At 61.1% G+C, this 111577-nt stretch carries 108 protein-coding genes and 2 tRNA genes (1 of these 110 cut by a window edge); 61 read left to right on the forward strand and 49 right to left on the reverse strand.

The features are described from left to right. Positions 1-163 precede the first annotated feature (163 nt). The 4 genes from HGP12_RS21130 to thrC are packed head-to-tail and all read right to left on the reverse strand — an operon-like array spanning position 164 to position 6454. A complete protein-coding gene (locus HGP12_RS21130; RefSeq protein ID WP_168842527.1) occupies positions 164-3076 on the reverse strand; it encodes an EAL domain-containing protein in 2913 nt (970 codons plus the stop codon). Further along, positions 3073-3687, reverse strand: a complete 615-nt coding sequence (locus HGP12_RS21135; protein WP_168842528.1) for a GNAT family N-acetyltransferase — start codon at positions 3685-3687, stop codon at positions 3073-3075. Before HGP12_RS21135 ends, HGP12_RS21130 begins: the two co-directional genes overlap by 4 nt. Before the next feature lie 50 nt (positions 3688-3737). After that, a complete protein-coding gene (locus tag HGP12_RS21140) occupies positions 3738-5036 on the reverse strand; it encodes a pitrilysin family protein (RefSeq protein ID WP_168842529.1) in 1299 nt (432 codons plus the stop codon). A gap of 20 nt (positions 5037-5056) precedes the next feature. Continuing rightward, positions 5057-6454 (reverse strand): threonine synthase, encoded by a 1398-nt coding sequence (thrC, locus tag HGP12_RS21145; RefSeq protein WP_168842530.1) that lies wholly within the window; start codon positions 6452-6454, stop codon positions 5057-5059. A gap of 314 nt (positions 6455-6768) precedes the next feature. Here thrC and HGP12_RS21150 point away from each other — a divergent pair, with 314 nt between their 5' ends. Beyond that, a complete protein-coding gene (locus HGP12_RS21150) occupies positions 6769-7389 on the forward strand; it encodes a hypothetical protein (RefSeq protein WP_168842531.1) in 621 nt (206 codons plus the stop codon). 139 nt (positions 7390-7528) lie between these two features. Here HGP12_RS21150 and HGP12_RS21155 read toward each other — a convergent pair whose 3' ends face one another. Continuing rightward, a complete protein-coding gene (locus tag HGP12_RS21155; protein WP_168842532.1) occupies positions 7529-8221 on the reverse strand; it encodes an HAD family hydrolase in 693 nt (230 codons plus the stop codon). Between the two features lie 234 nt (positions 8222-8455). Between HGP12_RS21155 and HGP12_RS21160 the strand changes: the two genes are divergently transcribed. Then, positions 8456-9124 (forward strand): GntR family transcriptional regulator, encoded by a 669-nt coding sequence (locus HGP12_RS21160; protein WP_168842533.1) that lies wholly within the window; start codon positions 8456-8458, stop codon positions 9122-9124. A 117-nt stretch (positions 9125-9241) separates the two neighbouring features. Here the strand turns inward: HGP12_RS21160 and HGP12_RS21165 are convergent, their stop codons facing one another. After that, positions 9242-9967, reverse strand: a complete 726-nt coding sequence (locus tag HGP12_RS21165; protein WP_168842534.1) for a helix-turn-helix transcriptional regulator — start codon at positions 9965-9967, stop codon at positions 9242-9244. A gap of 72 nt (positions 9968-10039) precedes the next feature. Between HGP12_RS21165 and HGP12_RS21170 the strand changes: the two genes are divergently transcribed. The 3 genes from HGP12_RS21170 (at position 10040) to HGP12_RS21180 (ending at position 12004) form a co-directional block, all read left to right on the forward strand. Next, positions 10040-10369 carry an NIPSNAP family protein gene (locus HGP12_RS21170; RefSeq protein ID WP_168842535.1) on the forward strand — a complete coding sequence of 110 codons (330 nt, stop codon included), beginning with the start codon at positions 10040-10042 and terminating at the stop codon, positions 10367-10369. Continuing rightward, positions 10366-10713: an antibiotic biosynthesis monooxygenase gene (locus tag HGP12_RS21175; protein WP_168842536.1), complete on the forward strand. Its 348-nt coding sequence runs from the start codon at positions 10366-10368 to the stop codon at positions 10711-10713. Before HGP12_RS21170 ends, HGP12_RS21175 begins: the two co-directional genes overlap by 4 nt. Before the next feature lie 160 nt (positions 10714-10873). After that, complete coding sequence (locus HGP12_RS21180) at positions 10874-12004, forward strand: site-specific DNA-methyltransferase (RefSeq protein WP_168842537.1); 1131 nt, start codon at positions 10874-10876, stop codon at positions 12002-12004. A gap of 167 nt (positions 12005-12171) precedes the next feature. Here the strand turns inward: HGP12_RS21180 and HGP12_RS21185 are convergent, their stop codons facing one another. From HGP12_RS21185 to mutY, 3 genes are read right to left on the reverse strand one after another with little or no spacing between them, the layout of a single operon-like run. Next, positions 12172-12537: a nuclear transport factor 2 family protein gene (locus HGP12_RS21185; protein WP_168842538.1), complete on the reverse strand. Its 366-nt coding sequence runs from the start codon at positions 12535-12537 to the stop codon at positions 12172-12174. Between the two features lie 4 nt (positions 12538-12541). Further along, entirely contained in the window at positions 12542-13156 is a 615-nt protein-coding gene (locus HGP12_RS21190; protein WP_168842539.1) for an HAD family hydrolase, read from the reverse strand. Continuing rightward, positions 13153-14265, reverse strand: a complete 1113-nt coding sequence (gene mutY, locus HGP12_RS21195; protein WP_205926577.1) for an A/G-specific adenine glycosylase — start codon at positions 14263-14265, stop codon at positions 13153-13155. The genes HGP12_RS21190 and mutY overlap by 4 nt, the downstream gene beginning before the upstream one ends. 98 nt (positions 14266-14363) lie before the next feature. Between mutY and HGP12_RS21200 the strand changes: the two genes are divergently transcribed. The 7 genes from HGP12_RS21200 to ppdK all read left to right on the forward strand — a co-directional run bounded on the left by HGP12_RS21200 (position 14364) and on the right by ppdK (position 24248). Further along, complete coding sequence (locus tag HGP12_RS21200; RefSeq protein ID WP_168842540.1) at positions 14364-14864, forward strand: DUF721 domain-containing protein; 501 nt, start codon at positions 14364-14366, stop codon at positions 14862-14864. A gap of 63 nt (positions 14865-14927) precedes the next feature. Beyond that, the gene (locus HGP12_RS21205) at positions 14928-15203 is read left to right on the forward strand and encodes a type II toxin-antitoxin system ParD family antitoxin (RefSeq protein ID WP_168842541.1); all 276 of its coding nucleotides are present in this window, start codon (positions 14928-14930) and stop codon (positions 15201-15203) included. Continuing rightward, positions 15193-15498: a type II toxin-antitoxin system RelE/ParE family toxin gene (locus HGP12_RS21210; RefSeq protein WP_168842542.1), complete on the forward strand. Its 306-nt coding sequence runs from the start codon at positions 15193-15195 to the stop codon at positions 15496-15498. The genes HGP12_RS21205 and HGP12_RS21210 overlap by 11 nt, the downstream gene beginning before the upstream one ends. 156 nt (positions 15499-15654) lie before the next feature. Next, entirely contained in the window at positions 15655-16344 is a 690-nt protein-coding gene (locus tag HGP12_RS21215; protein ID WP_168842543.1) for a DsbA family protein, read from the forward strand. Positions 16345-16488: 144 nt separating this feature from the next. Then, positions 16489-19950 carry a chromosome segregation SMC family protein gene (locus tag HGP12_RS21220; protein ID WP_168842544.1) on the forward strand — a complete coding sequence of 1154 codons (3462 nt, stop codon included), beginning with the start codon at positions 16489-16491 and terminating at the stop codon, positions 19948-19950. A gap of 136 nt (positions 19951-20086) precedes the next feature. Beyond that, positions 20087-21412, forward strand: a complete 1326-nt coding sequence (locus HGP12_RS21225) for a hemolysin family protein (protein ID WP_168842545.1) — start codon at positions 20087-20089, stop codon at positions 21410-21412. A 169-nt stretch (positions 21413-21581) separates the two neighbouring features. Then, the gene (gene ppdK, locus HGP12_RS21230; protein ID WP_168842546.1) at positions 21582-24248 is read left to right on the forward strand and encodes a pyruvate, phosphate dikinase; all 2667 of its coding nucleotides are present in this window, start codon (positions 21582-21584) and stop codon (positions 24246-24248) included. Between the two features lie 11 nt (positions 24249-24259). On the opposite strand, the gene HGP12_RS21235 is transcribed toward ppdK, so the two are convergent. After that, positions 24260-24535, reverse strand: coding sequence for a hypothetical protein (locus HGP12_RS21235; protein WP_168842547.1), 276 nt, complete (start codon positions 24533-24535; stop codon positions 24260-24262). A gap of 90 nt (positions 24536-24625) precedes the next feature. Then, on the reverse strand, positions 24626-25042 hold the full coding sequence (locus tag HGP12_RS21240) for a hypothetical protein (RefSeq protein WP_168842681.1): 417 nt from the start codon (positions 25040-25042) through the stop codon (positions 24626-24628). Between the two features lie 241 nt (positions 25043-25283). Here HGP12_RS21240 and HGP12_RS21245 point away from each other — a divergent pair, with 241 nt between their 5' ends. Continuing rightward, positions 25284-26216, forward strand: a complete 933-nt coding sequence (locus HGP12_RS21245) for a DUF1499 domain-containing protein (protein WP_168842548.1) — start codon at positions 25284-25286, stop codon at positions 26214-26216. 95 nt (positions 26217-26311) lie between these two features. Here the strand turns inward: HGP12_RS21245 and HGP12_RS21250 are convergent, their stop codons facing one another. Both HGP12_RS21250 and HGP12_RS21255 read right to left on the reverse strand, forming a co-directional pair. Beyond that, positions 26312-27220, reverse strand: coding sequence for an MBL fold metallo-hydrolase (locus tag HGP12_RS21250; protein WP_168842549.1), 909 nt, complete (start codon positions 27218-27220; stop codon positions 26312-26314). Further along, positions 27217-27519, reverse strand: a complete 303-nt coding sequence (locus HGP12_RS21255) for a cupin domain-containing protein (protein WP_168842550.1) — start codon at positions 27517-27519, stop codon at positions 27217-27219. Before HGP12_RS21255 ends, HGP12_RS21250 begins: the two co-directional genes overlap by 4 nt. 158 nt (positions 27520-27677) lie before the next feature. On the opposite strand from HGP12_RS21255, the gene HGP12_RS21260 reads away from it, so the two are divergent. The 3 genes from HGP12_RS21260 (at position 27678) to HGP12_RS21270 (ending at position 30726) form a co-directional block, all read left to right on the forward strand. Further along, positions 27678-27752 (forward strand) — tRNA-Gln (locus tag HGP12_RS21260). Between the two features lie 182 nt (positions 27753-27934). Beyond that, a complete protein-coding gene (locus HGP12_RS21265) occupies positions 27935-29008 on the forward strand; it encodes a glycosyltransferase (protein WP_168842551.1) in 1074 nt (357 codons plus the stop codon). After that, positions 29008-30726, forward strand: coding sequence for a hypothetical protein (locus HGP12_RS21270; protein ID WP_168842552.1), 1719 nt, complete (start codon positions 29008-29010; stop codon positions 30724-30726). The genes HGP12_RS21265 and HGP12_RS21270 overlap by 1 nt, the downstream gene beginning before the upstream one ends. 73 nt (positions 30727-30799) lie before the next feature. Here HGP12_RS21270 and HGP12_RS21275 read toward each other — a convergent pair whose 3' ends face one another. Further along, a complete protein-coding gene (locus HGP12_RS21275) occupies positions 30800-31207 on the reverse strand; it encodes a hypothetical protein (RefSeq protein WP_168842553.1) in 408 nt (135 codons plus the stop codon). Positions 31208-31510: 303 nt separating this feature from the next. On the opposite strand from HGP12_RS21275, the gene HGP12_RS21280 reads away from it, so the two are divergent. Beyond that, positions 31511-31587, forward strand: a tRNA-Pro gene (locus HGP12_RS21280). 141 nt (positions 31588-31728) lie between these two features. On the opposite strand, the gene HGP12_RS21285 is transcribed toward HGP12_RS21280, so the two are convergent. Next, entirely contained in the window at positions 31729-32736 is a 1008-nt protein-coding gene (locus tag HGP12_RS21285) for a DUF4062 domain-containing protein (protein WP_168842554.1), read from the reverse strand. Positions 32737-33293: 557 nt separating this feature from the next. On the opposite strand from HGP12_RS21285, the gene HGP12_RS21290 reads away from it, so the two are divergent. The 7 genes from HGP12_RS21290 (at position 33294) to HGP12_RS21320 (ending at position 37417) form a co-directional block, all read left to right on the forward strand. Beyond that, positions 33294-33497, forward strand: coding sequence for a KTSC domain-containing protein (locus HGP12_RS21290; RefSeq protein ID WP_168842555.1), 204 nt, complete (start codon positions 33294-33296; stop codon positions 33495-33497). A gap of 17 nt (positions 33498-33514) precedes the next feature. Further along, complete coding sequence (locus HGP12_RS21295) at positions 33515-34327, forward strand: hypothetical protein (protein WP_168842556.1); 813 nt, start codon at positions 33515-33517, stop codon at positions 34325-34327. A gap of 281 nt (positions 34328-34608) precedes the next feature. Next, positions 34609-35319, forward strand: a complete 711-nt coding sequence (locus tag HGP12_RS21300) for a pentapeptide repeat-containing protein (protein WP_168842557.1) — start codon at positions 34609-34611, stop codon at positions 35317-35319. Positions 35320-35355: 36 nt separating this feature from the next. After that, a complete protein-coding gene (locus HGP12_RS21305) occupies positions 35356-35853 on the forward strand; it encodes a GAF domain-containing protein (RefSeq protein ID WP_168842558.1) in 498 nt (165 codons plus the stop codon). A gap of 177 nt (positions 35854-36030) precedes the next feature. Then, on the forward strand, positions 36031-36480 hold the full coding sequence (gene msrB, locus HGP12_RS21310; protein ID WP_168842559.1) for a peptide-methionine (R)-S-oxide reductase MsrB: 450 nt from the start codon (positions 36031-36033) through the stop codon (positions 36478-36480). Beyond that, positions 36477-37004, forward strand: a complete 528-nt coding sequence (gene msrA, locus HGP12_RS21315; RefSeq protein WP_168842560.1) for a peptide-methionine (S)-S-oxide reductase MsrA — start codon at positions 36477-36479, stop codon at positions 37002-37004. Before msrB ends, msrA begins: the two co-directional genes overlap by 4 nt. After that, positions 37004-37417: a DUF6314 family protein gene (locus HGP12_RS21320; RefSeq protein ID WP_168842561.1), complete on the forward strand. Its 414-nt coding sequence runs from the start codon at positions 37004-37006 to the stop codon at positions 37415-37417. Before msrA ends, HGP12_RS21320 begins: the two co-directional genes overlap by 1 nt. A 31-nt stretch (positions 37418-37448) precedes the next feature. Here HGP12_RS21320 and HGP12_RS21325 read toward each other — a convergent pair whose 3' ends face one another. The 4 genes from HGP12_RS21325 to HGP12_RS21340 all read right to left on the reverse strand — a co-directional run bounded on the left by HGP12_RS21325 (position 37449) and on the right by HGP12_RS21340 (position 42597). Beyond that, positions 37449-38531 (reverse strand): 3-deoxy-7-phosphoheptulonate synthase, encoded by a 1083-nt coding sequence (locus HGP12_RS21325; RefSeq protein ID WP_168842562.1) that lies wholly within the window; start codon positions 38529-38531, stop codon positions 37449-37451. Positions 38532-38958: 427 nt separating this feature from the next. After that, the gene (locus tag HGP12_RS21330) at positions 38959-40020 is read right to left on the reverse strand and encodes a porin (protein ID WP_168842563.1); all 1062 of its coding nucleotides are present in this window, start codon (positions 40018-40020) and stop codon (positions 38959-38961) included. A gap of 426 nt (positions 40021-40446) precedes the next feature. After that, positions 40447-40812: a hypothetical protein gene (locus HGP12_RS21335; protein WP_246703502.1), complete on the reverse strand. Its 366-nt coding sequence runs from the start codon at positions 40810-40812 to the stop codon at positions 40447-40449. 222 nt (positions 40813-41034) lie between these two features. After that, positions 41035-42597 carry an MFS transporter gene (locus HGP12_RS21340; RefSeq protein WP_168842564.1) on the reverse strand — a complete coding sequence of 521 codons (1563 nt, stop codon included), beginning with the start codon at positions 42595-42597 and terminating at the stop codon, positions 41035-41037. A gap of 178 nt (positions 42598-42775) precedes the next feature. Between HGP12_RS21340 and HGP12_RS21345 the strand changes: the two genes are divergently transcribed. Then, positions 42776-43699 carry a LysR family transcriptional regulator gene (locus HGP12_RS21345; RefSeq protein ID WP_168842565.1) on the forward strand — a complete coding sequence of 308 codons (924 nt, stop codon included), beginning with the start codon at positions 42776-42778 and terminating at the stop codon, positions 43697-43699. A gap of 172 nt (positions 43700-43871) precedes the next feature. Then, positions 43872-44930 carry a histidinol-phosphate transaminase gene (gene hisC, locus HGP12_RS21350; RefSeq protein WP_168842566.1) on the forward strand — a complete coding sequence of 353 codons (1059 nt, stop codon included), beginning with the start codon at positions 43872-43874 and terminating at the stop codon, positions 44928-44930. Between the two features lie 54 nt (positions 44931-44984). Here the strand turns inward: hisC and HGP12_RS21355 are convergent, their stop codons facing one another. Next, complete coding sequence (locus HGP12_RS21355; RefSeq protein WP_168842567.1) at positions 44985-45926, reverse strand: threonine/serine dehydratase; 942 nt, start codon at positions 45924-45926, stop codon at positions 44985-44987. Between the two features lie 55 nt (positions 45927-45981). Here HGP12_RS21355 and HGP12_RS21360 point away from each other — a divergent pair, with 55 nt between their 5' ends. Then, positions 45982-46281, forward strand: coding sequence for an ArsR/SmtB family transcription factor (locus tag HGP12_RS21360; RefSeq protein WP_168842568.1), 300 nt, complete (start codon positions 45982-45984; stop codon positions 46279-46281). A 177-nt stretch (positions 46282-46458) separates the two neighbouring features. Here HGP12_RS21360 and cysN read toward each other — a convergent pair whose 3' ends face one another. The 3 genes from cysN to HGP12_RS21375 form a co-directional block, all read right to left on the reverse strand. Then, positions 46459-47949: a sulfate adenylyltransferase subunit CysN gene (gene cysN, locus HGP12_RS21365; RefSeq protein ID WP_168842569.1), complete on the reverse strand. Its 1491-nt coding sequence runs from the start codon at positions 47947-47949 to the stop codon at positions 46459-46461. Position 47950: 1 nt separating this feature from the next. After that, positions 47951-48904 (reverse strand): sulfate adenylyltransferase subunit CysD, encoded by a 954-nt coding sequence (gene cysD, locus HGP12_RS21370; RefSeq protein WP_168842570.1) that lies wholly within the window; start codon positions 48902-48904, stop codon positions 47951-47953. Between the two features lie 128 nt (positions 48905-49032). After that, entirely contained in the window at positions 49033-49770 is a 738-nt protein-coding gene (locus tag HGP12_RS21375) for a phosphoadenylyl-sulfate reductase (protein ID WP_168842571.1), read from the reverse strand. Between the two features lie 492 nt (positions 49771-50262). Here HGP12_RS21375 and HGP12_RS21380 point away from each other — a divergent pair, with 492 nt between their 5' ends. Further along, a complete protein-coding gene (locus HGP12_RS21380; protein ID WP_168842572.1) occupies positions 50263-50709 on the forward strand; it encodes an RrF2 family transcriptional regulator in 447 nt (148 codons plus the stop codon). A gap of 33 nt (positions 50710-50742) precedes the next feature. Here the strand turns inward: HGP12_RS21380 and HGP12_RS21385 are convergent, their stop codons facing one another. From HGP12_RS21385 to betI, 7 genes are all read right to left on the reverse strand, one after another. After that, the gene (locus tag HGP12_RS21385; RefSeq protein WP_168842573.1) at positions 50743-52104 is read right to left on the reverse strand and encodes a chloride channel protein; all 1362 of its coding nucleotides are present in this window, start codon (positions 52102-52104) and stop codon (positions 50743-50745) included. A gap of 35 nt (positions 52105-52139) precedes the next feature. Continuing rightward, complete coding sequence (locus HGP12_RS21390; RefSeq protein WP_168842574.1) at positions 52140-52571, reverse strand: plasmid maintenance toxin (PemK-like); 432 nt, start codon at positions 52569-52571, stop codon at positions 52140-52142. Continuing rightward, on the reverse strand, positions 52558-52827 hold the full coding sequence (locus HGP12_RS21395) for a type II toxin-antitoxin system Phd/YefM family antitoxin (protein WP_168842575.1): 270 nt from the start codon (positions 52825-52827) through the stop codon (positions 52558-52560). Before HGP12_RS21395 ends, HGP12_RS21390 begins: the two co-directional genes overlap by 14 nt. A gap of 81 nt (positions 52828-52908) precedes the next feature. Continuing rightward, the gene (betA, locus tag HGP12_RS21400) at positions 52909-54561 is read right to left on the reverse strand and encodes a choline dehydrogenase (RefSeq protein WP_168842576.1); all 1653 of its coding nucleotides are present in this window, start codon (positions 54559-54561) and stop codon (positions 52909-52911) included. Positions 54562-54721: 160 nt separating this feature from the next. Further along, complete coding sequence (betB, locus tag HGP12_RS21405; RefSeq protein WP_168842577.1) at positions 54722-56185, reverse strand: betaine-aldehyde dehydrogenase; 1464 nt, start codon at positions 56183-56185, stop codon at positions 54722-54724. Continuing rightward, positions 56185-56826, reverse strand: a complete 642-nt coding sequence (locus HGP12_RS21410; protein ID WP_168842578.1) for a glutathione S-transferase family protein — start codon at positions 56824-56826, stop codon at positions 56185-56187. The genes betB and HGP12_RS21410 overlap by 1 nt, the downstream gene beginning before the upstream one ends. Positions 56827-56831: 5 nt before the next feature. After that, complete coding sequence (gene betI / locus HGP12_RS21415) at positions 56832-57419, reverse strand: transcriptional regulator BetI (protein WP_168842579.1); 588 nt, start codon at positions 57417-57419, stop codon at positions 56832-56834. Between the two features lie 152 nt (positions 57420-57571). On the opposite strand from betI, the gene HGP12_RS21420 reads away from it, so the two are divergent. From HGP12_RS21420 to HGP12_RS21435, 4 genes are all read left to right on the forward strand, one after another. Continuing rightward, positions 57572-58120 (forward strand): HdeD family acid-resistance protein, encoded by a 549-nt coding sequence (locus HGP12_RS21420; RefSeq protein ID WP_168842580.1) that lies wholly within the window; start codon positions 57572-57574, stop codon positions 58118-58120. A 227-nt stretch (positions 58121-58347) separates the two neighbouring features. Beyond that, positions 58348-58599, forward strand: a complete 252-nt coding sequence (locus HGP12_RS21425; RefSeq protein ID WP_168842581.1) for a type II toxin-antitoxin system ParD family antitoxin — start codon at positions 58348-58350, stop codon at positions 58597-58599. 208 nt (positions 58600-58807) lie between these two features. Further along, positions 58808-60613, forward strand: a complete 1806-nt coding sequence (locus tag HGP12_RS21430) for a GGDEF domain-containing protein (RefSeq protein ID WP_168842582.1) — start codon at positions 58808-58810, stop codon at positions 60611-60613. Positions 60614-60692: 79 nt separating this feature from the next. Then, positions 60693-61691, forward strand: a complete 999-nt coding sequence (locus HGP12_RS21435; protein WP_168842583.1) for an NAD(P)H-quinone oxidoreductase — start codon at positions 60693-60695, stop codon at positions 61689-61691. Here the strand turns inward: HGP12_RS21435 and HGP12_RS21440 are convergent. Then, entirely contained in the window at positions 61672-63096 is a 1425-nt protein-coding gene (locus HGP12_RS21440; protein ID WP_168842584.1) for an MFS transporter, read from the reverse strand. The genes HGP12_RS21435 and HGP12_RS21440 overlap by 20 nt on opposite strands. 101 nt (positions 63097-63197) lie before the next feature. Here HGP12_RS21440 and HGP12_RS21445 point away from each other — a divergent pair, with 101 nt between their 5' ends. Together HGP12_RS21445 and HGP12_RS21450 are read left to right on the forward strand one after the other, a co-directional pair. Continuing rightward, entirely contained in the window at positions 63198-63824 is a 627-nt protein-coding gene (locus tag HGP12_RS21445) for a metalloregulator ArsR/SmtB family transcription factor (protein WP_168842585.1), read from the forward strand. 100 nt (positions 63825-63924) lie between these two features. Then, positions 63925-64932 (forward strand): asparaginase, encoded by a 1008-nt coding sequence (locus HGP12_RS21450; protein WP_168842586.1) that lies wholly within the window; start codon positions 63925-63927, stop codon positions 64930-64932. Positions 64933-64947: 15 nt separating this feature from the next. On the opposite strand, the gene HGP12_RS21455 is transcribed toward HGP12_RS21450, so the two are convergent. Together HGP12_RS21455 and HGP12_RS21460 are read right to left on the reverse strand one after the other, a co-directional pair. Continuing rightward, entirely contained in the window at positions 64948-65436 is a 489-nt protein-coding gene (locus HGP12_RS21455; protein WP_168842587.1) for a DUF2127 domain-containing protein, read from the reverse strand. A gap of 161 nt (positions 65437-65597) precedes the next feature. Next, positions 65598-66353: a DeoR/GlpR family DNA-binding transcription regulator gene (locus HGP12_RS21460; RefSeq protein ID WP_168842588.1), complete on the reverse strand. Its 756-nt coding sequence runs from the start codon at positions 66351-66353 to the stop codon at positions 65598-65600. 126 nt (positions 66354-66479) lie between these two features. On the opposite strand from HGP12_RS21460, the gene HGP12_RS21465 reads away from it, so the two are divergent. Together HGP12_RS21465 and HGP12_RS21470 are read left to right on the forward strand one after the other, a co-directional pair. Then, the gene (locus HGP12_RS21465) at positions 66480-66836 is read left to right on the forward strand and encodes a DUF4406 domain-containing protein (RefSeq protein ID WP_168842589.1); all 357 of its coding nucleotides are present in this window, start codon (positions 66480-66482) and stop codon (positions 66834-66836) included. 150 nt (positions 66837-66986) lie between these two features. Then, on the forward strand, positions 66987-67607 hold the full coding sequence (locus HGP12_RS21470; RefSeq protein WP_168842590.1) for a glutathione S-transferase family protein: 621 nt from the start codon (positions 66987-66989) through the stop codon (positions 67605-67607). Here the strand turns inward: HGP12_RS21470 and HGP12_RS21475 are convergent, their stop codons facing one another. Together HGP12_RS21475 and HGP12_RS21480 are read right to left on the reverse strand one after the other, a co-directional pair. Beyond that, positions 67608-67970 (reverse strand): MmcQ/YjbR family DNA-binding protein, encoded by a 363-nt coding sequence (locus HGP12_RS21475; RefSeq protein WP_168842591.1) that lies wholly within the window; start codon positions 67968-67970, stop codon positions 67608-67610. A gap of 25 nt (positions 67971-67995) precedes the next feature. Beyond that, a complete protein-coding gene (locus tag HGP12_RS21480; RefSeq protein ID WP_168842592.1) occupies positions 67996-68181 on the reverse strand; it encodes a hypothetical protein in 186 nt (61 codons plus the stop codon). Positions 68182-68331: 150 nt separating this feature from the next. Here HGP12_RS21480 and HGP12_RS21485 point away from each other — a divergent pair, with 150 nt between their 5' ends. Further along, a complete protein-coding gene (locus HGP12_RS21485) occupies positions 68332-69228 on the forward strand; it encodes a LysR substrate-binding domain-containing protein (RefSeq protein WP_168842593.1) in 897 nt (298 codons plus the stop codon). Positions 69229-69234: 6 nt separating this feature from the next. Here HGP12_RS21485 and HGP12_RS21490 read toward each other — a convergent pair whose 3' ends face one another. After that, entirely contained in the window at positions 69235-69894 is a 660-nt protein-coding gene (locus tag HGP12_RS21490) for a glutathione S-transferase family protein (protein WP_168842594.1), read from the reverse strand. A 366-nt stretch (positions 69895-70260) separates the two neighbouring features. Between HGP12_RS21490 and HGP12_RS21495 the strand changes: the two genes are divergently transcribed. From HGP12_RS21495 to HGP12_RS21525, 7 genes are all read left to right on the forward strand, one after another. Beyond that, positions 70261-73743, forward strand: coding sequence for an indolepyruvate ferredoxin oxidoreductase family protein (locus tag HGP12_RS21495; protein WP_168842595.1), 3483 nt, complete (start codon positions 70261-70263; stop codon positions 73741-73743). Positions 73744-73829: 86 nt separating this feature from the next. Then, on the forward strand, positions 73830-74993 hold the full coding sequence (locus tag HGP12_RS21500) for an isovaleryl-CoA dehydrogenase (protein WP_168842596.1): 1164 nt from the start codon (positions 73830-73832) through the stop codon (positions 74991-74993). 35 nt (positions 74994-75028) lie between these two features. Next, positions 75029-76636: a carboxyl transferase domain-containing protein gene (locus HGP12_RS21505; RefSeq protein ID WP_168842597.1), complete on the forward strand. Its 1608-nt coding sequence runs from the start codon at positions 75029-75031 to the stop codon at positions 76634-76636. 10 nt (positions 76637-76646) lie between these two features. Then, on the forward strand, positions 76647-77030 hold the full coding sequence (locus HGP12_RS21510) for a RidA family protein (protein ID WP_168842598.1): 384 nt from the start codon (positions 76647-76649) through the stop codon (positions 77028-77030). Positions 77031-77039: 9 nt separating this feature from the next. After that, positions 77040-79028 (forward strand): acetyl/propionyl/methylcrotonyl-CoA carboxylase subunit alpha, encoded by a 1989-nt coding sequence (locus HGP12_RS21515; protein WP_168842599.1) that lies wholly within the window; start codon positions 77040-77042, stop codon positions 79026-79028. Then, the gene (locus HGP12_RS21520) at positions 79025-79894 is read left to right on the forward strand and encodes a hydroxymethylglutaryl-CoA lyase (protein ID WP_168842600.1); all 870 of its coding nucleotides are present in this window, start codon (positions 79025-79027) and stop codon (positions 79892-79894) included. Before HGP12_RS21515 ends, HGP12_RS21520 begins: the two co-directional genes overlap by 4 nt. Further along, positions 79891-80679 (forward strand): crotonase/enoyl-CoA hydratase family protein, encoded by a 789-nt coding sequence (locus HGP12_RS21525; protein WP_168842601.1) that lies wholly within the window; start codon positions 79891-79893, stop codon positions 80677-80679. The genes HGP12_RS21520 and HGP12_RS21525 overlap by 4 nt, the downstream gene beginning before the upstream one ends. On the opposite strand, the gene HGP12_RS21530 is transcribed toward HGP12_RS21525, so the two are convergent. Beyond that, the gene (locus HGP12_RS21530; RefSeq protein WP_168842602.1) at positions 80676-82046 is read right to left on the reverse strand and encodes a TIGR03808 family TAT-translocated repetitive protein; all 1371 of its coding nucleotides are present in this window, start codon (positions 82044-82046) and stop codon (positions 80676-80678) included. The two genes, HGP12_RS21525 and HGP12_RS21530, sit on opposite strands and share 4 nt — an antisense overlap. 207 nt (positions 82047-82253) lie before the next feature. Between HGP12_RS21530 and HGP12_RS21535 the strand changes: the two genes are divergently transcribed. The 4 genes from HGP12_RS21535 to HGP12_RS21550 all read left to right on the forward strand — a co-directional run bounded on the left by HGP12_RS21535 (position 82254) and on the right by HGP12_RS21550 (position 86962). Then, positions 82254-83024 (forward strand): carbon-nitrogen hydrolase family protein, encoded by a 771-nt coding sequence (locus tag HGP12_RS21535; protein ID WP_168842603.1) that lies wholly within the window; start codon positions 82254-82256, stop codon positions 83022-83024. Between the two features lie 29 nt (positions 83025-83053). Continuing rightward, complete coding sequence (locus HGP12_RS21540) at positions 83054-84064, forward strand: ligase-associated DNA damage response exonuclease (protein ID WP_168842604.1); 1011 nt, start codon at positions 83054-83056, stop codon at positions 84062-84064. A 185-nt stretch (positions 84065-84249) separates the two neighbouring features. Further along, on the forward strand, positions 84250-85887 hold the full coding sequence (locus HGP12_RS21545; RefSeq protein WP_168842605.1) for a cisplatin damage response ATP-dependent DNA ligase: 1638 nt from the start codon (positions 84250-84252) through the stop codon (positions 85885-85887). A gap of 88 nt (positions 85888-85975) precedes the next feature. Further along, a complete protein-coding gene (locus tag HGP12_RS21550; RefSeq protein WP_168842606.1) occupies positions 85976-86962 on the forward strand; it encodes an alpha/beta hydrolase family protein in 987 nt (328 codons plus the stop codon). 11 nt (positions 86963-86973) lie between these two features. Here the strand turns inward: HGP12_RS21550 and scpA are convergent, their stop codons facing one another. Then, positions 86974-89106, reverse strand: a complete 2133-nt coding sequence (gene scpA, locus HGP12_RS21555; RefSeq protein ID WP_168842607.1) for a methylmalonyl-CoA mutase — start codon at positions 89104-89106, stop codon at positions 86974-86976. 253 nt (positions 89107-89359) lie between these two features. Continuing rightward, on the reverse strand, positions 89360-90712 hold the full coding sequence (locus HGP12_RS21560; protein ID WP_168842608.1) for a methylmalonyl-CoA mutase family protein: 1353 nt from the start codon (positions 90710-90712) through the stop codon (positions 89360-89362). Between the two features lie 156 nt (positions 90713-90868). Between HGP12_RS21560 and HGP12_RS21565 the strand changes: the two genes are divergently transcribed. Both HGP12_RS21565 and HGP12_RS21570 read left to right on the forward strand, forming a co-directional pair. Then, the gene (locus tag HGP12_RS21565) at positions 90869-91672 is read left to right on the forward strand and encodes a L,D-transpeptidase (protein ID WP_409526861.1); all 804 of its coding nucleotides are present in this window, start codon (positions 90869-90871) and stop codon (positions 91670-91672) included. Positions 91673-91834: 162 nt separating this feature from the next. Next, positions 91835-92566 carry a L,D-transpeptidase gene (locus tag HGP12_RS21570; RefSeq protein WP_168842610.1) on the forward strand — a complete coding sequence of 244 codons (732 nt, stop codon included), beginning with the start codon at positions 91835-91837 and terminating at the stop codon, positions 92564-92566. Positions 92567-92668: 102 nt separating this feature from the next. Here the strand turns inward: HGP12_RS21570 and HGP12_RS21575 are convergent, their stop codons facing one another. Beyond that, entirely contained in the window at positions 92669-93133 is a 465-nt protein-coding gene (locus HGP12_RS21575; protein ID WP_168842611.1) for a MarR family winged helix-turn-helix transcriptional regulator, read from the reverse strand. A gap of 137 nt (positions 93134-93270) precedes the next feature. Between HGP12_RS21575 and HGP12_RS21580 the strand changes: the two genes are divergently transcribed. The 3 genes from HGP12_RS21580 (at position 93271) to HGP12_RS21590 (ending at position 94916) form a co-directional block, all read left to right on the forward strand. Continuing rightward, on the forward strand, positions 93271-93693 hold the full coding sequence (locus HGP12_RS21580; protein ID WP_168842612.1) for an organic hydroperoxide resistance protein: 423 nt from the start codon (positions 93271-93273) through the stop codon (positions 93691-93693). Positions 93694-93802: 109 nt separating this feature from the next. Beyond that, positions 93803-94186, forward strand: coding sequence for an MbcA/ParS/Xre antitoxin family protein (locus HGP12_RS21585; RefSeq protein WP_168842613.1), 384 nt, complete (start codon positions 93803-93805; stop codon positions 94184-94186). After that, positions 94146-94916 (forward strand): RES family NAD+ phosphorylase, encoded by a 771-nt coding sequence (locus HGP12_RS21590; protein WP_168842614.1) that lies wholly within the window; start codon positions 94146-94148, stop codon positions 94914-94916. Before HGP12_RS21585 ends, HGP12_RS21590 begins: the two co-directional genes overlap by 41 nt. Here the strand turns inward: HGP12_RS21590 and HGP12_RS21595 are convergent. After that, positions 94903-95349 carry a MarR family winged helix-turn-helix transcriptional regulator gene (locus HGP12_RS21595; RefSeq protein WP_168842615.1) on the reverse strand — a complete coding sequence of 149 codons (447 nt, stop codon included), beginning with the start codon at positions 95347-95349 and terminating at the stop codon, positions 94903-94905. The two genes, HGP12_RS21590 and HGP12_RS21595, sit on opposite strands and share 14 nt — an antisense overlap. A 71-nt stretch (positions 95350-95420) precedes the next feature. Here HGP12_RS21595 and HGP12_RS21600 point away from each other — a divergent pair, with 71 nt between their 5' ends. Beyond that, the gene (locus HGP12_RS21600; protein ID WP_168842616.1) at positions 95421-96146 is read left to right on the forward strand and encodes a thioredoxin family protein; all 726 of its coding nucleotides are present in this window, start codon (positions 95421-95423) and stop codon (positions 96144-96146) included. Positions 96147-96365: 219 nt separating this feature from the next. Next, complete coding sequence (locus HGP12_RS21605) at positions 96366-97142, forward strand: VOC family protein (protein ID WP_168842617.1); 777 nt, start codon at positions 96366-96368, stop codon at positions 97140-97142. 33 nt (positions 97143-97175) lie between these two features. Here the strand turns inward: HGP12_RS21605 and HGP12_RS21610 are convergent, their stop codons facing one another. Continuing rightward, positions 97176-98690 carry a helicase HerA-like C-terminal domain-containing protein gene (locus HGP12_RS21610; RefSeq protein WP_168842618.1) on the reverse strand — a complete coding sequence of 505 codons (1515 nt, stop codon included), beginning with the start codon at positions 98688-98690 and terminating at the stop codon, positions 97176-97178. 330 nt (positions 98691-99020) lie between these two features. On the opposite strand from HGP12_RS21610, the gene HGP12_RS21615 reads away from it, so the two are divergent. Further along, positions 99021-99413, forward strand: a complete 393-nt coding sequence (locus HGP12_RS21615; RefSeq protein WP_168842619.1) for a hypothetical protein — start codon at positions 99021-99023, stop codon at positions 99411-99413. A gap of 167 nt (positions 99414-99580) precedes the next feature. Beyond that, positions 99581-100936 carry a metallophosphoesterase gene (locus HGP12_RS21620; RefSeq protein WP_168842620.1) on the forward strand — a complete coding sequence of 452 codons (1356 nt, stop codon included), beginning with the start codon at positions 99581-99583 and terminating at the stop codon, positions 100934-100936. A 31-nt stretch (positions 100937-100967) separates the two neighbouring features. Here the strand turns inward: HGP12_RS21620 and zwf are convergent, their stop codons facing one another. The 3 genes from zwf to HGP12_RS21635 form a co-directional block, all read right to left on the reverse strand. Then, positions 100968-102491, reverse strand: coding sequence for a glucose-6-phosphate dehydrogenase (gene zwf / locus HGP12_RS21625; protein WP_168842621.1), 1524 nt, complete (start codon positions 102489-102491; stop codon positions 100968-100970). 275 nt (positions 102492-102766) lie between these two features. After that, a complete protein-coding gene (gene tam, locus HGP12_RS21630) occupies positions 102767-103537 on the reverse strand; it encodes a trans-aconitate 2-methyltransferase (protein ID WP_168842622.1) in 771 nt (256 codons plus the stop codon). Positions 103538-103594: 57 nt separating this feature from the next. Beyond that, entirely contained in the window at positions 103595-104635 is a 1041-nt protein-coding gene (locus HGP12_RS21635) for a zinc-dependent alcohol dehydrogenase family protein (RefSeq protein WP_168842623.1), read from the reverse strand. A gap of 308 nt (positions 104636-104943) precedes the next feature. Here HGP12_RS21635 and HGP12_RS21640 point away from each other — a divergent pair, with 308 nt between their 5' ends. Next, the gene (locus HGP12_RS21640) at positions 104944-105831 is read left to right on the forward strand and encodes a branched-chain amino acid aminotransferase (RefSeq protein WP_168842624.1); all 888 of its coding nucleotides are present in this window, start codon (positions 104944-104946) and stop codon (positions 105829-105831) included. A 69-nt stretch (positions 105832-105900) separates the two neighbouring features. Here the strand turns inward: HGP12_RS21640 and HGP12_RS21645 are convergent, their stop codons facing one another. From HGP12_RS21645 to HGP12_RS21655, 3 genes are all read right to left on the reverse strand, one after another. Next, positions 105901-107139 (reverse strand): MFS transporter, encoded by a 1239-nt coding sequence (locus HGP12_RS21645; protein ID WP_168842625.1) that lies wholly within the window; start codon positions 107137-107139, stop codon positions 105901-105903. Beyond that, entirely contained in the window at positions 107136-107822 is a 687-nt protein-coding gene (locus HGP12_RS21650; protein ID WP_168842626.1) for a YbhB/YbcL family Raf kinase inhibitor-like protein, read from the reverse strand. The genes HGP12_RS21645 and HGP12_RS21650 overlap by 4 nt, the downstream gene beginning before the upstream one ends. 107 nt (positions 107823-107929) lie before the next feature. Then, complete coding sequence (locus tag HGP12_RS21655) at positions 107930-108745, reverse strand: helix-turn-helix domain-containing protein (protein WP_168842627.1); 816 nt, start codon at positions 108743-108745, stop codon at positions 107930-107932. 188 nt (positions 108746-108933) lie between these two features. Between HGP12_RS21655 and HGP12_RS21660 the strand changes: the two genes are divergently transcribed. Beyond that, the gene (locus HGP12_RS21660) at positions 108934-109278 is read left to right on the forward strand and encodes a nuclear transport factor 2 family protein (protein WP_168842628.1); all 345 of its coding nucleotides are present in this window, start codon (positions 108934-108936) and stop codon (positions 109276-109278) included. On the opposite strand, the gene HGP12_RS21665 is transcribed toward HGP12_RS21660, so the two are convergent. Beyond that, the gene (locus tag HGP12_RS21665) at positions 109273-109932 is read right to left on the reverse strand and encodes an aspartate/glutamate racemase family protein (protein WP_168842629.1); all 660 of its coding nucleotides are present in this window, start codon (positions 109930-109932) and stop codon (positions 109273-109275) included. The two genes, HGP12_RS21660 and HGP12_RS21665, sit on opposite strands and share 6 nt — an antisense overlap. 271 nt (positions 109933-110203) lie before the next feature. On the opposite strand from HGP12_RS21665, the gene HGP12_RS21670 reads away from it, so the two are divergent. Both HGP12_RS21670 and HGP12_RS21675 read left to right on the forward strand, forming a co-directional pair. After that, entirely contained in the window at positions 110204-110806 is a 603-nt protein-coding gene (locus tag HGP12_RS21670) for a superoxide dismutase (RefSeq protein ID WP_112340320.1), read from the forward strand. A 115-nt stretch (positions 110807-110921) separates the two neighbouring features. Continuing rightward, on the forward strand, positions 110922-111577 hold the 5' portion of the coding sequence (locus HGP12_RS21675; RefSeq protein WP_168842630.1) for a metallophosphoesterase. It continues 184 nt past the right edge of the window; 656 of the gene's 840 nt are visible here — the first part of the coding sequence; the start codon lies at positions 110922-110924; the stop codon falls past the right edge of the window.

Here is a 111577-nt window from a genome sequence, read left to right on the forward strand (position 1 = left end):
CGTTCGCGAAGATCTTCGGAATATGGTTGGGTCATCCCTGCCGACCGTCCTTTCCCGGTAGGAACAGAGAATCATATCTCAGCTGATTTGCGAACCTGCGATTCTGAGAAATCGAAGCGTGCTCTAGGCGCCGCAAATCGTCGATGACGGTTCGCGAAAAGCCTTAGGCACGCTTCGTCAGCGGAAAGCGTTCCTTCAACAGACGTATCACCGAATCGGAGCCCATCGGCGGCCCGAAGATGAAGCTCTGTCCGTAGCTGCAACCGATCTTGGCAAGCTCCAAGGCATCCTCTTCGGATTCGATTCCTTCGGCGACGACGCGCATGTTGAGTTCGCGCGCCATGGAAATGACCGAGCGCAGCAGAACGGCCTTCTTGTCGCTGTCGTCGCGAACCATGGCCTTGTCGAGCTTGATCGTGTCGAAGGGGAAGCGGGTGAGATAGGCGAGCGACGAATAGCCGGTGCCGAAATCGTCGAGCGCGAGGCCGATGCCGGCGTCGCGCAGCTTGTTGAGCACGAGCCGAGCCTGTTCCGGGTTTTCCATCACCTGCGATTCCGTCAGCTCCAGCTTGATACGGCTCGGATCGCAATGGGTCTTGGCGAGCAGGGCACGGATATCGTCGTAAAGCTCGTTGTTGAGCAGCTGCACGCTGGAAAGATTGATGGAGACGAACAGTGGCAGATCGCCAGTCTGTCGCTGCCAGGCCTTCAGGTCGTTGGTCGCCTGTTCGAGCGCGAACATGCCGAGCGGGCCGATGATGTCGGAAGCCTCCGCGATCGGAATGAATTCCGTCGGCGGAATATTGCCGCGCTTGGGATGCTCCCAGCGCATCAGCGCCTCGAAGCCCGCGACCTCGGCATCTTCCAGGCGGACGATCGGCTGATAGACCAGCGAAAGTTCCTTGCGCTCGACGGCGCGGCGCAGATCGGTTTCGAGCTGCAGCCGGTCGGTGCCGAAGCTGCGGAAGGCCGGCTGGAACGGCTCGACGCGATTGCCGCCGGCGCGTTTGGCGCGGTACATGGCAAGTTCCGCATCGCTCAGCATGCCGGCCGCATTTTCCTGCTGGTCGACCCACGACGTTAGCCCGACCGATGCCGTCAGGATGATTTCGCGATTGGCGAAATTGATCGGCACCATGATTGCCTTGCTGATCGCGTCGGCAAAATCCGCAACCTTGGCCGGATCGCGTTCGGAAACGAGGATGAGCCCGAACTGGTCGCCCGAAAGGCGAGCGAGTGTATCCTGCGGCTTCATCAGGCGGCGAAGGCGCCGCGTCAGCGCGATGAGAATATTGTCACCAGCCGCGAAGCCGAGCGTATCGTTGACGAGCTTGTAGCGGTCGATGTCGATGACCATCACGGTCGGCCGGAGCTGATTGCTATCCGACGCGAGCGTCAGAACGGCCTGCAGCCGGTCGAGGAAGACCTGGCGGTTCGGCAATCCGGTGAGATTGTCGTGCACGGCGTCGTGCAGCAGCCGCTCGACCGAATTCTTCTGCTCGGTGATATCGACGATCGTGCCGACGCAGCGAATGATCTCGCCGTTCGACCCAAGCACCGGCCGGGCGCGGATCGACAGCCAGTGGAAATGCCCATCCTCCGCGCGAATGCGGAATTCGTGGTTCAGTCGGCCCCGACGGTGTTCCAGCAGCACGTCAAGCGTTGCGCGGAAACGATCTCGATCGTCTGGGTGCAGCCGCGGCAGCCAGTTGCGCGCGGCGCCGTGCATGGTGCCCGGCGAAAGGCCGAGCTTCATCGAGATATCGGGAGTCGTCACCACGCGGTCGCGCGCCACGTCCCAGTCCCAGACGGTGTCGCCGGAACCTGTGAGCGCCAGGGATTGACGCTCGAGATCCGAGAACAAGCCCTGCTGGAAGGCACCGCCGGCAAAGGCGTGCTGCATGACGGTGAAGCCGATCAGCAGGACGATGAGCACAAGGCCGCCGCCGAGTGCGGGCTGGATGATGTCGTTGTCGAGCTTGCCCATGACCGTCATCCAGGCTCCGAACAGCCAGACGAGGATCAGAGCCCAGGCAGGCACGAGCAGGATGGCGCGATCATAGCGGCTGAAGCCGAGATAGATGATGAGCAGCAGGCCGGCCGTCGCCGTCAGCGCCAGCGACAGCCGCGCGATACCGGCCGCGATCGACGGATCGTAGATCGCGACGCCGAAGAGCAGGGCAAGGCCGAGAACCCAGGCAAGCGTCACGTAGCCGAGATGCGCATGCCAGCGATTGAGATTGAGATAGGTGAACAGGAAGATCACCAGGCTCGATGCGAGCGCCACCTCCGCGCAGGCGCGCCATATTCGCTGGTCGCTCGACGTGATGCTGATGAGCTTGCCGAGGAAGCCGAAATCCACGCAGATATAGCCGAGCACCGCCCAGGCGAGTGCCGCCGTCGCCGGCAGCATCGACGTGCCCTTGACCACAAAAAGGATGGTCAGGAACACGGCCAGCAGCCCGGCAATGCCGAGCACGATGCCGCGATAGAGCGTGAAGGCGTTGACCGTATCCTTGTAGGCGTTCGGTTCCCAGAGATAGAGCTGCGGCAGGTTCGGCGACGAAAGCTCGGCAACGAAGGTGACGACGGCGCCGGGGTTCAGCGTGATGCGGAAGACATCGGCCTCGTCGCTCGGCTGACGGTCGAGCGCGAAACCTTCGCTCGGCGTAATGGCGACGATGCGCTGCGAGCCGAGATCGGGCCAGAAGACCTTAGAATTCACCAGACGGAAATGCGGCGCGACGATGACGCGCTCCAGCTGCTCTTCCGAGACATTGGCGAGCGCGAAGACGGCCCAGTCACCTTGATGGTTCGGTGAGGAGGATCGTACCTCAATGCGGCGCCGGATGCCGTCGGCTCCGGCCGCAGTCGAGACCTGAAAGGCTTCGCCCTGGTTGGTGTAGATCTCCGTCGTCGCCGTCAGGTCGAGGGCGGTATCGTCGCGCGAAATCTTCACGGGCTCCGCCGCATGCGCCATACCGGCGATCAACAGCAGCATGGTGGCCGCAAGCGTGGCGATCAGCGCGGATAGCCGCGGGGCCATCGGCCACGTCTGCGTGAATCCGGTGATCATCGCTGGTCGAAGCTTCGGTTCGGGTTGGTGTCGGATGCCAACCTTGAAAACATCACATGGTCGCGCCACTGACCGTTGATTTTAAGATAACCGCGCAAATGACCTTCCCGCTGGAAACCGGCTTTTTCCAAAAGCCGCATGCTACGCTCATTGTCCGGAATACAGGCTGCTTCAATACGGTGCAACTCAAGTCCGGAAAAGATATAGGGTATAACCAATTGAAGTGCGGCGAACATATGGCCCTGACCGGAATAGCGCTCGCCCATCCAATATCCGATCATGCAGCTCTGCGCAGCACCGCGGCGAATATAGCCGATCGTAATCCCGCCAACCAGCGTCATGTTTTCCCTGAGGAAGATGAATAGCGGTATGGCCTGGCCGGAACTATATTCCTGCTTTCCGCGGATGATGCGTGCCCGATAGGCGCCCTCCGTAAGCTCGTCATGCCGCCAGGTCGGCTCCCAGGGTTCCAGGAAGCGGCGGCTCTCCGCCCGGAGCCTGTGCCATTGGTTGAAATCGGAGTAGCGCGGCAGGCGCAGCAAATATGTGTCGTTTTCGAGTTCAACCGCGTCCGGATGACGTGAGAGAAACCGAAAGACAGATTTTTGCATGCCGCCAAGCACTCCCCCGAGAATTGAACCCATAGGCTCGCGGCGTGCCCTTAGCCGCTTGCGCTTTTGGAAGCGGGGGCTGGCGACGACAGCGACGTGACGATGTCTTCCATCGGTGCAAGCTGCTCCAGCGGCCCGATCGCCGAAAGCGTCGGTACTGTATCGAAGAACAGCCGGCCGGCAAGATCCGTCAGGCGGTCGATGGTGATGCCTTCCAGGCGTTCCAGCATCTCCTGGTTCGGGATGGGGCGGCCGTAAAGCATCATCTGCCGGGCGACCTGGCCGGCGCGGGCGGCTGGACTTTCCTGGCCCATCAGCAATTGTGCGCGGATCTGGGCGCGGGCGCGCTCGATTTCCTGCTGCTGGATGTCATGGGAAGACTTGCGCAGCTCGTCGACGATGACGGGCAGCAATTCCGGCAGGTTCTCGCCGCCGGTGGCGGCATGGATGCCGAAGATGCCGGTGTCGGAGAAGCCCCAGTGGAAGGCATAGACCGAATAACAGAGCCCGCGGAACTCGCGCACTTCCTGGAACAGGCGCGATGACATGCCGCCGCCGAGGATGTTGGCGAGGATCTGCGAACAATAGAAATCGCGGGTATGATAGGCACGGCCTTCGAAGCCAAGCAGGATCTGCGCATCCATCAAGTCGCGCGTTTCCCGGATGTTGCCGCCGATGTAGCGGGCTGGCTCGATAACGGGCGGAGCGGACGGTTTCGCCGGCAGGCTGGAGAAGCGCTCCTCGACCTGACGCACGAAGCTTTCATGGTCGACCGCGCCGGCCGCCACCACGAACATGCGGTCGGTCGTGTAGTTGCGGCCGAGGTAATGGCGGATCTGTTCCGGCGAGAAGGAGACGACGGTTTCCGGCGTGCCGAGAATGGCGCGCCCGAGCGTCTGTCCACGATAGGCGACTTCGGAAAATTTGTCGAAGACGACATCGTCAGGCGTGTCGTTCGCGGCGTTGATTTCCTGCAGGATCACCTGCTTTTCGCGGGCCAGTTCTTCCTCGTCGAAGGCGGACTCGGTCAGGATATCGGCAAGGATATCGACGGCGAGCGGCACGTGATCCTTCAGAACGCGGGCATAATAGGAAGTGGTTTCGGTCGAGGTGGCAGCGTTGACTTCGCCGCCGACATTCTCGATTTCCTCGGCGATCTCGCGGGCGGTGCGCCGTCCCGTGCCCTTGAACGCCATATGCTCGAGCAGATGCGCAATACCGTGTTCTGCTTCCGTCTCGTTACGCGAACCCGATTTGATCCAAACGCCGAGTGCCACGCTTTCAAGGTGTGGCATCGATTGGGTTGCTACTGTCAGCCCGGACGCAAGCCGGGTGCACTCCACTGTCATCGCTTGTCTTTCCGCGTCTGTTATTCCCCGGTCCGGGCGTGCTTGCCGATAAAGCCTTCAACGGCTTTAAGTTCCGGATCGAGAATGTCGAAACGCTCCTCCCTGGTCATCAGACCAGCAAGCCACGTCGGAAGCGCCGGGTCAATACCGGATGCGGATTTTACTGCGGCGGGGAATTTTGCGGGATGCGCGGTGGCAAGTGTCACCATCGGGCTGCTGGGGCGCTCGTTCTTCGCGGCGACGAAAGCACCGATCGCCGTATGCGGGTCGAGCAGATAGCCCGTATCCGCGAGGGTTTTGCGGATCGTTTCGGCCACCTGCTTTTCGCTGGCGCGCCCGGCGCGGAAGTCTTTCTTGATGAATTTCAGGGCCTCTTCGCTGATCGAAAAGCCGTTCGATTGCTTCAGGCTTTCCATGGCGGCGCGGACCTTGGACGCGTCGCGGCCGTTGGCCTCGAACAGCAGCCGTTCGAAGTTGGAGGAGATCTGGATATCCATCGACGGCGAGGTGGTGGCCTTGACGGAACGCATTTCGTAGCGGCCGGTCTTCAGCATGCGCGCCAGGATATCGTTCTCGTTGGTGGCGATGACTAGGCGCTCGATCGGCAAGCCCATGCGCTTGGCGACGTAGCCCGCGAAAATATCGCCGAAATTGCCCGTTGGCACGGTGAAGGAAATCTTCCGGTCCGGGCCGCCAAGGGCGACTGCGGTGGTGAAATAATAGACCACCTGCGCCATGATTCGCGCCCAGTTGATGGAATTGACACCGGAAAGCTTGACCTTGTCGCGGAAGGCGGCGTCGTTGAACATGGCTTTGACGAGGTTCTGGCAGTCGTCGAAATTGCCCTTGACCGCCAGCGCGTGAACATTGGCCGCCGTCGAGGTGGTCATCTGCCGCTGCTGTACCGGCGAAACCTTCCCATGCGGGAAGAGAATGAAGATATCGGTGCGTTCGCGGCCGGCGAAGGCGTCGATCGCGGCACCACCGGTGTCGCCTGATGTGGCGCCGACGATGGTGGCCCGCTGGCCGCGCTTTTCCAACGCGTAGTCCATCAGTCGTGCCAGCAATTGCATGGCGACATCCTTGAAGGCGAGCGTCGTGCCGTGGAAGAGTTCCATGACGAAACTGTTCGGCCCGGTCTGGACGAGCGGTGTGACCGCGGGGTGCCGGAAGGTGGCGTAGGCATCGTCGATCATGCCGCGGAAGACGTCGGCCGGGATCTCGCCATTGGTGAAGGGGGAGAGGACCGCGAAAGCGACGTCCTGGTAGCTTTTGCCGCGAAAGGCGCGGATTTCCTTCTTCGTCAGGGCAGGCCATTCACGGGGAACATAGAGCCCGCCGTCGCGAGCAAGGCCGGCCAGGAGGGCGTCGCAGAAGCCAAGGGCAGGGGCTTCTCCCCGCGTTGAGATATAGTCCACGGTCTTAGAATTCCTTTGGTCGCAAAATTGCCTGAGTGATCGATTGAGAGGGTAGTGGAACGAAGCGACGGCGGCCTGTCTTTTTGCGTCGGATCAGCCGCGTGGTTTTCGCGTTTGCGCAAGGCGCGTGGGATCGGCGCCATGTGGCGGCTGTCTATGGCAATGTGTCGATCTCGAAAAGTGAGCCAAAACGGTGTCTACCCAATCGATTTTTTGCTGCGTCGCTGGTATAGACCATCGCCAAGTGTCATAAAAGGCCCGTTTAATAGGCTGCAGGCCGATAATGTGAAATATCTGGAGAGGGTGGAATAATAGTGTTTGGCAAGGTTTCGCGTCGTCTTTTCTCCGCTTCGCTTCTGGCATTGCTGACGGGTTGCAGCACTCTCGGTATCGGCGGCAATAGTGAAAAACAGCCGGCAACGGACGTAACGGTAGCACCGCAGGCGAGCCCCGCGACCGCGGCTCCGACCGGTGGTCAGACCTATGTCGCCGGCAAATGCCCGCAGGCGGTCATTCGCGACGAAGATTCGGTCTATCGCGTTTACGCTAAGGGCGCCAAGGATGATCCGAACCAGCTGGCCTATCAGGCCTCGCTCGCGCAGGCGACGCGCCAGTGCACAAGCGACGGCGCCAGCCTCGGCATTCATGTCGTCGCGCAAGGGCGCCTCGTTGCCGGCCCGACGGGCAGTTCCGGCAAGGTCACCTTGCCCATCCACGTTGCCGTCATGGACAATGATAATGCCCTTTACAGCAAGACCATCATGTACACGGCGGAAATTCCGCCGGGTGAGACCACGGCACAATTCCTCTTCACCGATGACGATATCCAGGTTGCCGGCGGTTCCGGCGGCTTCACGATCGTCCAGATCGGCTTCGAACAGGGTCCGCAGAAGCCTGTAAAGGGTGAGAAGCCGGCCCGTAAGAAGCGTCACTAAGGTTGGGGTCAGGCAGTAGGCAGTAGGCAGTAGGCAGTAGGCAGTAGGCAGTAGTAAAAGACACCTTGTCCCCTTGCTGCCGTCGGCACTATAGCCGCAACATTTATTGCCTATTGCCTATTGCCTATTGCCTATTGCCTCAGAGCACGCCGTCCCATTCTGCGAGCGCCATGACGACGCCGGGCAGGTCGGCCATGCGGCTGACGACGGTTTCGGCGCCGGCATCCGTCAGACGGTCGGCATGGGAAGGATAGGTATGCGACGCGCCGGTGAAGCCGATGACGCGCATGCCGGCGGCGCGTGCGGCCTGGACGCCATGAACGGAATCTTCGACGACGATCGTGTTGGCGGGGCTGACATTCATCTGCTTGGCGCCGTGCAGGAAGATATCCGGCTTCGGCTTCACGCGGTCGGCGCCGAGATCCTTGGCGGAGTAGATATGCGGCGCAAAGAACTTGATGTAGCCGACCTTGGTCAACATCATGTCGAGACGTTCGGAGCTGGAGTTCGAGCAGATGCAGCGTGGCATCGGCAGCCGTGACAGCGCCAGCGGAACGCCTGATATCGCCTGAACCTCATTGGCAAGCTTCAGGTCGAGCAATTTCTCCGACTTGTCGAGTAGCGACGCGGAGAGCGGGATACTTGCCTCGCGCTCGACTTCGAACAGGATGTTGCGCCAGGTCATGCCGGCGAAGCGCTCGCCCATTTCCTCGGCGCTGATCGGGTAGCCGGCATCGGTCAGCAGTTTCGATTCGACCCGTGCCGCGATGATTTCCGAATCGACCAGAACGCCGTCGCAGTCGAAGATGATGAGGTCGAAGCCATTGCTCATGAGAAGTGCTGCCTTTGATATGGGCTGAAGTCGGCATGCTTCGCGGAAGGCCGTCGGTGGTTCGGAGCATGCTCTGGAAAATGACCGTGGGGCTTTACACGATCTGTCGCCAAAGCTCAACCAATTGACGGGCATGGCTGCGCTGCAGTGAGCGAAAGGGTCGAAATGCGCAAAAGAAGTGATGACCGTTGCTTGCCGCTCGACATCCGGCAGGCCCGCCTTTAAGGATCGGCCATGGCCAAGGAGCGCGACGACACCATTGCCAGCCGCATCAGCCGGGTGCTTGCCGACCGCATCATCCGCGGCGAGATCGCGCCCGATGCCCGCCTGCGGCAGGATCACATCGCCGCAGAATTCGGTACCAGCCACGTGCCCGTGCGCGAAGCGTTCCGGCGGCTGGAGGCGCAAGGGCTGGCGATCAGCTTGCCGCGCCGCGGCGTTCGCGTCGCCTCTTTCGATCTCAAGGAAGTCCGCGAGGTCGCCGAAATGCGGGCGGCGCTCGAGGGCCTTGCGCTCAAGCATGCGGCCCCGCACCTGACGCCTGCCATTCTCGACGAGGCCGAGCAGGCGACACGCGACGGCGATGCCGCCGGCGATGTCCGCGCCTGGGAGGAGGCCAATCGCCGCTTCCACCGCCTGATCCTGGCGCCCTGCGGCATGGTGCGCCTGCTGGCCGCCATCGATGACCTGCATGCCGCCAGCGCCCGCTTTCTCTTCTCCGCCTGGCAATCCGGCTGGGAGAAGCGCACGGATCACGACCACCGCGCTATTCTGGCGGCGTTGCGCCAAGGGCGGGCCGATGAGGCAGCCGCGATTCTGCAGAAACATGTGCAATGGATCGGCCGCGCGCCGGTTCGCACACCGTCCGGATCGACCCGCGAAGCGTTCGCAATCGTCGGCTAAAAATTATAGATAGTTTCTTCGGTGTATTACTGGACGTGTTTCGATCGGCAATTCATTTCGTCTTCCGAGTGAGGCCGTTTTTGATTTGACCTCAGCTGCAATGTACCTCGCGACAGTTCAAAGCGTATCATCCAGCTGGGGCTGCTCGATATCTTCACCCAATTCGACAGGAAAGAGCGCCAGGAAGCGGCGCTCCCCCTCGGGCGTGAAGAAGATCGAGCGGCTGTTTTCGGTTCGTCGCGCCCAACCCTTGTCGAAGAAGTTTGAAAGCAGCGCCTTGCCGAGGCTGCCGGCCAGATGCGCCCGCCGCTCGCTCCAATCAAGGCAGGATCGGCAAAGCGGACGGCGGCTCGAACGCAGCCCGGATATATCGATGCCGATCGATCCCAAACGCTTCTCGCCGTCGGCCGTCACACTCAGGCCTTCGCCCATGACGGAAATCGATCCGGCCTCCACCAGGCTGTCGAGCATGCGCACGCCATAATCGCCAGCCAGATGGTCGTAGCAGATGCGCGCCTTGCGCAGGGCCGGCTCCTTCGGGCCGGGACGATGGCGGAGGTGCCCGCGGCTTGCGGCAAAACCCATGATGCCCTCAAGCAGTTTGCCGACGCGGTCGTCGGCCAGCGCGAAATAGCGATGGCGGCCCTGCTTGCGTTGCGTGAGCAGGCCGCCTGCTTCGAGCTTGGCAAGATGAGCGCTCGCGGTCTGCAGCGTCACGCCGGCCGCAGCCGCCAGTTCCGTCGCCGTCAGCGCGCGGCCGCCCATCAGCGCCGTCAGCATGTTCGCTCGTGCCGGATCGCCGATCAGCGAGCCGATCTGTGCGATGTCTGGACCTTCTTTCATACTTCGATCGTAACCGAAGCATCTTCGTCCTGCAATGTGAGAAAACACTCCCATCAGCAAAGGAGAAAGCCAATGATCACCTGTCTCATCCGCTATCAGATCGATCCGTTCAAGCAGGAAGCCTTCGCGCAATATGGCAAGGCCTGGGGCCAGATTATCCCGCGCAACGGCGCCGATCTGATCGGCTACTTCGCGCCACATGAGGGTTCGCTGACGACGGCCTATGGCATATACAACATTGAAAACCTGGCCGCCTACGAGGCCTACCGCAAGAGCCTAGCCGCCGACCCGCTGGCGCAGGCCAATCACGATTTCTCCCGTCGTGAGCGTTTCATCTTGCAGGAGAATCGTATTTTCCTGAAAAATATATCCCTGCCACATGCTCCAGGGATATCGCCATGATCGCAGTTATTTTCGAAGTCGTCCCGCATCCTGATGAACGTCAGCATTATCTCGACATTGCCGGACGGCTGCGCTCCGAACTCGAAGCCATCGATGGTTTCGTCTCCATCGAACGCTTCGAAAGCCTCAGTCAGCCGGGCAAGATCCTGTCGCTGTCCTTCTGGCGCGACGAAGCCGCCGTTCGCGAATGGCGAAACCGCGAAGCCCATCGCGCCGCGCAGAAAGCGGGCCGCAAGACGGTATTCGCCGATTATCGTTTGCGCGTCACGCAGGTCCTTCGCGATTACGGGATGACGGAACGGGACGAGGCGCCAGATGACAGCCACGCGGTGCACGACATCTAAGGCAGTTTAGCGGGATAGCACCGCCTTGCGAGCCACGCATTCCCTGGGGCTTCCTCGGGAATTTGGAAAATATGCCGCCGCTTTAGTCTTTGGTAACCAAGTTAGGTAACCATAACACTCAGTTAAGAGCATCGAGTAAGTGTAACAGAGCGAGTATCACATGGCGTCAGTTTTCCCGCTTGCCGACCTCAGGACCTCCGCAGTTCCGGGGTCCTGGATCGACACGATCATCAAGGGCGATTGCGTGGCCGCTCTTGAAGCACTGCCCAATCAGTCCGTCGACGTCATCTTCGCCGACCCGCCCTACAATCTTCAGCTTGGCGGCACGCTGCATCGACCGGACCAGTCGCTGGTCGACGCCGTCGATGACGAGTGGGACCAGTTTGCATCCTTCGAAGCCTATGACGCCTTCACCCGCGCCTGGCTGCTTGCCTGCCGCCGCGTGTTGAAGCCGACGGGCACGATCTGGGTCATCGGCTCCTATCACAATATCTTCCGCGTCGGCGCGACCATGCAGGATCTGAACTTCTGGATCCTCAACGACATCGTCTGGCGCAAGACCAATCCGATGCCGAATTTCAAGGGCCGCCGCTTCCAGAACGCGCATGAGACGATGATCTGGGCAAGTCCGAACGCCAAGGCCAAGGGCTATACCTTCAACTACGACGCCATGAAGGCCGCCAATGACGACGTGCAGATGCGCTCCGACTGGCTGTTCCCGATCTGCAGCGGCAACGAGCGGCTGAAGGGCGACGACGGCAAGAAGGTGCATCCGACGCAGAAGCCGGAAGCCTTGCTTGCCCGCGTCATCATGGCCTCGTCCAAACCCGGCGACATCATCCTCGATCCCTTCTTCGGGTCGGGCACGACGGGCGCCGTTGCCAAGCGCCTCGGCCGTCATTTCGTCGGCATCGAGCGCGAGCAGGACTATATCGATGCGGCAAGCGCCCGCATCGCCGCCGTCGAGCCGCTCGGTAAGGCGGAACTGACCGTCATGACCGGCAAGAAGGCCGAAGTGCGCGTGGCTTTCAACGTGCTCATCGAGAGCGGCATGATCAAGCCGGGCCAGGTGCTGACGGACGCGAAGCGCCGCTATAGCGCCATCGTGCGCGCCGACGGCACGGTCGCCTCCGGCGGCGAGGCCGGTTCGATTCATCGCCTCGGCGCGAAGGTCCAGGGCCTCGATGCATGCAACGGATGGATGTTCTGGCACTTCGACGACGGACGTGCCCTGCGTCCGATCGACGAACTGAGGGCTATCATCCGCAGCGATCTGGCGAAGGTGGAGTAAGCAAAGAGCGGTTCAGCTTTCCACGGAATCGCTCTATCTCTTTGTTTTCCCGCAAACATATCCGCCTTCTTCCGTCGTGTACCTCCAGTTAGGGAAGAAGGTGAAACGCCCAGGGCCTTATCGAACGAATATCGGTAAGGCCCTGGGCGTCTTTTCAGCTCCGGGTATCAGAATTCCTGATAGTCCGTAACATCGACGCGGACGATGCGGCCGTCCTCGTCGAAGGTAATCGTTTCCTCGCCTTCGCGGATCAGCGGCTTGCCGGTCTTGCTGTTGGTCGCGCGAACCGACCAGACGGCACGGCCCGAAAGCGGTGTCAGCGTCTCCACCAGGGAGTTGGATGCCGTCTGATCGGGATAGGTGTCGAAATAGCCGCGGAACGCTTCCATGATCGCCGCGCGGCCGGCAAGGCTGCCGACACCGTTGGAGACGTAGGTAGCGTCCTCGGCAAAGAAGTTCTCGATCGCCTCATAATCGAGGCGATTGATCGCGTCGTGGAACAGATCGATGCGCTCTGCGGGATCGAAGATCATCGGCTCAAACCTTTATGCCATGGGCGGTGAGATCGCTGCGCAGCTTCTCGGCGCCGGTGAAGTGAACTGCATGCCAGCCGGCAGCGCGTGCGCCTTCGACGTTCGGATAGGAATCGTCGATGAAGATCGTCGAGGCCGGATCGAGACCGAAGCTCTTGGCGTGGGTATCGTAAATCGCGACATCCGGTTTGATCAGCCCGATATCGCCGGAAACCGTAACGCCGCGCGGCTTGTTGAGGAACGGGTAGCGCAACTGGGCCTCGCGGAACGTATCGGAGGCGAAGTTGGTCAGCATCGTGACGTCGCGGCCTTCCGCGATCAATCCTTCGAAGATCGCGACGCTGTCTTCATAAGCATGCGGAACCATCTCGTGCCAATATTTGCGGAAGGCGCGAATATGCTCCTCACGCTCGGGATGTTCGGCGATCAACAGTGCCTCGGCATCTCCCCACGTGCGGCCGCGGTCCTGTTCGATGTTCCATTCGCTCGTGCAGACATTGGCGAGGAACCATTCGCGTTCGGCATCGTCCGGAATGACGTGGCTGTAGGGAATGCTCGGATCGTAATGAAGCAGAACCTTGCCGATATCGAAAACGATGTGCCGCATTTCCGTCGTCATGAATGAATTCCTGATTTTTTGTCCAAACGCATTTTTGCGAACGCATTGGGAATAGCCTGGGCGATCGCTTTTTTCATGACTGTCGGCAGCGCCTGCTCTTCAAGATTTGTAACTGGTGCCCACCATCCGTCATGGTTGTCCGTGCGCGCCGTCGTGACTGTACGCCAGATGGACAATCTCAGCTCGAAATGCGTAAAGACGTGGGTCACCGTCCCCGCCGGCTGCCAGTCGGCCGGAAAGGGGGCTGCCTCGTGGCCGGTCTCGCCGTCGATACGCGCGGTCCACCCCGTGGTGGGTACCTCCGTCATGCCGCCCAGCAAGCCGTTTTCGACGCGTCGGCGCAGAAAGATTTTGCCCTCGCCGTTGACGGCGACGAAGGCCGCGCCCTGGCGCACCGGCTTGTCCTTCTTGGCGGCTTTGACCGGAAAATGCTCGGGATCATGCCCGGCCAGCGCCTGGCAGGCACCGTTGAAGGGACAGAGCGAACAGACCGGGCGCCTTGGCGTGCAGATCGTCGCGCCGAGATCCATCATCGCCTGGGCGAAATCGCCCGGCCGGTCTGCGGGCGTCAACAGGGCGACCTTCTGCTTCATCAACGGCTTGGCGCCGGGCAAGGGCGCCGAGATCGCGTAGAGGCGGGAAATGACGCGCTCCACATTGCCGTCCATCACCGCCGCCCGGCGATTGAATGCGATGGCGGCAACGGCGGCAGCCGTGTAGTCGCCAATGCCGGGGAGGGCGCGCAAGCCATCCTCGGTATCGGGAAAACGACCGTCATGATCGGCTGAAACGGCCTCGGCGCATTTCTTCAGGTTGCGGGCGCGGGCGTAATAGCCAAGCCCGGCCCAGGCCGCCATGACGTCATCGTTCGTGGCGGCGGCGAGATCATCGACCGTCGGCCAGCGCTCCAGGAATTTCGCGAAATAGGATTTGACCGCCGGCACCGTCGTCTGCTGCAGCATCACTTCCGACAACCAGATGCGATAGGGATCGGGTTTGACGCCGCGCGCGGCCATGGGCGGCGAGACCCGCCAGGGCAGGTCGCGATGATGTCGGTCATACCAGGCAAGCAGGGATGCGGCCGTGGGGGATTCTAAAGTCGAGGTCATGATTTGCCGCGTCGAGGGGAAGTGCTCTATACTTGGCCAAGCCGCGTCGGGCGATCAAGGTCCCGGACGCATAAAGCACGCATAGAAACCTGGATGATATGAGTTATCCCCGAAAAGGCGAACGGCAGATTTCCGAGCTGACCAACAGCATCGTCGATCCGGTGCTGGCAAAGCGCGCCGGCATCAATACCACGCTGCTTGGCTGCTGGGATGAAATCGCCGGCGAAGACTTTGCCGACTGCACGCGGCCGGAAAAGATCGCCTGGGCCAAGCGAAGCGGCTCCGGCATGGACGAGCGGTTTCAGCCGGGCGTGCTGACGATCGCCTGCGAGGGCGCCCGCGCGCTATTTCTCACCCATGCGCAGGGCGAGCTGATCCAGCGCATCAACAGCTTTTTCGGATTCCATGCCGTCAATCAGATCCGCATCGTGCAGAAGCCGGTCTCGGTCGCATCCAAGCGCTCTCGTACGCCGCCGCCCCTGAAGGGCGAGGCGGCACGCAAGCTGGCTGACATGATGGATGGTATCGAGGATGAGAAGATCAGGGCCGCCGTTCAGCGTTTGGGCACGGCGATGGCTTGGAGGCGGGGTAAGGCCTGATCCAGGCTTGCTTTTGTTAATGACACTGTCATACTCGAGCAAAGTATTTGCAAGGAACTGGATATGCGAAGCAGTAGGCCGATAACGGTTACACTCGGTAATCAGCAGCGCGGTGTTGATGCGAGACTGGAATCCGGAGCATACGATTCCGCCAGCGAAGTCCTGCGCGCTGCTTTGAGGGCATTAGACCGTGAAGAAGAAGTCATAAATCAAATCATGCGCGCAAAGATCCAGGAAGCGCTTGATGACCCGCGACCCGGCAGAGATGCTGACGAGGTTTTCGATAGAATCGAAAGGATGCATGCTGAGCGAATGAAAGCAGCTGGCCGTGAAATATAGGGTTGTTTTCAGTGCTCTTGCCGAAGACGACCTTATAAATATCTATGAATTCATTGCGAAAGATAGCCCGAGCCGCGCGTTGTCGTTTATCCAACGACTACAAGAGCAGTGCAAAACACTTAAAATAATGGCCGATAGAGGCCCTCAACGTGAGAGTTTGGGGCCAGGTGTTCGGATCATGGTGTTCGAGCGGCGGGTTACCGCCGCTTACCTTATCAAGAACGAGCAAGTCGTTATTCTACGTCTCTTTTATGCTGGTCAGAATATTTCATCGACCTTGCTCGACGAGCACTAAACACGCATAGATTCTCATTTCGCCGGCAATTTAACCTCCTTGTCTTTCCCAGGTCACAATTCTTTGAAGAAAGTTGGTCAACCGTGCCTTGTTAGCGGCAAGCTGCCGTTATATCGCATGAATATTCGAAGACCTCTTTCAACGACGGGTGACTCTATGCCGATGTCCGACATGCTCTTGACCAAACGCCATCTGCTGGGCGGCTCCGCCGTTGCAGCCCTTTCCGTGGCGTTCTCTGCCTTTGCCGACACCGCATTTGCAGCAACCGCCGAAGACGAAGTGCCGCCGTCGGACGGCAATGTCGACATGAACGAAGTGCTGAAGCCCGGCCCGCTGCCGGAAATCGCATTCGGCAAGGAAGATGCCCCCGTCAAGATCGTCGAATACATGTCGCTGACCTGCCCGCACTGCGCGCATTTCGCGGTTACGACCTTCGACACGATCAAGCAGAAATACGTCGATACCGGCAAGGTTCGCTTCATCATCCGCGAATTCCCGTTCGATCCGCGTGCCGCCGCCGCCTTCATGCTGGCTCGTTGCGCCCCGCAGGAACAGTACATGCCGATGGTCGAAATGCTGTTCAAGCAGCAGATCGCCTGGGCCTCTCCGGATGTCGACGGCCGCGCCGCACTGCTGCAGATGTCGAAACTCGCTGGTTTTACTGAGGATAGCTTCACGAAATGCTTGACGAACCAGAAGCTTCTGGATGATGTCAACTCAGTACGGGAACGCGCAGCCAAGGATTTCGGCGTCAATGCAACGCCGACCTTCCTAGTCAATGGCAAGCGCTATGCAGGGGACATGTCTGTTGGTGCCATGTCGAAGCTTATCGACAGCCTGCTCTGATCCGCGCCTTTTTTCATCACAGGCGGGCGGCCGGGGTCGTGCGCCTGTGATTGTTTCTTTTGAATTCGAGTTTGGAGCGTTCGCGCTCCCCATGCCGGCATCGTGGACGGCCTTCTCCTCCCTGGGGAGAAGAGGGCACCGCCTATGAAATTCAACAGACTGAGACTTGTCGGCTTCAAATCCTTCGTCGAACCGGCGGAATTCGTCATCGAGCGCGGTCTGACCGGTGTCGTCGGCCCGAACGGTTGCGGCAAGTCCAACCTTGTCGAAGCGCTGCGCTGGGTGATGGGTGAGAATTCCTACAAGAACATGCGCGCCTCCGGCATGGACGACGTGATCTTCTCCGGATCCGGCAATCGCCCCGCCCGCAACACCGCCGAAGTCGGCCTTTACCTCGACAATAGCGACCGCACCGCGCCCGCCGCCTTCAACGACAGTGATGAAATCCAGGTGACGCGCCGCATCGAGCGCGAACAGGGCTCTATCTATCGCATCAACGGTAAGGAAGCGCGCGCTAAGGATGTGCAGCTTCTCTTTGCCGATGCCTCCACCGGCGCCCGCTCGCCGTCCATGGTCGGGCAGGGGCGTATCGGCGAGCTGATCCAGGCCAAGCCCCAGGCGAGGCGCCAGCTGTTGGAAGAGGCCGCCGGCATTTCCGGCCTGCATTCGCGCCGGCATGAAGCGGAACTGCGCCTGCGCGCCGCTGAAAGCAATCTCGAGCGGCTGGATGACGTGACATCGCAGCTCGAAAGCCAGATCGAGAGCCTGAAACGCCAGGCGCGGCAGGCCAACCGCTTCAAGACGCTCTCGGCCGAGATCCGCGCCCGTGAGGCCATGCTGCTGCATATCCGCTGGGTGCAGGCCAAGGAAGCCGAAGCCGAAGCCGATAGCGCGCTCAACCAGGCAACCGCGCTCGTCGCCGAAAAGGCGCAAATCCAGATGGAGGCGGCAAAGGCCCAGGGCATCGCCAGTTTTAAACTGCCGGAGCTGCGCGACGACGAAGCGAAGGCGGCGGCCGCCCTGCAGCGTCTGCAGATCGCCCGCTCGCAGCTGGAGGAGGATGTCAATCGCATCCTGCGGCGGCGTGATGAATTGATCCGTCGTCTGGCGCAGCTGGCCGAGGACATCAGCCGCGAGCAGCGCCTTGTCGCCGACAATGCCTCCATCCTTGCCAAGCTCGATGCCGAGGAAGCCGATCTCGCCGATATCCTCGCCGACTCCGGAAGGCTTGCCGAGGAGACGAGCGTCGCTTTCGAAGAAGCCGCCGCCAAGCTCGCCGACAGCGAGCGCATCTTTACCGCCCTGACCGCAGAACGCGCCGAGACCGCAGCCGCCCGCAATCAGCTGGAGCGCGCCATCCGCGATCTGGCCGATCGCAAGATGCGGCTCGAGCGCCAAGCCAGTGAAGCGAATGGCGAGCTTGCCGCCATCGACGAGAAGATGGCCGATTTGCCCGACCCTAGCGAAAAGCGCGACATGGTCGAGATGGCGGAGAATGTCGTTGCCGACGCGGAGGGCGAGATCCAGCGTGTCGAAGCCGTTCTCGCCAAGGCGCGCGAAACCGAGGCGTTGTCGCGTGGGCCGGTCGAACAGGCGCGGGCACGTCTGAACGCGCTCGAAACCGAAGCGCGAACCATTTCCAAAATGCTGGCGGCGGGCGATACGTCCGGTGCCTTTTCGCCGGTTGCCGAGGAGTTGCGCGTCGACCGCGGTTTCGAGACGGCGCTTGGCGCGGCACTTGGCGATGACCTGGAATCCTCGCTCGATTCCGAGGCGCCGGTCTATTGGTCCGACAATGGCAGCGGCGCGACCGATCCGGCTCTGCCGGAAGGCGTTGCCCCGTTGATCACTCATGTCGGCGCGCCGGCGGCATTGACGCGGCGCCTGCGGCAGATCGGCATCGTTTCGGTTGAAGACGCCTTGCGATTGATGCCGGCACTGAAGCCCGGACAGCGGTTGGTCACCAGGGAAGGCGCGGTCTTCCGCTGGGATGGTCATGTGACCGGCGCCGATGCACCGAGTGCCGCTGCCCTGCGGCTGGCGCAGAAGAACCGTCTCTCCGAGCTGGAAGCCGAAGTCGAGCTTGCGCGCGATATGCTTGTGGAGGCTGAAGAGCGTCTGTCGGCCGCCGCCGAGGCGATCAGGGCCGAAGAGGGACATCTGGCCACCGCCCGCGACGCCAGCCGGCTTGCGGCCCGGCATCTCGCCGAGGCGCGTGAAGCACTGGCTGCCGCCGAGCGCGCATCCGGTGATCTCATCCGCCGCCGCGATGTCGTCGTCGAGGCTGTCAGCCGGTTGCGGGAGCAGCTCGAAGATGTGGCGATGCAGGATGAGAATGCCCGCATCGAGCTGGAAGACGCACCGAATCTCGACGCCATCGATGTGAAGCTGCGCGACCAGCAGGCGGAGGTCGCGACGGATCGTGGCACCCTGGCCGAGGCCCGCGCCCGCCATGAGGGCTTGAACCGGGAAAACGAGGCGCGGCAGCGCCGCCTTCTGGCGATCCGGCACGAACGCGATACCTGGCGCCAGCGCGCGGTCAGCGCCGAGGAACATATCCAGACACTGCGCGACCGTGAAGAGGAAACGCGCGAAGAGGCGGCCGAACTTGATCTCGCCCCCGATGAATTCGACGACAAACGCCGCGCATTGATGAACGAGCTGCAGAAGGCCGAGGAGGCGCGCCGCCAGGCCGCCGACCGCCTTGCCGAAGCGGAAGTCGTTCAACGCGAGGCCGATCGTCATGCGACGACGGCTCTCTCCGAACTGGCGGAAAGCCGCGAGAAGCGTGGCCGCGTCGAGGAGCGGCTGGTCTCCGCCCGCGAGCGTCGGCAGGAGAGCGAACTGCGCATCCGTCAGGCGCTCAATGTCGAACCGCACGAGGCCATGCGCCTGACCGGCCTTTCGGCCATGCAGAACGTGCCGGATCTGCGCGAGGTCGAACGCGAGCTGGAACGGTTCAAGATCGAACGCGAGCGTCTGGGCGCCGTCAATCTGCGCGCCGAGGAGGAGAGCAAGGAGCTGACGGAGCGGCTGCAGGCCCTGATCAAGGAGCGCGATGACGTTATCGACGCCATCAGGAAGCTGCGTGGCGCGATCCAGAGCCTCAACCGCGAGGGCCGTGAACGCCTGATCGTCGCCTTCGACATCGTCAATGCGCAGTTTCAGCGCCTGTTCACCCATCTTTTCGGCGGCGGCACGGCCGAGCTGCAGCTCATCGAATCCGACGATCCGCTGGAGGCCGGTCTCGAAATCTTAGCCCGCCCGCCGGGCAAGAAGCCGCAAACCATGACGCTGCTTTCGGGCGGTGAGCAGGCGCTGACGGCCATGGCGCTGATCTTTGCGGTGTTCCTCACCAATCCCGCGCCGATCTGCGTTCTGGACGAAGTGGATGCGCCGCTCGACGACCACAATGTCGAGCGCTACTGCAATCTCATGGACGAGATGGCGGCCTCTACCGAGACCCGCTTCGTGGTCATCACCCACAATCCCATCACCATGGCCCGCATGAATCGTCTCTTCGGCGTGACCATGGCGGAGCAGGGCGTCTCGCAGCTCGTCTCCGTCGACCTGCAGACCGCCGAACGGCTGCGCGAAATCGCCTGAGAGCGCCCTGCGAACGATGATAAAACTGTTCTCTTATCGACAGGAAATTGCCGTCTTGGCTGCCGTACAGCCCTAAAGCGTGCTAGTTTTGTTTTTCGATCAACAACATGGGCGCTGATCCGCCCGGAAGGGAAGTATGTCTGGTTCGACTGGCGGCATTTTCGATTTCCTCGGAATACTTGCTGTATTGCTGCTCGTTGCCGCCAATGGCTTTTTCGTTGCGGCGGAGTTTTCGTTGGTTTCCGTTCGCCGCAGCCGCGTGACGGAACTGGTTACCGAAGGGCGAATGAACGCCAAGTCGCTGCAGAAGGCGGTCGACAATCTCGACGCCAATCTGGCGGCCACGCAGCTCGGCATCACGATCTCGTCGCTCGCCCTCGGTTGGGTCGGTGAACCCGCCCTTGCTCATCTGCTGGAGCCGCTGCTCGATTTTCTCCCCGGAACATGGGCTGCGGCCAGCTCCCATGCCATTGCCGTCGCCATTTCCTTCATCATCATCACCGCGCTGCACATTGTCCTCGGCGAGCTTGCACCGAAAAGCCTGGCGTTGCAGCGCAGCGAGGGCACCGCTTTGGGCGTGGTGCGGCCGCTTGGTCTTTTCCTTTTCCTGCTTCGTCCCGCGATCACCGTCCTTAACGGTCTTGGCAATCTTGTTCTGCGCCTTTTCGGGCTGCAGCCAGGGGCAGGCGAGGGGTCGCTGCATTCGCCCGCCGAAATCAAGCTTTTGATCGCCGAAAGCCAGGAAGCCGGGCTGCTGGAGCAAGCGCAGCAGGATCTGGTCGAGCGCGTCTTCAATATCGGCAATCGTGACGTCTCCAACATCATGACGCCACGTCTGGAGGTCGATTGGATCGATGCTGACGATACGCCGGCGGAGATGCAGAAGACCATTCGCGAAAGCCGTTTCGAGCAGCTTCTCGTCGCCCGTGGATCGATCGACGAGCCGATCGGCATGATCCTGAAAAAGGATCTTCTCGATCAGCTTCTGAACGGCGAGCCGCTGAACCCCATGGCCGTCATCCGCCAGCCGCTGGTCGTGCATGAAGCGACGGCGGTCTTCAAGGTGCTCGAAAGCTTCAAGCGCGCGCCCGTCCGCCTCGCAATGGTAATCGATGAATATGGCAGCCTGGAAGGTATCGTCACGCAGACGGACCTGCTGGAAGCCATCGCCGGCGATCTGCCTGATATGGACAACGATACGCCCGATGTCGTCGAGCGTGCCGACGGATCTCTGCTGATGGAAGGCATGATGCCGGTCTACGATGCCTTTGCGCGGCTGGGGCTGCGCTTCAGCGAAGAGGACGTCAATTTTCATACGCTGGCGGGCTTTGCCCTCTACCAGCTCGGCCAGCTGCCCGAAGTGGGCGAAAGCTTTTCCTTCGGCGGCTGGCATTTCGAGATCGTCGATCTCGACGGCATGCGCATCGACAAAATCCTAGCCCAGCGCGAGCCGCAAGCTTAGCCGCCAAGCCGTACTGAATTGACCCGGAAGCTCCCCGGTTTCGATCAATCGATTGAAATCGGAACGCTCCGGGCCATATTTATTGTGCAGCGCAACATTTTGCCGCATTTGTCGATTTTCATTTGTGCCTCAATGAATTAAGTTCAACCGGAGGAGTTGGACGGAGACCATGACGAAGTGGGTTTATACATTCGGCGGCGGCAAGGCCGAGGGGGGCGCCGGCGATTTTGAACGGCTCGGTGGCAAGGGCGCCAATCTTGCTGAAATGTGCAATCTCGGCCTGCCGGTTCCGCCGGGGCTGACGATCGTCAGCGAAGTCTGTGCTTCCTACTACAAGAATGGCCGCAACATTCCCGATGAGCTGAAGCCGCAGGTCATGCAAGGCTTGCAGCGGATGGAGGCCATTGCCGGGCGCAGGTTCGGCGATACCGCGCGGCCACTGCTGGTTTCCGTGCGTTCGGGCGGCCGCGCATCGATGCCGGGCATGATGGATACCGTCCTCAATCTCGGCCTCAACGATGCCACGGTGCAGGCGCTCGGCCATGATGCGGGGGATGCCCGCTTTGCCTGGGACAGTTACCGCCGCTTCATCCAGATGTATGCCGATGTCGTCATGGGCCTCGACAACGAGATCTTCGAAGAGATTCTGGAGGATGAGAAGGCCCGCTTCGGTCACGAGTTCGACACCGACCTCACCGCTGTCGAATGGCAGCATGTGGTCTCGATCTACAAGACCGTCATCGAGGAAGAATTGGGCGAGGCCTTTCCCCAGGAGCCGGAGGTTCAGCTCTGGGGCGCCGTCGGCGCGGTCTTTGCCAGCTGGATGAACGCCCGCGCCGTCACTTATCGGCAATTGCACAATATCCCCGAGGCTTGGGGAACCGCCGTCAATATTCAGGCGATGGTGTTCGGCAATCTCGGCAATTCCTCCGCCACCGGCGTTGCCTTCACCCGCAATCCCTCGACCGGCGAGAAGGAGCTTTACGGCGAGTTCCTCGTCAATGCGCAAGGGGAGGATGTCGTTGCCGGCATCCGCACGCCGCAGAGCATCACGGAAATGGCCCGCATCGCCTCCGGCTATGACAAGCCATCGATGGAAAAGCTGATGCCCGAGGCCTTTGCCGAGTTTCGAAGCATCTGCGCGCAGTTGGAATCGCATTACCGCGAGGTCCAGGATCTGGAATTCACCATCGAGCGCGGCAAGCTCTGGATGCTGCAGACCCGTAACGCCAAGCGAACCACCAAGGCGGCGATGAAGATCGCCGTCGACATGGTGGACGAGGGGCTGATCACGGAAGACGAAGCGGTTTCCCGCATCGAGCCGACAACGCTGGACCAGCTGCTGCACCCGACGATCGATCCGCGCGTCCGCCGCGAGGTCATCGGCTCCGGCCTGCCCGCATCGCCGGGTGCGGCCACCGGCGAAATCGTCTTTACGGCCGAGGAGGCAATCATTGCCGAGGAGGAAGGCCGCAAGGCCATCCTCGTGCGCATCGAGACGAGCCCGGAAGATATTCACGGCATGCACGCCGCCGAGGCGATCCTCACCACCCGCGGCGGCATGACCAGCCATGCGGCCGTGGTCGCCCGCGGCATGGGCATTCCCTGCGTCGTTGGCGCCGGCACCATGCGTATCGACATGCGCAATGAGAAGCTGATCGGCGTCGGAATCACCTTGAAGAAGGGCGATATCATCACCATCGACGGCTCCACCGGCCAGGTCCTGAAAGGCGAAGTGCCGATGATTCAGCCGGAGCTTTCGGGCGATTTCGGCCGGATCATGGCCTGGGCCGACCGCTCGCGGCGCATGACGGTGCGCACAAATGCCGATACGCCGGCCGATGCGCGCGCGGCCCGTTCCTTCGGCGCCGAGGGCATCGGCCTATGCCGCACCGAGCACATGTTCTTCGAAGGCGATCGCATCCATGTGATGCGCGAGATGATCCTCGCCGAAGACGAAACGGGTCGCCGGGCTGCCCTTGCCAAGCTCATGCCGATGCAGCGCCTCGATTTCACCGGCCTGTTCACCATCATGCACGGCCTGCCGGTGACGATCCGCCTGCTCGATCCGCCACTGCACGAATTCCTGCCGAAAACGGACGAGGAGATCGCCGAGGTCGCCGGTATCATGGGCATGGAACCGGCCATGCTGCGCCAGCGCGTCGATGCGCTGCACGAGTTCAATCCCATGCTCGGCCATCGCGGCTGCCGGCTGGCGATTTCCTATCCGGAGATCGTCGAGATGCAGGCCCGCGCGATCTTCGAGGCGGCGGTCCTCGCCGCACGCGAGACTGGGGCTGCTGTCGTGCCCGAGATCATGGTGCCGCTCGTCGGCCTGCGTTCCGAGCTCGATTACGTCAAGGCTCGTATCGACGAGGTGGCGCGCGCCGTCATGACCGAAGCCAGGATGAAGATCGATTATCTTGTCGGCACGATGATCGAGCTGCCGCGCGCCGCCTTACGCGCCCATATCATCGCCGAGGCCGCCGAATTTTTCTCCTTCGGCACGAACGACCTGACGCAGACCACATTCGGCATGTCGCGCGACGATGCCGCCGCCTTCATCCCGACCTATCAGCGCAAGGGCATCATCGAGCATGATCCCTTCATATCGCTCGATTTCGATGGGGTCGGCGAGCTCATTCGCATCGCTTCGGAGCGTGGCCGCCGCACCCGCAACGACATGAAGCTCGGCATCTGCGGCGAGCATGGCGGCGATCCCGCCTCGATCCACTTCTGTGAGGATATCGGACTGGACTACGTATCCTGTTCGCCATTCCGCGTGCCGATCGCCCGGCTTGCGGCGGCGCAGGCGGCGATCAAGGGACGAGGCTGATTTTCTTGAGGTCAGCGGCGCCAATAGCCGCGATGATATCCCGGGCCGCCAACTACGATTGTCGGCCCCCAGAAAAAATCATCGTTGCTTTCCATGAAGGCTCTTTGATCGGCCCGTCGGCTAAGATCTTGATTCATCAGGCAGTTGGCGAAATTCTCCGACCCGCGCCTGAAGCCGTAGCCGCCGCATCTCGCCTCGTCGGCCGCGCGAATTTCCTCGGCCGTCTGGCAGGAGGAAAGCGCAAGCGTGATGGTGAGGAGGGAAAGGATGGAAGCGGCGATACGCATGACTTTGTGTCCTGAATGCTGATGTGCAGGCACGAATTATAGCGCCGCGCGGCATGGCGCGAAAGACGTATTGGACCGTAGGCGGATCGCCTATGCGGCTTCCTTCGGTTTTGCGGGCAATCGGCGCAGCAGATCGACGAAGGCATCGGCAAACTGCAAAAGATGCTCGGTTTCGTCGTCCGGTTGCAGCAGGCGGATTTCCACGCCGTCTTCGTCAAGCGCGGCAAAGAGAGTGCGCATCGTCCCATCGCCTTCGGGAATGCGGATGACCGCCAGCCTGCGGCAATCGGGTATCAACCCCGCAGCCGGAAGGTCGAACAGGAAGTCGCCGCGCACCGCCGAAGCGGCGTCGCGCACGGCCTCGCAGAAGCCTGGTTCTCCGCCGGAAAAACCTTCGAGCGAAAGCTCCAGTTCCAGAAGTTCCAGCGGCAGGATCGTATCGGCCGCATCGGCCCCGGCAATAGCCGCTGCCGGCACGGGCTTGGCGGCGGCGTCTTGAGAAACTATCGGTTCCATCTCATCAAGTCCTTTCACAGCCTCGATAAAACGCTGAAGAATGGCCTTTTTTTGGAATTTAAGCAAGCGCTCACGTTTTTGGTCTAGACGTTACTGGTTTCAGCCTTGACGAAACATTGCGCGTTGATGCCGTGACATTCGATTTATTTTCGCCGTTTCTTGATCTAAACATAAGTCGCTTTCCGGGATTCGGTGCATCCGGCTTCCGATCCGACGCGCCGACGAGCCCTTGATGACCATTCGCTTCGACCGTCCCGTTTCACATGCCGCCCGCGCCGCGCGTTTGATCGCTTCGTTTGCCCTGGTGCTTTGCGGCGTGACGCTGATCGGCTATCGCTTCGGGCCGCTGGAAACGCCTTATTTCGTGCTGTTGCTGCTGATTTCGGCTGCCTGTGCCGTGCTTTCGGTGCTGCTGGCGCTGGTCGGTCTTACGCAGCTCTGGCGGAATGCCGCCATCGGCGGCGTCTCCGCCGTCAAGGCGCTCATCTATGCCGCTTTGCCGCTTGCGATTTTCGGCTTCGGTGCCGAGCGCTACTGGAGCCGGCCGCCGATCTACGAGATTTCGACCGATCTCAACGAGCCGCCCGAATGGCTGGCAACGCCCGACGCCAGGCAGCTGTGGCTGCCGTCGCGCCATCTGGTAACGCAGCAGGAGCGCGAGGCGCAGTTCGATGCCTATCCCGCTTTGATCAGTCGCCGCTATGAGGGTGCTGCCGACCGCGTGCTGGAAGCGGTGCGCAAGGTCGCGCATGACCGTCACATCACCATCGTCAAGGCCGAGGGCGCCGATGTCACCGATCCGAACGGTAACGTGACGCCGAAGCGCCGCCCGCGCCCGCAGACCGTCAATCCGGGGCGGGATGACAATGCCATCGGCGACATGCCCGATATCGTCCCGGTGCCGACGCCGCGCCCCTTCCGCGATGGCGTGGCGGAACTCATCCGCCAGAATACTGATGTCATCCTGCAGGGCGAAACCCGCACCCGCATCCTCGGCCTGCCGTGCGACTTGGTGATCCGCATTCGTGAGGAGGCGGAAACGACGCTGGTCGATATCCGCGTCGCCTCCCGCTACGGCCAGAACGATCTCGGCGTCAGTGCCGACTTGGCGGATGCCTATCTGAAGGCACTGGACGCGGAATTGCTCGGCATCGCCGGAAGCTGAGACTTGCGACCCTTTATCCCCTTGAGGGTCCCGAGAGGAGAAATCGTGCCCATCATTCAAACTTCGAAAATCACCGACAACCAACAGCTCCCGGCTCAGGCGGGACGATAGGCCCCTGAAAGCGCCGGCGGCCCATCGGTTTCCACCTGGCCCTTCTCGACCAGATCTTCCAGATGCGCCAGCACCGAAAGCGCCGCCGCGCCGTGCAGGCGCGGGTCCGTATCGCGATACATCGCCTTCACCATATCAGGGATTAGCCGGTCGCCGGCCTTGATACGCTCCAGCACGGCGCGCTCGCGCATGCGGCGGTGGGTCCGCAATCCCCGCATGAAGGAGGCGGGCTCCTTCACCGGGCCGCCATGGCCGGGCAAAAACAACCTGTCCTCACGAGCAAGAAGCCGCTCCAGCGAGGCCATGTAATCCGCCATCGAACCGTCGGGCGGCGCGACGATCGAGGTTGCCCAGGCCATGACATGATCGGCCGAGAAGACGATGCCCGTGCCGTCAAGCGCGAAGCAGGCGTGATTTGCCGTATGACCCGGTGTCAGCAGCGCCGTCAGCTGCCAGCCGTCTCCTGAGACGCTTTCGCCATCGGCAAGCACGATATCCGGACGGAACTCCATGTCGGAGCTTTCGGCGAAGGGATTGACCTCGCCGTGATAGAGCGGCCGCGCGGCGCGATGCGGCCCTTCGCCGACGGTCAGCGCTCCCGTCTCCTCCTTCAGTCGCTTGGCAAGCGGCGAGTGATCGCGATGGGTGTGGCTGACGAAGATATGCGTGACCTCGCGTCCCTTCAATGCGGCCAGCAGGGCGGCGAAATGCGCCTCATTTTCCGGACCGGGATCGATGACCGCGACCGACGAGCCGCCGACGATATAGCTGTTTGTGCCGTGAAAGGTGAAGGCACTGGGATTGTTGACCGTCATCCGCTCGATGCCGGGTGCCGCCGGCACGGCGCGGCCGTAGGCGGGTTCGAAGGCAAGGTCGAAGTCGGGCGTGCTCATGATTGCTTGTATTCGATTTCGATGAATGACATCGGCTCTGTGCCGGCATTGACCACATTGTGCTCGACACCCGCCTCGCGCCGGTAGGCGGCACCCTTGGGGATATCGACCTGCCGGCTGCCACCAGGCTCCTCCAGCAGAAACCGGCAATCCGTCATCGGCACCACGACATAGCCGAGGCCGTGGACATGATGCCCGGTATCGGCGCCAGGCTCGAAATCCCAGCGCGTGATGCGGCAGACGGCGTCATCAAGAAGCACGGTAGGCACGGCCGGCGGGCGGGCGCGAAACTGGCTCATCGGACCTCCTCATTCGCAATGCAGCGCAGCAAGACCTATCATAGCCGTCCGGAAAGCACACAGAAATATGCGTTCGCGCATCACTTAGTCATTGTAGCGGGATGCGACCTTTGCTAATCAGACGCCGATTTGGCTGGCATGACAGCCATTTCCTCTGTTGGGGCGTCGCCAAGCGGTAAGGCACCGGTTTTTGGTACCGGCATTCCCAGGTTCGAATCCTGGCGCCCCAGCCATCTGCTTTCCAATATTCCAAATCATGCGAACTTCATGATTTGCGGGCTCCAACAATAGTCTTTGCAACGTCAAAGACATTGTCTGAAGAAATTCCCGTCGCGAGCGCCGCTATCTCCACCACTTAAATATTGTTTGACCTTTTTCCTCCACTCTCGTCGCCATCATCTCGATACAGGCGATCATGAACCACGCTCTCCACGAATTGCTGCTTTCCATCGTTGCCCCCTGCCACAATGAGGAGGAGGGGCTTGGCGAGTTTTGCCGGCGGGCGGTGGCGACGGCGCGGGGGATTGCCGGCGAGGCCTTCGAGATCATTTTGGTGGATGACGGGTCGACCGACGGCACCTGGGAGGCGATCGCCTCGCTTGCTAAGGAGACGCCGCAGGTGCTTGGCGTGCGGCTGATGCGCAATCACGGTCATCAGCTCGCCGCAACCGCCGGCCTTGCCGCCGCGCGTGGCGAGCGGGTGTTGCTGATCGATGCCGATCTGCAGGATCCGCCGGAACTGTTGCTGATGATGATGCCGATCATGGATCGCGGCGCGGATGTCGTTTACGGCCAGCGTGCGCGCCGGCAGGGGGAGAGCTGGTTCAAGCTTGCCTCGGCCTCGCTCTTCTATCGGCTGCTGTCGCGGCTCGCCTCGGTGGCGATCCCGCGTAATGTCGGCGATTTCAGACTGATGCGGCGGCGCGTCGTCGATATCCTGCTGGCGATGCCGGAGCGGGATCGTTTCATCCGCGGCATGGTGAGCTGGATCGGCGGCAAGCAGGTGGCGCTGCCCTATGAGCGCGACGCGCGTTTTGCCGGCACGACCAAATATCCGCTGCGCAAGATGATCAATTTCGCGCTCGATGCCATCACCAGCTTTTCGACCGTGCCCCTGCGCATCAGCACCTGGCTCGGCCTCGTCAGCGCCGGCTGCGCGGCCTTGCTGTTGCTCTATACCCTCATCCGCTGGTTTGCGGGCGAAACGATCGTCGGCTGGTCCAGCATCATGGCGGCTATTACCGCCTTCAGCGCCATCCAGCTCATCTGCATCGGCATCATCGGCGAATATGTCGGCCGTCTGGTGCAGGAAAACAAGCGGCGGCCGATGTTCATGATCGAAAGCCTGCTGCAGGGCGGCCGATCGCTCGATATCCCCAGCGATTTTTCCGATCTGGACGCGGTTGGCAAACGGCGCGCGCTGGACCGCGCCCTGAACGCCTCCGGTGACGCCGCCGATAGCGCGGAGCAGGTGAGGGCGATCCGCTGATGCGGCAACGATCAGCCAGCGCACCATTGGCCCAAGGCGCGGCCGCTTCCCCGAGCGTGCACGAAACAGTCGACGCGGATGCCGCCATTGTCAGGCAGAAGCCGGGTCTGGCGATTGCCGCCTTTCTGATCCTGGTCGCGCTTTTCGTCGCTGTCTTCAAATTCCCGCCGATCCTCGATTATCCCAATCACTATGCCCGTATGTGGCTGCTGGCCGGCGGCATCAATACGCCCCCGTTCCACGAGATCTATGCGCTCGATTGGAACAGGACATTCACCAATGTCGGCATCGATCTCGCCGCCTATTGGCTGGGGCCGATGATCGGCGTTTCGCTATTGGCACGCATCTTCCTCTTCATGGCGATCGTGCTGCCGCCGCTCGGCGCGATCACGCTGCACCGGCGCCTGCATGGCGGCGGCTATTACTGGCAGATCGGCATATTGTACTTCGCCTGGTGCGCGACGCTGATCGGCGGTTTCATCAATTTCCAGATCGGGCTCGGCATGGCGCTGCTCTTCGCAGGCGCCGATCATGCCCTGCAATCGCGCAAGCCGGCCGTGCTGTTCGTTTGGCGCCTATTCGCCGGCCTGCTGCTGACAGTCATGCATATCTTTTCGCTGGGCTTCTACATGGCGCTCGTCTGCGGGCTGGAATTCTCGCCGACGATGGCGGCCTTGAGATCGCCTGGGGCTTTCCTGCGCCTATGCGGCAGGCTTCTGATCGCGATGCTGGCCTGCGCCCTGCCGGCGATTTGCCTGTTCTTCTATCAGCCTGTCCTGCCCGATGGCGGCGGCGGTCTGGATGCCTCCTGGAATGATTCCGTCGTTCTGATCCTGGCGAACCTCATGTCGGCGTTGTGGAGCTATGCGCTGCTGGCCGACATGCTGCTCATGATCCCGCCGATCCTTATCTGCACCTATGCGGTGCGCACGCGCCGTCTGACCATCCATGCCGGCATGGCGATCGCGGCCGCCGGCCTGCTGCTTCTGTCCTGCATTGCGCCGCGCCACATGCTCGGCACCGGCTGGATCAGCTGGCGCTTCCCGATCATGACGGCGCTTGCGGCCATGGTGATGATTTGCCCCTTGCCGCGCCTGCCGCGTCGCCAGGCATTGATCGTCATGCTCGTGCTTTCGGCCGCCGTGCTGGGACGAACGGCCTGGATCGGCTTCAACTGGCGGCAGGGGGACGCCGATGCCGCTGCCGTTCGCACCGTGCTTGCGTCAGTGCCCGAGGGCGCGGCCATCCTGCCGATCATGCGGCAGCCGAACGAGCACGGCGTTGCGGATCATCGCTATTTCGCCTGGAACCAGGATACGTTCCGGCATCTGCCGACGCTTGCCGTCCCTTACGCCCATGCCTTCGTGCCCACGCTCTTCACCGCCAGGGGCAAGCAGCCATTGACGATATTGCCGCCCTGGAGCGGCATCGCCGTGCCGGAAGGCAATCTTTTCTCGATAAGCCTGCTGGATTGCCCCGACGAGATCAGGGCCGTCAGCGGCATTGCGTCCTATCTCAGCGATTGGCGGCGGCACTTCGATTTCATTCTACTCGTCAATGCGGATGCCGAGGATCGCTTCGGCGGTGACGTGCCGCAAGGCGTGAGGCTTGCCGCTGAAACGCCCTTTGCCAAGCTCTATGCCGTCGACAAGGGCTTCATGCCGGCTGCCGATGCGCCACGGCCAAAAAGCTGCGCCGAGCTTGCCGCGGCAAACTGATGAAACCCGCAAACGCAAACGGGCGGCCCTCGCAGGCCGCCCGCTGGCATTGTCCCGTGATGAAGCTCCGGCCTCAGCTTGCCTTTTCCGGCGGAGCCAGAAGTTCGGCGCAATAGGACGAGCCGCTGACACCCGGCTGGTCGCCGAGAATTTTGACCGAACGGATCTCGTAGCTCTGATTGGTGACGATATCGGCCTTGCAGCTGAGAGAGCGCTTGCCGCTCTTCTTGCCGTCCTTGGTGACGATGGTCACGTTCTTGTAGCCGCCGCGCCAAGTGTAGACGCGGTTGCCGCTTTCGTCGCGGTCGGAGATCGGCGGGCCATAGGCCGCGAAGAAGCGGCCTGCGGATTGACCCTGCCAGCGATCCTGAACGGGGTTCTTCGCAAGCAGCGGCAGGGCTGCTGTCGTTGTCGTCGTCGTGGTGCTGCAGCCGGCCAGTGCCAGCAACAGTCCAGCCGCGGTGATCATGCGGATATTCATCGTGTCGTCCTTGAGCTTCTGTCACGCATTCGGTCGCGGAAAGGCCGCTGTCCCACGGCATTTTCCATCTGTCCCGCCTAGGGCTTTAGCGCCAAAGCCGGCAAAAGAAAATTCCCATCCGCGTGTAGAAGCGGGATTTTACCTCTTCTGTTGCGACTTTTGCACGCCGGCATTTTCGGTACCGGTTTCCTGCCGATTTTCTAGGCAGACGCGGCTGTAATTTTTTCGTCAAAAATCAAAAGGTTTTTCGAGATTGGTGCTTGTGCATCAAAAATGGCTGGTCTATAGAAGCGCCGCTGGTCACGGAGTGTAGCGCAGTCTGGTAGCGCACCACGTTCGGGACGTGGGGGTCGAGTGTTCGAATCACTCCACTCCGACCAGCGAAAAGGCCCGCTAACGCGGGCTTTTTTCGTATTTGGGCTTCGTGCTGATTTCTTCACGGCAATGAATACGGCAGCACTAATGATCGGTGGGGCCGCCGGTACCTCGTCGTGCCTACCCAGAGATTTGAGCCACCGGGGCTATCTGTCCTTTCGGACGACAATCGCTTCCATATAGGTGCTCCTTCCACGCGGAGTTAGCGATAGGAACTCGTGATATGTGCCTTTCGTCGACTGCCCCACATTAGCACTAATCAAATTTAAGGCTATGAATTGAGCTTTAATAGTCGCCAAGTCCATATCGTTGATATCGAAGGGATTGTACTCGCATTTTGCCTCCTGCATCGCTAGTTTTACCGCATTCGAAATAACTCCATCAACCTTTGCCGTGGTAAGATCTGCGGCAAGAGGCAAAAAAATCGCGCGCCACTTCATCTTCATGGTGCGATCTGTGTAATTGTATTTTATCGAGTTCTGACTTGCTGGTCGGCGAGTGCGATATCGAAAAGTAAATTCATCCTCAAGACCAGCTAGATTCTCATATTTTGGCGCAGATAATCCTTTAAGCATAGTAAGTTCAGCGCGAAGCGTGGCATTATCCTGCAAAGCCCTGTTTGCTTGTTCCAAAACCTGTTCGTTGGCTGCGGTGTCGCCTCTTATCCAACCAACTTGCGGCATTTGATTAAAGGCATGCATCAGTGCCTTAAGGACCAGTGATTCCAAACTCTGTCGCGAGGTCCATGTCTTAACGAGGCGACCGGTCACTACCTTTTGACGGAACGCTTGAAGTGCCGCGAACACTCCGGGCTCAATGTCGCTCTTCCCGACAGCAATTTGGGACGGATCTTCATGGACAAATGCGAGTACAACTTTACCTGTCTGGATAGCGTAGTCGTATTCTCTTTCTGTGAAACTCACTCCTTCGGCGTCCATAGAGCCATATCTGCCGCCAATGATCAGCAGATAGTAATCGCATTCATCGATAACTTTTTTGATATAGCCCAATTGCTCGATATCCGCCGCTGGAAAGAGTTCCATGCCGGCTGGGATATGATTGAGGTCAAGAATGTTTCGGATTGCGTCTTGGCGCTCGTCTACAAGATCGCGAAAAGTCGACGATACAAAAACCTGATATTTCTTTGCTGCCATGCATAGTGATCCTTCAACCGGTTATGGAAGAAAGATAGCAACTTTAACTTTAAGGTGCTTGCCGCTACTTGGAAAATCCACCGCAGATTTTTATAATTCGCCGTCATCGCTGAGTAATCAGGCTTCGGCCGACCAGTCAACTTCTTTCCGCTCGATTGTTTTTCTGTGAGCTGCAGCCATCAGGCGAGTATTTTTAGTTACAACACCACCAGGAATCGGCCACTATAAAGCGGGTTGCCATCGGCACTTTTGTTCGGCGATCTTCAGATCGTTACTCGGCACGGGCGCGGGGCCGCATTTCTGCGGAACTGGAGCGGTGGGCTTATTCCTGCTGTGAAGCAAAAGAGGGCATCAACGTGGTAAACAAGTTGAGGTCAAAATTGGTGAGGGTGCGGGCATATGTCCGCCGAAGATTCAATCGCCAGGAGCATGTACGTGCTCATTGGCGGTCGCATCCGGATCAGCTCTCATTTAATTTTTAGGCTAGGCGCGTGCACCTAGTCGTCGATGGCAACTCAAATTGGCAATTCGGCCAACATTTTGAGGGATTCGCGTGAATGCCATATTTGAGATCTTCGGCGATCCGTCGCGCGGAATACATCAGCCAGGCCGCGACGCTGCAGATTTGGTTTGTCGAAAGCGGCGGTCCATACGATTACTATAACGTACCGGAAAGCGTCTATCTCGGGCTCATCAGTGCGGCTTCCCCAGGCACCTATTACAATAACTATATTCGGGATCGTTACAGGTCGAATCGTTAATGTAGTTTCATACGAAAATGAGCTTCAGGTTGCACATATGGCATGCGTTCGTTGCCGGCTTTGCTGGTGGTCTTTTCGCGTTTGCTGTTGGCCGAGAAGTTTGGTGGGCTTTTGCGCGAAGACCAGCCGGCATTGTGATCAGTGAAGCCTTGAGCGCAATTGGGTTGCTTCGCTGGATCGATACCACTCTAATCACCGGTATCGCAGCTGTTATTGCTGCATTTGTAAGCGTGCGCGCTGTACATCAGCAAATCGCATCTGAACGAAAAATGGAAGAGGACCGGATAGTGGCGCAACACGCGGCAAGTCGAGCCGTGTTGCCTTTGGTTCTCAGTAGAATTTGCAGGTATGCCAAGGGTACTGGTACGACACTCAACATCGCCCTGAAGCGATGCCAAGGCGAGGCACTACCTAGAAGCGTTAAGCTTAGCGAGATTCCAGATCCTCCCAATACTGCGATCGATTCCCTGAAAGAGTTTATTCAATTCTCAAACACTGCTGATCGCAGGTTTGTCGCAGATTTGTTATCCGACATTCAGGTCCATAGTGCTCGTCTTGAGGGAATGATTCTGGAAAGAGAGCAAGGACGGCCGGTCCTGGCGCTCAACCTAGAGGAATATATTTTCGACGCAGCGGAAATATACGGTCGTGCCTCGGCTTTGTTCGACTACGCTCGCGGCGAAAACAACTCTATGCCCAGCACACTCTATGCAGAGGATATTTTCCCTGCGCTAAGTGCTTTCGAGATATGGGACTCTTCGCGAGAGGTGTTGATTGGTCGCATTGCGAGGCGTCATCAAGCTGATCCTGCGCGGCGCGATAATCACTAATGCGAGTACTTGCGGTAGACTTGACTTGGAGCCTGGATGCAGCCCTCCGTCGCATTACGGCTAACATCGGACCTGCTTTTGCAAAACCGCTCTTTTTGTCGCCCGAAGCACCATATACAAGGAAAAGGGACGCGCATCCGACTCAGGCGAGAGTTCGGCTGTCGGTGCTGAAGCGGAGTGACGGAATGGATCTTGTTGACGGGGCGGCCCGAGCGGCCGGGGAGAAGTTTGCAGGCAGGCAAAGGCGTCGTGCCGCGCGGTCGGGCGCCATGGGGCGGAGAATGGGGATAGCCACAGGTCTTGGCGTATTGGCGCTGAGCGCGGTGTTCTTCCTCGGCTCCAGCGCCACTGCGCTACGTGCCGCCGATTGCGGCAATGTCGCGGCACCCGGTCTCGACTGGAGCGGCTGCAGCAAGACCAACATCATGCTGCCGAGCAGCGATCTGCAGGGCGCCAATCTCGCCGGCGCCCATTTCGACAGCACCGATTTGAGCGACGCCAACTTGACCTCCGCCAACTTCGAGAAAGCGACGCTGGTGCGCGCCTGGCTGAAGAACGCCAAGGCCGACGGCGCGAATTTTGCCAAGATCGAAGCCTATCGCTCCGATTTCACCAAAGCCTCCGCCAATGGCGCTTCCTTTGCCAATGCCGAATTGCAGCGGGCCGAATTTGCCGGCGCGCAGCTCAACAATGCCGATTTTCAGAAGGCGGAGCTTGGGCGAGCCGATTTCGATAAAGCCCTGCTGTCGGGTGCGAATTTCTCCTTCGCCAATCTATCCCGGGCAACGCTGAACGGCGCGGTGATGGACGGGGCAACCTCCTTCAGCGGAGCCTTCATGTATCTCACCCGCATCGAAGGCCTCGATCTGTCGAAGGCAAGCGGCCTCCAGCAGGCGCAGATCAATCTGGCTTGCGGGGACAATACGACCATATTGCCGTCCTGGCTGAAGGCGCCGTCCAACTGGCCTTGCCCGCCGGATGAAAAGGACTGACATCTCTCCAACCGGCATCTTCGAAAGGCCAAGCCCATGTTCGTGGAAAAAGCGATCCGAAACGACAGCAAGCCCGAATTCTATCGCGAGCTTGCCGATCAGCTGAGGGGCTTGCTTGATGGCGAGCAGGATTCGATCGCCAATGCCGCGAACACCTCCGCGCTGATCTTCCAGATGCTGCCTGACCTCAACTGGGCGGGATTTTATTTCCTGCGGCAGCCAAACGAACTTGTGCTCGGGCCATTCCAGGGCAAGCCGGCTTGCGTGCGCATCGCCGTCGGCCGCGGCGTCTGCGGGACGGCGGTCGAGAAGGCCCAGTCGGTTCTCGTCGAGGATGTACACGCCTTTCCCGGACACATCGCCTGCGATGCGGCTTCGCGATCGGAGCTGGTCGTGCCGCTCTTCCGCGATGGAAAGGTTTTCGGCGTCATCGATCTCGACAGCCCGCTTCCAAGCCGTTTCGACGGCGATGACCAGGCCGGCATCGAGGCGCTTGCCGCGATTTATGCCGCCTCATGCAAGGCGGATGGTTGAAGAGGAAGGGGCGGGGCGTCACGCAGTCGTGATCGATATGGCAAACCGGTCTCGTGATGCCTATATTGGCCCTGCAAACACTCCCTTAGCGCTGATCGAGCTTCATTCGGCCCTCTCGCGTCCTCACAAGGACCCGGCCCAGCTCGGAATGCGTGCCGAGGGGCATGGAGAACAACAATGGGCAAATACAGCAAGACGGCAGAGGCCATAGCCAAGCTTACCCCCGAACAATATCGCGTGACGCAGCAAAGCGGCACGGAACGTCCCGGCTCCGGCGAACATCTCTACAACAAGCAGTCGGGCATCTATGTCGATATCGTTTCCGGCGAGCCGCTTTTTGCCTCTGCGGATAAGTTCGATTCCGGCTGCGGCTGGCCGAGCTTCACCAAGCCGATCGAACCCGCCAATGTCAGCGAACTCACAGACATGTCGCATGGCATGATCCGCGTCGAAGTGCGCTCGGCAAACGGCGACAGCCATCTGGGCCATGTTTTCCCGGACGGGCCGATTGATCGTGGCGGCCTGCGCTACTGCATCAATTCGGCTTCCCTCCGCTTCGTTCCGCGTGACCGGATGGAAGCCGAGGGCTATGGTGCCTATATCGATCAAGTGGAGGATGTAAGATGACAACGGAACGTGCAGTTCTCGCCGGCGGTTGCTTCTGGGGCATGCAGGATCTCATCCGCCGCTATGACGGCGTCATCTCGACGCGTGTCGGCTATAGCGGCGGCGATGTCAGCAACGCCACCTATCGCAACCACGGCACCCATGCCGAGGCGATCGAGATCATTTTCGATCCGCGGAAGATCAGCTATCGCGATCTGCTGGAATTCTTCTTCCAGATCCACGATCCGAGCACACGCAACCGCCAGGGCAACGATGTCGGCCTGAGCTACCGCTCGGCGATCTTCTACACCAGCGAAGAGCAGAAGCAGGTCGCGCTCGATACGATCGCCGATGTCGACGCTTCCGGCCTGTGGCCTGGCAAGGTCGTCACCGAAGTCGCACCGGTCGGCGATTTCTGGGAAGCCGAGCCGGAGCATCAGGATTATCTGGAGCGCTATCCGAACGGCTATACGTGCCACTTCGTCCGGCCTGGCTGGAAGCTGCCGCGCCGGCAAGCCGACGCGGCGCAGCGCGCGGCTTCCTGATGGAAGGATCGGCTGGCATTAGCCGGCTGAGCCCCTTCCTCGGCACATGGGAGGTGAAGCGGCGGATCATCGATCGCTTCAACCGCTCCCTGATAACCTTCGAGGGACAGGCGTTCGTCACGCCTGTCCAGTTCGAGGAGCATGGCGATATGCGAAGCGAGCAAGCGACGCTGAGAAGCAGCCGAACCTATCGGCTCGATGACGTGGATGACGATCTCGTCGTGCGTTTTCCCAATCTGTCGGAATTCATCCGCATCGGTGAGGGCGCGTCGCAACGCGTCACCCACCATTGCGGCCCCGATCTTTATCGAGGCCGTCTCTTCTTTCGGACATCCGATGCCTGGGCAGAAATGTGGCATGTGCACGGACCCAGAAAAAGCTATCTGAGCCTCGCGCACTACCGACGTATTTGACCCGAAGCGGTCTCCCGAATGGGAGGCAGCGTTAACGCGCCCGGCGCCGTGCCTGAACGGACTTTGCCAGATCCTCCAGCGTGCGGACCGAGGTCGGCCAGTCGATGCAGCCGTCGGTGATGCTCTGGCCATAGACCAGCGGCTTGCCCGGCACGAGGTCCTGGCGGCCGGCGACGAGATTGCTCTCCATCATCATGCCTTTGATCCGCCGGTCGCCCGCCGCGACCTGTTCCGCGACGGAAGTCACGACGAGCGGCTGGTTTTCCGGATTCTTGCTGCTGTTGGCGTGGCTTGCGTCGATGATGATCCGTGGATCGAGCCCGGCCTTGAGGGACTGTTCCGCAGTCGACTGGACGCTAGCGGCATCGTAGTTGGGCTCTCTGCCGCCGCGCAGGATGATGTGGCAATCCTCGTTGCCGCGCGTCGAAGCGATCGCTGCGAGACCTTCCTTGGTCACGGCCGGGAAGTGATGCGGCTGCGACGCCGCGACGATCGCGTCGAGCGCGATGCGCACGTCGCCATTCGTGCCGTTCTTGAAGCCGACGGGGCAGGAGAGGCCAGACGCCAGCTGCCGGTGCACCTGGCTTTCGGTCGTCCTTGCACCGATCGCACCCCAGCTCACCAGGTCCGAAATATATTGCGGCGTGATGGTATCGAGATATTCGCAGCCTGCCGGCAGGCCGATCTCGTTGACGTCGAACAGCAATTTGCGCGCGATACGCAGGCCTTCCTCGATGCGGTAACTGCCGTCGAGTTGCGGATCGTTGATCAGGCCCTTCCATCCCACGGTGGTGCGCGGCTTTTCGAAATAGACCCGCATGATGATTTCGAGATCGTCGGCGAAGCGGTCCCGCTGTTCCTTGAGCAGTGCCGCATATTCGTGAGCTGCTGCCGGATCGTGGATGGAGCAGGGGCCGATGACGACGATCAATCGGTCGTCCTCGTCGCGAAGGATATTGTGGACGGCATTGCGCGCCTGCGTGACGGTGGCCGTCGCTGCCTCGTCGCGGGGGATCTCGTCTATGATCCGAGACGGCGGCGTCAGCGCCGTGATCTCGACAATGCGCAAGTCATCAGTGGAATTCAACACGGTATCGGTTCCTTTAAGGGTCATACCGTGGCGACAAAAAAAGCCGCCAGGTAGACTAGCGGCTGTTCGGGTCTTTGCTGTCGTGTCTTTTCTAACTACGCACAGGCCCGCCTCCGCTGAGAGCAGCGGTACGAATAAAATCGCGAGGCATATGCGTGAGCGAACGACATGCGTTGTCTCTACGACAAAAAATACCGGATGTCGATGCGTTGATGACAAGGAAATTCAGGCAATTGGCGGCAGCGCGGTTACTCGCTCGACAATCGATGCGCCTGCGCGCCGGCTGACTTTGCGGCCAGCATAACCGCGCAATTTCGGCGGCCGAAGTACGCCATGGCACCCGCAAAATGATTCGACCCCTTCTCGGGAAGACCGGCCCGACTTCGCTGGAAGTCGGGCCGGTCCCCATCCGATCAGGGGTCAAGTCAGATCAGATCTCAGTAAAGAGGTCTTAGAAGCTACGCTGGAAGCGGAGGATACCGGCCCACTGGTCCTGATTGATGGAGTCCCAGTTGGTGTAGGATACTTCCGGCTGAACCAGGAGGTTCTTGACCGGGTTCCAGCGGACGTTTGCAGTCGCTGCGAAGATCTTGGAGTCGGTGTAGGCAACCTGAGCGTTAGCCTGCAGCTTCTCGTTGATCGGAACGGTGAAGCCGCCCCAGACAGCCCAGTCGCCCCAGCCGATACCCTTGGCAGCGCCGGCGCCGTTGGCGTTCGCATACTTGTTCAGCTTGTCGCCATCGGTGTTCCAGCCACCCATCAAGAAGGCCTTGAAGACGCCGAAGTCGGCATCGACGCGAGCCTTGACAGCGCCTTCTTCGACGATGGAGTCATAACCGCCGACGATCTTGAAGCCGAAGTTGCCAGCCTTGTAGCCAACACCTGCGACAGCGTCCGGAGCATAGTGGTTGGAGCTGTCTTCGCCGTTGACGCCCGTAGCGCCCGAACCGGAGTTGCTGTCTTCAACCGAGACCACAGCCGTGAAGCCGTTGCCGGCATCATAGTTGTAGGTCAACTGGTTGAGTTCGTACGGACCGTCATTGACCACGTCGTCGTTGATGACGTTGCCGGCGTAACCGATGTACGAGTTGTACTGCGAGTCAGCCTTACCGACGAGGAAGCCACCGAGGCTGATGTTGGCGAACAGCAGCTTCGTGGTGGTCGAGCCGCCATCCTGCCAGTCGAAGCGGTAGACCGTGTTGGTCTTCAGCGGGCCGTATTCGGTGTCGGTCGCGGTGTCGACGCTCAGCTGAGCGCGTGTGTGCCAAACCGTGCCATTCTTGCTGGTCGGGTTGTAGGCATCGTACCACTTACCTTCGGTACGGACCATGCCGCCGATCTTGAGGCAGGTTTCCGTGCCCGGGATGAAGAAGTAGCCAGCGCCATATGCGTCGCAGATGCGGACGTATTCCAGCGGTTCCGGCTCGGCAGCAACGATAGCGTCGGCTGCATGAGCGCCGGAAACTACTGCCAGGGCAGCAGCGGAGCCGAGAAGAAGGCTCTTGATGTTCATAAAAACTCCAATCCAATATAGATTGGGCATAGGCTATCGCGCCGAAAAATCGACGTGCCTTACCCTATCCCTGTTTAAAAACCCCGACTCGGGAGAAACGGGCCCCACCCGCTTCTGCTCCCTATTAGAGACGAACACCGAGAAAGTTATGTGATATATTTTTTTCAGAACGTCTTTTCCGTGATTTAAAAATTTCAGTTGCAGGAAAGTCACATTTGCAAATACAGATAGTAAGTCACGCATAATATTGGCTGCATAATAGTCATTCAGAGGTAGGAAATAACCGTCATCTCGATTTCAATCTTCTTGCAGATACTGTGAGATGAGGTCAGGCGGCCGCGGCTGGCGGCCATTTTGCGTTTCGGCCGCAACGGTCATACTCGACCGGCGGCAGAAAGCGCTCCGTCAAAAGAACTGCTGGTTGTTTCAGTAGGATGCAGGCCGCTTCGAGGCGGAAGCGATCAGCTTGCTGAGGGCGGAGCCGATCATGATGCCCCAGAGCCCGCTGGTCATCCCGATGATGATATCGAACGTCGAGCCATAGTTGCCGTTCGCCACGAAATGCGACACGGAAAGCGCAAGCACGCTGCCGATCATCAGAAGGCAGGTGAAGGAGGGGGATTGCGGGTAGGCGAGGCGGGCAAGCATGCCCGCTATGCAGAGAGCGCCGGCACGAAAGATATCGAACGGATTGCCTAATGTGGCTTGCCAATTGAAATGCGCAAGCGTTACGCCGATGAGCGCCGCTAGGTAGGTCCAGGCAATAGTTTTCAAAAACCGGTCTGATATCATGGGGATATCATATAGCAGCAGCGCATATGAACGCCAGTCTCGCACCGTTCCGTGGATTGTCCAAGCGCCGATTCGCCGCGCACGTTTTATGTGGCGGCGAAACATTCTGTTGCGCCGCGCCAAGGTTTTTGGCCCTTATCGGCCTTTGATTTGCCGTCTTGCTATGCCGCGATCGCTGGCAGGACCGCCGGGATCGAGGCCCTGGCCGGCCGCTGACGTTGCCTAAGCTTTCGATGTGCGAAGCGTCTCTTCGTCCTCCTGCAATTGATCCGCGTCTTCAACGGTGACGGTCGATGGCGCCCGGCCGAGGAAGGAAAAGACGACGATTGCGGTGACGACGGTGATGGCCGTCAGGAACCACAGCAGCGTGTTGAAGGCATGGCCATAGTCCTGAATGAGGGCTTCATACCCGATCGCCGGCACATTCGAGGCCGCCGCGGCCAGATTGCCGGTGACGAGCTGTTGCGCCGTGGTCGAAGCACGCTCTGCCGCCGATATCCCGAGCTTCGACTGGATAAGGGCGGAGAGAACGGCACTGACGACCGCAAGCGCAACGCCTTCGCCGGCGACGCGGGTGGTGCTGAAGATGCCGGTCGCCATGCCGGCGCGCTCCTTGGGAACGACGCTGACGGCAAGCCCATCCATAAGGCCCCAGGGCAGGCTGATGCCGACGCCGATCGTCAGCAGTGGACCGATGAGCGCGGAAGGAGCCGAACCCGCCGTGACATGGCTGAGCCAGAACAGGCCCGCAGCGGAGATGACAAGGCCGGCGCCGCAGATCGTTGCGGGACTGAACCAGCGGGTCAGTAGGCCGGCGACGATCGGCAGGATGAGCAGCGGGGCCGACAGCGCAATCATCATCCGCCCGGCGGCGATCTCGCTCATGCCCTCGATACCGACGAAGCGAATCGGCAAAAGGATCAGCAGCACGACGAAGGCATAAGCGGGTGCCGCCGCCAGCAGTTGTACGCCGACGAAGCGCGGATAGCGAAACAGGCTGAGATCCAGCATGGGCCGCTTCACGATGCGCTCGATGATGCCGAAGGCAAGGAAGAACGATGCGGCGCCGACCAGCAAGGCGACGACGAGCGGATCGCTCCAGCCGGTTTCCGGCGCGCGCAAGACGCCGTAGGTGAACAGCGTCAGGGCAAGGGTGAAGCTCAATGCACCGGGCCAATCCAGCCCCGCCGCATCTGGATCTTTTGACTCGCGCAGGAAATAGGCGCCGAGGCCGAGGGCGAGCAGCGCCAATGCAACCACAAGAACGAAGATCGACGGCCAGCCGAAGGCATCGATCATCAGGCCGGAGGCGATCGGCCCGAAGGCGAGCCCGACGCCGAAGCTGGAGCCGACGATGCTGAAGGCTCGCATGCGCGCTGCGCCGTCGAATTCCTGCGCGAGCGAGGCCATGCCGCCGGAAAAGGCGGCGGCCGCCCCAAGGCCCTGCAACGCCCGCAATATATCGAACCAGACGATATCGCCGGCCAATGCCAGTCCGGCCGAGAACAGTGCGAAGCATCCGACGCCGGAAAGAAAGATGAGGCGTCGCCCGAAGCTGTCCGCCAGCGCGCCTGATGCCATCAGGCAGCTGCCGAAGGTCAGCATGAAGGCGTTGGTGACCCAGTTGAGGGCGAGCGGGCTGCCGCCGAGTGTCCGGCTGATGGCCGGCAAGGCCACCGCCGGGCCGGTGAATGTGAGCGGCATTGCCGCCGCGGCGCAGCAGACGGCGACGAGAACGAAGAATTTCTCGGTCGCGCTTGCGGCCTTTGTCTGAGGTGAGGTCATCGGATTACCGTTGGGTTTGAGCAAGGAAAGACCGCGGGCAATGCTGGGAGATGCTGCCGAAAAGGCGGCGGCCCACGGGCTTGAAATGACCTGGACAGGATAGTTTTGCTGCAATTGGATGATAATGGCGCTAGCGCTCCATATATACCGGAATAAAACTCTCGAATGGAGATCGCCTATGGATCGCTTGAGTGGATTGACGGCTTTCGTTCGCACGGCGGATCTCGGCAGCTTCGCGGCGGCCGCGCGTGTCCTCGGCCTTTCCGCGTCGGCTGTCGGCAAGGCGGTGAGCAATCTGGAACGCCAGCTTGGCGTTCGCCTGCTGCAGCGCTCCACGCGCAGCATCCGGCTGACCGAAGAGGGGCGTCTTTTCCATGAGCGTTGCCGGCGCGTGCTCGATGATCTCGACGACGCGCAGGCCTCGCTCGCCCAAGCGGTAGCCGTGCCGCGCGGACGGCTGCGCGTCAGCGTGCCGATCGTCAGCTATCATTTCCTGCTGCCTGTCGTGCCGGAATTCGTCTCCCGCTACCCCGACGTCGAACTCGACATCGATTTCAACGACCGCATCGTCGACATGATCGAAGAGGGGGTCGATGTCGCGATCCGCAGCGGCGACCTGCCGGATTCGCGCTTGATATCACGTACGTTACGGCCATTTCAGATGCTGCTCTGCGCCGCGCCCGCCTATCTCGAACGCTTCGGCATTCCCGATTGCCCGCGCGCGCTCAACGAGCATCTGGCTGTCAGGTTTCGCTTTCCCAACAGCGGCAAGCTGCAGGATTGGCCGCTGACCATGCCGGAAGGCGAACCGGAACTGCGGATGCGAACGGCTTTTGCCTGCAACAATATGGAGGCGGTGCGCGGCGCGACGGTCGCCGGCCTCGGCATCGGCTGCATGCCCGATTTCCTTGTGCGCAGCATGCTCGCGGAAGGAAAGCTCAGAACCGTACTCGACGATTTCATCGACGAGCCCGGCCATTTCCATCTCCTCTGGCCGTCGAGCCGTCATTTGTCGCCCAAGGTCCGGGTACTGGTCGATTTTCTGAGCGAAAGGCTTTTCGCAAAAAGCTGTGAGGCTTTACCGGTGACGGCTGCTGTTTGAGAAAGAGGTTTGACGGCCGGTTCGTAACCTCCATGCCGGGGCCACGAGGATATTTTCCCGAATCGTCTCCGAAACGGTTGTCGCGCGAATTCGATTTTGCGACGGTGGAAACTTCATATTTAACTTGCCGCGCCGATCGGGGATCGGCGGCAGCCAAGATTTGGAAATCACGATGAGCCGTTTCTGGAGTCCCATTGTTCATTCCTTGACCCCCTATGTCGCCGGCGAGCAGCCGACGACAGGCGGCATGATCAAGCTGAACACCAATGAAAGCCCCTACGGCCCTTCGCCGCTCGCTCTGGAGGCGATTTCGAAGGCGGCGTCCGACACGCTTCGGCTCTATCCGGATTCGACGGCGCGGGAGTTGCGCACCGTGATCGCCGAGAGCTTCGGAATCGACAAGGACGAGGTCTTCGTCGGCAACGGATCGGACGAGGTTCTGGCTCACACATTCCAGGCGCTCCTCAACCATGAAGAGCCCCTGCTTTTCCCTGATATCAGCTACAGCTTCTATCCGACCTATTGCCGGCTCTATGGGATTGCGTTCCAGCAGGTTCCGGTCGATGCGGAGATGCGGATACGCCTTGACGATTATCGCCAGCCTTGCGGCGCGATCATCCTGCCCAATCCCAATGCTCCCACAGGGATCGGCCTGCCTTTGTCTGGTATCGAAGCCCTTCTCCGGGAGCATCCCGATCAGGTTGTGGTCATCGATGAAGCCTATGTCGATTTCGGTGGCGAGAGCGCCGTTCCGCTTGTCCGGACCTATCCGAACCTGCTGGTAGTCCAGACGTTGTCGAAGTCCCGTGGGCTGGCTGGCTTGCGCGTCGGCTTTGCTGTCGGGCAGAGACCGCTGATCGAGGCCTTGGAAAGGGTGAAGGACAGCTTCAATTCCTATCCTCTCGACCGCCTTGCCTTGGTGGGCGCCGTCGCGGCCTGGAAAGATCGGGACTGGTTCGAGCATCATCGCGCCTTGATCATTGCCACCCGCGAGCGTCTTTCCCTGGCGCTCAAGGAACTCGGCTTCTATGTCCTTCCGTCATCCAGCAATTTTCTGTTCGCCCGGCATCCAAGCCGGCCGGGCGCTGATCTGGCGGCTGAGCTGCGGAGCAGGGGGATTTTGATCAGGCGGTTTTCCGCGGAGCGCATCAGCGACTTCCTGCGCATCAGCATCGGCACGGATGAGGAGTGCGACCGCCTGCTGGCAGCGCTCGCCGAGATATTGCGGTGACCTTACGCCTCGGCGTGGACCCTCCGAGGCAAGCCGTCAACGGATAGGACGGCTTCAGTCGAACCGAACAGCCGTCGTGTTGGCGCCGCAGAGCAGCACGGCCACACGCTCGTCCGGCGCCGGGACATATTTGCGCGCGAGCAACGCAGCAAAGGCCGTCGCTCCGCCTGGTTCGGCGACGATCCGCAGTCGGTCCCACAAAGTCTGCTGCGCCTGACGGATTTCGTCGTCGGACACCAGCACGGGGCGCTGCGCATAGGCGCGGGCGATGGGGAACATCAGCTCGCCGACGCGCTTCGGCGCCAGGGAATCAGCGGCAATGCCGCCTGCGGGAGCGTCGACCGGGTACCCCGCCTCGAAGGCCTGCCAGAGTGTCGGTGCGCCTTCCGGCTCGACGGCGACGACGCGCACACGCCCCTGGAACCAGGCGGCGATCCCGCCGATCAATCCACCGCCGCCGACGGCGACAAGCAGCGTATCGGTATTAGGAATATCCGCCTCGATCTCGACCCCGATCGTCCCTTGCCCAAGCAAGGTCTCAGGCTGGTCGTAGGCATGGATCGCCATGGCGCCGCTCTCCCCCACCCATTGCTCGCTGGCGGCAAGGGCGTCGGCATAACGTTCCCCACCGATGACGAGGTTCGCGCCATAGCCGCGGATGCGCTCGGCCTTGGCGGGCGAGGTCACGCTCGGCACGAAGATCGTCGCGGGGATGCCAAGCCGCATCGCGGCATAGGCGACTGCCGCGCCATGATTGCCGCCGGATGCCGCGACGACCCCCGCCGCCGGCACCTTCCTGCCGAGCAGACTGGAAAAGGCGCCACGCGCCTTGAACGAGCCGGAATGCTGCAAAAACTCGAGCTTGAAATCCAGCGGCCCCGCAGCAAGGCCGAAATCCGCGAGGTCCGCATGCAGAACCGGCGTGTGGCGGATATGCGGGCGGATCCGCTTTTCGGTTTCTGCGATGCGCTCGGGGGTGATCCTGTCGGAAAGCATGGGGTATCTCGCGGCCAAAGTTGACAATGACTTTGTTACTTAGCAAAATGACGAAATGCAAGAGCTCGATCTCATCAAGGCCTTGGCCAACGAACGCCGCATCAGCATTCTCAAATGGCTGAAGGATCCGCGTGCCCATTTTGCGCCGCAGGTCGACGGCGATCTGGTGGAGGACGGCGTGTGCGCGCTTCTGATTGCCGAAAAGCTTGAGATTTCGCAGGCGACCTTGAGCGAGCACATGCGCATTCTGGTGCAAGCCGGTTTCGTGCGGCCGAAGCGCATCAAGCAGTGGATCTTCTACAAGCGTGACGAAGCTCGCATGGCAACTCTGGCAGCCGTCGTCGCAAGCCTCTGAGCAATTCCAGGAAAAGTGCGCAGCGGTTTTCCGTTCGGAATTGCAATGAAATAAAGAGTGAGCGCGGTTCAGAGTTTCCATGAAAAGCTGAACCGCTCCAGCTCCAAATTAAACACCTCCAAATAAAAAAGGCGGCCGGGCCGAGCCCGCCGCCTTCCTTTTCAGATGCGATAGCGATCAGATGTCGCTGGCGGCGTTCGTCCAGATTTCCGCGGCCTGTGCTGCGGTCACGCGACGCACATCCGTTTCATCACGGCGGCTGGCGAAGAGTTCGCTTGCCATGATCTGCTCGGCGAGATCGGCGGGCAGGGACAGGAGAACGCGCTGGCCTTCCTTGTGGATGCCGCCAACGTCGGAACGCCTGCCGGTGATCATGCCGCCGGCAACAGTGTTGTTGCTTTCGGGATCGATCAGGATGAAGGAACCGGTCGAACGGTTCTGCTCATAGGGGTCGAAGATGGCGTTCTCGTCGAAGGTCAAGCGAACCTTGCCGATCGCGTTCATCCAGAGCGCCTGCGCCGGCGCCCATGCGCCCGTCTTGAGTTCGAGCTGGGCGATCGGCTGTACCTGCACGCGCTGGCGGCGGCTGCCGCTCTTCAACCAGTAGCGCTTGCCAGGCTCGATGCCCTCAGGCTGCAGTGCGACGATCTGCGCATCGAAAGAGAGGCCGGTCTGCGGCTGACTGTCGATGGCGACGATCATATCGCCGCGCGACACGTCCACCTGGCGATCGAGAACGAGGGTGATGGCATCGCCGGCCACCGCCGCGTTGCGCACCAGATCGAACGTCACGATCCTCGAGACATTGGCGACCATGCCCGACGGCAGGATCATCACGCTGTCTCCCGGCTTCACCGAACCGCCGGCAACCGTCCCCTGATAACCGCGGAAGCTTTCGCCGGGGCGGGAGACGCGCTGCACCGAAAGACGAAAACCGACCGTCTGCGCCGAGCGGACGGTCGCCAGTTCCAGCGTCTCGACCAGCGTCGGGCCGCTGTACCAAGGCATGGCCGCCTGGCCGGAATAGACGACGTTTTCGCCCTTCAGCGCCGACATCGGGATGGCCGTGATCTGCTTGACGCCGAGCGAAAGGGCGAATTCGCGGAATTCGTTGGAAATCTTTTCAAAGCCGGCGCGGTCGTAATTCGTCAGGTCGATCTTGTTGATGGCGAGCACGAACTGCTTGATACCGAGCAGCGAGGCGATTGTCGCGTGCCGGCGGGTCTGTTCAAGGATGCCGAAGCGCGCATCGACCAGCAGCACGGCAAGATCGGCGGTCGAAGCGCCGGTTGCCATATTGCGGGTATATTGCTCGTGGCCGGGCGTGTCGGCGACGATGAAGGAGCGCTTGTCGGTCGAGAAATAGCGGTAGGCGACATCGATGGTGATGCCCTGTTCGCGCTCGGCCTGTAGGCCGTCGAGCAGCAGCGCGAAGTCAGGCAGGCCGAGATCGTTCTGCTTGCCGGTGGAATCGCGCTGGAGCGTGGCGGCCTGGTCTTCCTTGACCGCCTTGGTATCCCAGAGCAGGCGGCCGATCAGCGTCGACTTACCGTCGTCGACACTGCCGCAGGTGATCAGGCGAAGCGGGCGCGAGTCGCGAAGGGCCTTGGCCGGTTCGGCAGCAGGCCCAACAGCGGGAATTGTGACGACGTTGGCGTTTACGGTCATCTCAAAAATATCCTTCGCGCTTCTTCTTTTCCATGGAGCCGGACTGGTCACGGTCGATGGCGCGTCCCTGCCGTTCGGAAACCGTGGCGATTTCCAGCTCTGCAATAATGTCTTCCAGCGTTGTTGCCGTCGAGCGTATGGCGCCCGTCAGCGGGAAGCAGCCGAGCGTGCGGAAGCGGATGAGCTCCTCGCGTTTGGCTTCCCCCGGCAGCAGCTCCAGCCGCGGATCGTCCGCCATGATCATCATGCCTTCGCGCTCGACAATCGGGCGCTTCGCGGCGAAATAGAGCGGCACGATCGGAATATCCTCGGCCTGGATGTAGCGCCAGATATCGACTTCGGTCCAGTTGGAGAGAGGAAAGACGCGAACGCTTTCGCCCTTGCGGATCTGGCCGTTATAGATGTTCCAGAGTTCCGGGCGCTGGTTGCGCGGATCCCAGCGATGGTCCGGTGTGCGGAAGGAATAGATGCGCTCCTTGGCACGCGAGGCTTCCTCGTCGCGGCGGGCACCGCCGAAAGCGGCGTCATACCGGCCGGCATCGAGTGCCTGGCGCAGCGCTTCCGTCTTCATGATATCGGTATAGCGCGCCGAGCCATGGGTGAAGGGCGTAACATTCTCCGCCTTGCCGCGCGGATTGATGTGCTCGATCAGATCGAGATCGTACTTCTTAACGATCTCGTCGCGGAAGGTGATCATTTCGGCGAATTTCCAGCCGGTGTTCACATGCAACAGCGGGAAGGGGACGCGGCCGGGATAGAAGGCCTTGCGCGCCAGATGCAAAAGCACCGACGAATCCTTGCCGATCGAATAGAGCATCACCGGACGCTCGAATTCGGCAGCAACCTCGCGGAAGATATGGATGGACTCGTTTTCCAGCGCCTTGAGATGCGGATCGAGCGGTGGCTTGACGCTTTGCGGATTGGAAATTTCCGTATCCGGACGGCTATCGGGCATTGATGACTCCAGAACTTTCAAGTGTGCCGGCCGGAACATGGGCCGGAAAGAATGGATGCCTTGGCTCCCGGTGGATCGGCGGCGTAGGAAACGCGCCCTGGATCGAAAGCCGAGAGCCGGCGGGTATTTTACTGGGCAGTGGCCGCGGCCTCTTCATGAACGTGAAGACCGCATTCGCGCTTTTCGTCGTTTTCCCACCACCAGCGGCCGGCCCGTTCGGGCTCGCCCGGCTTGATCGCCCGCGTGCAGGGCTCGCAGCCGATCGAGGGATAGCCGCGCGCATGCAGCGGGTTTACCGGAACGCTGTTGTCGGCGACATAAGCGCGGATGACATCGATGTCCCAATCGGCCAGCGGGTTGATCTTGATCAGATTACGCTCCGGATCGAATTCGGCAAAGGGCGTGTCGGCACGGTTGGCGGACTGGCCACGGCGCAGACCGGTGATCCAGATGGTGGCGCCCGAGAGTGCGCGCGCAAGCGGCTTGAGCTTGCGCACGCCACAACAGGCATGCCTGGCTTCGACGCTCTCGTAGAAACCGTTCAGACCGTATTTTTCAGCATAGGCATCGATATCGGCCTGTTCCGGCTCGTAGCGGATGATGCGGATATCGTATTGGCTTTCCGTCTCGTCGATCAGGGCGAGCGTTTCCGGAAAGAGACGGCCGGTCTGTAGGGTCGCCACTTCGATCGGCAGACGATGATTGCCGATCTCCGCCGTGATCACCTGATCTTCTATCCCGAGCGACGTCGTGAACACGGCGCGGCCACCGAGGCCGGCAACAAGGGACAGACGGCCAGCAAGATCGAGCGATGCGAGCTGGCCGTTGAGCGTCGCGGCGTCTTCAATGGATGTAATGGCAGTCATGGGGATCCTGTCCTGATGTTGCCAGGAGTATCGCAGCTCACAAGGATGGCGGACAGAAAAATAGATTTCGAAACGAAGCGGATGGAGAGTAAATATCTCCATGAAGCAGCACCGATAAGGAAAAGCGACCGCCTCGGCTGTTAACCAAGGTGTTTCGCCGCCAGAAGCGGCCCTTTGGAAGCACTTGATATGGCGGGCCATGTTTAAGTGCTTGCTTTAATGTCTATAGAAATAGTAGAGTTACACATAGCTTGTCAAACGGAAATCGGAAGTGATGCCCAAAATGATGCGCTGCTGCGGATTTTGCGCTAAACTATGGGCATAGCGGCTAAGAATGATAACAAGTTTGGGTTGCTGATCTTTCCTGGCGTTGCGCCATGGGTGTGAGTGCTTCGAAACACCCCGGGGACGAGGGTTGAGGAGTTCTAGCTAGAGCGGACCGGCCGAATCCATCGGCCGAACGTATCGCATGTGTGTGTGAAGCGGTTCGAAATGATTACTCAGAAAGCAAAATATGCGTTGCGCGCGCTTTCGGCTTTGGCCCAATCCGAGGCCGGCGAGCCGATGATGATTTCCGACATCGCGGCCCAGCAGAAGATCCCCAAGAAATTCCTGGAGCAGATCCTTCTCGACCTGAAACATCAGGGCATCGTGATCAGCCGCCGTGGCAAGCAGGGCGGATATCTCCTGCGCAAGCCGGCGGATGAGATCACCTTCGGCGAGATACTGCGGGTCATCGATGGGCCTTTGGCGCCGCTGCCCTGTCTGTCGCTCACCGCCTATCGCCGCTGCGACGATTGCGACGGTGAGCAGACCTGCGAAATCCGGCATGTCTTTGCCCGGGTGGCGGATGCGACGCGCAAGGTCCTGTTCTCGACGACCATTGCCGATGCGATTGCTCAGCCGGATAGGGCCGAGGTCACCAGGCTGATGGCTTAGCGCAATTCGCGGTGCGGAATGGCTGACGCCCGGTCAACCGGCGACGTGTTCTTCGCCGGCTTCCTTCTCCATGGCGCGCCGGGCGCGGATCGCCGCTGCGATGAAGACGCGCGACAGGCCGTGATAGAGCGGCTCGCGCGACAGCAGCCGCGACGTCACATAGCCGATCATCGACACTGCCATGATCGGGATGACGGCCTGATGATCGCCCGTCATTTCCAGGATGATGACGAAGGCGGTCATCGGCGCCTGAACCACGCCGGCGAAATAGCCTGCCATGCCGAGAATTGCTGCAAGCGCCACACCGCCGCCGACCAGCGTGCCGACCGTGCTGCCGAAACCGGCGCCGACGGCAAGCGACGGCGCAAAGATGCCGCCGGGAATGCCCGAGATCATCGACAGGAAGCTCGCCAGCAGTTTTTCGAGGAAGAAGAGTTCGGGTAGGGCATGCCCTTCGACCGCGCCGCGGGCCTGCTCGTAGCCGGTGCCGAAGGTCTGGCCGCCAGAGAGCACGCCGACGGCGGCAACGACAAGGCCGCAGAGGCCGGCAAGGATCAGCATGCGCTTGAGCGGCTGCGGCTGTGCCCAGCGGCGGATGCGGATGCCGGCATAGAGTGCCAGCCCGCTGAAGGTAGCGCCGAGCGCGCCGCCGCCGACACCGCAGATCAGCATGACGATCCAATCCCGAAGCATCGTCGGGGCGGCATCGGCCGTGCCGAAATAGTTGTAGCTGCCGGAAAGGCCGAGTGCGGCAAGGCCGGAAAGAATGACGGCGGTCAGAACGAGGCCATTGGCGCGGGATTCATAGGTGCGGCTCATCTCCTCGATGGCAAAGACAATGCCGGCAAGCGGTGTGTTGAAGGCGGCGGCGATACCGGCGGCGGAACCCGCAAGAATAAGCCCCTTTGCCTGCGCCATGCCACCGAAGCGGGCAACCGCCAGCATGAAGGAGGCACCGACCTGCACCGTCGGCCCCTCGCGGCCGATGGAAGCGCCGCTCAGAAGCCCCAATATGGTCAGCACGATCTTGCCGAAGGCCAGCCGTAGCGAGAGCAGCTTCGTGCGATCCTCGTCATGATGCAGATGCCGCGCAGCGATCGCCTGCGGAATGCCGCTCCCTTGCGAATTGGGAAGCAGGGTCGCGGCGAGATAGGCTGATAGCACGAAGCCGAGCGGCGTCAGCAGCAGCGGCAGCAACCATGTCCATTCGCCCGATTGGGTCACACCGGTAAAGGCGCGCTGCGCCAGATCGGCAAGCTTGGCAAAACCGACGCTGATCACGCCGATCGCCAACGCGCCCGTCCAGAAGACCAAACGCGGCCGCCAGAGATTGAACGAACCCCAGAAAACACGGGAACGGCGGAGCAGCTTGGACTTACGGTAGATAGGGGGCATGGGACGCTCTTCAGGACAATTAGAGTCGGAGGATACTATTCGGTCCTGGCAACTGATCTATGCACCGATTGTCGCGCCAGTGCCACAAAACGATGTTTCACCTCGTTGAAAAGGCTTGGCGGCAATGGTCCGAGATAACCGCTCTCCGTCTCCGCCGGACGAATATCCGGCCCCGGCCAAGCAAAATAGTTGCTTTCCGAAAGTACGATCCACGAAGGGGCATCATCCAGACCGAGCCGGAGTTTGACCGGCGCGGGAAGTTCGATGGCCATGGACGCCGTTTCTGGAGGCGAATGGGTAATGGGGAGGACACGCACCTGCTTGGTTCCGTCTGCATCGCTGACAACAAGGGCCAACACGAGGCAAGGGCGATCTTTCACCCCTTCTTCGCGTCCCTCCAGGCGCTCCCTATGCCAGAGATAAGAATAGCGAAAGACGAAGCCGACTTTGACCTCAGCGGGCAGCATGCGGCTTTAGTTCATCGTTAAGATGCTCATGCCCGGCTTCCATCTCAGATGTTTCGACGGCCGCAATATCGGCATCTGAAAGATTCGATGTCAGCTGAACCTGCCTGTCTCGTCGCAGTAGTCGCTGATAGTCTTCGTAAGCGAGCAAAACCGTTCGCGGCCGGCCGTTCTTGGTAATGACAACCGGATCGCGCATGGCCGCATCCTGAAATGCGCCAAAATTCTTGGAAGCTTCAGCGGCAGTTACCGTTTTCATGGCAAGTCTCCTTACCGCAAATATACGGACTTTCCGTAAATCCCGCAAGTTATGCCGTCAAGTTGGCGTTGTCTGCCCCTCCTACCGATCGCTCGTCTCCCACCGCGGATTGATCCACGGCTCCTGGTTCGAGCGTGCCAGTCTCGGCTTGCCGAGGATGTGGTCGGCCGCCTTTTCGCCGGTCATGATCGAGGGACCGTTCAAATTGCCGTAGGTGACGTGCGGGAAGATCGAGCTGTCGGCAACGCGCAGGCCGTCGATGCCGATGACGCGGGTATCGGGATCGACCACCGCCATCGGATCGTCCTTGGAGCCCATCTTGCAGGTGCCGCAGGGGTGATAGGCGCTTTCCAGATGCTCGCGCAGGAAGGTGTCGATCTCATCGTCGGTCCGGACGTTCGCCCCAGGCTGGATTTCCGCGCCGCGATAGTCGTCGAAAGCCTTCTGCCCAAAGATCTCGCGGGTGAGCCGCACGCAATGGCGGAACTTCTCCCAGTCCTCCGGATGGCTCATATAGTTGAAGCGGATCACCGGATCGGCCTTCGGATCGGAGGAGCGCAGGGTCACGTTGCCGCGCGATTTCGACAGGTTATAGCCGACATGCACCTGGAAGCCGTGGCTCTGGGCCGCCGCCTTGCCGTCGTAGCTGATGGCGACCGGCAGGAAGTGATACTGGATATCCGGCTGCTTGACGCCGGGTGCGGAGCGCAGGAAGGCGCAGGCTTCGAACTGGTTCGACGTGCCGAGACCCGATTTGAAGAACATCCATTGCGCTCCGACGATCCCCTGCATGTACCAGGGCAGCCAGGAATAGAGCGATACCGGCTTGAGGCTGGTCTGCTGGAAATAGAATTCCATATGGTCCTGCAGGTTTGCGCCGACACCCGGCCGGTCGGCCTTCACCTCGATCCCCATATCGCGCAGATGCTGCGCAGGCCCGATGCCGGAGAGCATCAGCAGCTTCGGGGAGTTGAACGAGGAGGCGGAGATGATCACCTCGCGGTTCGCCCTGATGATCTCGGTCTTGCCGTTACGCTCCACTTCGACGCCGGTCGCGCGGCCGTTTTCGATGACGATCTTGCGGGCAAAGCAGCGGATGAGCTTCACGTTCGGCCGCTTCAGCGCGGGCTTGAGGTAGGCCGTCGCCGCAGACCAGCGCCGGCCCATCCAGGTCGTCTGCTCCATGAGGCCGAAGCCTTCCTGCTTGCTGCCGTTATAATCCTCGGTCGCCTCGAAGCCGGCCTGCTTGCCGGCTTCGATGAAGGCGTGGAAAAGGGGATTGCGGGCATCGCCGCGGCGCACATGCAGCGGGCCGTCCGTGCCGCGCCAGCCGTCCTCGCCGCCATGCGAATGTTCCATACGCTTGAAATAGGGCAGCACGTCCGCATAGGCCCAGCCTTGAGCGCCGAGCTTCTCCCAGCGATTGAAATCCTCCGCATGACCACGGACATAGACCATGCCGTTGATCGAGGAGGAGCCGCCGATTACCTTGCCGCGCGGGGCGGTGATGCGGCGGTTGTTGAGCTGCGGTTCGGGTTCGGAGAGATAGCCCCAATTGTAGCGATCCATGCTCATCGGCCAGGCAAGTGCTGCCGGCATCTGGATGAACGGGCCGAAGTCGCTGCCGCCGAACTCCAGAACGATGACCGAATGCTTGCCGTCTTCCGACAGGCGGTAAGCCATGGCGGAGCCGGCCGAGCCCGAGCCGACGATGACGAAATCTGCCTGCTGCATAGTTATCTCCCTGTGGCCGCCCTATCCTTCGAGGGCCGCCTTGGCGAGCACTTCAGGATGAGGCGGATCATCGTCCGCGCTTGCGATTGGTTGCTCCTGACCTCCCTTGAGGCGCCGCCGCCGGCGCCCTCAAAGGGAGAAGTTGAGCCCCGAGGTTGCGTTAATAAGGCGCCTGCACCGGCCCCATGCCGACATAAACGGTCTTCAGCTCCGAATAGTGCTCGAGCGCCGCCAGCGAATTTTCGCGGCCGAAGCCGGATTGCTTGGAGCCGCCGAAGGGAATTTCCACCGGCGCGAGATTGTAGGTGTTGATCCACAGTGTGCCGGCCTCGAGCTGGTCGACCATGCGGTGGGCGCGGGTGAGGTCTGCTGTGAAGACGCCGCCGGAAAGACCGAATTCGGTTGCGTTGGCACGGGCGATCACCTCGGCCTCGTCCTCGAAATCGAGAACGCACATGACCGGCCCGAAGATCTCCTCGCGGGCAATCGTCATGTCGTCGGTAACGTCGGCAAATACGGTCGGCTGAATGTAATAGCCTTCGCCGGAGACATTGTTCGGGATGCCGCCGCCGGTCAGCAGCGTCGCGCCTTCGGCCTTGCCCTTTTCGATGTAGGAAAGCACCTTTTCGCGCTGCGCCCAGGAGACCATCGGGCCGATCTGCGTTGCCTCGTCCATCGGATCGCCGATCAACATGGCATCGGTGCGTGCCTTCAGGCGTTTCAGGAATTCGGACTTGATCTTGCTGTTGACGAAGACGCGCGTGCCGTTCGAGCAGACCTGGCCCGTCGAATAGAAGTTGCCGAGCATCGCGCCGCCGACGGCGCTGTCGATATCGGCATCGTCGAACACGATCAGCGGCGACTTGCCGCCGAGCTCCATGGTGACGTGCTTGAGGTTGCCGGCGGCAGAAGCCGCCACCTTACGGCCCGTCGGCACCGAGCCGGTCAGGGAAACCTTCGCGATATCGGGATGGTTGATCAGCAGCGGCCCGGTTTCGCGGTCGCCCTGGATGACATTGTAAAGGCCTTTCGGCAGACCTGCCTCGATGAGGATTTCGGCAATCTTGAGTGCGCCGAGCGGCGTGTTTTCCGAAGGCTTGAATACCATGGCGTTGCCGGCGATGAGGGCTGGAGCGCCTTTCCAGCAGGCGATCTGCTGTGGGTAATTCCATGCGCCGATGCCGACGCAGACGCCGAGCGGCACGCGCTTGGTATAGGCGAAGTCGCCGCCCAGCGGGATGTACGAGCCGTTGAGGCCGGCAGCCGCGATTCCGCCGAAGAATTCGAAGCTGTCGGCGCCGGAGGTCGGGTCGGCAACGATGGTTTCCTGGATCGGCTTGCCCGTATCCAGCGTCTCCAGCTCGGAAAGCTCGCGGTTACGCTCGCGCATGATGTCAGCTGCCCGCTTCAGGATGCGGCCGCGCGCCGTCGGGCTCATGGCAGCCCATTCCGGCTGCGCCCTCTTGGCACTGGCGATCGCCTTTTCGACGATGGCAGGCGTTGCCGCATGCAGGCGGGCGATCACCTCGCCGGTCGCGGGATAGATGCTTTCGATAAGGGTGCCGTCGGTGTCCTCGACATATTCCCCGTCGATGAAATGCGAGGCTTTCGGTTGTGCGCGCATTATAGAACCCTCAATTCTTCGTAGGACACCATGACATGCTCTTGAAAAGCAGGTCGCTCGGTCAGGTTTTCATAGTAGCGCTGCAGCCGCGGATGGGCAGGGCGCTGGATATCGATGTCGAAATAGCGATAGAGAACGTGCCCGAACTGTATGTCGGCCAGCGTCAGATTATCGCCTGCAAGGAAGCGATGCCGTTCGAACTGCGACTCGGCGATGTCAAGCTTCGCACCGAGTGCTGCGACAGCCGCAACGATCGCCTTCTCATCGCGCAGGGCAGGAGCGGTCCGCACCACGCGCCAGAACACCGGGCCGGTGAAATTCAAGGCGATGTTGATCTTGGCCCATTCGGCCCATTTGTCGATCTGCGCGCGGCGCCGCTCGTCCTTCGGCCAGAAGGCATCGTCGCCATATTGCGTGGCGAGATAGCGCAGGATAGCGCCCGTTTCCCATAGCGGCTCGCCATCGCCGTCCCGCAGCACCGGAACAGTGCCATTCGGGTTCATTGCCAGAAATTCGGGCGTGTCGTTGACCCCATATTTGAAGCCTGCATCGATGCGCTCATAGGCAATGCCGAGCTCGCCGATGCACCACATCAGCGCCTGCACATTGGATGACGATTTGCGGCCCCATACGGTCAGCATGGTCTTCAGCCTTTCAACGCGTTGAGGTGAGTCGTCAGATAGCCTTCGGTCAGCGCGATCGACGCCTCGGTGCTGATCGGCGCGGATCTGAGGCCTTGGCGGATATAGAGCCCGTCGATCATGGCGGCCGCACCCTCGGCGATGCGCGCGGCATCGCCGGCCGGGCACAAAGCCTTGAGATTGGCGACGAGGTTCGAATGCAGCCGGCGTGCATAGATGACGAGAAAGCGGCGCGTCTCCTCCGAGCGCTGCGCTTCGGCATAGAAGGCGAGCCAGGCAGCGATCGTTTCCGGCGCGAACTGATCGGCCTGGAAACTGACGCGGATGATGGCGGAAAGCTTTTCACGGGGTGTCTTCGCAGCCCGAAGCGCCATCACGACGCTGTTGCGCAACCGCTGTAGATGAACACGGACGGTTTCGATCAGCAGCTGTTCCTTGCTGCCGAAATAATGATGCGCAAGCGCGGCCGAAACACCAGCCTGCTTGGCGATTTCGGACATGGTGACGGTCAGCGAGCCGTGATCGCCGATCACGCGCATCGCGGCATCCACCAGCGCCTTGCGGCGCACCGGCTCCATTCCAACTTTCGGCATGCGTCAATCCCCAAGGCTGGAGCCAAGTGTATTTTTGATTGACTGATCAATCAATAAAAAAATCACGCAGCGGCGATCCATGCCAAAAAATCCGCAACCTCTTTCCGAGGAGCATTTCTGTGCCATACTTCGTAAGAGGAGGAGGTGCAGTCATGATCGATATTCTTGATGAGGTCCCGCCATCCGCAATGCGCGGCAAATGGGGTTGGTTTGTCGGGCTCGGCATATTGCTATTGATCTGCGGTGGCATCGCCCTTGGCAATCTGTTCATCGCCACCGTCGCTTCGGTCTTTTATGTTGGCATGCTGATGCTGATCGGCGGTATTGTGCATCTGGCCCACGCCGTTCAAGTGAGGGGCTGGGAGCATATCCTGTTCTGGGTTCTCAGCGGCCTGCTTTATACGATTGCCGGCGTGCTTGCCTTCGCCAACCCGCTGCTGGCTTCGGAGGCATTGACGCTGTTCCTTGCCATCGCTCTGCTCATTGCCGGCACGTTTCGTGTCTGGGTCGGCCGCAAGCTGAAGCCGGAGCGCGGCTGGGTCTGGATCGTCATCAGCGGCCTTGCGACCGCAGCGGCCGGTATCGCCATCGCGGTCGGCTGGCCGGTCAACAGCCTCTGGATCCTTGGCCTTTTCCTGGCGTTCGATCTGATCTTCCAGGGCTGGACATTGGTGGCCTTCGGCCTTGTGCTCAGGCGGTAACGGCTCTCCAAAAGGGGTAACGGACTGCTACTTTTTGACAAGGAGCGTGAGCGGCGCTACTCTCTGCCCCTCTGCCCAGTTAGGCGGAGCGATGTTGAGCTGATGTGACGACGGTACCTTCATCTGGAAGCAGGCATGTTCGAGAACACGCCCTGAAGGCACTGGTCGAGGCCGCGGAGCATGCTTCCAGCCAAATTTCCGCGTAACAACATCAAGGGAGGAATATCATGCCAATGGTAACGGTTTCCATCTCCCCGCTTCAGGCTGCTGGCATCCGTGCGGCGGTCGATACCGGCACTTATGCCTCAAGCAGCGAAGTCGTGCGGGAGGCCTTGCGCATGTGGGATGCGGCTCGCAAACGCGATGACGTTTGCGACGTGCCGCGTGCGGCTAACGATGGCGGAGACACGGCAAAAGGCAGCCGTTGCGTCGCCGACATGTTTGCCGATTACGACGCGGAACGGCATACGCATAACTAATTCACAAGCTGCCGGCGACAGCAGCGGCGCATGCCGGCGCGGCTGCCTTCCGTCCTGACGAATGGTTAATATTGCTTTACCATTCATGAAACTTTCACATACGGGAAAGGTTTCGTTGACGCTTATGGCGCATCTTGGGGCGAAAACGCGGTAAATCCAAAGTTTTACTCAAATAAATTAGAACAGAATCCGCAAAGTGGAGATGGGCATGTCACTGACTGCCGCGGTCGAGCCAGGCGTATTGCGCCGATATGCCAGCGACCAGATTGTCACTCTCGCCAAACTCGTCATCGAGAATGCATTTCAGCCAATCGTCGAGGCCGGCACCGGCGCCGTTTTCGGCTACGAGTCCCTCATGCGAGGGCAGGAGCGCATCGGTTTCAGCAGCCCGGTCGATATCCTCGACGAGGCCGAGCGCACCGGCCAGCTTCTCGGTTTGGAACAGATGATCACCAGCCGGGCGCTGGCGAAATTCGCCACCTTGCCCAATATCGCTGCCGCAACCCTTTTCCTCAATCTGGATGTCCGGTTGATCCCGCAAGGCGCGGCATTGCTGGATGGCCTGCTGCAGCACATGCGAAAGGCCGGTATCGCGCCTTCATCCGTCTGCTTCGAATTCTCCGAGCGCTTCGACAATACCATCGTGCCTGGGTTTCACGATCTGGTCGCCAGGATGCGAAACGCCGGCTTCAAGCTGGCGATCGACGATTTCGGCGTCGGTCATGGCGAGATGAAGCTCTTGTCCGATTACCCCGTCGATTATCTGAAGATCGATCGGCACTTCATCGTCGATATCGACCGCAGCGCCCGCAAGCGCCATATCCTCAGGAACCTCGTCAATATCGCCCATGTCCTCGGCACGCGCGTCATCGCCGAAGGTATCGAGACCGAGGCGGAATTCCTGACCTGCCGCGAATTCGGCGTCGATCTCGTCCAGGGCTGGTTCATTGCCCGGCCGACAGTGCTCGTCAACGAGCTCAAGCCGGGCTTTCCGCACCTCCTGCATCTAGGCAAGACGACGCGCAACAGCCAGTCGCTGGATGAAATTCTCATCCGCAAGCAGATCGAGGTGCTGCCGACCATCCGTGAAAGCGACAGCATCGACAGCGTCTTCGAGCTCTTTCGCCGCAATCCGCGCCGGGCCTATTTCCCAGTCGTCAACGCCAATGACGAGCCGCGCGGCATCATCCACGAATACCAGCTCAAGGAATACATCTACCAGCCCTTCGGCCGCGACCTTCTGAAAAACAAGGTCTATGAGCGCTCGATCTCTCATTTCGTCGAAATGGCGCCGATCGTCGGCCTCGATTCCGATGCTGATACGCTGATGGCGATCTTCGCCAACATGGAAAGCAGCGATTGCCTGATCGTCACCGAGGGCACGCATTATGCCGGCATCGTTTCGGCCGCCTCGCTCATCAAGGTCATCAACGAGAAGCAGCTGAAGATCGCCCAGGATCAGAATCCGCTGACCGGCCTGCCGGGCAACAGGGCGATCCACGATTTCATGCAGCATGCCGGCCGGGACGGCGACGAGATCAGGCATTTCTGCTATTGCGACTTCGACAATTTCAAGCCGTTCAACGATGCCTATGGCTTCCATCTCGGCGATCATGCCATTTCCTTGTTCGCAGCGCTGATGCGCCGCTATTTCTTTGCCGAGGGCCATTTCCTCGGCCATGTCGGCGGCGACGATTTCTTCATCGGCGTCACCGGCTGGAGCACGCAGGAGCTGCGCGAGGTTCTGGACCGGCTTCTTGCCGATTTTCATGCCGACGTCCTCGATCTTTACTCGGCCGAGGATCGGGCGGCCGGCCGCATTCGCGGCCACGATCGCAGCGGCGCCGAGGCGGAATTCCCGCTGATGCGTTGCTCCATCGGTATTCTGCAATTGTCCGAGGGACTGGTGATCGACAATATCAACCGCGTCAGCACCTCCATTGCGGGTATCAAGACGAAGGCAAAGGAAAGCGATACCGGCGTCGCATTCCTGTGCCTGACCGAGACGAATTGACGCCCTCCCGTCCCCGCTCCTTTTCAAGTGGTCTGCGCTAAACTATCTCCACTGCTTTGCTGGGAGAGGAGATTGCGCCATGCCCTTGCCATCTGAAATGCGTTTCGTGGATTTGCCATCCTTTGGCGGGCCGGAGGTCATGACCATCGCCCGCCGGCCTTTGCCGGTCCTGAAACCGGGCGAGATCCTCGTCCGGGTCGAGGCTGCCGGTGTCAACCGCCCGGATGTGGCGCAACGGCAAGGCACCTATCCGCCGCCGAAGGATGCGAGCCCCATCCTGGGTCTCGAAATCGCCGGCGAAGTCGTCGATGTCGCGCCCGGCGTGACGGAGTTTGCCATCGGCAACAAGGTCTGTGGTCTCGCCAACGGCGGAGGCTACGCCGAATATTGCGTGCTTCCCGCCGGCCAGGCGCTTCGTTTCCCGAACGGTTACGATGCCGTGCGCGCCGCTGCAGTCCCCGAGACATTCTTCACCGTCTGGGCCAATCTCTTCCAGATGGCCGGCATTACCGAAGGCGAAAGCGTGCTGATCCATGGTGGTTCCAGCGGCATCGGCACGACGGCTATCCAGCTCGCCCAGGCCTTCGGGGCAACGGTCTACACCACGGCCGGCTCGAAAGAAAAGTGCGAGGCTTGCGAGAAGCTCGGCGCAAAGCGGGCGATCAATTATAGAGAAGAGGATTTCGCCGAGGTCATCGCGGCGGAGACGGGTCATGGCGTCGATGTCATCCTCGACATGATCGGTGCGGCCTATCTGGAAAAGAATCTCGCCTCGCTCGCGCGCGATGGCTGCCTTTCGATCATCGCCTTCCTAGGCGGTGCAGTTGCCGACAAGGTCAATCTGGCGCCGGTGATGGTGAAGCGACTGACCGTGACCGGTTCGACCATGCGTCCACGCACCGCCGAGGAAAAACGCGCCATTCGCGACGACCTCTTCTCCCAGGTCTGGCCGCTGCTGGACGAGGGCACGGTTGCCCCCGTCATTTACAGGACCTTCTCGTTTGATGATGTGGTCGAGGCTCATCGGCTGATGGAGACCAGCGACCACATCGGCAAGATCATGCTGAAGCTGGCCTGATCGTGAAGGACAGCGCGATGGCGATCAGGCCGGGTATCGCCATCAGGGCGTAAAGCCAGGTCGCGGCGGAGAGGCCGCCGGCGATGCCGCCCGGATGGGTCAGGCCCGCGCCGTTGACGATGACGCCGGCAAGGGCGGCGCCGAACGCGCCGCCCAGCGATTGCGTCATCGAAATCGCCGCGGAAGCCTTGTCCTGGTCGGTTCTGCTGGCAATGCTGATGACTTTGGTCACGAGATGCGCCCAGCCTAACCCGACGCCGAACCCCATCAGGAACATGGCGATCGCGGCGGGCGCAAACTTGGCGACGTCGTCGAAAGGAGTGGTCGTGGCCAGGAAGGGAATGAGCGATGCGGTTGCGGCAGTTTCCAGGATACAGCCGGCAATGATGGCGATGGCGGCCTGCCTGCCCGAAAACGTGGCGCTGAAGAAGGCTGCGATCGTCCACCCCAATGCGACGAGCGCGACGAGATAGCCTGAGACCAGCGGCGTGACGCCATGCAGGGTCTGCAGGAAATAGGGGATGTAGATGTCGCTCGTCAGCACCATCATAAGCGTGAACATCGTGAGATAGAGTCCCGAGATGGGATTGGTGAGCATCACGGCGCCATGGGGAAACAGGCGTGTTTCGCTCTTTCTCTCGATTGCCACCATCATCGCGACGAATGCGATCGAAGCTGCGATCAGCACGACCTTGTACGATCCATGCTCCATCGTGCTGGCGATGTTGACGAACAGGACGGCCGTCAGCAGCAGCGCAATCTGAATGAGCGGCGTCCTCGTGTCAGCCCGATCATCCGCGACGTCAGGCAGTAGCCAGCGTGCGGAAAGCGCCATGATCACGGTCAGCGGCACAAGGATGATGAAGGCCTCGCGCCAGGCGCCCCCCGCGGCGAAGAGGCCGCCGAGCGTCGGGCCGAGCACCGTCGCCACACCCCATATGGCGGCATAGAGCGTGGACGCCTTGCGCCAGAGTATCTCCGGATAAACGAAACGAATGAAAGCATAGGCAAGGCCGGACAACATGCCCGCGCCATAACCCTGGACGGCGCGACCGATGAGCAATACGGGCATCGCCGGCGCGATCGCGCAAACCAGGCTTCCGGCGCCGAATATGATCGCCGCTGAAATATAGACGGCGCGCAAGCCCATGCCCTTCGGCCGGGTTGCGACCGTGATCGAACCGAGCACGCCGGCGGCGACGAAGAGCGTCGTCATCCATGAGAATAATTCGAGGCCGCCGATATCCCGGACGATCGAGGGCGCGATCGTGGCGGTAATATAGGACTCGACGGCATAGAGCGTCACGCCGCCGCCGAGCATCAGCGTCGCGGGCAGGAGTTTCGATGAGAATAAGGTGAAGACGGAAGAGGATGGAGTGGAAGCGGTATTTTCGATGCTGGACATCAAACGATCCTCGGTATTTTCCCTAGCGGTTGATTATTTTCCAAGTTATAATTTGGAAAATTACATGGCCATCGGATTAAAACAAGAGAAAACTTGGAAAAATGCGTCAATCGCCCGTCAATCGAATCCTAATCCTGTTGAAAACCGAGGGGCCGCAACTGGCGGCAGCCGTCGGCGACGCGCTCGGCATATCGTCCGAGGCGGCGCGTCAGCAGCTGACGAAGATGGCGGAGGAGGGGCTGGTCGAGCCGGTGGCGGAGGCTGCGGCTGGCAGGGGCAGGCCGCGACAGTTCTGGCACCTGACGGCGGCCGGTAACAAGCAATTTCCCGACGGCCATGCGGATCTGACCGCTACCTTGCTTGCGACCATGGTCAGCCAGCTGGGGCAGGGCGCCGTCGACACCGTCATCTCCGCCCGTGAAACGGAAACGCTTCGGCGCTATCGCAGCGAAATCGACCTCGCGGCCGATCTGCCGTCACGCGTCGCAAGCCTCGCCGCCATCCGCACGCAGGAAGGCTACATGGCCGATCACTGGCAGGACGAGGATGGCTCGCTCATGCTGGTGGAAAATCATTGTCCCATCTGCGCCGCCGCGTGTGCCTGCTCCGGCTTTTGCCGCTCTGAGCTCGAAACCTTCCGCATAGTTCTTGGCGCGCAGGTGGAGCGAGAGGAACATATTCTCCTCGGCGCCAGACGTTGCGCCTACCGGATTTGGCCGACCGTCTGAGCAGCGGGGTTTTCGACACCGGCAGGTGTCGTCGGCGATTGGCAAGCCAGGGTGCAACGGCTATCACTGGCATCCAGCAAATCAAAGGCCAGATACCACCATGTCCAATCCCGTTTGCGTCGAAGTCACCCGTGGCAACCAGGTCGAAAGCCATCATCGCGGCTCGGTTGTTGTAGTCGATGGCGATGGAAAGCTGGTATTCTCGGTCGGCGATATTGAGAGCGGCGCCTTTCCGCGCTCGGCCTGCAAGGCGATGCAGGCCCTGCCGCTGGTCGAAAGCGGTGCCGCGGATGCCTATGGCTTCGGCGACAAGGAATTGGCGCTCGCCTGCTCCTCCCACAATGGCGAGGATGAGCATGTTGCGCTCGCCGCCTCGATGCTGGCGCGCGCCGGCCGCGATGTCGATGCGCTCGAATGCGGTGCGCATTGGTCCTTCGACCCGAAGACAACAATCCATCAGGCACGCACCATCGAGAAGCCGACCGCGCTGCATAATAATTGCTCCGGCAAGCATGCCGGCTTCATCTGCGCCTGCTGCCATCAGGATATCGATCCCAAAGGTTATGTCGGCTACGATCACCCGCTGCAGCAGCAGATTCGCGACACCATGCAGAGCCTGACCGGCGCCGTCCTTGCCCACGATAATTGCGGCACGGATGGCTGCTCGATCCCGACCTATGCGGTGCCGCTCAAGGGATTGGCCCATGGTTTTGCCAGGATGGCGACCGGCGTCGGCCTGGAGCCGCTGCGCGCCAAGGCATCACGCCGGCTGTTCGAGGCCTGCATGGCCGAGCCCTTCTATGTCGCCGGCACCGATCGAGCCTGCACCAAGCTCATGCAGATCGCTCCCGGCCGTATCTTCGCCAAGACCGGCGCCGAAGGCGTGTTCTGCGCCGCAATCCCCGAACAGGGCATCGCCATCGCGCTCAAATGCGACGATGGTACCACTCGCGCGGCGGAGGTCATGGTTGCGGCCACGCTGGCTCGCTTCTTCGAAAAGGAGAGCGCGGTTCATGCCGGCCTCATGGCGATGGCGGACAGATCGTTCAGGAACTGGAACGGCATCCATGTCGGCGATATCATGCCGGCGGCCATACTCACTGCCTAGCCGCCGATCTCCGGTTCAGCCGATCGTCCGCCGCGCCGTCACATGCTGCCGGACGATCCTGTATTCTTTCCAGATCAGGACCATGACGACAAAGTCGAAGACGGTGAGGATGATGAGGCCGATGCCGTGCGTGTTGGCAAAACGGTACAGCTGGTAGACGATGAAAAGCCCCAGGGCGACCAGCGAAGCCGGATAGGCCCACATCTTGCCCCTGAGCAGCCCGATGACAAGCAGCACCTTCACCAACCCGTGGCTCAGCAGATAATAGGCGTAGAAGTTCTTGGTGCCGACCGAGAAATCCTGCGCCCAGGTCAGCAGGTGTGTCGCGATAAAGTCCCTGGGGTCGTTGAGCAGCTCGGGCTGCGTGATCCTGTTTGCCAGGCGAAGGATGGACTCGGTGCTGACGAGCGCGAGCGCAATGCCACCGCTGCATTCGATCAGGGCATGCGCACCCTTCAAGAGGACGCTGATTTCGAAGAGCTGATGAATGCGGCGTTCGTTCACGGGCGATCTCTTGGGCATGGTGATGCAGGCTTGAATGGCGACGACGGCAAGGCAAGCCAATGTCCAGCCGGCATAGGATCAATCTTCGACCGCATCATGATGACGATAACGCAAATCCCGGCGTGGCGTCTCGATTCCGCCGGGCGGATGCGCAACCGGCGTCAGGCCAGCAAGAGCGGAACCTCGGTCTCCCGGTAGGGCGCCAGGCTCTCCTCCGCAACATCCGACGGCACAATCAGGCCGGACACATCCCTTATCGGCAGAATCTGGCATGGTGAGGCCGCATCGAGCTTTTCACTCGTCGCCAGCACATAGGTTTCGGCCGAGCATTGGGCGATATGCCGCTTGATGGCCGCTTCCTCGAAATCACCGGTCGAAAAGCCGCGGGCGGGATGGATGGCAGTGACGCCGAGAAAGAAGATATCCGCCCTGATGGATGCGATCGCCGCCATGGCGGCAGCACCCGTCGCCACCATCGAATGTTTGTAGAGCTTGCCGCCGATCAGGATTACCTCGGCGGCGGCATGATGCTCCAGCTCGCCTGCTATCGTCGGGCTGTGGGTGACGATGGTGACGGCGAGATCCTTCGGGAGCTGACGGGCGATCTCGGCATTCGTGGTGCCGCCATCGAGGAACACGGTCTGTCCTGGCTGGATCATGTTCGCGGCATAGGCGCCAAGCCGGCGCTTTGCCTCCGATGAAACTGCCTGCCGGGTCGTAAAATCCGGCAAATCAGGCGAAAGCGGCAGCGCGCCGCCATGCACCCGCTTCAGCAGCTTCTCCGCCGCCATGTCCCTAAGATCCCTGCGGATCGTGTCTTCGGAAAGGCCGAGATCGTCCGCCAGAACCTTGGCGATCACTTGGCCATCCCGGCGCAATCGATCGAGGATGAGGGCTTTGCGTTGGCTGGTCAGCATATCGTCCCCTGCACGTTACTTCACGAATAATCGTGAATTTATCAGAAACGATTCGACATTCAAGAAAATATGCGCATATTCGTGCAAATTCCTGCGGGAAGCAGGAGCTAGAAATGGAGACATGACATGTTGATCTTGATTGCCGGGCCTTATCGCTCCGGCACCGGAGACGATCCGAAGAAGATGGCCGAGAACCTCAAGCACCTGGAGGAGCCATCCTACGCCCTGTTCAAGGCCGGGCATCTGCCGATGATTGGCGAATGGGTTGCCCTGCCGGTCTGGCATGCGGCCGGCGGCAAGAGCATCGGCGACGATCTCTATGAAGAGATATTCCATCCGACCGCGGGCCGCCTGCTGCAGCTTTGCGAGGGTGTGCTCAGATTGCCCGGCGACTCCAAGGGCGCCGACAATGATGTCCGCATCGCTCGCGAGCGCGGCATTCCCGTCTGGTATAGTCTTGAAGACGTGCCCGGCTGCGCATAAGCACTGCTGCCCATTCCTGCGGCTCGATGCCGTGGGGATGGGCTTCGATCCGATCGATCAAAACCTTTTGTCGCACCCATCAGCCTTAGCCACTTCCGTATTGGCCGGCTTGCCATTAGCTTCTCGTGGAAGCCAATCGAGGAACGGAACATGCTGACATTCTATTCTGCGCCCGGAAGCTGCGCGCTCGCCAGCCTCATCGCCCTGGAAGAATCCGGTCTCGCCTATGAGCACCGTCGCATCAACCTCGCCAATGGCGATCAGCGCCAGCCGGAGTATCTGGCCATCAACCCCAAGGGCCGGGTGCCGGCGCTGGTAACCGATCGCGGCGTCATCACCGAGAATGTTGCGATCCTGGCCTATATCGCCCAGATCGCGCCGGCCGCAAAGCTCGCGCCGCTCGATGACCCCTTCGAATTTGCGCAGATGCAATCATTCAACGGCTATATCGCCTCCACTGTTCATGTGAACCATGCGCATAAGGGCCGTGGTTATCGCTGGACCGACGATGCGGTGGCCATCGAGACAATGAAGGCCAAGGTGCCGCAGACGATGACGGAGGCCTTCACCCTGATCGAAGACAAGATGCTGAAAGGCCCTTGGGTGATGGGCGAACAATATACCGTTGCCGACGGCTATCTCTTCACCATGGAGACGTGGCTACCGGGAGACGGTGTCGATCGTAGCCAGTTTGCGAAGGTCAGCGCCCATTATGCACGCATGCTTGAGCGTTCGGCAGTCCAGAAGGCGCTTGCTGTCGAAAAGGGTTGATCATACCCCGTCGAATGTTGCCTGAAGCTTTTTCGGGGCGCGGTACTGCCACGCCTCGACCAGGCGCTGTTGCAGTTCCTCGTCGCCGATCGCGCTGATGCGCAAGGGCAGGGAAGGCCAGCCGATATAGTGATCGGTCTGGAAATAGATCTCCGGCGCCATTTCCATCAGCTGTTCCTTGCGGTCGATCGGCAGCGACAGCACGATGGTCTCGTTATTCTTGACAGTCGCGAATGCCTTGCCGCCGACTTTGAAGGCCGGCAGGCCGTAATGCAGGCCGGGCTCGACCGCCGGCAGACCGGCTTCCGCCACAAGCCGCTCCAGTCGTTCCGCGATGGTATCCATATTGACGTTCGAAGTCATGCTTGCGCTACGGAAACAGGCTTTCTCACGCGCATTCTTCCGGCTGAACGTTTCGCTTGTCCATAGGCCGCCCGAGATTTTCCGGCATCAGCGGCAGGTCGGCGAGCTCCTCCAGCGACATCGCCGCAAGCATGGGATGCTGCAGCGGGTCGTCTTCCGGTTTATAATCCTCATCCAATAAGTGACTGAAGAAAAGCTTCAAGATCGACATCGCATGCCTCCTTGGATCTCCGCGTGGATGCAACCAGAAGGGCATCAGCCGGGCGGGCGGCGGCAGTTTTTAATTCCATGCTGCAATAATCGCGCGAATTGTCGCTTCATGCAATTGAGAATGACGTGACGCTACTATAGTTATTCTATAATGAGAAACCTCAACAACGTTCATCTGAATGGCCTGCGTGCCCTGGAAGCGGTCGGGCGGCTCGGCTCGCTGCAGGCCGCTGCCGACGAACTCGGCGTGACGGTCGGTGCTGTCAGTCAGCAGGTCATCAAGGCCGAGGCGCAGCTCGGTCGCCCGCTTTTCGAGCGCACGCCCAAGGGCATGGCGGTCACAGCTTCGGGACTGGCGGTGCTGGCAAGGCTTGGCGAAGGCTTTCAGGCGCTCACGGCCGCAGTCGCGCTGGCGCAGCACAAGGACGAGAATATTCTTACCATTTCGGTCGCGCCGGTTTTCGCGGCGCGCTGGCTGGTGTACCGGCTCGATCGATTTGCCAACCGCCATCCGGATATCCGCTTGCGCATCGATGCCACCACGCGGCTCATCAGTCCGGCGACCTCGGATGTCGATATCGGCATTCGGGTCGGCAGCGGGCAATGGCCGGGCGTCAAGGCCGAGCTGCTGCTGGCGCAGGAAGTGTTCCCGGTCGTCACGCCGCAGATTGCCGCCACGCTCCGCGAGCCCACCGATCTCCTGAAAGTTCCCGCCGTCATCGACGGACATGCCATGTTCGGCTGGGAAGTGTGGCTGCGCAAGGCCGGACTTTCAGGCCATTGCATGGAAGAGCGGCACATCTTCAACGACGCGTCGCTCTGTCTGGATGCGGCCATAGCGGGGCAGGGGGTGATGCTCGCCTGGCAGACGCTGGCTGCCTATGCGCTGCAGCAGAAATGCCTCGTCGATCCCTTTGGCATCCGCGCCAAAACGGGCTTCGGCCATTATTTCGTTACGGCTGCGGGCGTGCGGGAGCCGAAGAAAGTGACTGCCTTCAAGGCCTGGATTCGCGAAGAGATGGAAGAGAGCATCCGTCTCTTCCTGTAGGATCTATCAGACCGGCTCCTTGCCGCGCGTCGCCTGCATGGCCTTGTAGGCATCGCGCGACTGGCAGCGCGCGATCCAGGCTTTCATCTTCGGACGCGCATCGAACAATTCCTGTTCAGTCTGGGCGTAGCGCATCACTTCCGCCAGGTTGAGATCGGCGGCGGTAAAGCGATTACCGACGAGATAATCCTGATTTTGCAGGTGCTTCTCCAGGACATCGAGCGGCTTCTTCAGCGAGCGGCAGGCAACAGCGATTCCCGCTTTGCCGACCTCACTGTTTTCCTGGGCATTGTCATAGATGCGGACGAGCGCGACGCTGTAGGGCTCGACTTCGGTCGCGGCCCACATGGTCCACATCGACATCAGCCCTTCTTCCTCCACCGTCTTGCCGGCCAGCGGGCCGCCATATTTGCGCGCGAGATAAAGATTGATGGCGAGCGACTCGTGCATGACGAGATCGCCGTCCTTGATGCAGGGGATCATGCCCATCGGATTGATGGCCAGAAACTCCGGCGACATGGTGTTGATCGGCGCATCGGCGGCAAGCGGGTTGGGCAGCCGGCTGGCCTGAATGACAGGAACGGATTTGAACTCGACGCCGAGCTCGTGAGCCATCCAATAGTTGCGCGAAGCGCGCGAGCGATAGACACCGTAGATCGTCAGCATATGGGTCTCCCAGATTCGAGTAGGCGGGACATTATTGATCGCTTGGGACGAGCGGAAGGCCTTGCGGTTGATATCTCGATGAAAGCTTGTGATGGAATAGCGTATACTGGGACCATTTCCTGAGGTGCGCAGGCCATGAGGCCGGAGCCTCGGACCGCGAGGGCGGGTGGGTAGGCACAGAGCAAGCACGAAAATATCAGCCGCCTCCCGAATTATTTGCAAATCATGCTGCCGATGCCCAGCCTTCGTTCGGAAATTAGCGCCCGCGCATGTTAGATTCGAATCGTGATTTCATCGGATGCGGTAGGGGGCAGCCGGTGAAATGCATAAGCGCATTTGGTGACTGCGATCTCGGGAGGAGAGCAGATGCTTGCGACCAGTGTATCGCTAGACGACAAATATACCGCAGAGGAAGGCCGCGTTTTCATGACCGGCTTGCAGACGCTGGTGCGGCTGCCCATGACGCAGATGCGCCGCGACCGCGCTGCCGGCCTCAATACGGCCGCCTTCATTTCAGGTTATCGCGGCTCGCCGCTCGGCGGCTACGACCAACAGCTCTTGAAAGCCAAGACTTACCTAGACGCATATGACGTCACCTTCCAGCCTGGGATCAACGAGGATCTTGCTGCGACGGCCGTATGGGGCTCGCAGCAGGTTGGCCTTTCCCCCGGCGCCCGCAAGGATGGCGTGCTCGGCATCTGGTATGGCAAAGGTCCTGGCGTCGACCGCTCCGGTGATGTGCTGAAGCACGCCAATGCCGCCGGCACCTCCAAGCATGGCGGCGTTCTCTGTTTTGCAGGCGACGACCATTCCGCCAAATCTTCGACCATGCCGCACCAGACCGACCATGATTTCATGTCTGCCGTCATCCCGGTCATCTATCCCTCGTCCATCCACGAATTTCTCGAATACGGCCTGCTCGGCATCGCCATGTCGCGCTATTCCGGCTGCTGGGTCGGCATGAAGTTCATCGCCGACACCATAGAAACGACGGCCGCCGTCGATCTCTCGGGCGAGAGGCGGCAATTCGTCCTGCCGACCGATTTCGAAATGCCGCCCGGCGGCCTCAATCTGCGCTGGCCAGATCCGCCGCTGGTGCAGGATGATCGTCTGCAGACCTACAAGGCCTATGCGGCCATCGCCTTTGCCCGTGCCAATCGCGTCGACGAAATCACGCACGACGTGCCGAACGCCCGCCTCGGCATCATCTCGTCCGGCAAGGCCTATGAGGATGTGCTGCAGGCCCTGCGCGAACTCGAGATCGGCCCGCAGGAAATGGCCGCGATCGGCCTGCGTATCCTCAAGATACGCATGCCCTGGCCGCTGGAGCCCGAGGCTGTCAGGCATTTCTCGGAAGGACTGGACGAGGTTCTCGTCGTCGAGGAGCGGCGCGAGATCATCGAAAACCAGATCAAGCAGCAGCTCTTCAACTGGCGGGCCGATGTCCGTCCGCGCATCGTCGGCAAGTTCGACGAGCACGATAAACCCTATCTCAGCCTGTCGGCGGCATTGACCGTCGGCGCGGTCGCGAGAGCCATCGCCGGACGCATCGTCAAGCTCGATCTCGATCAGGGCCTGCATGACCGCATCGCCGCCAAGCTCGCTTATCTTGCCGAGCGCGGCCAGATCAGCCGCACTCACGTTGCACCGCTGAACCGCACGCCCTTCTTCTGCTCCGGCTGTCCACACAATACGTCCACCAGAGTTCCCGAGGGCAGCCGCGCCATCGCCGGCATCGGCTGCCACTACATGGTCACCTGGATGGACCGCAACACCGAGACCTTCACGCAGATGGGCGGCGAAGGCGTACCGTGGACGGCAATCGCCCGCTACACCGACGAAAAGCACATGTTCGTCAATCTCGGCGACGGCACCTATTTTCACTCCGGCATTCTCGCCATCCGCCAGTCCGTCGCCTCCAAGGTCAACGTCACCTACAAGCTGCTCTATAACGACGCCGTCGCCATGACCGGCGGCCAGCCGATCGATGGCTATCTGACACCGGAGCTGGTGACGAAGCAGCTGCATGACGAGGGTGTCAAGCCGATCTACCTGCTGTCTGATAATCCCGATGCCTATCGCGCCTCGGAGCTTGCGCCCGGCGTCAAGGTGCTGCATCGCGACCATATTGATCAGGTGATGCTGACGCTGCGCGAGACCGAGGGTTGTTCGGCGATCGTCTATGTCCAGACCTGTGCGGCAGAGAAGCGCCGCCGCCGCAGCCGCGGTCTGATGGAAGATCCGGCCAAGCGTGTCTTCATCAACCCGGCTGTCTGCGAGGGCTGCGGCGATTGCTCCGTGCAATCCAACTGCATCTCCGTCGAGCCGCTGGAAACGGAGTTCGGCCGCAAACGGCAGATCAACCAATCGAGCTGCAACAAGGATTTCTCCTGCGTCAAGGGCTTCTGCCCGTCCTTTGTCACCGTTCATGGCGGCAAGCGCCGCAAGCGCAAAGCGCTTGAACATGCCGATGTCGACGTGCCGATGCCCGAAATCCCCGTCATCGGCGATCGGCCCTGGAACATTGCGATTGCCGGCGTCGGCGGCACCGGCATCCTGACGATCGGCGCGATCCTCGGCATGGCCGCGCATCTGGACGGCAAGGTGCCGATGATCCTCGACATGGCCGGCCTTGCCCAAAAAGGCGGCGCGGTCATGAGCCATTTGCGCATCGGTCACAATCAGGCCGACGTTACCTCGTCGCGCATCGTCAATGGCGGCGCCGATCTGCTGTTTGCCGCGGATGAAGTGGTCGGCGCCTCGAAGGATGCGATTACGCTCTGTTCCTCGAACCGCACGACCGCCATCGTCAACACCGGCCTGATGCCGGTCGCCGATTTCGTCCGCAACCGCGATTTCGATTTCAAGGTCGGCTCGCTGCAGCACACCATCGCCAAGACCGTCAGCGACAAGTCCGTCTTTCTCGATTTCAACCACGTTGCGACCGAGGTGACCGGCGATGCCATATCGACCAATATTCTGCTGACCGGCTTTGCCTGGCAGCGCGGCCTGCTGCCGCTGTCGCTGGAAGCAATCGAAAAGGCGATCGAGCTCAACGGTGTCGCGGTCAAGGCGAGCCTTTCCGCATTCCAGTGGGGCCGGCTTCTGGCGCATGACCCGCAGGCCGTGCATGCCATGATGGCCGAGCGCGATGCCGGCAAGACACTGGCGGAGATGAGCCTCGATGAGCTCATCAAGCATCGCAAGGCGCATCTGACGGCCTATCAGAATGCGGCGCTTGCCGAACGCTATGCCGGTTTCGTCGCCCGCGCCAATGCGCTGGCTGCGAGGGAACGGCTTTCGGACAAGGTGCCCTTTGCCGTCGCCGTCACCTATGCGCGCGTTCTAGCCTACAAGGACGAATACGAGGTCGCCCGCCTGCTGACCGATCCCGCTTTCGAGGCGCATCTGCACGAGGAGATGGAAGGCGATTTCAAGCTGGCGCTCAACCTTGCCCCGCCCATCCTCGGCGGCAAGGACCCGAATGGCCGGCCGAAGAAGCGCGAGTTCGGCGCCTGGATACTGCCGGTGCTGCGGGCGATCGCGCCGATGAAGCGACTGCGCGGCACGCTGCTCGATCCCTTTGGCTACATGGCGGAACGCCGGCTCGAGCGCCGCTTGATTGCCGGCTACGAAAAGATTGCGGAGCGGGTGCTTGCCGGCCTGCGTCATGACAACGAAGCCGAGGCCCTTGCCATCCTCTCGCTGTTTGATGAGATAAGAGGCTTCGGACCGATCAAGGAGGAGGCCGCCCGCAAGATCATGGCGAAGATATCAGACAAGCTGAAGGTCTATGAGATGCCTGGGGAGAAGCAAGGCAAGCAGCATGTGCCTGCTGACGCCGCATGACCGCAAAGGCCAAAACTTGAAGCGGGCATGAAGAGATATAGGTTCGTAAGGATCGCGCGTTCGGGACAATCGGGAGGAGAAGCCGGATGTTTGCAGGGGGATTGAATTTCGCGCTTGGCGAGGACATCGAGGCACTCCGCGAACAGGTGCGCCGTTTTGCCGCCAACCGTATCGCACCGTTTGCCGACGAAATCGACCGCAACAACAGTTTCCCGATGCATCTGTGGCGGGAGATGGGCGATCTCGGCCTGCTTGGGATCACCGTCGACGAAGCCTTCGGTGGCGCCGGCCTCGGTTATCTCGCCCATACGGTGGCGATGGAGGAAATCAGCCGCGCCTCGGCCTCCATCGGCCTGAGCTACGGCGCCCATTCCAACCTCTGCGTCAACCAGATCCACCGCAACGGCACGACGGCGCAGAAGGAGCGCTATCTGCCGAAGCTGATTTCAGGCGAGCATGTCGGTGCGTTGGCGATGTCGGAGCCCGGCGCGGGTTCCGATGTCGTCTCCATGAAGCTGCATGCCGAAAGGCGCGGCGGCCGCTATGTGCTGAACGGCAGCAAGATGTGGATCACCAACGGCCCCGATGCCGATGTCCTCGTCGTCTACGCCAAGACCTCGCCGGATGCCGGCCCGCGCGGCATCACCGCCTTCCTCGTCGAAAAAGGCTTCCCCGGCTTCTCCGTCGGCCAGAAGCTCGACAAGCTCGGCATGCGCGGCTCGAACACGTCGGAGCTGATCTTCCTCGATTGCGAAGTTCCGGAGGAAAATGTTCTGGGTCAGCTCGACGGCGGCGTCGGCGTGTTGATGTCCGGCCTCGACTATGAGCGCGTCGTGCTCTCCGGTGGCCCCATCGGCATCATGGCCGCCTGCATGGATGTGGTGCTGCCCTACATGCATGAGCGCAAGCAGTTCGGCCAGTCGATCGGCGAGTTCCAGCTGATGCAGGGCAAGCTAGCCGACATGTATGTCACCATGAATGCCGCGCGTGCCTATGTCTATGCGGTGGCCGCCGCCTGCGATCGCGGCGAGACCACTCGCAAGGATGCCGCCGGCTGCATTCTCTACTCCGCCGAGAAGGCGACGGCGCTGGCGCTCGAGTGCATCCAGGCGCTGGGCGGCAATGGCTACACCAATGATTATCCCGCCGGACGGCTGCTGCGCGACGCCAAACTCTATGAGATCGGCGCCGGCACTTCCGAAATCCGGCGCATGCTGATCGGCCGCGAGTTGTTCGGCGAAACGACCTGATTTCGAATTTCATTTTACTCGATCCGCGAGGCCGCATGACCGTCCTGAAATCAGAGATATCGACGCATACGGATCGCTTCCGCGACAACCGCGCCGCCATGCTGGAGGCGATCGGTGTCGCCGAGGCTGCTGCGTTGCAGGCGGCGGAAGGCGGAGGCGCCCAGGCGCGCGAGCGTCATGTCAGCCGTGGCAAGATGCTGCCGCGCGACCGCGTTGCCAGCCTAATCGATCCCGCCACGCCGTTTCTGGAGATCGGGACGACAGCCGCTCATGGTCTCTATGGCGGTGAGGCGCCGGGTGCCGGCCTGATCGCCGGCATCGGCCGCGTTTCCGGCCGCGACTGCATGATCGTCTGCAACGACGCCACGGTCAAAGGCGGCACCTACTATCCGATCACGGTGAAGAAGCATCTTCGCGCGCAGGAGATTGCGGCGGAGAACAATCTTCCCTGCATCTATCTTGTCGATTCCGGTGGCGCCAACCTGCCGAACCAGGACGAGGTCTTTCCGGACCGCGATCATTTCGGCCGCATCTTCTACAATCAGGCCAATATGTCGGCAGCGGGCATCCCGCAGATCGCCGTCGTCATGGGGTCCTGCACGGCAGGCGGCGCCTATGTGCCCGCCATGTCCGACGAAACCATCATTGTCGAGAAGCAGGGGACGATCTTTCTCGCCGGCCCGCCGCTCGTCAAGGCGGCGACGGGGGAAGTGGTCTCGGCCGAGGATCTGGGTGGCGGCGATGTGCACACACGTCTCTCCGGCGTTGCCGATCATCTGGCGCGTGACGATGCCCATGCCCTTGCGCTTGCCCGCCAAGCGGTTGCCAACCTCAATCGCCGCAAGCCGGAGAGCGTCGAGCTTCGCGCGCCAGAGGCGCCGCTCTACGATCCCGAAGAGATCCTTGGCATCGTCCCTTCCGATCTGCGCACGCCCTATGACGTGCGCGAGGTGATAGTGCGCATGGTGGATGGCTCCCGCCTCGATGAATTCAAGGCACGCTACGGCACGACGCTGGTTTGCGGCTTTGCCCATATCCACGGTATTCCCGTGGGGATCATCGCCAATAATGGCGTCCTCTTTTCGGAGTCGGCGCTGAAGGGCGCGCATTTCGTCGAGCTTTGCTCACAGCGCAAGATCCCGCTGGTCTTCCTGCAGAACATCACGGGCTTCATGGTCGGCCGCAAATACGAGACGGAAGGCATCGCCAAGAACGGCGCCAAGCTGGTGACGGCCGTGGCCACGACCAAAGTCCCGAAGATCACCATGCTGATCGGCGGCTCCTTCGGCGCCGGCAATTACGGCATGGCCGGCCGTGCCTATTCGCCGCGTTTCCTCTGGACCTGGCCGAACAGCCGCATCTCGGTCATGGGTGGGGAGCAGGCGGCTGGCGTGCTCGCCACTGTGCGCGGCGAGGCGCTGACGCGCGCCGGCAAGCCATGGACGAAGGAGGAAGAGGCCGCCTTCAAGGCACCGACGCTCAAGATGTTCGAAACCCAGAGCCACCCGCTCTACGCCTCGGCGCGCCTCTGGGACGATGGTATCATCGACCCGCGCAAGAGCCGCGACGTGCTGGCTCTGTCGCTTTCAGCAGCACTCAACGCGCCGATCGAAGACACGCGCTTCGGTCTTTTCAGAATGTGAGGAGATGGAGATGAAACGCGATGCCGTGAATGCCAAGAATGCGCCGCAGCCTCGCGGTGGTTATACGCAGGCCGTAAAACTTGAGAATTTCGAGCGATTGCTTTTTGTCAGCGGCCAGATTCCGACCGATGTCGACGATACCCTGCCGGAAGGCTTTCAAGCGCAGGCTCGCCAGGTCTGGCACAATATCGACGCTCAACTGAAGGCAGCCGGCATGACGAAGGACGATATCGTCAAGGTCACCACCTTTCTCGCCGACCGTCATCACACCATGGAGAACCGCGAGATCCGCAGCGAATATCTGGGCTCGCTCGCGCCGGCGATGACTGTCGTGATCGCTGGCATTTTCGATAAGGCCTGGCTGCTCGAAGTCGAAGTCATTGCCGCGCAATAGGGTCAGCCGATGTTTTCGAAGATACTGATCGCCAACCGCGGGGAAATCGCCTGCCGGGTCATCCGGACGGCAAGGCGCCTGGGCATCCGCACGGTCGCCGTCTATTCCGACGCCGATCGGGATGCGTTGCATGTGGCGCTGGCCGGCGAGGCCATTCATATCGGCCCGGCGGCGGCGGGCGAGAGCTATCTTTCGAAAGAGAAGATCATTGCGGCGGCTCAGCGAACCCGGGCGGAAGCCATTCACCCCGGCTATGGCTTTCTCTCGGAAAATGCCGAATTCGCCGAAGCGGTCGAGGCCGCGGGTCTCGTCTTCGTCGGCCCGTCGCCGGCCTCGATCCGGGCCATGGGGCTCAAGGATGCCGCCAAGGCGCTGATGGAGCGGGCCGGCGTGCCCGTTGTTCCCGGCTATCATGGCGATGGGCAGGAGCCCGGCTTCCTCGCCGAGCAGGCTGATGGCATCGGCTTTCCCGTTCTCATCAAGGCGCGGGCGGGCGGCGGCGGCAAGGGCATGCGCCGCGTCGACCGGCCGGAGGATTTAGAGGCCTCGCTGGAGGCGGCGAAGCGCGAGGCGAAATCCGCCTTCGGTGACGACGCCGTGTTGATCGAGAAATACCTGATCAAGCCGCGCCACATCGAAATCCAGGTCTTCGGCGACAGCTATGGCAATGCCGTGCATCTCTTCGAGCGCGATTGCTCGCTGCAGCGCCGGCACCAGAAGGTGATCGAGGAGGCTCCGGCCCCCGGCATGACTGAGGAGATGCGCAGTGCCATGGGCGAAGCGGCGGTTCGCGCCGCCCGCGCCATCGATTATCGCGGCGCCGGCACGGTCGAATTCATCGCCGATATCTCGGATGGCCTGTCGCCGGACCGCTTCTTCTTCATGGAAATGAATACTCGCCTGCAGGTCGAGCACCCCGTTACCGAGGCGATCGCCGGTGTCGACCTGGTGGAATGGCAATTGCGCGTAGCGAGCGGTGAGCCGCTGCCGAAGACGCAAGACGAACTCACCATAAACGGCTGGGCCTTCGAAGCCCGCATCTACGCAGAAGACCCCTCGCGCGGTTTCCTGCCGGCAACCGGCACGCTCTCGCACTTACGCTTTCCCGAAGATGATGCCCGCATCGATGCGGGCGTGCGCGAGGGCGACAGCATCACGCCGCATTACGATCCGCTGATCGCCAAGCTGACGGTGCATGCGCCGGATCGCGCGGCCGCCCTTGCCAGGCTCACGCAAGGGCTGAAGCAGACGCAGGTCGCCGGAACAACCACCAATCTCGATTTCCTCATCCGTCTCAGCCGCCAGCCGGATTTCGTCGCAGGTCATCCGGATACCGGGTTGATCGACCGGGATGTGGAGGCGCTGACCGCGACGCAACAGCCAGACGATGCGGCCCTTGCCATTGCCGCCATCGTCGAGGCGGGCGGCTTCAGGCGCGCCGCTGGTAGCGACCCCTGGCTCTCGCTCGGTGCCTGGCAGCTCTGGGGCGAAACAAGCCGACCTGTCACGCTGCATTTTGCCGGCGGCCATAGGAATTGCTGGGTGATCGCAAAGGCTGAGACGATTTTCAACGTTGCCTTCGATGATCGCACCATTCCTGTCCATCTCTTCGAAAGTGATACTGTTTCCCGACGCGTCGAGATCGACGGCCGGCAGTCCCATGTCGATATCTTTGAGACGTCGTCAGGCGTGACGCTGTTCTTTGACGGGCACACCCATCATTTCCATCGCCTCGATCTGCTCGATGGCGCGGAGGAGGCCGCCGCCGGTGGCGACCGTGTGATTGCGCCGATGCCGGGCCTCGTCAAGATCGTCCGCGTGCGGGAGGGCGACGCGGTGGCGAAGGGCCAGGCGCTGGTCGTCATGGAGGCCATGAAGATGGAGCTGACACTGACGGCGACGCGCGACGGCATCGTCGAAAGCCTGCATGTCGGCGAGGGCGATCAGACCAGCGAAAGCGCCGTGCTTCTGTCGCTTCGGCCGGAGGACGCGGTATGACCGACAAACCTCCCAACCACGTTACCATCGTCGAGATGGCGCCGCGCGACGGACTGCAGAATGAGAAAGAGCCGGTCGATACAGCGCGGAAGATCGAATTGGTGGATCTGCTCTCCGATTGCGGTTTCGAGCGCATCGAAGTCACCAGCTTCGTCAGTCCGAAATGGGTGCCGCAGCTTGCCGACGCCGCCGCGGTCATGGCCGGAATAGAGCGGCGTTCCGGCATTCGTTATGCGGCGCTGGCGCCCAACATGCAGGGCTTCGAGGCGGCACTTGCGGCGGGCGCCGATGAAGTGGCGATCTTCGCCTCGGCGTCCGAAACCTTCTCCATGCGCAACATCAATTGCTCCATCGCCGAAAGTATCGAACGTTTCCGGCCGGTTGCCGTAGCCAGCAGGGATCGCGGGGTTCCGTTGCGCGGCTATGTCAGCTGCGTCGTCGAATGCCCCTACGAGGGTGCCGTGCCGCCGCAAAACGTCGTGAGCGTTGCCCGGCAATTGCGAGCGCTCGGCTGCTATGAGATCAGCCTTGGCGACACGATCGGCAGAGGCGAACGGGAGGCGGTGGACAGAATGCTGGAAGCCGTTCTTGCCGAACTCCCTGCTTCCGTGCTGGCAGGCCATTTTCACGATACGTCAGGCCGGGCATTGGACAATATCGGGGTAGCTCTCGATCGGGGCCTGCGAGTATTCGACGCCGCCGCCGGCGGTCTCGGCGGCTGTCCCTTTGCTCCCGGCGCCAAGGGCAATCTCGATACCGTGGCGGTTCACCACTATCTGGCACTCCACGGCTTCGAGACCGGTCTCGATGATGAGAAGCTTGCCCGCGCCGCCGCCTTTGCCCGTAGCCTCAGGAGTGCCCCATGACATCGCAAACGATCCGCATCGACACCGATGGACGAGGCGTTGCCCACCTCACGCTGGCGCGCGCCGAGAAGCACAATGCCCTATCGGCTGAGATGATCGATGCCCTAACCGCGGCGGTTCGCGATCTTGCCCATGACAAGACGGTTCGGGTCGTCGTGCTCACCGGGGAGGGTGCGAGCTTCTGCGCCGGCGGAGATCTCGGCTGGATGCGCGCCCAGTTCGACGCAACGCGGGACGGGCGCATGGTCGAGGCGCGCCGGCTTGCCATGCTGTTCAAGGCGCTGAACGAGCTGCCGAAGCCGTTGATTGCCCGTGTGCATGGCAATGCCTTCGGCGGCGGCATTGGCATCCTCAGTGTCTGCGACATGGTGATATCGGCATCGACGGCCCGCTTTGGCCTGACGGAGGTGCGCCTCGGCATCATTCCCGCCACCATCAGCCCCTATGTCATCGCCCGCATCGGCGAGACGAATGCCCGCCCGCTCTTCCTCTCCGGCAAGATCATCGACGCCTGGCAGGCGCATGCCGCCGGCCTGCTGTCGCGAGTCGTTGCCGAGGAGGCGTTGGATGAAGCCGTGGAAGCGGAGGTCCGCCATTTCCTGGCCGCCTCTCCGCAAGCGGCCGCACGCGCCAAGGCCTTGGCGCGTTCCGTCGGCAGACCGATCACCGACGGCATGATCGATCATGTCGTCGAGCAATTGGCGGATGCGTGGGAGACCGAAGAGGCGAAGGAGGGCGTCACGGCCTTCTTCGAAAAGCGGCAGCCGAATTGGCGATCGGCCTAAAGCAGCCTGTTGTTTTCGATGGTCAATTGCTGGAACTGCGAGTTTCCCTTGGCCAACTCACCCGATGCCGGCTTGTCCCAGCGAAAGCCCATGATCGCGCCTTGCTGCATCTCCTGAAAGAGATTGCGTGAAATCACAGCCGCGCCGGCGCCGTCGGCGACCGAGACGACGCAGCCGATGCCGGCCTGTCTGACGATGTTGCCGGTTGCGACGACATTGCGGAGATATTGACCCCAGCCGAGCCGCATTCCCCAGAGCGGCGCATTCTCGATGACATTATCGGCAACAAGCGTATCCGCCTCGGCCGAGATACCGATGCCAAAGCCGCCATCCTGCGTGTAAGGTGCTGTAAGCGACAGGTTGCGGATGACATTGCCCGTCACCGAGGCGAGCCTTCCACCCTTGTCGAAATTGGTGACCGAGATGCCGTTGGCGGCGCCATCGACCAAGTTGTTGCTGATCACGGCACCGACAAACTCGAATTCGCAATAGATGGCGGTTTCGCCCGAACGCAGGCATTGATTGTTCGAGATCTGCACATTCGATGCCGAGTTGGCGCGGATCGCCGTGAAGGCGCAATCGGCAATTTGGTTGCCCGAAACCGTTACGCCATCGGCGCGGAAGACATTGATGCCGTTGCCGTTCTGGCCGGTGCCGCCGCCATTGGCGCGGATGCGGGCAATGCGGTTGTTGGTGACGCTGCTGCCATCCTCCGCCTTGTCCCAGCGATGGACCAGGATGCCGCCATTGCCGCAATCCTCGACGCGATTGCCGTTCATCGTCAATCCGACTGACTGGACGGAGTAGATGCCGGCCTCGGCGGCACCGGAGATGCGGCTGCGCTCGATCCGGCCGCCGCAGCGCTCCAGCTGTAGCGCATGCTTGCGGCTGCCTGATATCTCGCAATTGTCGATCAGCACCTCTTCAACGCCGGTAAATTGCAGCAGCCCCCCGGCATAATCGGCGAGCCAGCGATTGCCGCCGTCAAGCACGAGGCCCGAAAGCTCGATGCGCCTGGCCTTGTCCGCATTCATCAGATGGCCGTCACCGCTATAGACGAGCCGCGATGCGCCGGGAACGCCGGCGATGCGCGTATTGTTGGGCAGTGTCAGGTTGGAGATGTTGTATGTGCCGGGCGGCAGGAACAGCGGCATGTTGGTGCGCGCCGCATTGTCGATCATCGCTTGCAGCTTGCCGCTCCTGATGTCGCTCGCTCCCGGCGTCGTCTTCAGTGCAATAGCATCGATCGGTCCCCGCAATTCGGTGCCCGTCATCCTGGCAAGCGGCGCGGCGAAAACGCGAGGCGCTAGCAGGCCAGCGGCTGCCGAGGCGGTGAGGGAAGCGATGAAGGTGCGGCGTTGGATCATTGCGAACTCCGGAGATGACACCGGCAAAGCAGAAATCATGCCAGGCCTATCTGTGCCGTTTTGATACGGCGGCAGCCGTTCAAACGCGCTTGATCGGCCATAATAACCAAGTTCTTTCTATTTCGTTTACCAGTCCGGCACAGACGATGCCCTACGTCCGATCCATTGGCTCTAGGGGCGACTCGCCGCACATGTTAACCCTGCCACATGCGGATCGCGGCCTTTCAACGTCTGGCACTTTTCGACGCCGTCGAGCAGGCGGCCGAGGTTTTGGCGCGCGATCTCGCATGGGCCGAAGCGCAAGGCATCGATCTCGCCCTTTTCCCCGAATGCTATCTGCAGGGGCACAGCTACGATAAAGCCATTGCCGAACGCCGCGCGCTTTCTCTGGATGATCCGCATCTAAACACCCTTGTCGCTCGCTTCGCGGCGGGGAAAACGACAGCGATCGTCGGCCTTTTCGAGCGCAGGGGCGATGCGATCCACAACAGCGCCATCGTCGCCAAGTCGGGCCGGATAGTCGGGGTCTATGCCAAGGCGCATCCGCTCGAAAAGGGCTGCACGCCCGGAAAGGATTTTCCCGTCTGGGAGGAGGGGCATTGGCGCTTCGGCATCAATATCTGCGCCGATCTCAGATATCCCTACGCCGCACGCCGCCTGGCCGGAAAGGGAGCCGGCCTCATCTGCAACCCTATCAATCTTATGCTCCGGCCTCACAAAGCCGAGCTATGGCACAAGCCGGGCATTTCGAGCCTGCAGATATGCGCCAGGCATACGGGCTGCTGGGTCATGGCGTCAGATGTGGTCGGTGGCAACGAGGACGGCTGGGTGAGCTATGGCAGCAGCGCGATCGTCGATCCGAGCGGCGTCGTCGTGGCGAAGGCGAAGCCCTATTGCGAGGATGTCCTGGTTTTCGACCTGCCCGATCGGCAACCGACACGCGGATTCGATCAAAAAGCTGCTGTTATCGCTACCTAATCGTGCAAATCGCGCTATCCTCATAAGTCATGAGACCCGATCAACTGCTTTATCCGGCGCCCGAGGGCTTGTTCTGTCCGATCGGCGGCTTCTACATCGACCCCGTGCAGCCGGTCGGTCGAGCACTCGTCACGCATGGCCATTCCGACCATGCCCGCTCCGGCCATGCCCATGTGCTCGCCACGCGCCAGACCCTTGATATCATGCGCATCCGTTATGGCGACGGCTTTGCAGGATCCGAGCAGGCAGTTGCTTTCGGCGAGGAAGTGACGATCAACGGTGTCAAGGTGCAGTTCCATCCTGCAGGCCATGTGCTCGGCTCGGCGCAGATCGCGGTGGAGAAGGACGGGCTGCGTATCGTCGTTTCAGGAGATTACAAGCGTCGGCCGGACCCGACTTGTGAGGCCTATGTGCCGGTTCCCTGCGATGTCTTCATCACGGAGGCGACGTTCGGGCTGCCGGTCTTCCACCATCCCGACCCCATGGCCGAGACACGCAAGCTCCTAGCCTCGCTTCACCAGTTCCCCGAGCGAACGCATTTGATCGGCGCCTATGCGCTCGGCAAGGCACAGCGCGTCATCCGTCTTTTGCGCGATGCCGGCTATGACAAGCCGATCTATATTCACGGCGCGCTGGAAAGCCTGTGCGATTATTATATCAGCCAAGGCATCGCGCTCGGCGAACTCAAGCCGGCCACCATCGAAAGCCGGGATCAGTCGATCTTCCACGGCGCCGTTGTTGTCGGTCCGCCCTCCGCTTTCCAGGACCGCTGGGCGAGGCGCTTTCACGATCCGCTTCCGGCCTTCGCTTCCGGCTGGATGATGGTCCGCCAGCGTGCCAAGCAGCTCGGTGTCGAGCTGCCGCTCGTCATATCAGACCATTGCGATTGGCCTGAGCTGACCGAGACGATCTCCGATTTGAAGCCGAGCGAGGTCTGGGTCACCCACGGCCGCGAGGAGGCCTTGGTGCGCTGGTGCGAGCTGCAGGGCATCGCCGCCAAGCCGCTGCATCTCATCGGCTATGAAGACGAAGGAGACTAGATGATGAGGGTCGTCGTTTGTCTCGCCTTCTCCCCGGCGGGGAGAAGGTGGCCCGAAGGGTCGGATGAGGGGGATTTACGCGATATTGCAACGCTGCAGCGTATGCGTGGCGCGCGGGATTACCCCTGCTCCCCCTCATCCGCCCTCCGGGCACCTTCTCCCCGAGGGGAGAAGGAGGCGCTCAGATGAAAGCCTTTGCCGACCTTCTCGACCGCCTGGTGCTGACGCCGAGCCGCAACGGCAAGCTGAAGCTGCTGACCGATTATTTCCGCGATACGCCCGATCCTGACCGCGGCTATGGTCTGGCCGCCATCGCCGGCACGCTCGAGGTGCGCAACGTCAAGCCCGCCATGCTGCGCGAGCTTGTTCTCGAGCGCATGGATGACGTGCTGTTCCGCTATTCCTATGATTATGTCGGCGATCTAGCTGAGACGATCTCCCTGGTATGGGACAAGGAAAGCGACATCGAGCGCCCTGCCGGCGAGCAGCCGAAGCTCGGCGATATCGTCCGCCGCATGAATGCGCTCGGGCGGACCGAGGTGCGCAGTTTCGTCCGCGACCTGCTGGACCGGCTGGATACGTCAGGCCGTTTCGCCTTCCTGAAACTTGCGACCGGTGCGCTGCGCATCGGCGTCTCGGCGCGCCTCGCCAAGCAGGCGCTCGCGGAGCTTGGCGGCAAGGACGTGACCGAGATCGAAACGCTTTGGCATGGCCTGCAGCCGCCCTATGAAAGCCTGTTCCGCTGGCTTGCGGGGGAGGCTGAGAAGCCGATCCTGGCGACGCCGGCGATTTTCCATTCCGTCATGCTCGCCAATCCGGTTGAAACCGGCGATCTCGACGGCCTCGACCCGCGGGATTTCGCCGCCGAATGGAAATGGGATGGCATTCGCGTCCAGCTTTCGCGCTCCGGGGACACGAGCAAGCTCTACTCGCGCTCGGGCGACGATATATCCGGCACCTTTCCCGACATCGTCGATGCGATAAGTTTCGAAGGCGTGATGGATGGCGAGTTGCTGGTCGGCGGCACCGTTCGCTCCAACAGCCCGACGCGCAGCTTTTCCGATCTGCAGCAGCGCCTCAACCGCAAGACCGTCACCACGAAGATGCTGGAGGAGTTCCCGGCCTTCATTCGTGCCTACGATCTTCTGTTCGATGGGGCGGAGGACGTGCGCGCCCGCGGCTTCCTTGATCGGCGCGAGCGGCTCACTGAGATCATCGATGCCGCGCCTCACGATCGTTTCGACCTTTCGCCGCTCGTCGATTTCACCTCCTGGGAGGAGCTCGACCGACTGCGCGCCGCACCGCCCGATCCGGTGATCGAAGGCGTGATGATCAAGCGCAAAGACAGTTCTTATCTCGCCGGCCGCGCCAAGGGGCCGTGGTTCAAATGGAAGCGCGATCCCTACAATGTCGATGCCGTGCTGATGTATGCGCAGCGCGGCCATGGCAAGCGATCCAGCTACTATTCCGATTTCACCTTCGGCGTCTGGGCGACGACGCCGGAGGGCGAACAGCTCGTGCCCGTCGGCAAGGCCTATTTCGGCTTCACCGATGCGGAGCTGGAGGTGCTTGACAAGTTCGTGCGCAACAATACGGTCGATCGCTTCGGCCCGGTGCGAGCGGTGCGCGCCGATCACGATTTCGGCTTCGTGCTCGAGGTGGCCTTTGAAGGCATCAACCGCTCCACCCGTCATAAATCGGGTGTTGCGATGCGTTTTCCGCGCATTGCCCGGCTTCGGCCGGACAAGCCGCCCTACGAGGCGGACAGACTGGAAACTTTGATCGCGATGATTGACGCCAAGGCTCCTGTTGTCGATGAATAGGCTGGGGCGATTCCTCACCACAATGTGAGTTGGCCTTGCCTTTCAACCCGTGCAGATTTGCGCTGCGCCGGGATATTTGGACAGAGCCATGACCACGTCTGACGACCACCTATTCCGTCTCAATCGTCGCGCCATTCTGGCCGGCATCGCTTCCACCCTTTTCACGCCCAGTATTGTCAGAGCGGCCGATGACAGTACGATCGGAAGCAAGCCCACCGAGAACAAGGGTGAGATTGCCCGGAGCGACGAAAAGGCTTCGGATGCGCCGCCGCAGCTCGCGGGCGATTACGCCAAGGAGCGCCATCTGTTCCGGACCGACCTCCTGAGCAAAGGCGCGGCTCCCGACATCTATGAGCCTCTGGTCACGCCATCGACGGCCGATCGGCTTTTCTATCGCAGCGGCGTTGGCGACGAGTTGGAGCTCGTCGCCTGGGTTTCCCGCTACACGCGCTCGGCGAAGCCGAAGCCGGCCGTGCTTTTCCTGCATGGCGGCAATGCCATCGGCCAGGGGCACTGGCAGCTGATGAAGCCGTATATCGATGCCGGCTATGTCGTCATGATCCCTTCGATGCGCGGCGAGAACGGGCAGAGGGGCAATTTCTCGGGCTTTTACGACGAAGTTGCCGATGTGCTGGCCGCTTCCAACCGGCTGCGGCACCTGCCGGGTGTCGATCCGCATCGCCTGTTCCTGGCGGGCCACAGCATCGGCGGCACGCTGGCCATGCTGACTGCCATGTCGACGAAACGGTTCCGCGCGGTCGCGCCGATATCAGGCAATCCGGATGCCTATGCCTTCTTCGGCCGCTATCCGCAGGACATCCGCTTCAACACCAAGAACCCGCGCGAATTCCAGATGCGCTCGCCGCTCTGCTATGCGCACAGCTTCAAGAGCCCGGTAAAGCTGTTCCATGGCACCGAAGAAGCCCACTTCGACTCGCGCCTGACGCTGCTCTCGAAGCGGGCGATGGCCGCCGGCGTGAAGATGGAGATGGCGACGGTTCCGGGTAGCCATAATTCAGCCCTGCCGGGCGAGATCGAGCAGAGCATCGAGTTCTTCAGGAGCGTCGCTGTCTAAATACCGGCTATTTACGGTGTCAACCGATCTATCAGCGCTGCCGCCGCCTCCGCGATCACGGTTCCGGGTGGAAAGATCGAGTCCGCGCCCGCCGCTTCGAGGGCCGCGAAATCCTGTGGCGGAATGACGCCGCCGACGGCGATCAGCACCTTACCCGCATGGCGGCGCGCGAGCGCAGCCTTCAATTCCGGCACCAGTGTCAGATGGCCGGCGGCAAGCGACGATGCGCCGACGATGTCGACGCCTTCGCGCACGGCGACGTCGGCCACTTCCTCCGGGGTCTGGAACATGGCGCCGACGACGACATCGAAACCGAGATCGGCAAAGGCCGTGGCGATCACCTTCTGGCCGCGATCGTGCCCATCCTGGCCCATCTTGGCGATGAGGATGCGCGGCTTCTCGCCCCGCGCCCTGCGGAACGCCTCGACCTTGGCCACCGCCGCATTGAAGAGCGGATTTTCGGCGCCGACTTCCTTGCGGTAGACGCCGGAGATGGTTCTGATCTCCGCGACATGGCGGCCATAGGCTTTTTCGAGCGCCAGCGAGATTTCGCCGACGGTGGCTCTCGCCCTTGCTGCCTTGACGGCAAAATCGAGCAGATTGCCCGTGCCTTTTCGAGCGGCCTCCGTCAGCGCATCCAATGCGCTTTCCACCGCAGCGGTCTCGCGCGTGCCCTTCAGCTGCTGCAGCTTGGAAAGCTGGCGTGCCCGCACCTCGGAATTTTCGACCTTCAGGACATCGACTTCGATATCCTTTTCCGGCTTGGAAAAATTGACGCCGACGACGGTCTGATGGCCGCTGTCGATGCGCGCCTGTGTGCGGGCCGCCGCTTCCTCGATCCGAAGTTTGGGGATGCCCTTCTCGATCGCCTTCGCCATGCCGCCGAGCGCTTCCACTTCTTCGATATGGGCAAGGGCGCGCGCGGCAAGATCATGGGTCAGCCGTTCGACATAGGCCGAGCCTCCCCAGGGGTCGATGATCCCTGTCGTGCCCGATTCCTTCTGCAAGAGGATCTGCGTGTTGCGGGCAATGCGGGCGGAATGATCCGTCGGCAGGGCCAGGGCCTCGTCGAAGGAGTTGGTATGGAGCGATTGCGTATGTCCCTGTGTGGCCGCCATCGCCTCGACCATGGTGCGGATGATGTTGTTCATCGGGTCCTGCGCCGTCAGCGACCAGCCGGAGGTTTGGCTATGGGTCCTGAGCGCCAGGGATTTCTGGTCCTTCGGCGCGAAATTCTTCTGCATCAGCGCGGCCCAGATCAGCCGTCCGGCGCGCATCTTGGCGACCTCCATGAAGAAGTTCATGCCGACGGCCCAGAAGAAGGAGAGGCGAGGGGCGAAGCTGTCGATATCGAGCCCTGCGGCAACCCCGGCGCGGGCATATTCGATGCCGTCGGCGATCGTATAGGCCAGCTCCAGGTCTGCCGTCGCGCCGGCCTCCTGCATGTGGTAGCCGGAGATCGAGATGGAGTTGAACTTCGGCATCCGCTCGCTGGTATAGCTGAAAATATCCGAAACGATCCGCATCGAGGGTTGCGGCGGATAGATATAGGTGTTGCGGACCATGAACTCCTTGAGGATGTCGTTCTGGATCGTGCCGGAAAGCTTGTCCTCGGAGACCCCCTGTTCCTCCGCCGCGACGATGTAGAGCGCCATGATTGGCAACACCGCGCCATTCATGGTCATCGATACGCTCATCTTGTCGAGCGGAATGCCGTCGAAGAGCTGGCGCATGTCGAGGATGGAATCGATCGCCACGCCCGCCATGCCGACATCGCCGGCGACGCGCGGATGATCGCTGTCATAGCCGCGATGGGTGGCCAGATCGAAGGCGACGGAAAGGCCCTTCTGCCCGGCCGCAAGATTGCGGCGATAGAAGGCATTGGATTCCTCGGCTGTCGAGAACCCCGCATATTGCCGGATGGTCCAGGGTTGCTGGACATACATTGTCGGATAAGGGCCGCGCACGAAAGGTGCTGCGCCGGGATGGGTCTCAAGGAAGTTCAGTCCGGAGAGTTCGCGTTCGCCATAGGCGCGCTTGACGGCGATGCCTTCGGGGGTCTCCCAGGTTGGGGCGGCGGTTGTTAGCGCGGTTGCTTGCGGTTTCGCCCAGGGGACGTTTGTGAAGTTGGGGATTTTGGTCATGGAGCGGAAGCCTCCGTGGATGCGGAGTGTACAGTACCCCCCTCTGTCGCTGTCGCGACATCTCCCCCACAAGGGGGGAGATTGGAGACTCGCGAACCCTTTTCGCACCAAATCGATATCGAATCCGCGGGAGCTAAGTTTGATGCTCCTGTGGCATGAAGCAGCTGTTTCGGAACGATCTCCCCCCTTGTGGGGGAGATGTCACGAAGTGACAAAGGGGGGTGCGCACTTGCCTCGAACGCGATACTCATTTTCATCCCTCCACCCCCTCATCCAGCCGCACCGGCATCAACCCCATGCCGTCAGCAACCGGCCCCAAAGCCCCCAAAACAGCCACAGGCCGCTCCGTCTTCATCGCAAACAGCGTCGTCCCCACGATTGGCCTGGAGGCACGACCTGCACGTGCCTCGGCAATCATCGCCGCAAGCCGACCGCCCGCGATTACTTTTGCCAATCCGCCTTTGCCTTCGATCTCGGTGAAAATATCCCATGCCCGCTCGGCCAGTGCGTCGGTCAGCGCCTCGATGCCGCCGGCTCCGGCGGCTGGGTCGACGACATGATCGAGATGGCTCTCAGCGATTAGGATCGTCTGCGTGTTGCGCGCCAGGCGCCGCGCCAGCGGATCGGGAATGCCGTGCGTCAGGCTGTGCGGCAGGACGGAAATCTCGCCGGCGCCGCCGACGCCGGCTGAAAAAACCGCGATCGTATTGCGCAGAATATTCGTCTCGGGATCGCGGTGGGTGAGCATCCGATAGCTTGTTTCCGCCAGGAGATGCGGCGGCTCTGGATCGGGCACGCCGCAAGCCTCGGCGATCCGGGTGAAGATCAGCCGCGCCGCGCGCGTCTTTGCCATCGCCGTGAACTGGTTCTGATCGGCCGAAAGGCAGAGGCTGGTTGCCCGAAGCGCTGCTTCCGGCGAAAGGCCGGCCTTATCCAGTAATCGCAAATGACCCACGAGGCTTGCGGCTATGACAGCAAGTTCCTGCGCCTCCGTTCCGCCGGCATTATGCGCGGCCCGACCGTCTGCATTGACGATCGTGCCCGTGAATCCGCGTTCGGCGAAGTGCTTGATATCGTTTGCGGTCGCAGCCTGTTCTCCCCCCGTCGAAAAAGCATCGAGGCCGAGATGCAATGTCTGGGCAGCCTTATCCGCGATCGATGCGATCAGGGCGTCCAGGAAGCGGGGTGCAAAGCCGTCGAGGCGGATTGCAACAATTCTGCCGGAGATTGCAGCCGCCAGCCTGTCGGAAAGGGGCGTGGCCTGCGCGTCGGTACCGGTGCCAAAGGCGGAGACGGAGGTTTTGGAGATGAGATGAATGCCGCTTGCGCCATTGGCAAGATCGTCGCCGAGTTGCACCAGCGCCCGCTCTATATTCGGATCGTCCATGCGCTGGGCCACCGTCCAGGGCATATCGGCTCGCTGGCGCGAAAGCGGCGTGCAATCGGGCCGACGCTCGTAAAGCGGCTCGATGGCAATGCCGTCATCGGTCTGCGACACCAGCGTCTTTTGGAAATCCTGGCCCTTCAGCGCCCGTTCCACCAGTTTCAGCCAGCCCTTGCGGTCGGTTTGGTCGAAGATGGCCGGGTCGAGACTGTCGATATTCATGCGATCCTCCGTCCCGCAATGGTCTAGCTCATGATGCCGCGAGGGAAAACAGGAGTTTGGTCAATCGGTGCAATATCTCGCCGATGACGCCAGCCTCGCTCCAGCCGCGACGGTCATCATGCGGCTGACCCGATATGTCCCAACTGGTTTCCGATGATGGCCGATCTTCTGCCCGTTTCCCGTCACCTGCTCGCCGCTGCCGCTCTGATGGCATTGTCCGCCTGCAGCATCATTCCCGATACGGGCGCCACGGACCCGGATCGGTTCGTGCAGGAGACCACGCCGGTCTTCTATCGGCCGGAGGGCATCGATCCGAATAGGGTAAAGCGCCTACCGGTTCAGCCCGTGCCGCAGGCGCGCGATCTCTTCCAGACGCAATTCCATCAAACCTATGGTTTGCCGACCTTTAATCCAGTGCATCAGGCAATGTATGCGCAGCGAAGCGAAGACGACTTCACTTTGCCGGCCATTCCTTACAAGCGCATCGATCCGCGCTTCCTGCGGCAGGAGGTGGATTACCAGACCAAGGAGCGCCCCGGCACCATCGTCGTCGATACACGCGACCACTTCCTCTATTTCGTCGAGCCGGGCGGCAAGGCGATGCGCTATGGCGTCGGCCTCGGCGCCGCGGGATATGCCTGGCACGGCAGGGGGATGATCCAGTGGAAGCAGAAGTGGCCGCGCTGGACGCCGCCCGCCGAGATGGTTGCGCGCGACCCGCAGATGAAGTCGCTGTCAGCCGAGCGTGGCGGCATGAATCCCGGGCCGACCAACCCGCTTGGAGCGCGGGCGCTCTATATCTATCAGAATGGCCGCGATACGCTTTATCGCGTCCACGGCACGCCGGATTGGCAGTCGATCGGCAAGGCGGCATCCTCCGGCTGCGTGCGCATGCTTAACCAGGACGTGATCGATCTCTATAATCGGGTACCCGATAAAACGGAAATTGTCGTTTTGTAGTGGTATTTTACCACAAATTTTCGTGATGTTGCATAAGTGCGATAGCCGGGGTGGTCTAGGCTCTTTAATTTTGCTCCTGTCTCTGCAAACCTCTCGGGGAGCCGAATCAGCTTATATGTTGCGGATTCTCGCTTCCCCCTCAAAAGGAACTATGCTGTCGACATGAGCATTCCTTCATCCTTATCCCGACGTAATTTTCTCGCCTTTGCAGGCATCGGCGCCGTTTCGACGCTTGCCGGCTGCGCTTCCACCATCGACAACGGCCCCGTTGTCAGCCCGGTACAATATACCGGCTCGCCAAGGCCGTTCCGCACTTGGTTCTCCAGCTATGATGGTGAGCAGCCGGATCCGGCCGTCATCTATGCGGCCATGGACGACGGCGGTTTCCATATCCCCCCGGTTCCCTACCAGCAGATCGACCGGCGGTTTTATCGTCAGCGTGTCGTGGATCCGACCGGCGAGGCGCCGGGCAGCGTGATCGTCAACACGACGGAGCGCATGCTTTACGTCACCGAACAAGGTGGCACGGCAATGCGCTATGGTATCGGTGTCGGCCGCGAGGGCTTTGCCTGGCAGGGCCGCGGCGTCATTCAGTGGCGCAAGAAGTGGCCGCGCTGGAACCCGCCGGACGAAATGGTCGCCCGTCAGCCGGAGCTTGTGAAGTTTTCCATTGCCAATGGCGGCATGGATCCGGGCCTGAAGAATCCGCTCGGCGCGCGTGCGCTCTATATTTTCGAAGACAAGCAGGATTCGCTTTACCGTCTGCACGGCAATCCCGACTGGCGCTCCATCGGCAAGGCCGTGTCCTCCGGCTGTGTCCGTTTGCTGAATCAGGATGTCATCGATCTTTATGATCGCGTGCCGGAGCGGGCGCCGATCCTCGTTACGAGCTGATCGAATATCATTGAAAAGGGCGCCCATTCGGCGCCCTTTTGATTTCCCCGACTTCTGAAGCCCGACTTCTGAAGAATGAGGCGGCTCCCTGCGTCGCAGGCGTCATTCCGCCGCCAGATTGACCTTCAGCTTTTGCAACTGATCGCGCAGATTGGCCATTTCAGCCATATCGCAGCCGGTCGCCTGGCCGATGGCGTCCATGATCACGCCAACCTGGCACTTCATGCCCGCACCCTTTTCCGTGAGCGAAATAATCACCTGCCGCTCGTCCTTCGGATCGCGTGCTCGGCCGATCAGGCCGGCCTGCTCGAGCCGCTTCAGCAGTGGCGACAGCGTTCCGGAATCGAGATCCAGCTTCTCGCCGATGGTCTTGACCGACAGGCAACCCTTTTCCCATAGCACGAGCATGACGAGATATTGCGGATAGGTGAGGCCGACGCGATCGAGAATTGGCTTGTAGGCCCGGTTAAAGGCGTGTGCGGCGCTGTAGACGGCAAAACAAAGCTGACTTTCCAGCCGCTTTTCCTCGTCAGATATCATGGTCTGCCCATCCGCCTTGTCCGTCATTGCTGCTCCCGCCGTTTTTCTTGTTGCAGGCATTGTCACAAATTCACCTTGCAAAATCAAATTGCAAAAAATACATATTGTGCACGATTAAATCGTGATGTATATAATTGCCATCCAACACGAAAAGGACACATGACATGCCAATTCTTTACACCACCAAAGCTTCCGCCACTGGTGGCCGCGCCGGCCATGCAGTTTCCGAAAACGGCGTCCTCGACGTCACGCTAACCGTGCCGAAGGAACTCGGCGGTGACGGCGCAACGGGCACCAATCCGGAGCAGCTCTTTGCAGCCGGCTATTCCGCCTGCTTCCTCGGCGCACTGAAATTTGTCGCGGGCCAGCAGAAGGTCAAGATTCCGGAAGACGCAAAGGTGACCGCGACTGTCGGCATCGGCCCGCGCGAGGATGGCGGCGGCTTCGGCATCGAAGTGTCCCTGGCGGTCCATATCCCCGGCATGGATAAGGCCGAGGCTGAAAAGCTTGCTGCCGCAGCGCATATCGTATGCCCCTACAGCCACGCCATGCGTACCTCGACCGAAGTGCCGGTTGCGGTTGTCTGAGGCGGATCACCGCTTACGCCATTGAAAGCTTCAGGAGCAGGGACTTTGTCTTTGCTCCTTTTCTTTTGCAAGAAATATGCTATATTTTTTCCTAGGAAAGGATGTGGCTATGACAATGGCACAGGCAATAGGCCAGGCAAAGCCCGGCGAAGCACTCGTCATCACCAAGGCGGTTGTCAATGCTGCCGAGCGGCTGGGACTGAATGCCCGCATATTGGCCGCCGTCATCGGCGTCTCGGAAGCGACGGTGTCACGGATGAAGCGGCAGGATCATTTGCTGGAGCGCAACAGCAAGCCGTTCGAGCTCGCCGTGCTTTTCGTTCGTCTCTTCCGTTCGCTTGACGCCATCGTGGGGGGCGACGAGGCTGTGGCCCGCCAATGGCTGCGCAACGGCAATCTCGCCTTCGGCGCAGCGCCCATCGACAAGATCATTTCGATTTCTGGTTTGACCGATGTCCTTGCCTATCTGGACGCCCGCCGCGCTCTCATCTGAGGCAAGGGCCATTTCCGGCCGTTATTGGCGGCTGGTGGAAGCGCAGCATCAGGTCTCGACGCTGAAGCTGGTGGATACGCTTGAGGAGCAGGTGCTTCTCGAAAGTCTGTTGGAGGAGAGCAAGCCGGTCTTGCCGCCGGAATGCGCCGGTCTCGACTATCTGCTCGCCACACCCTTTCGCTATGGCGCGGTCTATCCGCACGGCTCTCGTTTCCGTCGCGCCGGCCGCACGCTCGGCGTTTTTTACGCCTCTGAGCGGGTGGAGACGGCCTTGGCGGAAATGAGTTTCTACAGGCTGCTGTTTTTCCGGGACTCCCCCGACACGCCGCTGCCGGCCAATGCCGCGGAATACACTGCTTTTGCCGCGGTGATCGCCACGAAGACAGCGATCGACCTGACCATGCCTCCCCTGGATCGCGACCGGCAGCACTGGGCCGATCCGGTCAACTACGAGGCATGCCAGTCGCTCGGCGAGGCGGCGCGCGCCGGGGGCATCGAAGCGATCCTCTATCGATCCGTTAGGGATCCTGGGGGCGGCAGGAATATCGCACTCCTGACCGCCAGGGCCTTCTCTGTGCGTGAGCCGGTGGAGCGTCAGACCTGGCGCATCCGGCTGTCGCGCGTCGGCGTGCAAGCGCTCTGCGAATTCCCCCGGCGTCGCATCGGCTTCGAAAGGCAGGATTTCGATCGCGATCCCCGGCTGCCGGCGCTGCCGTTCAGAGCAGACTAGCAAGGTCGCGGCGCAAACGGTCGCCATTGCCGTCGGGCAGCCGCTCTTCGAGGGCCGCATGCGTTGTCTTCCAGACCGGCACGGCGGCGGCAAGCGCTGCCTTTCCGGACGGCGTGAGGCTGAGAAGACGGGCTCTTCGGTCTTGGGGATTGGGCACGATGTTGATCCATCCGCGCCGTTCCAGCGGCTTTAAGGCCGCCGTCAGCGTCGTCTGATCTATTGCGAGCAATGCTGTGACCGATCCCATGGATGCCGGCGCCGGCCGGTTCAGGGACATCATCAGAGAGAATTGGCCGTTGGTCAGCCCAAAAGGCCTCAGCGCTTCGTCAAAACGACGGGCAAGAGCGCGCGCCGCCCGCTGCACATGCAGGCAAAGGCAGGTATCGCGCACTAACAGTGTGGTTTCAAAGGGGATTTCGACTGCGTTTGACATGATTAAATAATATTGATATCAATATATTTGTCAAGATTTGGGGATAAAAACGCCGGAGGAGGGCGCTGACAATGAACCAGGTCGTTTCCAGGGAAGTATGGCTCGAAGCCCGCCGACAGCTGCTCGCCAGGGAGAAGGAGGCCACGCATCTTCGCGACCGCATCAATGCGGAGCGCATGGCCTTGCCTTGGGTAAAGGTCGATAAAGATTATGTTTTTGACACGTCGGCAGGCAAGAGGACGCTTGCGGATCTCTTCGATGGCCGCAGCCAGCTGATCATCTATCACTTCATGCTCGGCCCGGATTGGGATGCCGGCTGCCCGGGTTGCTCCTTTCTCGCCGATCATTTCGATGGAGCGCTTCCGCATCTCAATCATCATGACGTCACGCTGGTCGCCGTGTCGCGTGCGCCGCTGGAGAAGGTGGAAGCCTACAAGAAGCGCATGGGCTGGAATTTCCCCTGGGTGTCGTCCTTCGCCAACGACTTCAATTTCGACTACCACGTCTCCTTCACGAAGGAGCAGCTCGCCGGCGAGAAGGTCTTCTATAATTTTACGCCGATGGATTCGGCTGAAGGCTTTGATGAGCTTCCTGGCCTCAGTGCCTTTTACAAGGATGAAGCCGGCAATGTCTTCCACACCTATTCGAGCTATGCCCGCGGCCCCGAGGAGCTGATCGGCACGCTGATGATCCTCGACCGCGCTCCCAAGGGACGCAACGAGGACAGCACGATGAACTTCGTTCGTCGCCATGACGAATATGAGGATGTGGCGAAGGCGGATTCCTGCTGCGATTGAGGCGTGTGAGGCTGCCGAATTCATGCCGTGCGGCGCCAGGGGTCGAATTATTGCGCTTGGTGCCTAGTTAACATCTGGAGCCCGCTTGCCGAGGAACGACGGATCGACCGATTGACCATCGTGCGGTCGTCATTTTCATCGGCCATGATGCGCTTGTGCCGACATCGGGCTCAGGACGAGACGGATGACCGCAACAATCACAATAGGGAGAGCGATACCATGGCTGAGAAGGGATATTTTGTCTGGTACGAGCTGATGACCACCGATATGAAGGCGGCCGAAGCTTTCTATACCAAGGTTGTCGGCTGGGATGCCGCGGATGCCGGCATGCCGGAAGTCGGCATGGATTATACGCTGTTCAGTGCCGGCGCAGGCCCTGTCGCCGGTTTGATGATCTTGCCGGAGGGGGCAAAGGCCATGGGCACGCCGCCTTGCTGGACCGGCTATATTGGCGTTCCCAATGTCGATGAGGCGGCAAAGACGGTCGCTGCCAAGGGTGGCAAGATCTATCGCGAGCCGACGGATATTCCAAGCGTCGGCCGGTTCGCCGTCGTCTCAGATCCCTACGGCGCCGCCTTCTGCCTCTTCACGCCGCTGCCGGGCCAGGATTGGGAGCCCGCGGCGCCCGCTACCCCGGGTTATTTTGGCTGGCACGAGCTCTATGCCGGCGACGGCCCGAAGGCATTCGATTTCTACAGCGAGATGTTCGGCTGGGAATTGAGTTCCGATTTCGACATGGGGCCGATGGGCAAATACAAGATCTTCAAGATCGGCGACCGGGACTTCGGCGGCATCATGACAAAGCCGGCGGAAATGCCGATGCCGACCTGGAATTTCTACATCAACGTCCCGGCGATCGATGCGGCGATCACCCGCATCACCGAAGGCGGCGGCAAGATCGCCAACGGCCCGATGGAGGTTCCCGGCGGCAGCTGGATCGTCCAGGCCACCGACCCGCAAGGCGCGTTCTTCTCTCTGGTCGCTCCGGCGCGCTGATCTTTACCCTCCCTTGAGGGGGAGGGTAAGCTTCTACCGCTTGAGGCTGCCGAGGATGCCTCGAACCAGGGCACGCCCGACCTGCGTGGCGACCGTGCGCGCCACGCTCTTCAACGCCGCTTCCATGATGGTTTCGCGCTGATAGCCGGAACGGCCGCGACCCGCGGGCTTGTTGCTGTCTCCGCCGAATCCGGGCAGCGTCCAGCCATCGCCCGCGCTCTCGTTCTGGGGCGCGGCTGCCTTGCTCGCACGTTCCGCCAGGATTTCATAGGCGGATTCGCGGTCGATCGTCTGGTCGTAGACGCCGGCGACCGGGCTGGCATTGATGATGGCCTGGCGCTCGGCGTCGCTGACCGGCCCGATACGGCCGGACGGCGGACGGATCAGCGTGCGCTCGACGATCGACGGCGCACCCTTGCCCTCCAGCATCGACACGAGCGCTTCGCCGGTGCCGAGCGTGGTAATGACCGTGGCGCAATCGAAAGCGGGATTGGGCCGGAATGTCGAGGCGGCCGTCTGCACGGCCTTCTGCTCGCGCGGCGAATAGGCGCGCAGGGCGTGCTGCACGCGGTTGCCGAGCTGCGCCAGCACCGTCTCGGGCACATCGAGCGGGTTCTGCGTGACGAAATAGACGCCGACGCCCTTGGAGCGGATGAGGCGCACCACCTGCTCGACGCGCTCGATCAGCACCTTCGGCGCGTCGTTGAAGAGCAGGTGCGCCTCATCGAAGAAGAAGACCAGCTTCGGCTTTTCCGGATCGCCCACCTCGGGCAGTTCCTCGAACAATTCGGAGAGCAGCCATAGCAGGAAGGTGGCATAGAGGCGCGGGTTCATCATCAGCTTGTCGGCTGCCAGCACCGAAACCTGGCCGTAGCCGTCGTTGCTGACCCGCATGATGTCGGAGATTTTCAGCGCCGGCTCGCCGAAGAAGTTTTCGGCACCCTGCTGCTCCAGCACCAGCAAGGCCCGCTGGATCGAGCCGACGGAGGATTTCGAGATCAGGCCGAACTTGCTGGAAAGCTCGGTGGCATTCTCGCCCATATAGTTCAGCAGCGCCTGCAGGTCCTTGAGATCGAGCAGCGCCAGCCCGTTTTCATCGGCGATCTTGAAGGCAATGTTGAGCACGCCTTCCTGCGGCTCGGAGGCATCCATCAATCGGGCCAGCAGCAGCGGTCCCATCTCGGCGATGGTCGTGCGCACGCGATGGCCCTTTTCGCCGTAAAGATCCCAGAAGATGACCGGAAACCGATCGAACTCATAGGGCGACAGGCCGATCTCTTCGGCCCGCTTCATCAGGAAATCCTTGGCCTCGCCCTTGGCGGCGATGCCGGAGAGGTCGCCCTTGATATCGGCGCAGAATACAGGCACGCCGGCCTTGGAAAACCCTTCCGCCAGCACCTGCAATGTCACCGTCTTGCCCGTGCCGGTCGCGCCGGTGACGAGGCCGTGGCGGTTGCCGAATTTCAGCGTCAGGAACTCGTCCTTGTTGATGCTGTCATCCGGATTGCGGCTCGCGCCGACGAAAATCTGTCCATCCTGCTGCGGCATGGTGTCGTCTCCCTTAGAGCATGATGCCGAAAAGTGTCACCGGTTTTCGGACGACATCATGCTCTACCTATCTGATTCTAGTACCGGATGATTTTGGATCGATTCGATCCAAAATCATCCGGTACTAGGGCGGCGGCACAGCAGCCTTTTTCGGGCTGCCAGGGCCATTCATCGATTTGTCCTGACACCGTTATAAGAACTGACTTGAATGGGGACAACCATTCGCGTCGTGGTTATGCTTCTGGTAGCGTAATGACCTCTGGCGCGGCTTGTGCCGGTTGCGCCATTCAGTTACGTTGACGTTAACGTCGTAAAAGGCAGGAGGCCACAGTGAACGAAGTTATTGATCAGATCGCGACCAAAGCCGGCATCGCTCCCGACCTCGCGGAAAAGGCCGTCGGCATGATTCTCGGCTTCCTGCAGCGCGAAGCTCCGGATGGTCCCGTCACCAAGATGATCGAATCCATTCCCGGTGCCACCGATCTCGTCGCGCAATATAACGGCGAGGAAACCGGCGGCGGCCTGCTGGGTGGCCTGCTCAGCGCCGTCGGTGGTGGCGGCGGCTTGATGGCGCTCGGCCAGCAGCTGATGAGCAGCGGTCTCAGCATGGGCGAAATCAGCTCGCTTGCCAAGGAGACGATCGCAACCGCGCGCCAGCATGCCGGCGACGAGGTGGTCGACCAGGTCGTCAATTCCGTCCCAGGCCTGCACCAGTTTATCTGAGGTCTGGGAAACGTTCTTTCGGGAGCTGAGAGCCGCCAACGGTTCGATCGAGTTTCGGCCCCGAAAATGTGCGGACGGAGCCTGCCGCATCGGCGCTCGTTCCTTCAATCTTCCGGCCTTCGCCCTGACATGGGCGAGGGCCGTCGCTTTTTTGGGGAAATCGCTTCATGCCGGTTGGTTCCATCTCTTCGCTTGTGCCCATGGGACAAGGCCATCAATTCGTTCTCTATGGCGATTCCTGTTCAGGCATCCCCGGCGCGCTGCATGAAGGGACGTTTGCGGCGGTGAATGCGGTCGTGCGCCGCCTCGATCCACCGCCGGAATTCATTCTGTTTCCGGGAGACGAGATTATCGGGTTAACGGCGGATCCGGAAGCATTGCGGGCGCAATGGCGGCATTGGCTCGATCAGGAAATGGCATGGCTCGATCGAAGCAATACGCCGCTCTGGCATACGACCGGCAATCACACGACCTACAGCGAAATGAGCGAGCGGATCTTCCGCGAGGTGCTGCAGCTGCCGGAAAATGGGCCGCCGGGGCAAGAGGGGCTGTCCTACTGGGTTCGCCGCGGCGATCTGCTGCTGGTCTTCGTGCATACGCTTTGGACCGGTCTCGGCGGCGAAGGGCATGTCGAAACGGAGTGGCTGGAGGCGACGTTGAGGGCGCACTCCGATGCCAGGTACAAGATCGTTCTCGGCCATCATCCGGTTTTTCCGGTCAATGGCTATTCCGGCGCATACCAGCGCGAAATCGGCCACGAATATGCCAAGCCGTTCTGGGACCTCCTCGTTGAGGCCGATGTTCTCGCCTATGTCTGCAGCCATATGCTGGCCTTCGACGTGCAGGTTCATCGCGGCGTGCTGCAGCTTTGTACGGCCGGGGCGGGGACCGCCCATAGGATGCCTGAAGGCGTGGAATACCTCCACTGCATCCAGGCGGCGCTGGATGCCGAGGGATTTCGCTACCAGGTACTGGATACCGATGGTGCCGTCCGTGAAAAGCTGCAATGGCCTTTCAAATCGGCTGAAACTTGGCGGGAGCTGTCGCCCGGATTGCATGATGCCGAGTTTGGCGGTCTCAAGGGCGCCAACTCCATCGTTCACCTCAAGATCACGGGGCACACGGCGGACGAAGCGTCTGCGCCTGCGCAAACCCTATTCTCCGCCTTCGATCCCGCAAGCATCGCCCCGGTGTGGCTTGGTTTGCGTGGCCCGTGCCAAACGCTGACCTTGATCCTCGGTCGCGACCCCGGCCGCAGCCCGCATTATTGGTTCGGGCCGGATCTTGCACCCGGTCGTCCGTTCGATATCGATGTCGCTCTGCATGCGGGCATGGGGCCAGGCGGTATGCTCTATCGCACGCCCAGCGACCGTGGATGGAGTTCGCTCAAGGGCGCCTCTGCAACCGGTCTTGAGCGCACCGTCTGGCCGAAACAATGGAGTGTCGGCCATGGTCAGGGCGGCGCTCCGGACCGCCCCTTCACAGGCAAGGATTTGGCTATCCAACTTGCAGTATCGGCGTGATCGCTCCTGCTGCCGCCGAAGTTTTTCCGTTTCAAACCCTTCTGCCGCTTGGCGTCGCCCCGTCGATCTGATGCCATTTGCGGCCGTCGCGTTCGATGAGTTCGTCGGCGCAGGCAGGACCTGTGCTGCCGGGGGCATAGAGGTCGGGCTTGCCGCCTTCCGCCCAGAGATCGAGGAAGGGCTGCACGGCCGCCCAGCCGGCTTCGATGCCGTCGGCGCGCTGGAACAGGGTCTGGTCGCCGACGAAGAGTTCGTAGAACAGGCTTTCGTAGCCGGTCTGCTTGCCGATGTCGAAACTATCGGCATAGCGGAAGTCGAGCGAGACCGGCGCCGTTTTCAGCACCAGCCCTGGCGACTTGATGGAGATTTCCATGTCGAGCCCCTCGTCGGGCTGCACCTGGATGATGAGCCTGTTCGGCGGCAGCTCGGGCCGGGAGCCGTGGCGCGGGAATTGCGCGAAGGGCACCTGCCGGAAGGTGATGACCACTTCCGTATCGCGTGCCTTCATCGCCTTGCCGGTGCGCAGATAGAAGGGCACGCCGGCCCAGCGCCAGGTGTCGACGAATAGCTTCAGCGCCACAAAGGTTTCGGTATTGCTGTCCGGTGCGACATCCGCGGTCTCGGTAAAGGCAGGCAAATCCCTGCCGGCAATAGGGCCGGCGGCATAGGCGCCGCGCACGCCGTTCTTGGCCGCTTCCTCGCGCGAGTAGAGACGCAGCGCTTTCAGCACCTTGCCCTTTTCGTTGCGGATCGATTCGGCGTCGAAGCTGTTGGGTGGTTCCATCGCCACCATCGCGAGAAGCTGGAAGAGATGGTTGGGCACCATGTCGCGCAGGGCGCCGGTCGCATCGTAGAACTTGCCGCGCGTGCCGACATCGACCAGCTCGGCCGCCGTGATCTGCACGTGGTCGATATAGTTGTTGTTCCACAAGGCCTCGATCATCATGTTGGCGAAGCGCGTCGTCATGATGTTCTGCACGGTTTCCTTGCCGAGGAAATGGTCGATGCGATAGATCTGGCTTTCCGCGACATGATTGAGAAGCCGCGCATTCAGCGCCTGTGCGGAGGCAAGATCGTTGCCGAAGGGCTTCTCGATCGCGATGCGGCGGAAGGCGCCGGTCGCCTCGTTCATCAGCCCGTTTTCGGAGAGCTTTTCGGCGATGTCGCCGAAGAAGCGCGGCGGCACGGCAAAATAGAAGGCCGCATTGGCGCTCGGCGAATGCGAGAGATGATCCGTGATCTCCTTGTAGACGCCATTCTGGGTGAAGTCGCCGGAGATGTAGCTGATGCGCTTGCGCAGGCTTTGCCAGGCCGCCTGCCGTTCCGCATCATCCATCTCTCCGGAAGTCTTCAGGAACGATTCCAGGCGGTCCAGAAGCATGTCGACGCCACCGGTCTCTATGCCGATGCCGAGAATGTGCAAATCCTCTCCCACAAGCCCGCTACGGGTCATGTTGATCAGCGTCGGGATCAGCAGGCGCCGGGTGAGATCGCCGGCAGCGCCGAAAATCACGAATGTCAGGGGCGGGGCGGGTGCGACGTCGGGTGTGGTCATAAGCGCATCTCCTTCTGGCGGACATAGACCAGGCCTCTGGGCGGCATCGGCTATCTCCTCGGGCCGGTTGCTGTTTCAGCTCTGGCAGCTGGTGTTCTACTGCATAATTCCTTAAATCGGAATCGATTTAAGGATAAAATTATGCAGCAGATTTAAAGTGTTACAGCGACCTTTGCGCGCCACATGTGGCGCGCGGCGCTGCAGCGCGGGCCGGCGCCGGTTGTCGATGTGATCGACGCGCCGCCGCCAGCCTGTTTTCGATATGGATCGGTTGCCTAGCTTTTCACGGCAATCAGGAAGAGCCGCGGGAATCGCAACAGCACCTTGCCGTCGACAAGCGGCGGATAGGCCCTCTCGATGTGCTTCAGATATTCGGCGGTGAAGGCATCGCGATGCTCTGCGCCGGCATGGTCGAGGTAAGGGCGCAGGCCCGTGCCCTTCACCCATTCGACGATGGCGGCTGCATTCTCCAGCACGTGATTGTAGTTGGTGTGCCAGATATCGACCCGGGCCGATTTGCCGATCAGCCTGTTGTAGTAGACCGAAGGTTCTGGCAGCGGATTGCGTCGGACACTCTTGGCCGCAAAAGAATCGCTCCAGGGGCCATGCTTGCCGGTCTCTTCCATCATCACATGGCTCTGCTCGGTCAGATTATCAGGCATCTGAACGGCAAGCACGCCACCGGGTTTCAGGCCGTCCATCAGATGATCGAGAATATCGAGATGATCGGGCAGCCACTGAAACACGGCGTTGGCGAAAAGCAGGTCCACGGGTTCTTGCGGCCGCCATGTGGCGAGATCGGCCTTGACGAAGCTCGTGCCTGGCATGCGCTTGCGGGCAGCCTCCAGCATGTTGTCGTCGCTGTCGAGGCCGGAGACGCCGGCGGCGCCATATCGTTCGGCGATCAGCTCGGTTGAATTGCCCGGGCCGCAACCGAGGTCGACGGCGCGCTCGATGCGCTCCAGCGGCACTTGCGCCAAGAGGTCTCGCGCCGGGCGCGTGCGTTCATCCTCGAATTTAACATATTGGCCGGCAGACCATGCCATGGGCATATCCTCTTCGTGGATTGTCGTTTCCCCCGCTGCGCATAGCATCGGGATATATCAGAAGCGTGTAATGACGCTGATGCCCGTGCCCTCGGCCTTGTCCAGCGACATGAGCGCGGGAACGGCCTCTTCCAGGCTGATCCTGCGGCCGATGAGCTTCTGCGGCGCGATTTTGCCGGCGGCGAGCATGTCGAGCATGGCATCGTAGCGCCAGGCCTGCATGCCATGACTGCCGTAGATTTCGAGCTCATGGCCGATGACCTGCGCCATCGGTATCTGCGGCGTCGCATCGTCGCCGAGCATGAGGCCAACCTGCACATGCCGGCCGCGCCGGCGCAGGTTCTTGATGGAGTTGAAGCAAGTGACGGGATGACCCAGCGCATCGATCGAGACATGGGCGCCGCCCTTGGTGATCTCGCGCACCGCCTCTGCTACGTCGGCAACGCCAGCGGCATTGATGGTTGCCACCGCGCCGCATTCGCGAGCGAAAGCCAGCTTCTCGTCGGAAATGTCGATGGCGATGGCATTGGCGCCGATTGCGCTGGCGATCATGATCGCCGACAGGCCGACGCCGCCGCAGCCATGCACGGCGATCCATTCACCGGGACGGGTTTTCGCCTGGTCGGCAACAGCGCGGAAAGAGGTAGCGAAACGGCAGCCGAGGCTTGCCGCCGTCGCGTCGTCGACCGTATCGGGCAGGTGGACGAGATTGGTGTCGGCATAGTCGATGGCGACAAATTCGGCGAAGGAACCCCAATGGGTGAAGCCGGGCTGGAACTGGCTGGGGCAGACCTGCTGGTTGCCGGAATGGCACTCGGCGCAACGGCCGCAGCCCGATACGAAGGGGACGGTGACGCGATCGCCGACCTTGAAGCGGACGACGCCGCGGCCGGTGGCGACAACCTTGCCGGCGAGCTCGTGGCCAGGCACATGCGGCAGCTTGATATCCGAGTCATGTCCCATCCAGCCATGCCAGTCGCTGCGGCAAAGCCCGCTTGCGCCGACCGCGATGACCACGCCGTCCTCGCCCGGCGTCGGGTCCGGCACGGTGCGTATCTCCGGCGTTGCCTCGAAGGACTCGTAATACATGGCTTTCATGGGAGTTCTCGCTGTTTCCTGACATCGGTCCGATCAATCATTTTTCCTGATGGACCCATTCGTCAAGCTGTTGTTTCGGCGCATGAAAATTGCGCTATGAATGCGGTATCGGGCGCTTTGTTGCAAATGAATTTTGCCATGCAGTTTCCGCTTGACCCTAGGATTGTGCGGTTATTTGTTCTTCGCCACCTAGAGCAATTCCAGGAAAGTGCTGAGCGATTTTCCGTCCGGAATTGCGAAGCAACAAAGAGATAGGGCGGTTCAGAGATTCCGTGAAAAGCTGAACCACTCTAAGGGAGGAAACCGTTATGGCAGTCGATACGTCACCCCGCACCACCACCTGGACCTATGTCGAAGGAGAATGGCTTTCCGGCAATCCGCCGCTGATCGGGCCGACCTCGCACGCCATGTGGCTGGGGTCGACCGTGTTCGACGGCGCGCGCTGGTTCGATGGCATCGCGCCGGATCTCGATCTCCATTGCCAGCGCATCAATCGTTCGGCTGTGGCCATGGGATTGAAGCCGCTCAAGACGGCCGAAGAGATCGAAGCGCTTGCCTGGGAAGGCATCAAGAAGTTCGACGGCGGGACGCCGATCTATATCAAGCCCATGTATTGGGGCGAGCACGGTTCTCCGGGCAGCGTCGTCGCCGTTGATGCGGAATCGACGCGTTTTGCACTCTGCCTGTTCGAGGCGCCGCTCGGCGGCACCGGCGGCATCACGCTCACGGTCTCGCCGTTCCGCCGCCCGTCACCGGAAACGGCAATGACCGACGCCAAGGCCGGTTCGCTTTACCCGAACAGCGGCCGTATGATCCTGGAAGCGAGGGGCCGCGGCTTCAACAACGCGCTGGTGCGCGACATGAACGGCAACGTCGTCGAGACGGCATCCTCCAACGTCTTCATGGTCAAGGACGGCATCGTCTATACGCCGGTTGCCAATCGCACCTTCCTTGCCGGCATCACGCGCGCCCGCGTCATGGGCCTGTTGCGCCAGGAAGGTTTCGACGTTCGCGAGGAAACCCTGTCCGTCGAGCAGTTCATGGCAGCCGACGAGATTTTCACGACCGGCAACTATTCCAAGGTCGTCAGCGTCAACCGCCTCGATGATCGTGAATTCCAGGAAGGGCCGGTGGCTCGCAAGGCATTGGAACTCTACATGGATTGGGCTCACGGCCGCAGCGCCAGCGAGGAGTGAATTTGCGGTTCCACGCGATCGATCATGTAGAATTGATCGCGTGGGACAAAGCATGTCGCCGTTACCCTGTCAGCCCTCGGGCTTCGCTTCCTTCTTCGGGTTGATCCACCAGCAATAGACGGCGCCGATCGCCAGCAGCACGCAGGTTCCGAGGAAGACGGCGCGCATGCCGATATGGCCGCCGACGAAGCCGCCGATGATGGGACCCGCCACCTGACCGACATATTGCGAGGAGATGGAAAGGCCGAGAATGCTGCCGGTGGCTGCGTCAGGCACGTTGTGCCGGATGACGGCCGTGATGCAGGGCAAGAGACCGCCGAGCGCGACGCCCATCAGGAAGCGTAGCGCGATCAATTGCCAGGCCGAGGTCACGAAAGCCTGTGGGATCAACAGCAGTGCCGCGAGGGCAAGGGCCGCCATGATGACGTTCCAGTGGCCGATACGGTCGGCAAGCTTGCCGAGCCAGGAGGCCGACAGGATGCTGCCGAGTGCCGCCGCGGCCATGACGACGCCGGAGACCATCGTCACCTGTGCATCGCTGACGAACTGCGCGACATAGACGGTTATGATCGGCTCGATCGACATATTGGCGAGCATCAGCAGCAGGCCGAGCGACAACATGGCGAAGACGGGGCGCTTGTCAGGAATGGAGGCCCAGCCGCCGCTGGCCTTCGCAGCCTTCTTCCGGGCCGTGGATTTCTCCTCCTTGATGAGAAAAGTCGTGGCAAGGAAGGTGAAGAAGATCACGCCGCCAGCAAGCAGGAAGGTGCCGCGGATGCCGATCAGCGGCGGCAGCGCGCCGCCGATCAACGGTCCGACAAGATTGCCCGCCATGATGCCGGAGGACAGAGTGCCGAGTGCCCAGGCCGAGCGATGCTTCGGCGTTTGCGCGGCCACCAGCACCATCGATCCCGAGGAATAGCCGCCGGCAAGGCCGGTAAACAGGCGCAGCGCCACCAGCTGCCAGACATTGCCGGCCATGCCCATCAGCGAAATGGCGATCGTCATGCCGAGGCTGGCGCGGATCAGCATCAGCTTGCGGCCGTAGATATCGCCGAGCCGCCCCCAGAGCGGGGCGACGAAGGCGGCGGCAAAAAAGGTGGCGCCATAGGCGATGCCGGACCATTGCACGATCGCGGCTTTATCGCTGATGCCGAGTTCCTCGACATAGAGCGGCAGGAAGGGAAGCAGCAGCGTCATCGCCACGATCGTCGTGAACGATCCGACGAGGCAGATGATCAGGTTGCGCATCCAATGAGCGGTTTCCGGCGCGGCCGGTGCTGCTGCATCCCATCTCGTCTCGGTCATTTCTCGGCCTTTGCATTCAATGTGTAAAACAGTTCCCGGCTGCCCGAGGCCAGGATATGACCTTTCGCGGCGGCGATGAGGTCGGCGCGGGTGAAGAGGTCTGGTAGGTTCAGTCGGTCGACATCGAGCGCATAAACGGTGACGTGGTAGCTGTGGACGCGCTCGTCGTTCCAGGGCGGGCAGGCGCCCATATAACCGCCATGCGGCCCGTCCTTCAAGTTGCCGCCGCCGGCGCCATTCTGGCCGCGCCGTCCATAGGCGGTGCGCTCAAGTGGCAGGCCACTGGCTGAGGGACCGTTTCCGTCCGTACCTTCGGCAAGGCCGGTGCGTGACGCCGGGATATCGGCCAGCACCCAGTGGACGAACTCCATCCGCTTGAAATCCTTTGGAATGCTCTTGTCGGCCCTGTTGAACAGCGAGAAATCCGTGGGCACGTCGGGATCGACCATGGTCAGTGCATAGGATCGCGTTCCCTTCGGTCCCTTCGACCAGGATACGGCCAGGCTCTTGTTCGGTCCGGGCGCCGACTTGTCGGATTCTGTCGAAATGCAGGAGGCGTTTTCCGGCAGCAGCATCCGGCCGTTGCTCTTGGCAAACGTCACCTTGAGATCGGCCGATAGCGCGGGCGAGGCGACGGCTGCTGCGATGACGCTGGCGCTCAGAACTTTGAGCATGGTTTTCATGATGTTACCCTTTCGCGCTTCGCTCCCGTGAGCTTTCGAGGGTTGGCTCTAACAAATTCGCAGCGAGCGGCGGCGTACAAAAACGCTCAAAATGCGGTCTGAAACGCTCACGCGCTGCGAAGTCGATCGGCAAAGCGGCGCGGGGAGCGATAGCCGGTGGCAAGGGCGGCTTCGCGCAGCGAAAGCCCGTCTTCTGAGAGAAGGGTGGTTGCCAGCGCCACGCGCTCGCTTGCCAATACGTCCCGCAGGGAAGCACCCTCGCGTGACAACCGTCGGCGCAGCGTGGCGTTGCTCGTGCCGAGTTCGGCGGCGATGAGGTCGGCGGTCCAGGGGCGATCCGGCTGCCAGCGCACCATCGCACGCACTGCCTCGGCTGTCGTTTCCGGTGTGCCGGGCAGCGCGCCGCGCATGCCGAGCACCATGAGGATTTCGAGCAGCCTGTGTTCGATCAACGGGGTCGGCAAACCGCCAGCGGCAATCCCTTCGCCGGCATGGCCGATGGCGGCGGCGAGCAACGGATCGAGCGGCAGGTCGATCTGCGACGCGGTTTGCGCAGGTGGAAAGGCTTTTGCGGCCCGTCGCGTCAACTCTTCGGGAAAGGTAATGAAGATTGCCCGATAGACGCCAGTCTGTGGGTCGGGATCGTTGACGACATCGCCGCTCCAGCCGGCCGGCAACACGAGCACCGTACCGGCCGCAAAGTGCCGCTGCCGCCCCATGCTGACGATTTCCTTGGAACCTTCGAGGATGGCGACGATTGAAACCTGAGAAAAGGCCGAGCCGGCAATGCGCTCGCGTTCGCGCGTGACGAAGGTAAAAAGCGTCGAATAGCTGCCCGTGCCGCTCGGCGCGACCGTCGGACGGTTATCCTTTGCCGCCAGGCGGCGCAACTTTTCCAATATGGGGTGATGAGCCTCGGACACGGCGACGGCTTCCTGCTGTTGGGGTGTTGCGGAGTTTGGACCACGCGGATGACTATGCCAAGCCCGCAAACTGCCTTGTTAGTTCGCTCGTCGCATGTTATAAACCGATTGCGATTTGCAATCAGTTACAATCAACGACTTGTAGTCCGACGAGCAAAAATCGGCCTGATGAAAGGAGGAGGCACGTCATGAACTCTCTCGAAAATGTCCGCTGCGATATCGTCCGACGCCTGTTTGCCGCCTATGTGGCGCAGCATCCCGATATCGTCGATCCGATGCTGACCCGGAATTTCACCTTTTCCAGCCCGCGCGACGATCATATCGACCGGAAGCGTTATTTCGAGCATTGCTGGCCGAAGGAGAAAATCTTCCGCGACATCCATATCGAACATCTGGTCGCCGACGGCGATGATGTCATTGTCAGCTATCGCGCCGAGAAGATGGATGGCGGCAGCTTCCGCAATGTCGAGATGATCCGCTTCGCCGGCGACCGCATCGCCGAAGTAAACGTCTATTTTGGGCGGAACTTATAACGAGCAAGCCGTCGCCATTTTCGCTATCGCCGCTGCAAGGGCGGTCGCCGGGCCGGTCATCGGTCGTTCGACGTCTTCCGAAAGAAGGTCGGCAGCATCCGTCATGGACGCCTGTGCGAAAGCGATCGTGACGGTACCTTCGCCATGGGCCGCTTTCACCGCATCGGCGATGGCGGCAAGATAGGCTTGCAGATCGCCCGCCCGGAAGTGTGTCCATGCGCCCGGAACCAGCCGAACCTCGATCTCCGCATCCCTTGCTTTTGCCGCAGCCTTGAAGAGCGCTGTCGTCGGGACGATGGTCGTTTCGACCGTGCAGAGAACGATGACCTTGCCGCCGGCCTTGGCCGCCTGTTCGGCCAGCACCGCATCCGCCCTGATGATCGGCGCTCCAGCACCGGCCGCGACCTTCGACACGGCCGGGCCGAGCGTCGAGCAGTTGAGCACGACGGCATCGGCATCCTCGGCCAGATGCCAGAGGAGTGCCGCCGTTTCCGCTGAAATCTCCTCGGTCAGGCGCCCCACCTTTTCGGCGGCGAGAAGAAGATCGGCGCGGACATGATGACGCAGCATGCCATCAGGCAATCCGAGCGCCTTTGCCGCCGTCTCATAGACGGCAATGTTGCTTTCGGCGGTGTGCAGGCAAGCGATCGTCATCGGATGTCTCGCAAGTGGCGGAAGATCCGCGAACCTAGCCTCGACCATGCGCTTTGTCGACGTTTCGGCATTGCCTTTCGCCATGCATCGATGCGTCATTATATGCAATGAGGTAAATTTCTAAGTCGATGCTATACATGATTGAAAAATAGGGCAATTTTTGCTCGCGTGCGCAACTTTTTTGGCATGTCGCCGGTTGCTCTTCCAGGCGACCGCTCCTATGTTCCGGTTCACCTGCCGACGCAATTTTTTGCCAAGAGGAGATATGACCATGGCTTTCGAATTGCCTGAACTTCCTTATGATTACGATGCACTTTCGCCCTTCATGTCGCGTGAGACGCTCGAGTATCACCACGACAAGCACCACAAGGCTTACGTCGACAACGGTAACAAGCTCGCTGCGGAAGCAGGTCTTGCCGATCTGTCGCTCGAAGAGATCGTGAAGAAGTCCTTCGGCACCAATGCAGGCCTCTTCAACAATGCAGCCCAGCACTACAACCACATTCATTTCTGGAAGTGGATGAAGAAGGGCGGCGGCGGCAACAAGCTGCCGGGTAAGCTCGAAGCAGCGTTTGCTTCCGATCTCGGCGGCTACGACAAGTTCAAGGCCGATTTCGCCGCTGCCGGCGCCACCCAGTTCGGCTCGGGCTGGGCATGGGTTTCCGTCAAGAACGGCAAGCTCGAAATCTCCAAGACCCCGAACGGCGAAAACCCGCTCGTTCATGGCGCCAACCCGATCCTCGGCGTCGACGTTTGGGAACACTCCTACTACATCGACTATCGCAACCTGCGTCCGAAGTACCTCGAAGCCTTCATCGATAGCCTGATCAACTGGGACTACGTCCTGGAGCGTTACGAAGCTGCTACGAAGTAAGGTCTGTCGCAGAGGCTGGCTTTCGCACCCGGCGCCTCCCAGGCGTCGGGTGTTTTCATGTCCGCCAGCTGTCAATGATGCATCCGCACGTCGCTCTTCCGCCCAAGGAGACTGAATGCCATCAGCACCGCTCTTCCGCTTCGGTGTCATCGCCGATCCGCAATATGCCGATCTGGAGCCCAATCTGCCCCTTAATCGCTATCCCGCGGGTAGCCTCGTCAAGCTTCGCGAGGCGATAGATGAGTTCAATCGGCACGATCTCGCCTTCGTCGTCACGCTCGGCGACATCATCGATCGCGAATGGAAGAGCTTCGACGCTATTTTGCCCGTCTACGAGGCGCTGCGTCATCCCAGGCATTTCCTGCTCGGCAACCATGATTTCGCCGTGGCGCCCGAACATCTGAGCGCGGTGCCGGCCCGTGTGGGCATGCCGGCGGCCTATTACGACTTCAGCCATTCCGGCTATCGCTTCATCGCGCTCGACGGCAATGAGATCAGCGTTTTTGCTCCGCCGGAAGGCGATCCGCGTCGCCAGGAGGCGAAGGATCTGATGAAAGCGCTAGGGAGCGCCGGCGCGCTCAACGGCCAGCGCTGGAACGGGGCGATCAGCAATACGCAATACGACTGGCTCGCTGCGAAACTGCGAGAAGCAAGGGTATCCGGCGAGAGGGTCATCGTCATGAACCACTATCCGATCTTCCCGGATAATCCGCATAACGCCCTCGACAGCGACCGAATGCTGGCGCTTCTGGCCGAGCACGACCACGTCGT

Origin of the sequence: Rhizobium sp. P28RR-XV, assembly GCF_012641385.1 — a bacterium.
Taxonomy (GTDB): domain Bacteria; phylum Pseudomonadota; class Alphaproteobacteria; order Rhizobiales; family Rhizobiaceae; genus Rhizobium.

Coding starts and splice junctions, on each gene's coding strand:
- HGP12_RS21130 (WP_168842527.1), bottom strand. CDS start 3,076: ATGATCACCGGATTCACGCAGACGTGGCCGATGGCCCCGCGGCTATCC.
- HGP12_RS21135 (WP_168842528.1), bottom strand. CDS start 3,687: ATGCAAAAATCTGTCTTTCGGTTTCTCTCACGTCATCCGGACGCGGTT.
- HGP12_RS21140 (WP_168842529.1), bottom strand. CDS start 5,036: ATGACAGTGGAGTGCACCCGGCTTGCGTCCGGGCTGACAGTAGCAACC.
- HGP12_RS21155 (WP_168842532.1), bottom strand. CDS start 8,221: ATGAGCAATGGCTTCGACCTCATCATCTTCGACTGCGACGGCGTTCTG.
- HGP12_RS21160 (WP_168842533.1), top strand. CDS start 8,456: ATGGCCAAGGAGCGCGACGACACCATTGCCAGCCGCATCAGCCGGGTG.
- HGP12_RS21165 (WP_168842534.1), bottom strand. CDS start 9,967: ATGAAAGAAGGTCCAGACATCGCACAGATCGGCTCGCTGATCGGCGAT.
- HGP12_RS21170 (WP_168842535.1), top strand. CDS start 10,040: ATGATCACCTGTCTCATCCGCTATCAGATCGATCCGTTCAAGCAGGAA.
- HGP12_RS21175 (WP_168842536.1), top strand. CDS start 10,366: ATGATCGCAGTTATTTTCGAAGTCGTCCCGCATCCTGATGAACGTCAG.
- HGP12_RS21180 (WP_168842537.1), top strand. CDS start 10,874: ATGGCGTCAGTTTTCCCGCTTGCCGACCTCAGGACCTCCGCAGTTCCG.
- HGP12_RS21185 (WP_168842538.1), bottom strand. CDS start 12,537: ATGATCTTCGATCCCGCAGAGCGCATCGATCTGTTCCACGACGCGATC.
- HGP12_RS21190 (WP_168842539.1), bottom strand. CDS start 13,156: ATGACGACGGAAATGCGGCACATCGTTTTCGATATCGGCAAGGTTCTG.
- mutY (WP_205926577.1), bottom strand. CDS start 14,265: ATGACCTCGACTTTAGAATCCCCCACGGCCGCATCCCTGCTTGCCTGG.
- HGP12_RS21200 (WP_168842540.1), top strand. CDS start 14,364: ATGAGTTATCCCCGAAAAGGCGAACGGCAGATTTCCGAGCTGACCAAC.
- HGP12_RS21205 (WP_168842541.1), top strand. CDS start 14,928: ATGCGAAGCAGTAGGCCGATAACGGTTACACTCGGTAATCAGCAGCGC.
- HGP12_RS21215 (WP_168842543.1), top strand. CDS start 15,655: ATGCCGATGTCCGACATGCTCTTGACCAAACGCCATCTGCTGGGCGGC.
- HGP12_RS21220 (WP_168842544.1), top strand. CDS start 16,489: ATGAAATTCAACAGACTGAGACTTGTCGGCTTCAAATCCTTCGTCGAA.
- HGP12_RS21225 (WP_168842545.1), top strand. CDS start 20,087: ATGTCTGGTTCGACTGGCGGCATTTTCGATTTCCTCGGAATACTTGCT.
- ppdK (WP_168842546.1), top strand. CDS start 21,582: ATGACGAAGTGGGTTTATACATTCGGCGGCGGCAAGGCCGAGGGGGGC.
- HGP12_RS21235 (WP_168842547.1), bottom strand. CDS start 24,535: ATGCGTATCGCCGCTTCCATCCTTTCCCTCCTCACCATCACGCTTGCG.
- HGP12_RS21245 (WP_168842548.1), top strand. CDS start 25,284: ATGACCATTCGCTTCGACCGTCCCGTTTCACATGCCGCCCGCGCCGCG.
- HGP12_RS21250 (WP_168842549.1), bottom strand. CDS start 27,220: ATGAGCACGCCCGACTTCGACCTTGCCTTCGAACCCGCCTACGGCCGC.
- HGP12_RS21255 (WP_168842550.1), bottom strand. CDS start 27,519: ATGAGCCAGTTTCGCGCCCGCCCGCCGGCCGTGCCTACCGTGCTTCTT.
- HGP12_RS21265 (WP_168842551.1), top strand. CDS start 27,935: ATGAACCACGCTCTCCACGAATTGCTGCTTTCCATCGTTGCCCCCTGC.
- HGP12_RS21270 (WP_168842552.1), top strand. CDS start 29,008: ATGCGGCAACGATCAGCCAGCGCACCATTGGCCCAAGGCGCGGCCGCT.
- HGP12_RS21275 (WP_168842553.1), bottom strand. CDS start 31,207: ATGAATATCCGCATGATCACCGCGGCTGGACTGTTGCTGGCACTGGCC.
- HGP12_RS21285 (WP_168842554.1), bottom strand. CDS start 32,736: ATGGCAGCAAAGAAATATCAGGTTTTTGTATCGTCGACTTTTCGCGAT.
- HGP12_RS21290 (WP_168842555.1), top strand. CDS start 33,294: ATGCCATATTTGAGATCTTCGGCGATCCGTCGCGCGGAATACATCAGC.
- HGP12_RS21295 (WP_168842556.1), top strand. CDS start 33,515: ATGAGCTTCAGGTTGCACATATGGCATGCGTTCGTTGCCGGCTTTGCT.
- HGP12_RS21300 (WP_168842557.1), top strand. CDS start 34,609: ATGGGGATAGCCACAGGTCTTGGCGTATTGGCGCTGAGCGCGGTGTTC.
- HGP12_RS21305 (WP_168842558.1), top strand. CDS start 35,356: ATGTTCGTGGAAAAAGCGATCCGAAACGACAGCAAGCCCGAATTCTAT.
- msrB (WP_168842559.1), top strand. CDS start 36,031: ATGGGCAAATACAGCAAGACGGCAGAGGCCATAGCCAAGCTTACCCCC.
- msrA (WP_168842560.1), top strand. CDS start 36,477: ATGACAACGGAACGTGCAGTTCTCGCCGGCGGTTGCTTCTGGGGCATG.
- HGP12_RS21320 (WP_168842561.1), top strand. CDS start 37,004: ATGGAAGGATCGGCTGGCATTAGCCGGCTGAGCCCCTTCCTCGGCACA.
- HGP12_RS21325 (WP_168842562.1), bottom strand. CDS start 38,531: ATGACCCTTAAAGGAACCGATACCGTGTTGAATTCCACTGATGACTTG.
- HGP12_RS21330 (WP_168842563.1), bottom strand. CDS start 40,020: ATGAACATCAAGAGCCTTCTTCTCGGCTCCGCTGCTGCCCTGGCAGTA.
- HGP12_RS21335 (WP_246703502.1), bottom strand. CDS start 40,812: ATGATATCAGACCGGTTTTTGAAAACTATTGCCTGGACCTACCTAGCG.
- HGP12_RS21340 (WP_168842564.1), bottom strand. CDS start 42,597: ATGACCTCACCTCAGACAAAGGCCGCAAGCGCGACCGAGAAATTCTTC.
- HGP12_RS21345 (WP_168842565.1), top strand. CDS start 42,776: ATGGATCGCTTGAGTGGATTGACGGCTTTCGTTCGCACGGCGGATCTC.
- hisC (WP_168842566.1), top strand. CDS start 43,872: ATGAGCCGTTTCTGGAGTCCCATTGTTCATTCCTTGACCCCCTATGTC.
- HGP12_RS21355 (WP_168842567.1), bottom strand. CDS start 45,926: ATGCTTTCCGACAGGATCACCCCCGAGCGCATCGCAGAAACCGAAAAG.
- HGP12_RS21360 (WP_168842568.1), top strand. CDS start 45,982: ATGCAAGAGCTCGATCTCATCAAGGCCTTGGCCAACGAACGCCGCATC.
- cysN (WP_168842569.1), bottom strand. CDS start 47,949: ATGACCGTAAACGCCAACGTCGTCACAATTCCCGCTGTTGGGCCTGCT.
- cysD (WP_168842570.1), bottom strand. CDS start 48,904: ATGCCCGATAGCCGTCCGGATACGGAAATTTCCAATCCGCAAAGCGTC.
- HGP12_RS21375 (WP_168842571.1), bottom strand. CDS start 49,770: ATGACTGCCATTACATCCATTGAAGACGCCGCGACGCTCAACGGCCAG.
- HGP12_RS21380 (WP_168842572.1), top strand. CDS start 50,263: ATGATTACTCAGAAAGCAAAATATGCGTTGCGCGCGCTTTCGGCTTTG.
- HGP12_RS21385 (WP_168842573.1), bottom strand. CDS start 52,104: ATGCCCCCTATCTACCGTAAGTCCAAGCTGCTCCGCCGTTCCCGTGTT.
- HGP12_RS21390 (WP_168842574.1), bottom strand. CDS start 52,571: ATGCTGCCCGCTGAGGTCAAAGTCGGCTTCGTCTTTCGCTATTCTTAT.
- HGP12_RS21395 (WP_168842575.1), bottom strand. CDS start 52,827: ATGAAAACGGTAACTGCCGCTGAAGCTTCCAAGAATTTTGGCGCATTT.
- betA (WP_168842576.1), bottom strand. CDS start 54,561: ATGCAGCAGGCAGATTTCGTCATCGTCGGCTCGGGCTCGGCCGGCTCC.
- betB (WP_168842577.1), bottom strand. CDS start 56,185: ATGCGCGCACAACCGAAAGCCTCGCATTTCATCGACGGGGAATATGTC.
- HGP12_RS21410 (WP_168842578.1), bottom strand. CDS start 56,826: ATGCTGACCGTATGGGGCCGCAAATCGTCATCCAATGTGCAGGCGCTG.
- betI (WP_168842579.1), bottom strand. CDS start 57,419: ATGCCGAAAGTTGGAATGGAGCCGGTGCGCCGCAAGGCGCTGGTGGAT.
- HGP12_RS21420 (WP_168842580.1), top strand. CDS start 57,572: ATGATCGATATTCTTGATGAGGTCCCGCCATCCGCAATGCGCGGCAAA.
- HGP12_RS21425 (WP_168842581.1), top strand. CDS start 58,348: ATGCCAATGGTAACGGTTTCCATCTCCCCGCTTCAGGCTGCTGGCATC.
- HGP12_RS21430 (WP_168842582.1), top strand. CDS start 58,808: ATGTCACTGACTGCCGCGGTCGAGCCAGGCGTATTGCGCCGATATGCC.
- HGP12_RS21435 (WP_168842583.1), top strand. CDS start 60,693: ATGCCCTTGCCATCTGAAATGCGTTTCGTGGATTTGCCATCCTTTGGC.
- HGP12_RS21440 (WP_168842584.1), bottom strand. CDS start 63,096: ATGTCCAGCATCGAAAATACCGCTTCCACTCCATCCTCTTCCGTCTTC.
- HGP12_RS21445 (WP_168842585.1), top strand. CDS start 63,198: ATGCGTCAATCGCCCGTCAATCGAATCCTAATCCTGTTGAAAACCGAG.
- HGP12_RS21450 (WP_168842586.1), top strand. CDS start 63,925: ATGTCCAATCCCGTTTGCGTCGAAGTCACCCGTGGCAACCAGGTCGAA.
- HGP12_RS21460 (WP_168842588.1), bottom strand. CDS start 66,353: ATGCTGACCAGCCAACGCAAAGCCCTCATCCTCGATCGATTGCGCCGG.
- HGP12_RS21465 (WP_168842589.1), top strand. CDS start 66,480: ATGTTGATCTTGATTGCCGGGCCTTATCGCTCCGGCACCGGAGACGAT.
- HGP12_RS21470 (WP_168842590.1), top strand. CDS start 66,987: ATGCTGACATTCTATTCTGCGCCCGGAAGCTGCGCGCTCGCCAGCCTC.
- HGP12_RS21475 (WP_168842591.1), bottom strand. CDS start 67,970: ATGACTTCGAACGTCAATATGGATACCATCGCGGAACGACTGGAGCGG.
- HGP12_RS21480 (WP_168842592.1), bottom strand. CDS start 68,181: ATGTCGATCTTGAAGCTTTTCTTCAGTCACTTATTGGATGAGGATTAT.
- HGP12_RS21485 (WP_168842593.1), top strand. CDS start 68,332: ATGAGAAACCTCAACAACGTTCATCTGAATGGCCTGCGTGCCCTGGAA.
- HGP12_RS21490 (WP_168842594.1), bottom strand. CDS start 69,894: ATGCTGACGATCTACGGTGTCTATCGCTCGCGCGCTTCGCGCAACTAT.
- HGP12_RS21495 (WP_168842595.1), top strand. CDS start 70,261: ATGCTTGCGACCAGTGTATCGCTAGACGACAAATATACCGCAGAGGAA.
- HGP12_RS21500 (WP_168842596.1), top strand. CDS start 73,830: ATGTTTGCAGGGGGATTGAATTTCGCGCTTGGCGAGGACATCGAGGCA.
- HGP12_RS21505 (WP_168842597.1), top strand. CDS start 75,029: ATGACCGTCCTGAAATCAGAGATATCGACGCATACGGATCGCTTCCGC.
- HGP12_RS21510 (WP_168842598.1), top strand. CDS start 76,647: ATGAAACGCGATGCCGTGAATGCCAAGAATGCGCCGCAGCCTCGCGGT.
- HGP12_RS21515 (WP_168842599.1), top strand. CDS start 77,040: ATGTTTTCGAAGATACTGATCGCCAACCGCGGGGAAATCGCCTGCCGG.
- HGP12_RS21520 (WP_168842600.1), top strand. CDS start 79,025: ATGACCGACAAACCTCCCAACCACGTTACCATCGTCGAGATGGCGCCG.
- HGP12_RS21525 (WP_168842601.1), top strand. CDS start 79,891: ATGACATCGCAAACGATCCGCATCGACACCGATGGACGAGGCGTTGCC.
- HGP12_RS21530 (WP_168842602.1), bottom strand. CDS start 82,046: ATGATCCAACGCCGCACCTTCATCGCTTCCCTCACCGCCTCGGCAGCC.
- HGP12_RS21535 (WP_168842603.1), top strand. CDS start 82,254: ATGCGGATCGCGGCCTTTCAACGTCTGGCACTTTTCGACGCCGTCGAG.
- HGP12_RS21540 (WP_168842604.1), top strand. CDS start 83,054: ATGAGACCCGATCAACTGCTTTATCCGGCGCCCGAGGGCTTGTTCTGT.
- HGP12_RS21545 (WP_168842605.1), top strand. CDS start 84,250: ATGAAAGCCTTTGCCGACCTTCTCGACCGCCTGGTGCTGACGCCGAGC.
- HGP12_RS21550 (WP_168842606.1), top strand. CDS start 85,976: ATGACCACGTCTGACGACCACCTATTCCGTCTCAATCGTCGCGCCATT.
- scpA (WP_168842607.1), bottom strand. CDS start 89,106: ATGACCAAAATCCCCAACTTCACAAACGTCCCCTGGGCGAAACCGCAA.
- HGP12_RS21560 (WP_168842608.1), bottom strand. CDS start 90,712: ATGAATATCGACAGTCTCGACCCGGCCATCTTCGACCAAACCGACCGC.
- HGP12_RS21565 (WP_409526861.1), top strand. CDS start 90,869: ATGGCCGATCTTCTGCCCGTTTCCCGTCACCTGCTCGCCGCTGCCGCT.
- HGP12_RS21570 (WP_168842610.1), top strand. CDS start 91,835: ATGAGCATTCCTTCATCCTTATCCCGACGTAATTTTCTCGCCTTTGCA.
- HGP12_RS21575 (WP_168842611.1), bottom strand. CDS start 93,133: ATGACGGACAAGGCGGATGGGCAGACCATGATATCTGACGAGGAAAAG.
- HGP12_RS21580 (WP_168842612.1), top strand. CDS start 93,271: ATGCCAATTCTTTACACCACCAAAGCTTCCGCCACTGGTGGCCGCGCC.
- HGP12_RS21585 (WP_168842613.1), top strand. CDS start 93,803: ATGACAATGGCACAGGCAATAGGCCAGGCAAAGCCCGGCGAAGCACTC.
- HGP12_RS21590 (WP_168842614.1), top strand. CDS start 94,146: ATGTCCTTGCCTATCTGGACGCCCGCCGCGCTCTCATCTGAGGCAAGG.
- HGP12_RS21595 (WP_168842615.1), bottom strand. CDS start 95,349: ATGTCAAACGCAGTCGAAATCCCCTTTGAAACCACACTGTTAGTGCGC.
- HGP12_RS21600 (WP_168842616.1), top strand. CDS start 95,421: ATGAACCAGGTCGTTTCCAGGGAAGTATGGCTCGAAGCCCGCCGACAG.
- HGP12_RS21605 (WP_168842617.1), top strand. CDS start 96,366: ATGGCTGAGAAGGGATATTTTGTCTGGTACGAGCTGATGACCACCGAT.
- HGP12_RS21610 (WP_168842618.1), bottom strand. CDS start 98,690: ATGCCGCAGCAGGATGGACAGATTTTCGTCGGCGCGAGCCGCAATCCG.
- HGP12_RS21620 (WP_168842620.1), top strand. CDS start 99,581: ATGCCGGTTGGTTCCATCTCTTCGCTTGTGCCCATGGGACAAGGCCAT.
- zwf (WP_168842621.1), bottom strand. CDS start 102,491: ATGACCACACCCGACGTCGCACCCGCCCCGCCCCTGACATTCGTGATT.
- tam (WP_168842622.1), bottom strand. CDS start 103,537: ATGGCATGGTCTGCCGGCCAATATGTTAAATTCGAGGATGAACGCACG.
- HGP12_RS21635 (WP_168842623.1), bottom strand. CDS start 104,635: ATGAAAGCCATGTATTACGAGTCCTTCGAGGCAACGCCGGAGATACGC.
- HGP12_RS21640 (WP_168842624.1), top strand. CDS start 104,944: ATGGCAGTCGATACGTCACCCCGCACCACCACCTGGACCTATGTCGAA.
- HGP12_RS21645 (WP_168842625.1), bottom strand. CDS start 107,139: ATGACCGAGACGAGATGGGATGCAGCAGCACCGGCCGCGCCGGAAACC.
- HGP12_RS21650 (WP_168842626.1), bottom strand. CDS start 107,822: ATGAAAACCATGCTCAAAGTTCTGAGCGCCAGCGTCATCGCAGCAGCC.
- HGP12_RS21660 (WP_168842628.1), top strand. CDS start 108,934: ATGAACTCTCTCGAAAATGTCCGCTGCGATATCGTCCGACGCCTGTTT.
- HGP12_RS21665 (WP_168842629.1), bottom strand. CDS start 109,932: ATGACGATCGCTTGCCTGCACACCGCCGAAAGCAACATTGCCGTCTAT.
- HGP12_RS21670 (WP_112340320.1), top strand. CDS start 110,204: ATGGCTTTCGAATTGCCTGAACTTCCTTATGATTACGATGCACTTTCG.